This window comes from Klebsiella sp. RIT-PI-d (assembly GCF_001187865.1).
Taxonomy (GTDB): Bacteria; Pseudomonadota; Gammaproteobacteria; order Enterobacterales; family Enterobacteriaceae; genus Superficieibacter.
The window spans coordinates 1-115,343 of the sequence record NZ_LGIT01000003.1 but is presented as its reverse complement, the minus strand read 5'-3'; the positions used below and the strand labels follow the sequence as shown (position 1 = coordinate 115,343).

Genomic DNA, 115,343 nt, shown 5'->3' with positions numbered 1-115,343 from the left:
GATCTCCATTTCCAGCTGTTCGCGCGAGCGGCGCACCAGAATGCCCTGCTGCTCCAGCGGACGGATAAGCTCAAGAATGCCGCCAATATCATTGATGGTCGCGCGACGGATCTGCTCGGCACTCTCCATCACAATCTGTGTGCCAATACCGTCGCGGGAGAACAGCTCTTGTAATAGCGCGCCGTTTTCCTGGTAGCTAATGAGGTGGCTACGCCGCACGCCGCTGCGGCAGGCTTTTAACGCGCCGCGCAGGAAGCGCACGGTGCCGGAATGGTAATCGCCCTGTGCTTCAAGCGCTTCAACCCGCGCCTGCGCTTCATTAGGGAACAGTTCTGAAATAATGTCCCCTGACTCGTTATATACCCCTTGCGAGGAGCAGAAGCCGATCATTTTTTCAGCCTTGAGCTTGATAGCCAGCTGGGTGGCGACTTCTTCCGAGGTCAGGTTAAAGCTCTCACCGGTGACCGATACCGCGACCGGACCCATCAGCACGATAGCCCCGCTGTCTAACTGGCGATGGATCGCCTCTTCATCAATGCGCCGAATGCGGCCGCTGTGGCAATAATCCACACCGTCATCGACACCCAGCGGCTGAGAAATAATAAAGTTGCCGCTGACCACATTAATATGAGCACCCTGAAGCGGGGTGTTATTAAGGCTCATAGAGAGACGCGCAGTAATATCCAGCTGTAGCAAACCCGCAGCCTGTTTTACCAGTTCCAGCGTTTTGGCATCGGTGACCCGGATATGTTTGTGATAAACCGGCTCGTGATGATGTGCCGCCAGGTTGGCATCAATTTGCGGGCGGGCACCGTAAACCAGCACCAGACGAATGCCGAGGCTGTGCAACAGGCCAATGTCGTTAACAATGCTGGAGAAGTTCTCATGCTCAATGGCCTCGCCGCCCAGCATGATGACGAACGTTTTACCCCGATGCGCATTTATATAGGGAACGGAATGGCGAAATCCCTCGACCAGTTCGGTTCTACGTTCCTTCACCACGGCAATACCTCAATGAATTATTATTCGTAATTAGTGTATTTTTATTCTGTTTTTGCTCCGGGTGCAAGTCAAAATTTAACCTGCCAGAGAGAAATTTTTCATGCCGGACGGCAGTGTAAAAGAAATGTTTACCCTTTTAGGCGTGACAGCGTATGCATCATTGGTTAAAGTTTTCGGTCAATTTTGACGTTCTTATAGTCAGTTACGATAAATTTGCCTGGGAATTGCATGTCGGGAAGCAAATCAGCAATCAGCCGCCGTCGCCTGTTACAGGGGGCGGGGGCAATGTGGTTATTAAGCGTAAGCCAGACCAGTTTCGCGGCTGTCAGCCAGGTCATCGCCGTGCGCGTCTGGCCTGCCTCGACCTATACACGCGTGACGGTAGAATCAAACAAGATGCTAAAATACCGCCAGTTTGCGCTCAGTAATCCCGAAAGGCTGGTGGTCGATGTCGAAGGCGTTAATTTGAATTCAGTCCTGAAAGGAATGAGCGCGCAGATCCGCAGCGACGATCCTTTTATCACCTCCGCACGCGTCGGTCAGTTTGATCCGCAGACCGTACGAATGGTATTTGAACTCAAGCAGAATATTAAGCCACAGCTATTTGCGCTGGCACCGGTAGCGGGTTTTAAAGAGCGCCTGGTGATGGATCTCTATCCGGCCAATGCGCAGGATATTCAGGACCCGCTATTAGCGCTGCTGGAGGATTATAATAAGGGCGATCTGGAGAAACAGGTGCCGCCGGCGCAGAGCGGACCGAAACCCGGTAAGGCAGGGCGTGACAGGCCGATTGTGATTATGCTCGATCCAGGGCACGGCGGCGAAGACTCCGGTGCAGTGGGCAAGTATCGAACGCGCGAGAAAGACGTCGTGCTGCAAATCGCCCGCCGTCTGCGCGCGCTTATTGAGAAAGAAGGCAACATGAAAGCCTTTATGACGCGCAATGAGGATGTGTTCATCCCGTTGAAAGTGCGCGTAGCAAAGGCCCAGAAGCAGCGGGCCGATCTTTTCGTTTCTATCCACGCCGATGCGTTTACCAGCCGCCAGCCAAGTGGCTCGTCTGTGTTCGCACTGTCGACCAAAGGGGCAACCAGTACCGCCGCCAAATATCTCGCCCAGACGCAGAATGCCGCCGACTTGATAGGTGGCGTCAGCAAAAGCGGCGACCGTTATCTCGATCATACAATGTTCGACATGGTGCAGTCCCTGACCATTAACGACAGCCTGAAATTTGGAAAAGCGGTGCTTAAAAGGCTGGGTAAAGTGAATAATCTGCATAAAAGTAGTGTAGAGCAGGCCGGTTTTGCAGTACTAAAAGCGCCGGATATACCTTCGATTCTGGTGGAGACCGCGTTTATCAGCAATATCGAAGAAGAGCGTAAGTTGAAAACGGCCGTATTTCAGCAGGAGGTTGCCGAATCTATTCTGGCGGGGATCAAAGCCTATTTTGCCGATGAGGTGACGCTGGCAAGAAGAGGCCAGTAACGCTGGCGCGAAAACGCCGGGTCAGGCAGGAACGTTGCCCGGTGGGAGCCGTTGATACAGGGCATAAACAACAGACGTAAAAAAACCGCAGGCTTCATCAGCGTTGCGGCTTCATTATTTCGCATTTACGGACGCGTAAATATTGGTTGCGGGGGCCGGATTTGAACCGACGACCTTCGGGTTATGAGCCCGACGAGCTACCAGGCTGCTCCACCCCGCGTCCGTCTTTCTGCTTGTACCTTAGCGACTTACTTTTGTAAGCTTCTGAGGATTTACTGCTTTGCAGAAATTTTCTTCTGCACAATGTGTTGGTTGCGGGGGCCAGATTTGAACTGACGACCTTCGGGTTATGAGCCCGACGAGCTACCAGGCTGCTCCACCCCGCGTCCGTCTTTCTGCTTCACATTTAAAATCACATGTAAGTGATTCAAACTGCTGTGCAGAAATCTCTTTCTTCACATTGTATTGGTTGCGGGGGCCAGATTTGAACTGACGACCTTCGGGTTATGAGCCCGACGAGCTACCAGGCTGCTCCACCCCGCGTCCGTGGAAGCGCACTATACTCTGCTGCGGTTTTGATGCAACCCTTTTTTTAACCTGATCATAAATTTGACCATTATCTGTATAAAAATGGGGCGCGGTGGTTCGTTTTTTGCACAGAACCTGCGTCGCGAGGCGGATGTGCATTTCATTAGGTTCAGGGGTTTGTTATCTTCATTCTGTATTCAGGCAACTAATAAGACGAGAAATAATGAAAGGATGTTGGGCAAAGTATCTTCTGACGGGGACGGTGGTGGCGATGCTGGCCGCGTGTTCCTCAAAACCCACCGATCGCGGTCAGCAGTATGAAGACGGCAAATTTACGCAGCCTTTCTCTCTGGTGAATCAGCCTGAAGCTGTAGGCGCGCCGATTAATGCCGGGGATTTTTCCGAGCAGGTCAGCCAGATCCGCAGCGCTTCGCCGCGTCTCTATGGTTCACAAAGCAATGTTTATAGTGCCGTGCAGGACTGGCTACGATCAGGTGGCGATACCCGCACCCTGCGTCAGTTTGGTATCGATGCCTGGCAGATGGAAGGCGCCGATCGCTACGGCAACGTGCAATTCACTGGCTATTACACGCCGGTTGTTCAGGCCCGACATACCCGCCAGGGCGAGTTCCAGTATCCTATCTATCGTATGCCGCCGAAGCGCGGAAAACTGCCGTCGCGAGCAAGCATTTACGCAGGCGGTTTGAGCGACAGCTATATTCTCGCCTACAGCAACTCGCTGATGGATAATTTCATTATGGATGTGCAGGGGAGCGGGTACATCGATTTTGGTGATGGTTCGCCGCTGAACTTCTTTAGTTACGCGGGTAAAAACGGCTGGGCCTATCACAGTATTGGCAAGGTGCTGATCGACCGCGGCGAAGTAAAACGCGAAGATATGTCGATGCAGGCTATCCGTCATTGGGGAGAAACGCACAGTCAGGCTGAGGTTCAGGAGCTACTGGAGCAGAATCCGTCATTTGTCTTTTTTAAACCCCAGTCGTTTGCGCCAGTAAAAGGGGCGAGCGCCGTCCCGCTGATTGGTCGTGCGTCTGTCGCATCTGACCGCAGCATCATTCCGGCAGGAACCACGCTGCTGGCTGAAGTCCCGCTGCTGGACAATAACGGTAAATTTAACGGTCAATATGAGCTGCGCCTGATGGTCGCCCTTGATGTGGGCGGCGCGATTAAAGGCCAACACTTCGATATCTATCAGGGGATCGGAGCAGATGCCGGACACCGCGCAGGCTGGTACAATCATTACGGTCGCGTTTGGGTGCTGAAGAATGCGCCGGGCGCGGGCGGCGGCCTGACATCAGGTAATGTCTTTAGCGGCTAAGTACGTTATCTTCCGCGCAAAATCGTTCTTGCGCTTAAGTGGCTGCTATGCGCTCTTTCTCTTCGGGAGGAGCGCATCACCACTCTGCTATTTTGTTTTTATACTTCGAGGTTCTATGTCAGTAGTAATCAGTGATGCGTGGCGTCAGCGTTTCGGTGGCACCGCACGTCTCTATGGCGAGCAGGCGCTCCAGCGCTTTGCTGAGGCCCATTTTTGCGTGGTGGGGATCGGCGGTGTCGGGTCGTGGGTGGCAGAAGCGTTAGCCCGTACGGGTATTGGCGCAATTACCCTGATTGATATGGATGATGTTTGCGTCACCAATACCAATCGTCAGATCCATGCCCTACGGGAAACGGTTGGCGTGGCGAAAGCAGACGTCATGGCGGCGCGTATTCGCCAAATCAATCCTGAGTGCCAGGTTACGGTGATTGATGATTTTGTCACCGTGGATAACGTGGCAGAGTACATGGGGCGGGGCTACAGCTATGTTATTGATGCCATTGATAGCGTGCGGCCAAAAGCAGCGCTGATCGCCTGGTGCCGGCGCAATAAAATTCCGCTGGTCACGACGGGTGGGGCGGGGGGACAAATCGATCCTACACAAATTCAGGTCAGCGATCTTGCTAAGACGATTCAGGATCCGCTGGCGGCAAAATTACGCGAGCGGTTGAAAAGTGATTTCGGCGTCGTTAAAAACAGCAAGGGCAAACTGGGCATTGACTGCGTGTTCTCCACTGAAGCGCTGGTTTACCCGCAATCCGACGGCTCCGTCTGCGCCATGAAAAGCACGGCTGAAGGGCCAAAACGGATGGACTGTGCCTCCGGCTTCGGTGCGGCAACGATGGTCACCGCCACCTTTGGGTTTATCGCCGTTTCTCACGCGCTGAAGAAGATGATGGCGAAAGCGGCGCGTCAGTGAGTGCACGGCGGCCTGTTTTGTAGTCATGCAGGCCCGGCAAGCATAGCGCCGCCGGGCAGGGCAGATTTACCGGGCTTGTTCTGCGGCAGTGCGTACCGCGTCGCTGAGTGCATTCAGCCCCTGATTGCGTGATGCGCTAAGCTGGCTGCGCAACCCCAGTTCATCGAAAAGCGCCAGCGGATCGCCCGCCAGCAATTCCAGTGGCTGTTTCCCTTCGCAGGCGGTTAACAATACTGCCAGCAGACCGCGCACAATACGACCTTCGCTGTCGCCAAAGAAATGCAGTGTGCCTTGCGGCGAGACGCTATAGCCCAGCCATACACGATTCTCACAGCCCGGAATTTCCTGCGCCCGGGCTTTAAGCTCGTCTGTCAGGGCAGGCAGTTTTTTACCGAGCAGGATCAGCTGGCGGTACTTATCTTCCCACTGAGTCAGCGGGGAAAACGTTGCCTTTAACGTTTCCGGGGTGATCGTGATACCAAAAGGGGCTACGGTCGAATCAGGGTTAGTCATTAATCCACCAGTATTTCAAGCGCGCGATCAACAGCGTTAACCAGCGCAGTAACATCATGTTGAGTATTATAGGGGGCAAATGATACCCGCAGCGTGCCATCGACCCCCAGCGCGGCCAGTAACGGCTGCGCGCAGTGCTGACCTGCACGTAACGCGATACCATAGCCGGCCAGCAGCGTAACCATATCGCTATGATGAACGCCCGCAAAATTAAAGGCCAGCAGGCTGGAATCCTGAACGCGATAAGAGGTGAATCCTGGACGTTTTGCCAGCGCATCTTCAGCAAGCGTTGCCAGACCACGACTCCAGCTTTCAGCCTGGGCGATATCTGTCTGTTCAAGCCATTCCAGCGCGGCGCTCAGGCCTATAACACCTGCTACATTCGGCGTGCCGGCTTCAAGCCGATAAGGCACCGGCTGAGTTTTATAGCCGTCAAAGCTGACGTCGACGATCATTTTACCGCCGCCGAGCCATGGTGACATGCTCTCCAGCAGCTCACTTTTGCCATAAAGCGCGCCAATGCCGTTAGGGCCGTAAAGCTTATGACCGGAGAAAGCGTAAAAATCGATATCCAGCTGCTGCACATCTGCCGGGAAATGCACCGCGCCCTGTGCGCCATCGACCATAACCACCATTCCGGCAGCGTGGGCGAGGATGATAGCCTGCGCCAGATCCGGGCAACCGCCGGTTACATTTGACATTTGTCCCAGCGCCAGAATACGGCTGCGTGACGTGATAATCTCTGCCAGCCGGGCGACATCCGGCAGGCGATCGGCACCGAGAGGCAGGCGGACCACTTTCGCCCCGGTTTGCTCCGCGACCATCAGCCAGGGGACAAGGTTGGCATGGTGCTCGGCTTCGCTGACGATGATTTCATCTCCGGGCCTGAGGCGCGGGCGCGCATAGCACTGGGCGACCATATTAATAGCCTCCGTGGTCCCACGGGTCCAGACAATATCTTTGCCTGATGGTGCATTAAGCAACGCCGCCACCCGGTCACGGGCGGCCTCATAGCGCTCAGTCAGGCGCTGCGCTTCAGCGAACTGACTGCGGTGCACGTTTCCAGCGCTCAGGCTATAAAATTGCTGCGTGGCATCAATAACGGCCTGCGGTTTTAACGCCGTTGCTGCGCTATCAAGATATACGCCAGCATCGGCCAGCGCCGGAAATTGCGCGCGAAACTGCGCAGGATTGAACGTATTCATAGCTCTCCTTATCGTCATTCCGGGATGGTCGCGCAATTCATTTCCTGGCGCAAGCATATTGAAAACCATCGGAATTATCCTGTATTGCTGGCAGGTTTCAGATAGTGAGTTATGCTGATAACTGTTAGGTGAATGTTTTTGCCTGTTACTAAAAGATAGTTCTATAGCATGAATTGCTAAATGGAGAAGAAGATGAAAAAGACTGCCGCAATTATTTCCGCTTGTATGCTGACATTTGCTCTGAGCGCCTGTTCCAGCCCGAATTATGTTATGCATACCAGCGATGGCCGCACGATCGTTTCTGACGGTAAACCTGTCACTGACAACGATACCGGGATGATTTCGTATAAAGATGCTAACGGTAACAAACAGCAGATCAACCGCGCTGATGTAAAAGAAATGGTAGCGCTGGAAAAATAAGTCTTACAGCAACAAAAAAAAGCACCGCAATTTGCGGTGCTACATTAATCACTATGGACAGACAGGGTAAATGTACAGGAAGTGAAAAGGGTAGGCTTTGCTACCGTGGTCTGAATGGCAGACCAAATGCAAACACAACAACACAACATCACAACCGTAAGCCAAAAGTTCATCAGAACACGCATTCCAACAAAACCTTTCGTTCCGGCTCAGGAAGTGCGGCCACTATAGGTATTTGCTGGTAGAAGCTCAACGGACAAATTATAATGGCTCAGATAAAAAAAACTAATAGGTTGCATCCTGTTTCCTGTTTGTTAATTGGCATTAACATTTGAGTCAGAATCACTATGTCAAAGCGATTACCCCCCCTGAATGCATTACGTGTATTTGATGCTGCTGCCCGCCATTTAAGCTTTACCCGCGCGGCAGATGAGCTTTTTGTCACCCAGGCCGCCGTAAGCCATCAAATCAAGTCCCTTGAGGATTTTCTGGGACTTAAACTCTTCCGCCGACGTAATAGATCGCTGTTGTTAACGGAAGAAGGCCAGAGTTATTTTCAGGATATAAAAGAGATATTTTCGCAATTAACTGACGCAACACGTAAACTGCAATCGCGCAGTGCTAAGGGTGCGTTGACGGTCAGTTTACTGCCAAGTTTTGCTATTCACTGGCTGGTTCCCAGACTCTCCAGCTTTAACTCAGCTTATCCGGGAATTGACGTCAGAATTCAGGCGGTCGACCGTGAAGAAGATAAACTGGCTGACGACGTCGACGTCGCTATTTTCTATGGTCGCGGTAACTGGCCTGGCCTGCGCGTTGAAAAATTATATGCGGAATATTTGCTCCCGGTCTGCGCTCCCGTGCTATTAACCGGTGAGAAAGCGTTAAAAACTCCCGCTGATTTGGCGCTGCATAATTTATTGCATGATGCATCCCGCCGCGACTGGCAGGCGTATACTCGCCAGCTGGGGCTTAATCATATTAATGTGCAGCAGGGACCCATCTTCAGCCATAGTGCCATGGTGCTACAGGCGGCAATTCACGGGCAGGGCGTTGCTTTAGCCAATAATGTTATGGCGCAGTCCGAAATTGAAGCCGGGAGGCTGGTCTGTCCATTTAACGACGTTCTGGTCAGTAAAAATGCGTTTTATCTGGTTTGTCATGACAGCCAGGCAGAACTGGGTAAAATAGCCGCCTTCCGCCAGTGGATCCTGGCAAAAGCAGCAAGTGAGCAAGAAAAATTCCGTTTTCGTTACGAACAATAAATAACTGTAGGGTAATAACATGACCAGCCGTTTTATGCTGATTTTTGCTGCGATTAGCGGCTTTATTTATGTGGCGCTCGGTGCGTTTGGCGCCCATGTGTTGAGTAAAACTCTGGGCACGGTTGAAATGGCCTGGATTCATACCGGCCTTGAATATCAGGCATTTCATACGCTGGCGATCTTTGCGCTGGCGGTGGCAATGCAGCGCCGTATTAGCATCTGGTTTTACTGGAGCAGCGTCTTTTTAGCGCTCGGCACCGTATTATTTAGCGGCAGCCTTTACTGCCTGGCGCTGTCGCATCAGCGTCTGTGGACCTTTGTTACGCCGGTCGGCGGGATGTGTTTTCTGGCGGGCTGGGTACTGATGCTGGTCGGTGCAATTCGCCTGAAGCGCAGGGGCATCTCTCATGAATAAGTTGATTTTGTTATGTCGCGCCGGTTTTGAGAAAGAGTGTGCAGCAGAAATTACCGACAAAGCCGGTCGCCGTGAAATTTATGGCTTTGCGCGGGTTAAAGACAATGCGGGCTACGTTATTTTCGAGTGTTATCAGGCGGGAGATGCGGAAAAACTGGTCAAAGAACTGCCGTTTAGTTCGCTGATCTTTGCCCGTCAGATGTTCGTTGCCGGTGAGCTTTTGCAAAACCTGCCTCCGGAAGATCGTATTACGCCGATTGTGGGCATGTTGCAGGGCGTTGTCGAAAAGGGGGGAGAGCTGCGTGTTGAAGTGGCCGACACCAATGAAAGCAAAGAACTGATGAAGTTCTGCCGCAAGTTTACCGTTCCGCTGCGTGCTGCGCTGCGGGAAGCCGGCGTGCTGACCAGCTACGAAACCAAAAAACGTCCGGTGGTCCACGTTTTCTTTATTGCGCCAGGCTGCTGTTATACGGGATATTCCTGGAGTAACAATAACTCTCCATTCTACATGGGCATACCACGTCTTAAGTTCCCAGCGGATGCGCCGAGCCGGTCGACCCTCAAGCTGGAAGAAGCGTTGCACGTCTTTATCCCGGCCGATGAGTGGGATGAGCGTCTGGCGAACGGAATGTACGCGGTTGATCTGGGGGCGTGCCCCGGCGGCTGGACCTATCAGCTGGTGAAACGCAATATGTGGGTCTACTCGGTCGACAACGGTCCGATGGCGCAAAGCCTGATGGATACCGGGCAGGTAACCTGGCTACGCGAAGATGGTTTCCGCTATAAACCGACGCGCAGTAACATTTCGTGGATGGTGTGCGATATGGTCGAGAAGCCTGCCAAAGTGGCTGCGCTAATGGCGCAGTGGCTGGTTAACGGCTGGTGCCGCGAAACGATTTTTAACCTCAAGCTGCCGATGAAAAAGCGCTATGAGGAGGTGTCGCATAATCTGGCGTACATTGAAGGTAAGCTGAAAGAAAACGGTATTAACGCCCAGATTCAGGCCCGCCAGCTTTATCACGATCGCGAAGAAGTGACCGTGCATGTGCGTCGCATTTGGGCTGCCGTGGGCGGACGTCGCGACGAGCGTTAATTGAGCATAAAAAGGTGGGGTTCATCATCCGGGACCTCACTTCGCTCTTCGGCGCGATCATCCCCGCAGTCGAAGCTGCTGCAAATTACCGTCAATCTGCAAATCACACCGCAGTCGTGCAATGTCGCGGCAGATAAAGGCCATATCGCGATTTTCTTCCAGTTTTTTGCGCCATTTCGGTGCTACCTCGTCAAGCTGTGCATAGATTTCTTCCAGCGTCCGAAACTGTGTTAATAGCTGCGTCGCACTTTTCGCCCCAATGCCGGCCACGCCGGGCACTTTTGAACTGCTGATCCCGGCAAGCCCCCAGTAATCAGGTAATTGCTCTGGCGTTACGCCAAATTCCTGGGCAATAAACGGTGCATCCAGCCAGCGCTTCTGGAAATAGTCACGAATGCGGATCCCGGGCGAGAGTAACTGGCAGTAGCCTTTGTCTGTCGAGACGATAGTCGCCTGATGGCCAGCCTGCGCCACTTTAACCGCCAGCGTGGCGGCAAGATCGTCAGCTTCGTTACCGGCGCATTCCCAGCTGCGCACGCCGCTGCGGGCAAATGCCGCACGAAGCTGCGCCATTTCGCTGTGCAAATCGTCCGGCATCGGTGCGCGCCCCGCTTTGTAATCGGGCAGTTTCTGATGACGCCAGCTACTGTTACGGGCTTCATCATCAAATACCGCCACCGCATGTGTCGGCTGACTGTGAACAATAAGCTGATCGAGCGCATGCTGGCAGGCATCCACACAGGGCGATCCCTGAACGGCATGAATGCGGCGAATGAGATTAAGCGCATCAACAATAAGCAAGTGAACGGCCACGGGTATCCTCCTTTGAAACCTGACATAAGCGTAACATTGCAGGACCAGAGAGGCTATAAAGCGAGGAAAAATCAGGAAGATGCCTCGCAAAACGAGGCATCAGATTAGCGGGAAAGCCGAATGATTAATCGCAGGTGACGATTTTCATTGCCAGACCACCGCGCGAGGTTTCGCGGTACTTGGCATTCATGTCTTTACCGGTTTCATACATGGTTTCAATCACTTTATCGAGACAAACGCGCGGTTCGCTGGTGCGGCGCAGTGCCATGCGCGCTGCGTTAACCGCTTTAACGGCGGCGATCGCATTACGCTCAATGCACGGTACCTGTACCTGACCAGCAACCGGATCGCAGGTCAGCCCCAGGTTATGCTCCATGCCGATTTCTGCTGCGATGCAGACCTGAGCAGGGCTACCGCCCAGCAGCTCCGTCAGCCCCGCCGCCGCCATAGAACAGGCCACACCAACTTCACCCTGACAGCCCACTTCGGCACCAGAAATAGACGCATTCATCTTATACAGTGAGCCAATGGCGCTGGTCACCAGCAGGTAACGGGCCAGTGAGTTAGCATTCACTTCACGGATAAATTTATCGTAGTAGGCCAGTACCGCCGGAACAATACCGCACGCGCCGTTGGTCGGAGCGGTAACCACCCGGCCACCGGCGGCATTCTCTTCGTTCACGGCCAGCGCAAACATGTTGATCCAGTCCACTACGGCCATCGGATCGCTGGTTGTTTTATCCTGGCTTACCAGCATTCTGCGCAGTGCGGCAGCACGACGGGGAACCCGCAGTTTGCCCGGCAGAACCCCTTCCGTCACGATACCGTGCTCAATTCCACCGCGCATCACCGCCCAGACATTGGTGAAATGTTGCTCCAGCTCCTGTTTGCTGTGCAGGGCAAGTTCGTTCTGCATCATCAGGCCGGAAAGGGAAAGGCCGCTTTCGTTACAGTGCCGCTGTAGATCGGCTGCGGATTTGTAGGGATAAGGTACCGTGACCGGCGCATCGTCTGAGAGACCGAAGTGCGCTTCATCAACAATAAAACCGCCGCCAATGGAGTAATAAGTCTGGCTGTAAACGACGTTTTCGCCGCTTAGCGCAGTAATACGCATGCCGTTCTCATGCAAAGACAGATTGTCCGCGTGGAAATTCATGCAGCGATCGACCGGAAATTCCACTTCATGCTGACCATTTGCCAGCAGCAGGCGACCGTGCGTGTTTACATCCTGGATAAACGCCGGGATGGCGTCGATATCGACGCTGTCCGGCAGATTTCCAGCCAAACCCATAATAATGGCGATATCAGTATGGTGGCCTTTTCCGGTCAGGGAGAGTGAACCATACACATCCACCACAACGCGAGTCACATCGAACAGCAGGCCCTGAGCTATCAGGTCATCGGTAAATTGTTTGCCCGCTTTCATTGGGCCGACGGTGTGTGAGCTGGAAGGGCCAATACCGATTTTGAAAATATCAAAAACGCTGATCATAATGCATCCCTTGAGGTAATAAGCGCGCCATCCACAGATGGCGCAGGGGAGGTTAGCTGAACAGAGAGTAGAAAATGGCAGACATGGCGATGAGACCCATCAGCACAACAAAAACGTTGCTGACATGGCCGCTGTATTTACGCATTGCCGGGACTTTCTGAATCGCGTACATCGGCATCAGGAACAGGATCATGGCAATAATCGGGCCACCCAGCGTCTCGATCATACCGAGAATGCTTGGGTTCAGGGTTGCAACAATCCATGTTGTCACCAGCATGAACAGCGCAGTAATGCGGTTCAGCTTTTTGTGTTCAATGGTTTTACCTTTGCTGCGCAGCATTTTGATAACCATGCCGTTAAAGCCTTCGCTTGCGCCCAGATAGTGGCCGAGGAAGGATTTAGTGATGGCGATCATCGCAATAATCGGTGCCATCCAGGCAATCAGCGGTGCGTTAAAGTGGTTTGCCAGATAAGACAGGATTGAAATGTTCTGATCTTTCGCTTCTGCCAGATTGGCCGGCGTCAGGCTCAGTACGCAGCTGAAGACGAAGAACATTACCGTCAGGACCATCATAATGTGAGCAAATGCCAGAATACGGGAGCATTTTTTCTCTGCATCCACGCCGTATTCTTCACGTTTTGCGACCGCAAAAGAGGAGATGATTGGCGAGTGGTTAAAGGAGAAAACCATGACCGGAATGGCCAGCCACAGGGTCATCCACAAACCGTGGCCGCTCGGCGAAACGGTATCAAATGACAGCGTCTGGAATGCCGCACCGCTCCACTGTGGGATCAGGTACAGGGCCAGCAGCATCAGGGCAAAGACGAACGGGAAAACCAGGATGCTCATCGCCTTAACGATCATCTGCTCGCCGAAACGTACGATGGTCATCATACCGACAATCAGGATCAGCGATAACAGCGCGCGCGGCGGCGGCGTGATCATCAACTGGTGCGTCAGGAAGCTTTCGACGGTATTGGTAATGGCTACGCTATAGACCAGCAGAATGGGGTAGATAGCGAAAAAATAAAGCAGAGTAATCAGTTTACCGGCGCCGATACCAAAGTGTTCTTCAACCACTTCGGTGATGTCTTCTCCCGGGTTTTTACCGGACAGCACGAAGCGGGTAAGGCCACGGTGGGCAAAGAAGGTCATCGGGAAGGCAAGGATTGCCATAATAATGAGCGGGATCATGCCACCAACGCCGGCGTTGATTGGCAGGAACAAAACGCCTGCGCCAATCGCTGTGCCATAAAGGCCAAGCATCCACATGGTGTCTGTTTTACGCCACGAACTCTGCGGTTTTGCAGAGATAATGGTGCTGGTCTGAGTAGTTTCCATCTATTTCTCCTGAGGAAGCTAAAAGTACAATTTTTTAGGTCAATTCAATGCAAAAGTGAATGTGTGTAGTATGAAATTCGTCAGGTCGGCGATTTTTTATAATTTTTAACCGTAACTATTTGCGCGGCGAAAGATACATTTATGTTATCACTACATCAGTGATCCGGATCCCAATTACAATAATCTACTCTCTATGTAGGGTTAATTAGACCATTAATCTGTCATTTTTTGTCCGTATAGAGTTTATGGGCGCAAAGGCTAGCATCAACAGTGAGTTTTATTAAAGAGGTATGAGAAAGTAACGCGATTTACGCTGTAAATAGTGCGTTTTTTGGAGTTTTTGTAGGCTTTAACATAACTAAATCAAATGATTCACCAGCCGTAGGCTGGCGCGGGAAGAGGTACAGAGACAGGATAATATCGCGAGAGATTAGGGCGACCTGTGGTCGCCCCTGGCATTACTTGCAGATTTCGTAGCAGGGAATGTAGGCCGAGCCGGGAAGTTTCATACGATGCTGGGCTACAAAGCCTTTGAGCAGGTCATCCATACGATGCATCATCTCGCTGTCACCGTGGATTTTATAGGGGCCGTACTTCTCAATGGCGCGAATGCCCACTTCTTTAACGTTGCCTGCGACAATACCGGAGAAGGCGCGGCGCAGATCCGCTGCCAGCACGTTGACCGGCTGATCCGGGTACAGTTTAAGATTCGCCATATTCTCATGTGACGGCACAAACGGCAGTTGAAGATCCGGTGCAATGCGGATTGACCAGTTAAAGCTGTAGGCATCGCCGGTTTCCCGACGGCACTCTTTCACCAGCGGCATGGCTTTTTTCATCTGCCGCGCGACTTCAGGCGCATCGTCGATGATGACTTGATAATGCCGACGTGCTGTTTCCCCCAGGGTACTGACGATAAATTCATCCAGCACGCGAAAGTAATCAGCACTTTCTTTTGGACCGGTGAGGATCAGCGGCAGAACCTGATCTTTGTTAGCCGGATTCATCAGGATACCCAGCAGGTAAAGCAGCTCTTCCGCCGTTCCCACACCGCCGGGGAAGATGATAATACCGTGCGCAATACGGACGAACGCCTCAAGGCGTTTTTCGATATCGGGCATGATAATCAGTTCATTAACCAGTGGGTTAGGTGGTTCAGCGGCAATAATTGACGGCTCGGTCATACCGATAAACCGTCCCTCTTTATAGCGCTGTTGGGCATGGCCTACCGCTGCGCCTTTCATCGGCGCTTCCATGGCACCGGGCCCACAGCCGGTGCAAATATTCAGCTCGCGCAGGCCAAGTTGCGTACCCACGCGACGAGCGTACAGATACTCTTTTTCGTTGATCGAGTGCCCTCCCCAGCAAACCACCATACTCGGCGCTTCTCCTACATGTAGCGCCCGGGCGTTACGCAAAATAGAAAAGACCAGGTTAGTAATGTGGGGTGAACTTTCAAGGTCGAGATCGGGATAGCGAACGGTATTCTGGATCTGACCGTGTACAAAAAGAATATCGCGCAGGACGGCAAACAGGTTGGCCTGAAGCGATCGAATGATTTGCCCGTCAACAAAGGCCTCTTCCGGCGGATTGATTAACTCAAGTTTGACGCCGCGTTCGCGACGCAGAACGTTGATATCGAAATTCTCGAAGCGCGACAGCAATTCCTTACTGTTATCGGTGAGGCTTCCGGAGTTAAGTACGGCAAGTGAACAGTTACGAAACAGTTGATAAAGGTCGCTGCTGGCCGTGCGTTTAAGCATGTCAACTTCCAGCTGCGACAACATATCCATTGAGCCAAGCGGGCTTACATGTGTAATCAAGTGAACTCCTTATGGGGCGAAAATCGCCGCTCCCTGTGATTACAATAGCGCCCGTCACCCGGTTTTCACAACCTGCGATCGGGGCCAGATCGCAGATATGAACAAAATAATCGTCTACTGACGTACCAGTCTGCCGTTAGCCGGGATAAATGCGGTATTGGTGCGCCACGGGTTAATATCCAGGCCACCGCGGCGCGTGTAGCGGGCATACACACTCAGGGTTTCCGGCTGGCAAAAGCGCTGAATATCATTAAAAATACGCTCTACACACTGCTCGTGAAATTCGTTGTGATGGCGGAACGAGACCAGGTAACGCAGCAGTTTCTGTCGATCGATGGCCGGCCCCCGATACTGAATCTGCACCGAGCCCCAGTCCGGCTGATGGGTGATCAGGCAGTTGGATTTCAGCAGATGGCTGACCAGCGACTCCTCGACGACAGGGCCGCTGGCGGCAGCAGATAAGTAATCGGCGTTAAACTGATAGCTATCAATTTCAATATCCTGATGGTCAATACACACGCCGTCAAAGCGGGCAATGGGCTGGCCTTCAAGTTCATCAAGCCGATACAGCGTTACGTGAACATTTCCCTGTGCACAGGTACTTAAATCGCGAACCAGCGTTGCCTGTACGTCCTGCCAGCTGGCGAAGCGGGTCTGATTAAAGCTGTTCAGATAAAGCTTAAAGCTTTTCGATTCCACGAGGTTGACGCTGGCGTAATCAAGTTCCACCTGACCGACGGCAACCTGCGGCAGTCCCTTTGCATTGAGCCATGAGAGTTCATAAAGCGTCCAGATATCCGCACCGTGAAACGGCAGGGCGTCTGCATCCAGGCCCAGCGGATCGCGATTCAGACTTCTCGGCACGCCCTGTAATAGCGTGGCGTCGTAAATATCCTGGTAACGCGTTGTTTTACCAAGAGTCAGGCCGCAAAGCGCCTGATGGTTTTCATAGGAAGACATGTTTCACCGTTATAAAGCAGGTACACTATGCAGCAAGTGTATCCTGGCCGACGTAAAGAGAGAAATCAGTGGACCCACAAACCGCACAGGCGCTAGACGCGTTTACCCAACGTTATTGTGATGCATGGCGAAATGAACATGCGAGCTGGCCGCAAAGCGAGGAGCTTCTCGGCGTACCGTCGCCGTGCATTGTCTCATCCACAGACTATGCGGTACTTTGGCAACCTCAGCCTTTCGACGGTGAAAAAAACATCAATGCGGTTGAGCGGGCGCTGGATATTATGGTACAACCCGCCGTGCATACTTTTTATACCAGCCAGTATGCAGGCGATATGCAGGTGCTTCACGGTAAAGATCGTCTCACGCTATTACAGACGTGGAGCGCAGAAGATTTTCGCCGTGTTCAGGAGAATCTTATCGGGCATCTGGTAACACAGAAACGCCTTAAGCTCTCGCCGACGCTTTTCATCGGCACACTCGATAGCGAACTGGAGGTCATCTCCGTCTGTAATCTGCGTGGTGAGGTGGTACAGGAAACCCTCGGCACGGACAAGCGCCGCGTTCTTTCGCCCTCCCTGGCTGATTTTCTGGGCCTTCTGGAGCCAGGGCTGTAATCCATTTGCCTGGCCATCTTGTAAGAGATCTCTCACACAGCCTGTGAGAGATTGCAGAGAAGATATTCATTCTGAATAACGTTTTAGTCTGATTAATACAATACTAATCATAGAGATAGCATTATTATTGCAATGCCTAAGTAAAACTTTTCTTAAGACATTTGCTTAAGACTAGTTGTAAGACCGTAAGGAATAGACGATTCTATGTCCGTCGACAGGGAGTGACAAAGAAGTGAACATCAGGATGATGACGCTTCGCAGGAATACACCGGGACGGTGTTTCAGGATGAATCAGGGAAATATGCTGGACGCATAGCAAGGACACCTCCAGGAAGGAGAACGTGAGCCGAACAGGATGCTCGGCGGGTCAGGAAGGCCAGGGACTCGCTTATGGACAAGTGTTATCGCATCGGGGTGGTGTGAGCAGGACGCGTCGTTTAAGGATGAACAGGTCAGGAGACCGACAGGAATAGTTGTCATGGATGAGCAGGGAGCATCATAAAAAGTAGCTGGATGGCTGCGAAACGAACCGGGGGCACTGTTTAACAGTGCCCCCTTTTTTTGTTTCGCGATAACTAGTGTTATCCTGCGCGGCAGATTTCAGGTCGATCACTTTTTTCAATTGAGGTTTCCATGACACTCCACGATAGCGTGCGTGAACAGCTGAATAGCATTGAAGCGCTACTACGTCATCACGATCGCTGGCAGATGACGGCGCCTGACGACAGTGTTTTCACCAGTACGCAGCCTTTTTTCATGGACACGCTGGAGCCGCTTGAGTGGCTACAGTGGGTGCTGATCCCGCGTCTTGGTGCGCTGGTGGAAAGCGGTCAGCCTCTGCCACAGCCTTTTGCGGTGGCGCCGTATTTTGAAGTGGCGCTGGATGCCGGCCATCCCCTGCGTGATAAAATCGTCAACCAGCTTCAGCAACTCGACGCTTTTTTTACAGATGAGAATGCCTGATGCTGGAGATCATCTATCAGGACCAGTGGCTGGTTGCGGTGAATAAGCCTTCCGGCTGGCTGGTGCATCGTAGCTGGCTGGATCGCGATGAAAAAGTGGTCGTTATGCAGACCGTCCGCGATCAGATAGGCCAGCATGTTTTCACCGCCCATCGTCTGGATCGACCCACTTCCGGCGTGCTGCTGATGGGCCTTTCCAGCGAGGCTGGACGGCGGTTGTCTCAGCAGTTCGAGCAGCACCATATTCAGAAACGCTACCACGCCATTGTGCGCGGCTGGCTGACGGAAGACGCTGTGCTGGATTATCCGCTGGTTGAAGAGCTGGATAAGATTGCTGATAAGTTTGCCCGCGAAAACCGGGATCCGCAACCGGCGGTTACCCGCTATCGGGGCCTTGCGACTACTGAGCTCCCTATCGCCACGGGCCGCTACCCGACCACGCGCTATTCGCTGGTTGAACTGGAGCCAGAAACCGGACGCAAACATCAGTTACGCCGCCATCTTTCCCATTTGCGGCATCCGATCATTGGTGATAGTAAGCATGGTGATTTGCGCCAGAACCGCAGTGCGGCAGAGCATTTTGGCTGTCAGCGTCTGATGCTTCACGCCAGCCAGCTTACGCTCACGCATCCTTTCACCGGCGAACCGCTGATCCTGCGCGCCGGGCTGGATCCGGTGTGGATGGATGCCCTGACCCATTTTGGCTGGCGTACGCTTCTCCCCGAGAATGAAAGGGTTGAGTTTATGGCCGATCCCGACCAGGATAGACCTGACGCATAATCAGGGAGTTAACAATGGCAACGATCGGAATTTTTGTCGGCACCATGTACGGCAACGCGCTGCTGGTGGCAGAAGAAGCTGAAACCATCCTCAACGAGCAGGGGCACAGCGCACGCGTATTTGAAGATCCGCAGTTGGCTGACTGGCAGCCCTATCAACAAGGATATGCGCTGGTCGTGACATCCACCACCGGACAGGGCGATCTGCCGGACAGCATTATGCCGCTGTATCAGGATATTCACGATAAACTCGGTCATCAGCCTGACCTTCATTACGGCGTTATTGCACTGGGTGATAGTGCCTATACCCATTTCTGCGGCGGTGGACAAAAGTTTGATCTGCTGCTTCAGGAACAGGGCGCGCAGCGTGTTGGCGAAGTGCTGATGATCGATGCCAGTGAAGATCCGGAGCCGGAAACGGTATCCAGTCCCTGGGTGGAACTATGGGGGACGTTGCTTAAATAAGGTGTCGCTCTCCTGTTAGTGGGGGAGCGTTTGTATCCGGCCACTGTTACCCATAGCCTCTTGCAAAATAAGCGCGTTACCATGACGTCAAGAGAGCTGTTTCACACTCCTGAAAGCCCGCTCTGTCTTACCTCTGCTTTGTCCTGCCGATTTTCATTTCCGTGAAGTAACGCCCACTGGTTTGTGCTAAAGCCACAAATCCCTTTTTGAACCCTGATGAATGCTGTGCTCTTGCACGGTGAGAGGCGGATGCCGTCTTCATATACTTTTTTGGCATGACAAAAAAGACGCAGTAAGCCGGGCATAAAAACTGCGAAAACATAAACACGTCATTCTGATTACCCTACGACTGTGCTGTTCAGAATGAACGTAGCGACAGGCTATGATTCAGGAGTGCAACAATGAGTTCATTAAGCAATACGGTGGGCGGCGCTGAAAAGCGCACTAACGCTCGCTACTGGATAGTGGTGATGCTGTTTATCGTCACCTCCTTTAACTACGGTGACCGTGCCACACTCTCAATCGCCGGTTCTGAGATGGCGAAAGAGATCGGGCTTGATCCGATCGGTATGGGATACGTCTTCTCTGCTTTTTCGTGGGCCTACGTGATCGGTCAGATCCCTGGCGGCTGGCTGCTCGACCGCTTCGGCTCTAAACGGGTCTATTTCTGGTCAATTCTGATTTGGTCTTTCTTTACGCTGCTGCAAGGCTTCGTTGATATCTTCAGCGGCTTCGGCGTCATCATGGCGTTGTTTGCGCTGCGCTTTCTGGTCGGCCTGGCTGAGGCACCGTCGTTTCCCGGAAACAGTCGTATTGTCGCGGCATGGTTCCCGGCGCAAGAGAGGGGAACCGCGGTCGCCATTTTTAACTCCGCGCAATATTTCGCTACCGTTATTTTTGCGCCCATTATGGGTTGGTTAACCCATGAAGTGGGCTGGTCGCACGTTTTCTTCTTTATGGGCGGACTGGGTATCATCCTCAGCTTTATCTGGTTAAAAGTGATTCATGAGCCAAACGAACACCCTGGCGTGAATAAAAAAGAGCTGGAGTATATTGCTGAAGGCGGCGGCCTGATCAATATGGACCAAAAGGGCAGTAAGCAAAAAGTGCCGATGAGCGTCAAGATGGCCCAGATCAAACAACTGGTTGGCTCACGCATGATGCTCGGTATTTACCTCGGTCAGTACTGTATTAATGCCTTAACCTACTTCTTTATCACCTGGTTTCCGGTCTATCTGGTGCAGGCACGCGGCATGTCCATCCTGAAAGCGGGCTTTGTCGCGTCGGTTCCGGCTATCTGCGGTTTTATTGGTGGAGTACTGGGCGGTGTTATTTCCGACTGGCTGATGCGCCGCACCGGGTCGCTTAATATCGCCCGCAAAACGCCGATTGTCCTCGGGATGCTGCTGTCGATGGTGATGGTGTTCTGTAACTACGTTGAGGCTGAGTGGATGATTATCGGCTTCATGGCGATGGCGTTCTTCGGTAAAGGCATTGGTGCGCTGGGTTGGGCCGTTATGGCCGATACCGCACCGAAAGAAATCAGCGGTCTCTCCGGCGGGCTGTTCAATATGTTCGGCAATATCTCCGGTATCGTTACGCCTATTGCCATCGGCTATATCGTTGGCACCACCGGCTCCTTTAATGGCGCGCTGATTTATGTCGGTATCCACGCTTTAGTGGCAATACTGAGCTATCTGGTACTGGTCGGTGATATCAAACGTGTTGAACTGAAACCTGTGACAGGAAAGTAATAATGACAACGCAATCAAGTCCAATAGTCACTGATATGAAGGTCATTCCGGTGGCCGGTCATGACAGCATGCTGCTGAATATTGGCGGTGCGCATAATGCTTACTTTACCCGTAATATCGTGGTGCTCACGGACAACGCCGGTCATACCGGCGTTGGGGAGGCACCTGGCGGTGAAGTGATCCTGAAAACGCTGACCGACGCCATTCCGATGGTTGTCGGTCAGGAGGTTGCACGTCTGAATCAGGTCGTGCAACGCGTTCATAAAGGGAATCAGGCTGCTGATTTTGATACCTTCGGTAAAGGCGCATGGACGTTTGAACTGCGGGTCAACGCAGTGGCGGCCCTTGAAGCTGCACTGCTGGATCTGCTGGGTAAAACGCTCAATGTACCGGTCTGTGAGCTGCTTGGACCGGGAAAACAGCGGGATGCGGTTACGGTTCTCGGTTATCTGTTCTACGTTGGCGACCGTACCAAAACCGACCTGCCTTATCTGGAAACCACGCCGGGAAGCCACGACTGGTATCACCTGCGTCACCAGGAGGCATTGACCCACGATGCGGTGGTGCGTCTGGCGGAAGCGTCACAGGATCGCTATGGTTTCAAAGACTTTAAACTCAAAGGCGGTGTTTTGCCGGGCGAGCAGGAAATTGAAACAGTTCGCGCGCTGAAAAAACGCTTTCCGCAGGCGCGGATCACGGTTGATCCCAACGGCGCGTGGCTGCTGGATGAGGCCATCGCATTGTGCAAAGGGCTAAATGATGTGCTGACCTACGCGGAAGATCCGTGCGGTGCAGAGCAGGGCTTCTCAGGGCGCGAAGTGATGGCCGAATTCCGGCGCGCCACTGGCCTGCCGGTTGCCACTAACATGATCGCCACCAACTGGCGTGAAATGGGGCACGCGGTAATGCTTAACGCGGTGGATATTCCGCTGGCCGACCCTCATTTCTGGACGCTCTCAGGCGCGGTGCGCGTGGCACAACTGTGTGATGACTGGGGCTTAACCTGGGGTTGCCACTCCAATAACCACTTTGATATTTCGCTGGCGATGTTTACTCACGTCGGTGCAGCCGCGCCGGGTACCCCTACCGCCATTGATACTCACTGGATTTGGCAGGAGGGCGATTGCCGCCTGACTAAAAATCCGCTGGAAATAAAAGACGGCAAAATTGCCGTACCGGATGCGCCAGGACTTGGCGTAGAGCTTGACTGGGATCGGATACAAAAAGCGCATGAGGCGTATAAAACGCTGCCAGGGGGCGCACGTAATGATGCAGGCCCGATGCAATATCTGATCCCCGGCTGGACATTTGACCGTAAACGTCCTGTTTTCGGCCGTCACTGATTAAAAAAGGATGAAATAATGACAACGCAGACTTCTACGCCTGTTGTGACTACTATGCAGGTGATCCCGGTAGCCGGTCACGACAGTATGTTAATGAACCTGAGCGGCGCGCACGCACCGTTCTTTACTCGTAATATCGTTATTATCAAAGACAACTCAGGTCATACCGGGGTGGGCGAAATTCCCGGCGGCGAAAAAATCCGCCAGACGCTGGAAGAGGCGGCTCAACTGGTGGTCGGTAAAACGCTGGGTGAGTATAAAAATATCTTAACTGCAGTGCGCAATAACTTTGCCGACCGTGATTCAGGCGGCCGCGGATTGCAGACGTTTGACCTGCGTACCACCATCCACGTGGTGACCGGCATTGAAGCCGCGCTGCTCGATTTGCTGGGTCAGCACCTGGGTGTGAACGTGGCATCACTGCTGGGCGATGGCCAACAGCGTAGCGAAGTAGAAATGCTCGGTTATCTGTTCTTTGTCGGCGATCGTAAAGCCACGCCGCTGCCTTATCAGAGTCAGCCAGATGAGTCGTGTGACTGGTATCGTCTGCGTCATGACGAAGCGATGACCCCGGATGCGGTGGTACGTCTGGCCGAAGCGGCATATGAGAAATACGGCTTTAACGATTTTAAACTCAAAGGCGGCGTGCTGGCGGGTGAAGAAGAAGCAGAATCAATCGTTGCGCTGGCAAAACGTTTCCCTGAGGCTCGCGTAACCCTCGATCCGAACGGCGCATGGCCGCTGGATGAAGCGATTAAAATCGGTAAATACCTCAAAGGATCGCTGGCCTATGCAGAAGATCCGTGTGGCGCAGAGCAGGGCTTCTCCGGACGTGAAGTAATGGCCGAATTCCGCCGCGCTACCGGGCTGCCAACCGCCACCAATATGATCGCTACCGACTGGCGTCAGATGGGGCACACGCTCTCCCTGCAATCAGTTGATATTCCGCTGGCCGATCCGCACTTCTGGACCATGCAGGGCTCGGTGCGCGTCGCACAAATGTGTCACGAATTCGGCCTGACCTGGGGTTCACACTCGAATAACCATTTTGATATCTCACTGGCGATGTTCACCCATGTTGCGGCGGCGGCACCGGGCAAAATCACGGCAATTGATACCCACTGGATTTGGCAGGAAGGGAATCAGCGTTTGACCAGACAACCGTTTGAAATCAAAGGTGGGATGGTTCAGGTGCCATCGACGCCAGGGCTGGGCGTTGAACTGGACATGGATCAGGTGATGAAAGCCAACGAACTGTATCAGAAGCATGGTCTGGGCGCGCGCGACGATGCAATGGGAATGCAGTATCTGATCCCGAACTGGACGTTTAACAATAAACGGCCGTGCATGGTACGTTAACCGAACCAGGGTCAATCCCGGCGATTGGCCCTTTTGCTGGCCGCGGCGTAATCCAGACTTTATGTAAAAGGATTTTTTATGAAAATAGTTATCGCACCGGATTCTTACAAAGAAAGCCTGAGCGCTTTGCAGGTTGCCACCGCGATAGAACAGGGTTTTCGTGAAATCTATCCTGATGCACAGTACGTTAAATTACCAATGGCGGATGGGGGTGAAGGCACCGTTGAAGCCATGGTCGCGGCGACTGGCGGCCGAAGAATAGAGGTTGACGTCACCGGTCCGCTTGGTGAGCCGGTGAACAGTTTTTATGGTATTTCCGGTGACGAACAGTGCGCGTTTATTGAGATGGCGGCGGCAAGCGGCCTTGAACGGGTTCCCTGTGCAAAACGTAATCCACTTAAAACCACGACCTGGGGTACTGGTGAACTGATCCGCCACGCGCTGGATAACGGTGCCAGACACTTTATTATCGGTATTGGCGGCAGCGCCACCAATGACGGCGGAGCAGGAATGGTCCAGGCGCTGGGCGCGAAACTCCTCGATAAACATGGTAACCCTATCGTTCCTGGCGGCGGCGGGCTGGAAACGCTGGCGCAGATTGATATCAGCGAACTGGATGCCCGTCTGGCTGAATGTCGTATCGAGGTTGCCTGCGATGTCACCAATACGCTAACGGGTGAAAACGGCGCGTCAGCCATATTTGGCCCACAAAAAGGGGCGAACAAGGAGATGATCGCCCGGCTGGACAGCGCGCTGGAGCACTATGCGCAACTCATTGCCCGCGATTTACATATCGACGTTCTTGATCTGAAAGGGGGCGGCGCAGCCGGGGGAATGGGCGTTGCGCTATATGCGTTTTGCAATGCCCGCCTGCGTCAGGGTATTGAAATTGTCACCGATGCGCTGAAGCTGGATGAGCAGGTAGCCGATGCCGATCTGGTTATAACCGGTGAAGGCCGCATCGACAGCCAGACTATCCACGGTAAAGTGCCGGTTGGCGTCGCCCGCATAGCCAAACGTTATCATAAACCGGTTATCGGTATTGCCGGCAGTCTTACCGCCGATGTCGGCGTGGTACACCAACACGGGCTTGATGCGGTATTCAGCGTGATTTATAACATTTGTACCCTTGAAGACGCGCTAACGAGCGCCAACGACAATGTGCGTATGAGCGCGCGTAATATCGCCGCCGTCTTCAAAGCCGGACAGCGTACCGCATAACGTCACGGGCCGAGCAACGCCGCTGCCCTTTTTCAGCCCTACGCTTTAGCCAGAATTTTTTTAGCTTCCCGGCTGACGTTATCCATTTCATCCAGCAGCTCCAGCAGTTCAGGTTCCAGTTCCGCTGCGGGTATACCGCTACGTAACTGCTGTTCAATTAACTGACATAAATTTTTCAGGCACGGCACTCCGCTATAGCCGCAGCTTCCGTGCAGTTTATGGATAATATCCATTAGCTGCATCTCTTCTCCAGCCAGCTGACGATTCACGTGCTGGCGAACCTCCTGAAGAAACTGAACCAGCATTTCCAGCATTTCACGAGCGAGATCGGTTTTACCCGCGGCCTGACGTAGTGCCAGCTGCCAGTCCAGCGTGGCATTCTGATTCACCGGTATCCGGCCTTCTACGGGTGTGGTCACTGCAACGGTTAACCCGGGCTGATAGCGCAGCAACAATTGATACAATCGATCTTCTTCAATGGGCTTCGCCAGATAGTCGTTCATTCCGGCACTCAACAATTTTTTTCGCTGACCAGCCATAGCGTGTGCCGTCACTGCAATAATCGGCGTTTGCTGCTGGTGAGGCAGCTGCCGAATCAGCTCACAGGCGCGAATACCGTCCATTTCCGGCATCTGAATATCCATCAGGATCACATCGAAGGGCATACCTTTCGCCAGATTTACCGCGTGCTGTCCGCTGTCGCAAAGCTCCACGTGGGTGACCACATCGTCCAGCAGGGCACCGATCAGTTTGAGGTTAGCGGGATTGTCATCCACGGCCATCACCGACATCGGCAATTTAGGATTTTCGCCAACCGGCGCAGGCGCATGTTTAAAACGACCGTATCCCAGCAGGGCGGGTAACAGGCGGATCTGGGTGAGAGGTTTCAGCAGGCAGGCCGCGGCACCGTCCTGTTTTAGCGTTTCGGCATTAACCTGCGCATGGCAGGGCAGAGCCAGAATCAGATAATCAGTCATACTGCGCGCGTGGGCCAGTTTGTCATGATGCATACTCAGCTCACGTACGGAAACCGGCATTCCGGCCAGCAGGATATCGTAATGATCTTCCGGCAGGCTGGCGAGGGTTGGACTGTAGATCACCTCCAGCGGTGTGGTCGAGAGCAGGTCCATTGTGGATTGGGCCGCAGTGACGTTGGCTTCGATATAGGCCAGACGTTTACCGACCAGGCAATGCGTTAACGGCGCTTCGGAAATCACGTTAGGATTGAGATCCAGACTGACGTGGAACCAGAAGGTCGATCCGCGATTGGGCTGACTGTGGAAAGAAATGTCGCCGCCCATCTCATTCACCAGCCGCTGGGTGATCGCCAGCCCCAGCCCGGTCCCGCCGTGGCGACGGGAGATGCTGGCATCGGCCTGGCGAAATGCCTGAAACAGCCGCGACTGATCGGCTTCCGGAATACCGATGCCGGTATCGCGGATCTGGATCTCCAGCTGGACGTTAGTGTTACTGAGCGCACGTTTATCAACAACCACATCAATATTGCCGTGCTCGGTAAATTTAATCGCATTGCCCAGCAGATTAGTAATGACCTGCTGTAAACGAAGCGGATCGCCAATAACGTTATCCGGAACATCGTTTTTAATCGTCAGCGTCAGTTCCAGGCCTTTATCGTGCGCAGAATGAGCCAGCAGGGTAATAACGTCATCCAGCAGATTGCGCAGCGGAAAAGGAATACTTTCCAGCAGCAATTTACCCGCTTCCAGTTTAGAGAAGTCGAGGACATCATTGATAATAGTCAGCAGGTTATTCGCTGAACGCTCGATAGTATTGAGATGATCGCGCTGGGTTGAATTCAGCTCGGTTTTAAGCGTCAGGCGTGTAAAACCAATTACGCCGTTGAGCGGGGTACGCAGCTCGTGCGACATATTGGCAAGAAACTCAGACTTGATGCGTGCTGCTTCCTGAGCGCGTTTCTTGGCAAGACCCAGCTCAACATTCTGGATCTCCATCTGCTCGAGCGTCTCGCGCAGATCGGACGTCGCCTGATCGACATTATGCTGCATCTCTTCGTGATAAGCCGCCAGCGACATCGCCATTGAGTTAATGCCATTTTTCAGCATATCCAGCTCGCCCAGCATAAAGCCCTCAACGCGGCTGTCCAGTTGCCCACGCCGGATGCGGTCTACCGTATTCACCATATTGCGTATCGGACTGGTCACATCACGCATTAATCGCCAGCCAAATACCAGGGCGATACCGATGCAAAACAGCATCATCATGCTGGAGATAAAAATCTCTTTATACTGTTGAAGACGTACCGACTTAAGATCCAGCTCCAGTGCGACATAACCCAGCATATTGTTGGATGTCTTCGCATCTGAAATAGCCGATTCGTCAGGCGAATAACTCTCCGTGAGGATCGGCGTACGCAGGATCATGATGTCGCCGTGGCGCATTACGCTCAGGGTGCGCGGTATAGGCTCGCCTTTACGCAGGCGCAGTCTGTCAGGATCCAGATGATAATTTGAGGTGACAAACAGTTTATTATTTTCATCATAAACGGAAATTGCCCGCACAATGTCGGAATGGCGGCGGTGTAACAGGCTAATCAGTTGACCAATAGATTCATGATTTTGCAGGTTCATGCCGTACTCGCTGGAAACCGCCAGAGGCTCAATGATGCTGGCACCGGCATCTTCCAGCTGACTCTGTAAGTCGTTATAGCGATGTACAACAAAGAAGACACTGAGCAGCAAACCGATCAGGACGGTAGGGGCCAGGATCAAAATCATCATGCGAGCGCGCAGGCTGTAGTTGGTCATGGAGTTCCGTTATGGGACAATTAGCGTCATTATGTTTGATTGAGAAAAATCTCTACGATGGCACAATTCTACTCTGCAAAACGACGTGTGACGACGCGTCAGATCATAACAGTGACGGTAAATGACCTCGATGCCTTTGGTCAGGGCGTAGCACGCCATAACGGTAAGCTGCTATTTATTCCGGGATTATTACCAAATGAGCGCGCGGAAGTCGTCATTACCGAGGATAAAAAACAGTATTCTCTTGCCCAGGTAAAACGTCGTCTCAGCGACAGCAATCAGCGGGTCACGCCGCGCTGCCCCCATTTTGGCGTATGCGGCGGCTGCCAGCAGCAGCATGTAAGCATTGCCCTCCAGCAGAGCAGCAAGCGGGCTGCCCTTGCCAGGCTGATGAAACGCGACGTCGATACCGTTATTGCCGGAGAACCCTGGGGATACCGGCGTCGTGCGCGCCTGAGCCTCAATTACCAACCCAAAACCCAGCACCTGCAAATGGGATTTCGTCAGGCACATGCCAGCGATATCGTCGATATCGGGCAATGCCCCGTTTTGACGCCCCGTCTTGACGCGTTACTGCCGAAAATTCGGCAATGCCTCTCCAGCCTGAAATCAGTACGCCGGCTCGGGCATGTGGAACTGGTACTTGCCGACAACGGGCCGCTGATGGTATTGCGCCATACGGCAGCACTTTCTGACGATGATATCGAAAAACTGGAACGCTTTTCGCATTCTGAGGACCTTGCGCTGTACCTTGCGCCGCAAAGCGAGATACTTGAATCCGTAACAATTAAAGCGCCGTGGTATCAGTCAGACGGACTACGCTTAACGTTCAGTCCCCGCGACTTTATTCAGGTCAACGATCGGGTGAATCAGCAAATGGTGGCGGCCGCGCTTGAGTGGCTGGATCTCCAGCCTGACGATCGCGTGCTGGATCTGTTCTGCGGTATGGGCAACTTTACGTTACCGCTCGCCAGACGCGCGGCAAGTGTGGTCGGTGTGGAAGGCGTAGCGGCCCTGGTGGCGAAAGGACAGCAGAATGCAGCACAAAACAACTTGCATAATGTGACGTTTTTTCATGAAAATCTTGAAGAAGATGTTATGAAACAGCCGTGGGCGCAGCAGGGTTTTGATAAAATACTGCTCGATCCAGCCCGCGCCGGTGCGCCGGGCGTTATGCAGCATATCATAAAGTTAGCGCCGCGCCGCGTAGTGTACGTGTCCTGCAATCCGGCGACGCTGGCGCGTGACAGTGAGGCGATGCTTAAGGCCGGTTACCAGATTCAGCGGCTGGCAATGCTGGACATGTTCCCGCACACTGGGCATCTGGAATCAATGGTGCTGTTTGAGCATCAATAAATAGCGTTGGCTTGTCGAATTCGGCAGGCCCGGTCCCTGAAAGGAGAGGACGATGGTTGCGGTAAGAAGTTCACATATGAATAAAGAGGGTGAGTTTGACCCGAAAAAATGGATCGCCAGTCTGGGAATTTCCAGCCAGCAGTCGTGTGAACGCTTAGCCGAAACCTGGGCCTACTGTCATCAACAAACGCAGGGGCATGCTGACGCACATCTCATTCTCTGGCGCGGCGTGGAGATGGTCGAGATCCTCTCTATGTTGAGTATGGACATTGATACCCTGCGCGCAGCGCTGCTGTTTCCGCTGGTAGATAACAACGTGGTCAGCGAAGAGACGTTGCAGGAAGCCGCCGGTAAATCGGTAGTCGTCCTGATCCACGGTGTGCGCGATATGGCGGCTATTCGCCAGCTGAAGGCCACGCATAACGACTCCGTCTCCTCTGAACAGGTCGACAACGTTCGTCGGATGCTGCTGGCAATGGTCGATGATTTCCGCTGCGTTGTTATCAAGCTGGCGGAGCGGGTCGCGCATCTGCGTGATGTCAAAGACGCGCCGGAAGACGAGCGCGTGTTGGCTGCCAAAGAGTGCACCAATATTTACGCGCCGCTGGCTAACCGTCTGGGGATCGGCCAGTTGAAATGGGAGCTGGAAGACTACTGCTTCCGCTATCTGCACCCGGAAGAGTACAAACGCATCGCGAAGCTGCTGCACGAGCGCCGTCTCGACCGCGAGCAGTACATCGACGAGTTTGTGGGGCACCTGCGCGCTGAGATTAAAACCGAAGGCGTTAAAGCCGAAGTGTACGGACGGCCCAAGCACATCTACAGCATCTTCCGCAAAATGCAGAAAAAGCACCTTACTTTCGACGAGCTGTTTGACGTGCGGGCGGTGCGTATCGTGGCCGAACGTTTACAGGACTGTTATGCGGCGCTGGGTATTGTCCATACGCACTATCGTCATCTGCCCGATGAATTCGACGACTACGTGGCGAACCCGAAACCTAACGGCTATCAGTCTATCCATACCGTGGTATTAGGCCCGGGCGGGAAAACCGTTGAGATCCAGATCCGTACCAAACAAATGCATGAAGACGCGGAGCTGGGCGTTGCCGCGCACTGGAAATACAAAGAAGGCACCGTGGCAGGCGGCGCACGCTCCGGGCATGAAGACCGTATCGCCTGGCTGCGTAAGCTAATTGCCTGGCAGGAGGAGATGGCCGACTCTGGCGAACTGCTTGATGAAGTTCGCAGCCAGGTGTTTGACGATCGCGTCTACGTCTTTACGCCAAAAGGTGATGTGGTTGACCTGCCGGCAGGCTCTACGCCGCTGGATTTTGCCTACCACATCCACAGCGATGTAGGACACCGCTGCATCGGGGCAAAAATTAGCGGTCGCATTGTGCCTTTCACCTATCAGTTGCAAATGGGCGATCAGATTGAAATCATCACCCAGAAACAGCCGAACCCAAGTCGCGACTGGTTAAACCCAAATCTGGGCTACATTACGACCAGCCGTGGGCGGGCTAAGGTTCATAACTGGTTCCGTAAGCAGGATCGGGATAAAAACATTCTCGCCGGACGCCAGATCCTCGATGATGAGCTGACGCATCTGGGTATCAGCCTGAAAGAGGCTGAGAAAACCTTACTGTCGCGCTACAACTTTAACGAGATTGACGAGCTGCTGGCGGCCATTGGCGGCGGCGATATCCGTCTCAATCAGATGGTGAACTTCTTACAGGCGCAGTTTAATAAGCCAAGCGCGGCAGAGCAGGATGCGGCAGCGCTGAAGCAGCTTCAGCAAAAAACCTATACGCCACCGAGCCGCAGCAGCAAAGACAGTGGCCGGGTCGTGGTCGAGGGTGTGGGTAATTTAATGCACCATATTGCTCGCTGCTGCCAGCCGATCCCGGGCGATGAAATTGTTGGCTTTATTACTCAGGGGCGCGGTATTTCCGTTCACCGGGCCGACTGCGATCAGCTGGAAGAACTGCGTAATCATGCGCCGGAACGTATTGTCGATGCCGTGTGGGGGGAGACCTACTCTGCTGGCTATTCACTGGTGGTTCGGGTTACCGCCAACGATCGCAGCGGCCTGCTGCGCGACATCACCACCATTCTGGCAAACGAAAAAGTAAATGTACTGGGCGTTGCCAGCCGCAGCGATACCAGACAGCAGCTGGCCAATATTGATATGACCATCGAAATCTACAATCTGCAGGTGCTCGGGCGGGTGCTCAGTAAACTCAACCAGGTGCCGGATGTGATAGATGCGCGGCGACTGCACGGAAATTAACACTATACGACAGGCCGGACTCTGCTCCGGCCTCATTTTGCCCGATCCCGCTGTATTTATCGGGCCTCTATTTCCAGGATATGACAATGACTCAAATTGACCGCCTGCTCGGCATTATGCAGCGCCTGCGCGACCCGGAAACCGGCTGTCCGTGGGATAAAGAGCAGACCTTTGCCACCATTGCACCGTACACGCTGGAAGAAACTTACGAAGTGCTGGATGCCATTTCGCGTGAGGATTTTGACGATCTGCGCGGTGAACTGGGCGACCTGCTCTTTCAGGTCGTGTTTTATGCGCAAATGGCGCAGGAAGAGGGACGCTTTGATTTTAATGATATTTGTGCAGCCATTAGCGACAAACTTGAACGTCGTCATCCGCATATTTTTGCGCAAGCGACGGCGGGAAGCAGTACCGATGTACTGGCGCGCTGGGAACAGATCAAACGTACTGAGCGGGCGCAGAAAGCACAGCATTCGGCGCTGGACGATATTCCACACAGCTTTCCGGCGCTGATGCGGGCGCAAAAAATTCAGAAGCGCTGTTCAGGCGTGGGCTTTGACTGGACCTCGCTGGGTCCGGTTGTGGATAAAGTCCACGAAGAGATTGACGAAGTGATGGAAGAAGCGCACCAGGCCGTGGTCGATCAGGCCAGGGTAGAAGAAGAAATGGGCGATTTGCTGTTTGCAACGGTCAATCTTTCCCGCCATCTCGGTGTGAAAGCCGAGGTTGCCCTGCAAAAAGCTAACCTGAAATTTGAACGCCGTTTTCGCGAAGTTGAGCGCATTATTACCGCGCGTGGCCTCGAAATGACCGGCGTCGATCTCCAGACCATGGAAGAAGTCTGGCAGGAAGTAAAACGCCAGGAACATGATCTCTAACGATTTTCGCAGTCAAGCGCGATGTGTGTGATTTTTTAAATAACAAGCGCTTGATTTGCGTCAAAAACATTTCTTTGAAAATGTCTATTTTCTCACTCCTTACATCGTTGGGCATGGCTGAAGAGGGGGAAGAATGAAAGTTTGTGGCGCTCGTCATGTTCGGGTATACTACTTTCCCGTCCTGGTTATTCCATCGTCTTTTAAACCTAACTTCTCAGGTTCAGCATGACAACGAACTATATTTTTGTGACCGGCGGGGTTGTTTCCTCTCTGGGTAAAGGCATTGCCGCCGCCTCCCTCGCAGCCATTCTTGAAGCCCGTGGCCTTAACGTGACCATGATGAAGCTGGATCCGTATATCAACGTCGATCCGGGCACCATGAGTCCAATCCAGCATGGCGAAGTGTTCGTTACTGAAGACGGCGCTGAAACCGACCTGGATTTGGGTCACTACGAGCGTTTCATTCGTACCAAGATGAGCCGCCGCAACAACTTTACTACCGGCCGTATTTACTCCGACGTTCTGCGTAAAGAACGCCGTGGCGACTATCTGGGCGCAACCGTTCAGGTTATCCCGCATATCACTAATGCTATCAAAGAACGCGTGCTGGAAGGCGGCGAAGGGCATGATGTGGTGCTGGTCGAAATCGGTGGCACCGTCGGGGATATCGAATCCCTGCCATTCCTCGAAGCCATTCGCCAACTGGCGGTTGATATTGGTCGTGAACACGCGCTGTTTATGCACCTGACGCTGGTGCCATATATGGCCGCTGCCGGTGAAGTCAAAACTAAACCGACTCAGCACTCCGTGAAAGAACTGCTCTCTATCGGTATCCAGCCGGATATCCTGATCTGCCGTTCCGATCGTGCCGTTCCGGCCAACGAACGCGCGAAAATTGCTTTGTTCTGTAACGTTGCTGAAAAAGCGGTTATTTCTCTGAAAGATGTTGATTCAATTTATAAAATCCCGGGCCTGTTGAAATCACAGGGTCTGGACGATTATATTTGTAAACGATTCAGCCTGAACTGTCCGGAAGCAAACTTGTCAGAATGGGAACAGGTGCTCTATGAAGAGTCCAATCCGGCAGGTGAAGTAACGATTGGCATGGTCGGTAAGTACATTGAACTGCCGGATGCCTATAAATCTGTTATTGAAGCCCTGAAGCACGGTGGCCTGAAAAACCGCGTGACCGTTAACATCAAGCTGATTGACTCGCAGGATGTTGAAACGCGTGGAGTAGAAATCCTGAAAGGGCTTGATGCCATTCTTATCCCCGGTGGCTTTGGTTACCGTGGCGTAGAAGGGATGATCGCGACCGCCGGGTATGCGCGTGAGAACAACATCCCTTACCTGGGCATTTGCTTAGGCATGCAGGTGGCGCTGATTGAATTTGCCCGTAACGTGGTAGGCATGGATAACGCCAACTCAACGGAATTTGTGCCAGACTGTAAGTACCCGGTTGTGGCGCTGATCACCGAGTGGCGTGATGAAAACGGTAACGTTGAAGTGCGTTCTGAAAAGAGCGACCTGGGCGGTACAATGCGCGTTGGCGCACAGGCTTGCCAGCTCTCTGATGACAGCCTGGTTCGCAAGCTGTACGGCGCGTCGACCATTACCGAACGCCATCGCCATCGTTACGAAGTTAACAATATGCTGTTGAAACCGATTGAAGCTGCGGGTCTGCGCATCGCAGGCCGTTCCGGCGACGAGCAGTTAGTTGAAATCATTGAGGTGCCAAATCACCCATGGTTTGTCGCAGGTCAGTTCCACCCGGAATTTACTTCTACGCCGCGTGATGGGCATCCGCTGTTTGCAGGCTTCGTGAAAGCCGCCAGCGAGTACCAGAAGCGTCAGGTGAAGTAATAAAGTTAGAACGGCAACGCCCCACGTGGGGCGTTGTTTGTCTGGAGTTTTAGTTTAACTTGTACTGAGGAAAATCTAATGTCCAAAATCGTTAAAGTCATCGGTCGTGAAATCATCGACTCCCGTGGTAACCCGACTGTTGAAGCCGAAGTACACCTGGAAGGTGGTTTCGTAGGTATGGCAGCTGCTCCGTCAGGTGCTTCTACTGGTTCCCGCGAAGCGCTGGAACTGCGCGATGGCGACAAATCCCGTTTCATGGGTAAAGGCGTAACCAAAGCTGTTGGCGCGGTTAACGGCCCGATCGCTCAGGCTATCCTTGGCAAAGATGCTAAAGATCAGGCCGGCATCGACAAAATCATGATCGACCTGGACGGTACTGAAAACAAATCCAACTTCGGTGCTAACGCTATTCTGGCCGTATCTCTGGCTAACGCCAAAGCGGCAGCTGCTTCTAAAGGTCAGCCGCTGTACGAGCACATCGCTGAGCTGAACGGCACCCCGGGCAAATACTCTATGCCGGTTCCGATGATGAACATCATCAACGGTGGCGAGCACGCTGACAACAACGTCGACATCCAGGAATTTATGATTCAGCCGGTTGGCGCTAAATCCCTGAAAGAAGCCGTACGTATGGGTTCTGAAGTGTTCCACAACCTGGCTAAAGTTCTGAAAGCTAAAGGTATGAACACTGCAGTGGGTGACGAAGGCGGCTATGCGCCTAACCTGGGCTCTAACGCAGAAGCACTGGCAGTTATCGCTGAAGCTGTTAAAGCCGCTGGTTACGAGCTGGGCACCGACATCACTCTGGCGATGGACTGTGCAGCATCTGAGTTCTACAAAGACGGCAAATACGTCCTGGCTGGCGAAGGCAACAAAGCGTTCACCTCTGAAGAATTCACTCACTTCCTGGAAGACCTGACCAAACAGTACCCGATCGTATCTATCGAAGACGGTCTGGACGAATCTGACTGGGACGGTTTTGCATATCAGACCAAAGTTCTGGGCGACAAAATCCAGCTGGTTGGTGACGATCTGTTCGTAACCAACACCAAGATCCTGAAAGAAGGCATCGACAAAGGCATCGTTAACTCCATCCTGATCAAATTCAACCAGATCGGTTCTCTGACCGAAACGCTGGCTGCGATCAAAATGGCGAAAGACGCTGGCTATACCGCTGTTATCTCTCACCGTTCTGGCGAAACTGAAGACGCTACCATCGCCGACCTGGCTGTTGGTACCGCTGCAGGCCAGATCAAAACCGGTTCTATGAGCCGTTCTGATCGTGTTGCTAAATACAACCAGCTGATTCGTATCGAAGAAGCGCTGGGCGCGAAAGCACCTTACAACGGTCGTAAAGAGATCAAAGGCCAGGCATAATCCTGACTTTATTTAAATTTAAAATGCCAGCCTGCGGGCTGGCATTTTTTTTGCCTACAATAATCATGATTTAACATCATCATGCGCATCAGGTTTGCGCTGAGGGGAAAGGCACCCATCTTTACATTTCCCGCCACCGCCTCATCATTATCCGGGTTTCTGCGATCCTGCCGGGAATGAACAAGCCATAAGTAAGGATCCTGTGGTAAAAGCTTAAATTATTTTTCTGACAGGATAAATATTACGCTCCTGAAGAATACGCCAATCCTCAACTCCAGGAAATGACATATAATTAATAAATAATATGATGTGAATGTTTTTGTCATTAAATCATATATATATATATCTTCTATTTAGTCAAATCATGAGAATCTCATTTATATGTGATAAATCAAGGTGGTCTACTCAAGAAGTAAATTATTAAATCTTTTTTAATAAGCAGGATTGAATCCCCGGGAGGGCGGTGTTATTAATTTTTACGTAAATTAAAAACAACGCTGTTTACAAAATTCAGAAGGCTATAGGTGATATATTGCTTAGGCATTCTTAATGGCCAGTGGTAATCAAAATTAATTTTATGGATAAATAGGTGATGTATGTTTATATCAAAAAAAATGCGTTACTTTATGGTTCTTATGGAGAAGAGAAATTTCTCTCGGGCTGCTGAAGCGCTATGCATCACGCGATCGCCATTGAGTAAGATGATTAGCGAGATCGAACTTTTGCTGGCGGATAAGCTATTTATTCGTAAGCATAACGATTTAGAGCCAACATTTCTGGCGTGGGAAATGTATTATAAATGTAAACCGCTATACGATAAGCTTTTGACGCTTGAGAGCGACTACAGCAGGCATCGTGATGAATGCCTGCCAGAACTTTATTTTGATGTCACTGTTCCTGAAAATTTGTTTAAAACCTTAAAAATGATTTTAAGTTCGGAAGGGCTAAATATTTCCTGCAAGCGTGATTTGCTGTCATATGATGAAATTATTACATTAAAAGATATGCGCAGGAAATGGGTCATATCATTTCGGGATTTGGGTTCTTGTGCCGGGGTACATAAAGAGCAATGGGAGGGGGGAGAACTCGTACTTTTGCGCTCAGATGAGCAGTGTAAAGATCCTCGGCGCTTACCACCTATTTATATCTGGAAAGAAAATTACACTCAATTTCTTAAAGAGAGGTTTTTATATGCCATCGATGATGTCACAACCAATCTGGATTTCATCGAACATAACTATGACATACCGACGCTTTTTTATTTAGTGAGGACAGGGAAAGGAATGGCCCTTTCTTCGCGAAAACTTGCGACTATGTATAAATTGGATGGCGTTAGCATCCTGCCGTTGAAAAAACATCATCCCAAATGTTATCTCTATTCTAATCCGTCAAGTGAGTCGGATACGAGGTTAATGAGGTTTAAAAATTTACTTAATAAATTCGTATGATTTCATGTTGAATATATTATTATCTTGTAAGTTTAGCTATAACCGTGGTTGCCGTTGTCTGTAGTATTTTTTTTATTCTTTAAAACATATGGCCAGAATCATGAGTATCCCTCAACAGGCTATCAGGGTTGTTCTATCTTCTTTTCGGTAAAAAAATGTATCCCTGTTGGGACAAAATGACATTATCAAGAGTCGTCATATCCATCATCATTACAGGGCCGGGACCGTTATGGCATTACAGAGCGCGAATCGCACATGATCGTTGGGCCATGATCTGCGATAATTAGAGTTTAGAAGCTAACACGAGATGACTATGCAGTACCCGATAAATGAGATGTTCCAGACCCTTCAGGGTGAAGGTTACTTTACCGGCGTTCCCGCCATTTTTATTCGTTTGCAGGGATGCCCGGTTGGCTGTGCCTGGTGCGATACCAAACACACCTGGGATAAGCTTGCCGATCGGGAAATCTCGCTTTACAGCATCCTGGCGAAAACCAAAGAGAGCGACAAGTGGGGCGCTGCCAGTAGCGAAGACTTGCTGGCGGTTATTGAACGTCAGGGCTATACCGCGCGCCACGTGGTGATCACCGGCGGTGAGCCGTGCATTCACGATCTTCTGCCGCTGACCATGCTGCTGGAGAAAAATGGTTTCAGCTGTCAGATTGAAACCAGCGGTACGCATGAAATCCGCTGCACGCCAAATACCTGGGTAACCGTATCGCCGAAAGTGAATATGCGTGGCGGATACGACGTTCTGGAGCAGGCGCTTCAGCGCGCGGAAGAAATTAAACATCCGGTAGGGCGCGTACGCGATATCGAAGCGCTGGATGAACTGCTTGCGGTGCTGAATGATGATAAACCGCGCGTCATCGCGCTTCAGCCTATTAGTCAGAAAGAAGATGCTACCCGTTTGTGCATTGAGACCTGTATTGCCCGCAACTGGCGATTATCGATGCAAACGCATAAATATCTTAATATTGCCTGATAGATCAATAATCAATCCCGTTCTTTATTGTTAACTATCCCGGCCGCGTAATAGTCGCCGGGATATCGCGCCGTTCAGGCACCTCGTCTGACAATCTCCTTCCTGGTTCTGATGTTTACGATTAAGCACCTGCCGATCGCTTTTTATTTTAAATGAAGCAGAAAAAGGTAGAGTACGTCCCATTTCAGGAAGAGAATTGTTTTGCTGCGGTAAGTCCGGAATTAATATTTTCGATGATTTTATTTTTATGTTTAAAATCATGGCGTTATCGAGTTTTTAACGGCTTCGTGGTGTGGTGATTATGTTGTCAGTGTGTTGGTGAATTGCGCTTGTGATAAAAAGGTCTATTGAAACAAATACATAGGCTTAGAGTGTTCCCCACGCGAGCGGGGATAAACCTGCTTCTAAGCCAACATCCTGGCTGTCTGTGCCGTGTTCCCCACGCGAGCGGGGATAAACCGATCGCCCTTACCTTGCGTTAACGCTCCGTCCAGTGTTCCCCACGCGAGCGGGGATAAACCTGTAGGATAGGTGGGAGGCTTTGAAGCGTGGACGTGTTCCCCACGCGAGCGGGGATAAACCGGCCGCTGAAATGACGTCGGTTCATGAAGGTTACGTGTTCCCCACGCGAGCGGGGATAAACCGCCATTTGGCTTGCACGACCATACTATTGGTGAGTGTTCCCCACGCGAGCGGGGATAAACCGTGTTTTCAATCAACTCAGCTGAATCAGTGGAAGTGTTCCCCACGCGAGCGGGGATAAACCGCACCGAGGCGACGCCGTGGAAGCTGGCACGCCGTGTTCCCCACGCGAGCGGGGATAAACCGCTCAACGAGCTGCGCAAGGCGTCCGGTCGCGAGTGTTCCCCACGCGAGCGGGGATAAACCGCAAAACCTGCCGCACCCGCTAACGATTCCATAGTGTTCCCCACGCGAGCGGGGATAAACCGGCGTTCAAATCCAGTACGGCCTGAAAGATGCTGTGTTCCCCACGCGAGCGGGGATAAACCGGCGCGTCAAAAGAAGCCTCGCTACCGGTGGTGGTGTTCCCCACGCGAGCGGGGATAAACCGGGTGTCTGGCTTAACTGCACCGTAACGCAAGCGTGTTCCCCACGCGAGCGGGGATAAACCGGCGAACTGACTATTTTTCGCAACTGTCGGGAGGTGTTCCCCACGCGAGCGGGGATAAACCGCGCGGTGAGCCGTCGGAAGGAATGCTGTGCTCGTGTTCCCCACGCGAGCGGGGATAAACCGAGGGTGAAGAAAGTGTCACTAATTTGGTGACAGTGTTCCCCACGCGAGCGGGGATAAACCGAATGAGAAAGAAATCGCAGCAATGAGCGTACGCGTGTTCCCCACGCGAGCGGGGATAAACCGCTCATGACGGGTTAAAAACTCCTGAACCTGATGTGTTCCCCACGCGAGCGGGGATAAACCGAAATTAAGATAGTAGTGGATGGGGCAACCGTGGTGTTCCCCACGCGAGCGGGGATAAACCGGAAATGGGCGCTGCCGAAGACATCAGCACCTGGTGTTCCCCACGCGAGCGGGGATAAACCGTCCGGCGTCATTTCCGGGATGCAAGAGGATGAGTGTTCCCCACGCGAGCGGGGATAAACCGGCGTGATATAGCCGAATTCGACAGGGCAGCAGGTGTTCCCCACGCGAGCGGGGATAAACCGTTGAAAAACAAACCCCTCACCTAACGTGGGATGTGTTCCCCACGCGAGCGGGGATAAACCGTCCCTGAGGAGCAATACGCTGCAATGTGGGAGGTGTTCCCCACGCGAGCGGGGATAAACCGGACCAGAACGGCGGCGAGACATGGGAAATCCAGTGTTCCCCACGCGAGCGGGGATAAACCGGTTGCGGCGATCTGGTTTTCGTTAAGCTCCTGGTGTTCCCCACGCGAGCGGGGATAAACCGCGGTTTATTTGATGCGTACCCTGCCAGCTGGGGTGTTCCCCGCGCGAGCGGGGATAAACCGATAGAGCAAAGGGCGAAGCTGAATTACGTGGCGTGTTCCCCGCGCGAGCGGGGATAAACCGATACCGGGAAAATCAGGGAAAGACTTTCTTCAGACAGGCGACATTACTGTCGCCGGTTACATTCAATTGCGGCAAGACACTCCGCGCCTCTTTCCCTGCGTAAGTCGCCGGATTCCGCTACTCTCCGCGATAAACGCAGCCTGCCGTACAGGTTTCTTTGATCATTACCGCACTCAGCAGCGGAACAACAGGTTTCACCTGATCCCAGATCCATTTGGACAGCACTTCGCTGGTCGGATTTTCCAGACCGGGGATGTCGTTCAGATAGTAGTGATCCAGACGATCATAGGTGGGCTTAAATGCCGCTTTAAGTTCGGCGAAATCGATAATCCATCCGGTATGGGGATCGACTTCACCGGTGATTTCAAGACGCACCATAAAGGAGTGTCCGTGCAGGCGACCACATTTATGGCCCTGCGGAACGTGAGGCAGATGGTGAGCGGCTTCAAAGATGAAGTCTTTAAACAACGTGGTGGACATGGTGAACTCTCAGGCTTACGAAAAACCGCCGCATAGTACCGGAAAGTACAATTTTTATCATCTGTTTAAACTGTGCAGGCTGTGCGCTATAGCGCGTGTGACAGATGTTCAATTATTTTACTCTTCAAATCAAAGGGTTGTTTAACCTGTTTTACCGTTAATAACTATCGGGAAATCAGGTTAGTTTATTTGGTTATTTATTATTTCCATCCCTTCTTTAATTGTTATTATCCAGGTCGTTAACCTTACATTCTCTTCTGTTTTTACTGAAAACAGCTTTGCTACTGGAACATGACGACGCATGACGATACAGGTCCCACCTTCCGCATTGCTTCCGCTAAACCCGGAGCAGCTGGCGCGCCTTCAGGCGGCCACCACTGATTTAACGCCAACCCAGCTTGCCTGGGTTTCCGGCTATTTTTGGGGGGTGCTCAATCAGCAGCCCGGCGCTGCTGTGGCAACGCCTGCTCCGGTAGCAGAAACTACCACCATTACCTTGCTCTCGGCCTCGCAAACCGGGAATGCCCGGCGCGTGGCTGAAGCGCTGCGCGATGACTTACTGGCAGCAAAACTCAATGTCAATCTGGTTAACGCGGGCGACTATAAATTCAAACAAATTGCCGCTGAAAAACTGTTGGTTGTCATTGCGTCCACGCAGGGTGAGGGAGAGCCGCCGGAAGAAGCTGTCGCGCTTCACAAGTTCCTCGCTTCTAAAAAAGCACCTAAGCTGGACAGTACCGCCTTTGCGGTGTTCGGCCTTGGCGACACGTCTTATGAATTTTTCTGCCAGTGTGCGAAAGATTTTGATGCGAAGCTGGCGGAGCTGGGCGGCGAGCGCCTGCTGGATCGCGTAGATTCTGACGTCGAGTATCAACATGCTGCTGCCGAATGGCGCGCGCGCGTCGTTGAAGTGCTTAAATCCCGCGTGCCGAAAGAGACGCCAGCTCAGGCAGCCGTCACCGCATCGGGTGTAGTTAATGAGGTTCATACCAGCCCCTATACCAAAGAAGCGCCGCTGGTGGCGTCACTGCTGGTAAATCAAAAAATTACCGGTCGTAACTCAGAAAAAGATGTTCGCCATATTGAGATCGATCTTGGCGATTCCGGCCTGCGCTATCAGCCGGGCGATGCGCTGGGCGTGTGGTATCAGAACGATCCCGCGCTGGTTAATGAACTGATCGACCTGTTATGGCTCAAGGCCGACCAGCCGGTCACCGTCGAGAGCAAAACGCTGACCCTGGCGGAGGCGTTACAGTGGCATTTTGAATTGACGGTCAATACTGCCAATATTGTTGAAAATTATGCCACTCTCGCCCGCAGCGAAACGCTGCTACCGCTGGCAGGTGATAAAACTCAGCTTCAGCATTACGCCGCCACGACGCCGATTGTTGATATGGTGCGTTTTTCTCCGGCTCAGCTTGATGCCGAAACATTGCTTGATTTACTGCGTCCGCTAACGCCGCGCCTGTATTCCATCGCTTCCGCACAAGCCGAAGCGGAAAGCGAAGTGCATGTTACTGTTGGTGTCGTACGCTATGATATAGAAGGGCGTGCGCGTGCTGGCGGTGCCTCCAGCTTCCTGGCCGATCGTCTTGAAGAAGAAGACGAAGTCCGCATCTTTATTGAGCACAACGACAACTTCCGCCTGCCTGCCAGCCCTGACACGCCGGTCATTATGATTGGTCCCGGCACCGGTATTGCGCCTTTCCGCGCCTTTATGCAGCAGCGCGCGGCCGAGGGTGCATCGGGTAAAAACTGGCTGTTCTTTGGCAACCCGCATTTTACTGAAGATTTTCTCTACCAGGTGGAATGGCAGCGCTACGTTAAAGAGGGCGTACTCAGCCGTATCGACCTGGCCTGGTCTCGTGACCAACAACAAAAAGTTTACGTACAAGACAAACTGCGCGAACAGGGCGCAGAACTGTGGCGCTGGATCAATGACGGCGCTCATATTTATGTCTGCGGTGACGCCAATCGTATGGCGAAAGACGTTGAGCAGGCATTGCTGGATGTGATTGCAGAATTCGGCGGCATGGACCTCGAATCGGCAGATGAATTTTTAAGTGAGCTGCGCGTTGAGCGCCGTTATCAGCGAGATGTCTACTAATGAGCGAAAAATATCCCGGACCCCTGGTGGTCGAAGGTAAACTGACGGATGCCGAGCGCATGAAGGTAGAGAGCAACTATCTGCGCGGCACCATTGCTGAAGACTTAAACGACGGTCTTACCGGCGGTTTTAACGGTGACAACTTTCTGCTGATCCGTTTCCACGGTATGTATCAGCAGGACGATCGCGACATTCGTGCCGAGCGCGCGGAACAAAAGCTGGAGCCGCGTCATGCCATGCTGCTGCGCTGTCGCCTGCCGGGGGGCGTTATTACGCCCACGCAGTGGCAGGCAATTGATAAGTTTGCTCATGATAACACGATCTACGGCAGCATTCGTCTGACCAACCGTCAGACCTTTCAGTTTCACGGTATCCTGAAGAAGAACGTGAAGCCGGTGCACCAGATGCTGCATTCAGTCGGGCTGGATGCGCTGGCGACCGCCAACGACATGAACCGTAACGTGCTCTGTACGTCCAATCCGTACGAGTCTGAGCTGCATGCTGAAGCTTATGAGTGGGCGAAGACGATCTCTGAACATCTGCTGCCGCGCACCCGCGCCTATGCAGAGATCTGGCTCGATCAGAAAAAAGTGGCGACCACCGACGAAGAGCCGATCCTCGGGCAGACCTATCTGCCGCGTAAGTTTAAAACCACCGTGGTGATCCCGCCGCAAAATGATATCGATCTGCATGCCAATGATATGAACTTCGTGGCCGTGGCAGAAAACGGTAAGCTGGTGGGCTTTAACCTGCTGGTTGGCGGTGGCCTCTCTATTGAACATGGCAATAAAAAAACTTACGCCCGCACGGCAAGTGAATTTGGATATTTGCCGCTGGAGCATACCCTGGCGGTAGCGGAAGCGGTGGTAACTACCCAGCGCGACTGGGGCAATCGTACCGACCGTAAAAACGCAAAAACCAAATACACGCTGGAGCGCGTGGGCGTTGAGACGTTTAAAGCGGAAGTGGAGCGCCGTGCAGGGATCACATTCGAGCCAATCCGTCCGTATGAGTTCACCGGACGTGGCGATCGTATTGGCTGGGTAAAAGGCATTGACGATAAATGGCACCTGACGCTGTTTATTGAAAACGGTCGCATCCTTGATTATCCCGGACGCCCGCTAAAAACGGGCCTGCTGGAGATCGCAAAGATCCATCAGGGCGAGTTCCGTATTACTGCTAACCAGAATCTGATCGTTGCCGGCGTGCCTGACAGCGAGAAAGCAAAGATTGAGGCACTGGCGCGCGATCACGGGCTAATGAACGCCGTGAAGCCGCAGCGTGAAAACTCAATGGCTTGCGTATCGTTCCCGACCTGTCCGCTGGCGATGGCGGAAGCCGAGCGCTTCCTGCCGTCGTTTACCGACAAAGTAGAAGCGATTCTGGAAAAAAATGGAATTCCTGAAGAGCATATCGTTATGCGCGTAACCGGTTGTCCGAACGGCTGCGGACGCGCCATGCTGGCGGAACTGGGTCTGGTGGGCAAAGCGCCGGGCCGTTACAACGTGCATCTTGGTGGTAACCGTATGGGAACACGCATTCCGCGCATGTACCGGGAAAACATTACTGAACCTGAGATCCTCGCCACTATTGACGAACTGGTCGGGCGATGGGCGAAAGAGCGTGAAGCGGATGAAGGATTCGGTGACTTTACGGTACGTACGGGCATTGTACGTCCGGTGCTCGATCCGGCACGAGATTTCTGGGAATAATCACCAGGCTGCTGCATGAACCTGATGCAGCCGCCTGTGACATTGCAAAATTGTTCAGGCCGGGTAAGCATCGCGCCACCCGGCAAAAAGGCAAAAGTGAGGAACCTATGTCCGTACTCGATCTAAACGCCCTCAACGCCTTACCCAAAGAGGCGCGTAAGCAGGAACTGGCTGAAGTTAATGCTCGCCTTGAAACGCTCACCGCAGAGGATCGTGTGGCATGGGCGCTGGAACATCTGCCGGGCAATTACGTGCTTTCTTCAAGTTTTGGTATCCAGGCGGCGGTCAGTCTGCATCTGGTTAACCAAATCAGTCCGGACATCCCGGTGATCCTGACCGACACTGGCTATCTGTTTCCGGAAACTTACCGTTTTATTGATGAGCTAACGGACAAGCTTAAGCTCAACCTCAATGTTTATCGCGCAACTGAAAGCCCCGCCTGGCAAGAAGCGCGCTACGGCAAACTTTGGGAGCAGGGCGTTGAAGGGATTGAGAAATACAATGAGATCAACAAAGTCGAGCCGATGAATCGGGCACTTACCGATTTAAATGCCAGAACCTGGTTCGCCGGTTTGCGCCGTGAGCAATCCGGCAGTCGCGCTGACCTGCCGGTGCTGGGGATACAGCGTGGCGTATTTAAAGTGCTGCCGATTATCGACTGGGATAACCGCACGGTTTATCAATACCTGCAAAAGCATGGTCTGAAGTACCATCCGCTATGGGATGAGGGATATTTATCGGTTGGCGATACTCACACCACCCGTAAGTGGGAGCCAGGCATGGCGGAGGAAGAGACGCGATTCTTTGGGCTGAAGCGCGAGTGCGGATTGCACGAAGGATAATAACGATCCCGGCGATGCCGGGATTTTTTTGCTGATAATCAGACACTTATTTCTCTTCATTTTAATGTAGTATTAATCGGCTAATTTTATGATTACCAGGTAAATATATTTATTATCAATATAATACTTTTTATTTATTTGTACTCTTTATGGTTTATTTTTTTATAATATTATTTATATTGATATAAATCACAGGTCCTGACACTCAAAGCGGTAATACTGTCATCATACGTCGCTATAGAGAATGTATGTTGTGACAATATTTAATTACTGGGGAAAGACCCGGAGGTTCGAGAAGGCGGGGGGAGATGAATACCACTTACTGTGCTGGCACTCTCTGGATGTAGCGGCCGTTGGTTACTGGATGGTGCGCCATAATATTCATGGCATCGCTGATAATCTTAAAAATATGGGGTTGAGTGATAATATGCAGGCGTCGCAGTTCTTTGCCTGGCTATTATGCTGGCACGATATTGGAAAATTCGCTCATTCTTTTCAACAGCTTTATATTCATCCCGACCTCAACTCACAGAACGAAAAAGTAAAGAATTATGAAGCCATCCCTCATGCTACGTTGGGACATTGGTTATGGAATGATTACTTAAGTGAGTATCCCGAACTCTTCCCCGCATCTTCTCTGTCCTGTTATAAATTAAGACGCGTGATTGCGCTCTGGATGCCGCTGACAACCGGGCATCACGGGCGCCCACCCTCTTCAGTTATGGAACTGAAGAATTTTCGTCAACAGGATAAACAAGCCGCTTATGATTTTCTTGCGGCGATTACCCCTCTTTTTCCGCTGATTAATATTCCTGCCTTCTGGGACGAAGACGATGGTATTGAGTTATTTCATCATCTGTCATGGTTTATTTCAGCCGCCATTGTACTGGCCGATTGGGTAGGTTCTTCAACCCGATATTTTCCGCGTATCGCTCAATCAATGGATGTTGAAATATATTGGCAGCAACATGCATTGATAAAAGCGAAAAAGGCTGTTTCTGTTTTCCCCGTTTCTTCTGGTATTGCTCCTTTTTCCGGGATAACTCAGCTATTTCCCTTTATTCAGCATCCAACACCTCTACAGCAAAAAACGCTCGAACTGGATATCAATAAAGAAGGTCCGCAATTATTTATTCTCGAAGATGTCACCGGGGCGGGGAAAACGGAGGCCGCATTAATTCTGACCCATCGCCTGATGGCGGCAGGGAAAGCTCAGGGGTTGTATTTTGGTTTGCCGACGATGGCAACGGCCAATGCTATGTTCGATCGCATGGCGCAAAGCTGGCGGGCATTGTATCAGTCAGAGTCTCGGCCCAGCCTGATCCTGGCGCATGGTGCACGTGGATTAATGGATCGGTTTAATCAGTCAATCTGGTCGGGAGATTTAATTGGTTCCGAAGAACCCGACGATCCTCAGCCTTTTAGCCAAGGTTGCGCCGCCTGGTTTGCCGACAGTAATAAAAAAGCGCTGCTGGCCGAAGTGGGCGTTGGTACGCTCGATCAGGCGATGATGGCGGTGATGCCGTTTAAGCACTCTAATCTACGAATGTTGGGGTTGAGTAATAAGATCCTGCTGGCGGATGAGATCCACGCCTACGATGCTTACATGTCGCGGATCCTGGAGAGCCTGATTGAGAGGCAGGCCAGCGATGGCAATTGTACGATTCTGCTTTCTGCCACGCTATCACAGCTGCAGAGAGACAGGCTGGTTGCAGCCTTTGCGAAGGGAGCTGGCAGCCGGGCCGAAGCGCCGCTCTTAGACTATGGCGATTATCCCTGGGTAACACAGGTCACGGGTTCGCAAGTCACTTCTCAATATGTTGAAACCCGCAAAGAAGTTGAGCGCAGCGTAAAAGTTGGCTGGATGCACAGCGAGCAGGAGTGTGTTGAACGTATTGAGCACGCCATCAAGCAGGGACGATGTATTGCGTGGATACGTAACTCCATTGATGACGCGATTGGTATTTATCGTCAACTGCTAGCCAGAGGGAATATTCCCGCCGAAAGCGTTTTGATGTTCCACAGCCGCTTTGCTTTTCACGATCGCCAACGGATTGAAAATCAGGCACTGGCACAATTTGGCAAAAAAGGGAGTGCACAGCGGGCCGGAAAAGTACTGATTGCTACCCAGGTTATTGAGCAAAGTTTAGACATTGACCTGGATGAAATGATCTCCGATTTAGCCCCGGTGGATCTGTTGATTCAGCGTACTGGACGGTTACAGCGGCATATCCGCGATCGCAGTGGTTTGATAAAAGCTTCCGGGCAGGACGAGCGGGATGCACCGGAACTGCTGGTTTTTTCCCCTGAATGGGATGACTCGCCGCGAGAAGATTGGTTCTCAGGTGCCATGCGTAATAGCGCCTATGTCTATCCCGATCATGGTCGCCTGTGGCTGACCCAGCGCGTGTTGCGTGAACAGGGCGAAATTCGGATGCCACAGTCCGCAAGGCTGCTGATTGAATCGGTCTACGGTGAAGACGCTGAAATACCTGAGGGATTTGCGAAGGCGGAACAGTTGCAGGAAGGAAAGTACTACTGCGATCGGGCCTTTGCCAGCCAGAACCTGATTAACTTCGCGCCGGGTTACAGCCCTGAAAGCAGCGATTATCTCCCGGAAAAACTTTCAACACGCCTGGCTGAAGAGTCGGTTGCACTGTGGCTGGCGAAAATCGTTGATGGAGTCGTCGAACCTTATGCGCCAGGAGATCATGCCTGGGAAATGAGCGCGCTACGGATACGCCAGGGATGGTGGGAAAAGCACAAAGATGAGTTTGAACGATTACAAGGTGAAATGCTGCGGCAGTGGTGCATTGAACAACATCAGAATCAGGAGTTTGCGGTGGTGATTGTGGTGTCGGAGGTTGATAACTGCGGTTATTCAGCCAGTGAAGGATTAATCGGAAGAATGGAGGTATAGCGATACCCATATGGATAGCTTCTCACTTTTAACAACCCCCTGGCTTCCCGTGCGTTTTAAAGACGGCCACGTGGGCAAGCTGGCTCCCGTTAATCTGGCGGATGAGAATGTGGTAGATATCGCCGCGACGAGGGCAGATTTACAGGGCGCGGCCTGGCAGTTTTTGCTGGGACTATTGCAATGCAGTATTGCGCCGAAAAACCGTGCTCGCTGGGAGGACATCTGGCTTGAAGGGCTGAATGCGGATGCACTTCAGCAAAAGCTTAAACCGCTGGAACATGCTTTTCAGTTTGGTGCCGATACGCCTTCGTTTATGCAGGATTTCGAGCAGTTAACCGGAGAAAAGGCTTCTATCGCTTCTTTGCTGCCAGAAATCCCCGGCGCGCAAACTACTAAATTTAATAAAGATCATTTTGTTAAACGTGGCATGACGGAGCGCTTTTGTCCGCACTGTGCGGCGCTGGCGCTCTTTTCATTACAGCTAAATGCGCCAGCGGGTGGTAAGGGGTATCGCACTGGTCTTCGCGGCGGCGGGCCGATGACCACGCTACTTGAATTGCAGGAGTACCAGGGACACAGGCAAACGCCGCTGTGGCGCAAGCTGTGGCTGAATGTTATGCCGCAGGATAGCGCAGGAATGCCGATACCAGAGCGGTGTGATGAAACCGTTTTTCCCTGGCTGACCAATACTCGTACTAGTGAACCTTTGACTGGTGTAAATACGACACCAGAACATGTGAATGCACTTCAGGCCTATTGGGGAATGCCGCGACGTATTCGTCTTGATTTTAGCGCTACTGAGTCTGGCCATTGCGACCTCTGTGAAACCCAAAGCGATCAACTGCTGAGTTTGATGACCACGAAAAACTACGGCATAAACTATGAGGGCTGGACACATCCGTTAACGCCGTATCGCAGAGCGTTGAAAGGCGATAATGTAAAATTTTCCGTTAAGCCACAGCCCGGTGGGCTTATCTGGCGCGACTGGTTAGGGTTGAGTCGGGAAGTCGAGTCGGAGAATAACATCGAATATCCTGCGTTAGTCGTCAAAGCCAGCAGTGAAAATAAGCTTAAGAATACCAAAGTAGGTTTATGGGGCTTTGGCTATAATTTCGAGAATATGAAAGCCCGCTGCTGGTATGAACACCATTTTCCGCTGCTATTAACCGAAAATATTATCCCCGAGCTACGTCTCGCGGCGCAAACCGCATCGCGCAACCTTAGCCTGTTGCGCAGCGCATTAAAAGAGGCATGGTTTGATGATGCCAAAGGCGCGCGCGGCGACTTCAGCTTTATTGATATCGACTTCTGGCACCTGACTCAGGGGCGCTTTCTTGAGCTTATTCACGATCTTGAAAACGGACAGAGCCCAGATGAAAGGCTTAGCCGGTGGCGAACCACCCTGTGGCTATTTACGCGCAAATACTTTGACGACCACGTTTTTACCAACCCGTATGAGAGTACCAATCTCAAACGCATCATGCTGGCGCGTAAAAAATATTTTACCAAATCGGCGGAGAAGCAACGTGCAAAAGCCGCCAAAGCGAAAAAGCAGGAGGCTGCTAAATGAGTATTGTTCAGGATGACCACAAGACCACGCTGCGTCGATGGCATGAAACGTTGCAGGAAAAACGCGGCCTGCGTGCCAGCCTGCGGCGCAGCAAAACGGTGAATGACGCCTGCATGTCGGAAGGATATCGTTCCCTGCTGATGCAGACTCACACCTTATGGAAAATCGAAGGGCAAGAGTGGCGTTTTACCGCACTGGCGCTAACGGCAGCGCTGGCCGCGCACGTTAAATCCATTGATGAACGGCAGAAATTTGCCGCGCAATTAGGCCAGACGACCGGGAATAATCCGGTGATGTCGGAACTGCGCTTTTCCCGGCTGTCAGCGGTGAAAACGCCGGATCAATTGCTGCGCCAGCTGCTGCGTGCCGTTCGGCTGCTAAATGGCTCGGTGAATCTTCCTTCACTGGCGGATGACATTTTCCAGTGGTGTCGGGAAAACGACGAGCTGCTTACCCATATTCGCCGCCATCAGCGGCCGACTGAATTTATTCGTATCCGCTGGGCGCTGGAATATTACCAGGCCGATGATGCTAACCACAACGATCAATAAGGGACTATAAGATGACCACATTTATCCAACTGCATTTACTGACCGCTTACCCGGCTGCCAACCTGAACCGTGATGATACCGGCTCCCCGAAAACGGTAGTGCTTGGCGGCGCGACGCGTCTGCGTATTTCCTCGCAAAGCCTGAAGCGTGCATGGCGCACGTCTGAACTTTTTGAACAAGCGCTTGCCGGAAATATTGGTATCCGTAGCGGGCGTATTGCGCGTGAAGCGGCGAAGGTTCTGGTGGAAAGCGGTATTGAGGAGAAAAAGGCGATTGAGTGGGCAGCAAAGATTGCGGATTATTTAGGTAAAGTAAAAGCAGATAAAAAAACCAAAGATCCCCTGACCAACACAGAAACCGAACAATTAGTACATATCAGCCCAGCGGAGTTTGATGCAGTAATGGCCCTGGCGCATCGACTGGCGGAAGAAAAACGTGCGCCAAAAGAAGACGAGCTGGTTTTATTACGCCGCGATCGCATGGCCGTCGATATTGCGATGTTTGGCCGTATGCTGGCAAATAAACCTGAGTTCAACGTTGAAGCTGCCTGCCAGGTTGCGCACGCGTTCGGCGTCAGCGAGACGATTGTAGAAGATGATTTCTTTACCGCGGTAGATGACCTACGCCATGCGTCAACAGAAGATGCCGGTGCCGGACACCTTGGCGAAGCCGGATTCGGCTCGGCCCTGTTTTACACCTATATCTGTATTGATAAAGATCTGCTGGTGAAAAATCTCAACGGTAATGAAGAACTGGCAAATAAAACGCTGCGTGCCTTTACCGAAGCGGCGCTGAAAGTCTCGCCAACCGGTAAACAAAACAGCTTCGCCAGCCGCTCCTATGCGTCCTGGACGCTGGCGGAAAAGGGCACCGATCAACCCCGCTCACTGGCTGCGGCGTATTACAATCCGATCAACGGTACCAATCAGCTGGAGGTTGCTGTAAAGCGCATCACTGAACTGCGTGAAAATATGAATAAAGTCTACGGGCAGCAAACAGAATCTACCGGCTTCGACGTTATGAATCAGAAAGGAAGCATCAAAGACGTGCTTGATTTTATCTGTGCGTAAGGGGTGGCTATGAGCCAATATCTGATTTTTCAGCTGCACGGGCCGATGGCCTCCTGGGGCGTGGATGCGCCCGGAGAGGTACGTCATAGCCATGAGTTACCGTCACGTTCGGCGCTGCTGGGTTTACTGGCCGCAGCGCTGGGCATCCGTCGTGATGAAGAAGCGCGCCTGAAGGCGTTCAATCAGCACTACACATTTCTGCTGTGCGCCAGTCAGGAACCGCGCTGGGCGCGAGACTATCACACTGTTCAGATGCCGAAAGAGGTGCGTAAAGCCCGCTATTTCAGCCGTCGTGAAGAGTTGAGCGATCCTGCACTACTGAGTGCGCTGATCTCAAGAAGAGACTATTACACCGATGCCTGGTGGATGGTAGCGCTGACAGTCACGCCTGATGCGCCTTATTCATTATCGCAATTGCAGGATGCATTACTACATCCTGTTTTTCCTTTGTATCTGGGGCGTAAGAGTCATCCTTTGGCACTACCTCTTGCGCCATTATTGCTGGAAGGAACTGCACCGGATGCATTAAACGATGCGTATCATCAGTATCAGAATAAATTCACTGCGTTAAATATCCCACTAGCAACATTACAGCCTGATTGCTGGTGGGAAGGTGAACACGACGGACTGGAAGCCAACAAAATATTACGTCGTCGCGACAGACCAATAAGCCGCCAGCAGTGGACCTTTGGCGAGCGTACCGTTAATCAGGGGCCGCTGTTTATCAAGGAGGAGCCGTGTATCTCTCAAAAATAACTCTGGAGACCGGGCGGCTTGCGCCTTCTCAACTGTTACATCTGGTCGAGCGTGGTGAATACGTCATGCACCAGTGGCTCTGGGCGCTCTTTCCCGGAGGTCAGGAGCGGCAGTTTCTTTATCGGCGTGAAGAGATGCAGGGAGCATTTCGCTTCTTTGTACTCTCTCAACAACCTCCGGCACAGAGCGACATTTTCGATGTTCAACATCGATCGTTCGTACCGGCATTACGTGTGGGACAGACGTTGTGTTTCAGCCTGCGCGCCAACCCAACGATTTGCAAAAACGGTAAGCGTCACGATCTGTTAATGGAGACGAAGCGTCAGGTCAGAGGACGTGTTGATGGTCCGGATATCTGGCAGCATCAACAGCAGGCCGCACAAGACTGGCTGATGCGTCAGGGCGATCAGAATGGATTTTCACTACGAGAAGTGAATGTGGATGCCTATCGACAACAGCAGGTAATTCGGGCGAAATCCCGCCAGATGATCCAGTTTAGCAGCGTGGACTACTCTGGCATGCTGGTGGTTAACGATGTTGCGTTATTCCTGCAACGACTCGTGCAGGGATACGGTAAAAGCCGGGCATTTGGCTGTGGGTTAATGTTGATTAAACCCGGAGATAACGCGTGACGTTTGTTCCGCTAAGCCCGATCCCGCTGAAAGATCGTACTTCAATGATCTTTCTCCAGTATGGTCAGATTGATGTACTGGACGGTGCATTTGTATTGATTGATAAGACCGGTATCCGTACTCATATTCCGGTTGGATCGGTGGCCTGTATTATGCTGGAGCCAGGAACGCGGGTTTCTCATGCTGCGGTACGTCTGGCCTCGACGGTCGGAACATTATTGGTATGGGTGGGTGAGGCGGGGGTTCGTGTTTACTCTTCCGGACAGCCAGGCGGCGCGCGGGCGGACAAGCTTTTGTATCAGGCGAAGCTGGCGCTTGATAATGATTTACGCCTGAAAGTGGTACGCAAAATGTATGAATTGCGTTTTCGCGAGCCACCGCCAGCCCGTCGTTCCGTCGAACAGTTGCGTGGTATTGAAGGTTCCCGCGTGCGCCAGACTTACGCTGTTTTAGCAAAAAGGTATGGCGTGAAGTGGCATGGCCGTAACTATGATCCTAAAGATTGGAAAAAGGGCGACATAGTGAACCAGTGCATTAGTGCCGCGACGTCGTGCCTGTACGGGATTTCTGAAGCGGCGGTACTGGCGGCAGGCTACGCACCAGCGATTGGTTTTATTCATAGCGGCAAACCCCTTTCATTCGTTTACGACATTGCAGATATCATTAAATTTGAATCAGTGGTGCCAAAGGCATTTGAAATTGCTGCTCGCGCGCCCTCCGAACCCGATCGAGAAGTGCGGCTAGCCTGTCGTGATATTTTTCGCAGTACAAAGCTGACCGGAAAACTGATCCCGCTGATTGAAGATGTGCTCGCTGCCGGAGAGATTGAACCACCGCAACCTGCGCCAGATATGCTGCCTCCGGCTATACCAGAGCCGCAGTTACTGGGTGATGGCGGGCATCGGGGACAGGGGTAATGAGTATGGTGGTAGTGGTTACGGAAAATGTACCGCCGCGCCTCAGGGGACGGCTTGCTATATGGCTACTGGAGATCCGAGCCGGTGTGTACGTCGGTAATATTTCAAAGCGTGTACGGGAAATGGTCTGGCAGCAGATTACGCAATTGGGAGGTGCCGGGAACGTGGTGATGGCCTGGGCAACGAACTCGGAGTCCGGCTTTGAGTTTCAAACCTGGGGAGAAAACCGACGTATTCCGGTAGATCTGGATGGCCTCCGGCTGGTTTCATTTCTTCCTGTTTAAAATCAGCAGGTTATTCGCTCTTTAATAACACGGGATTGTTACTGATTGGTTGGTAGATTGTTGTTTGGTAAAAAATTTATTTGAAAACAAAGGCATATGTTTAGAGTGTTCCCCGCGCGAGCGGGGATAAACCGGGGGCAAGACCCGTGTCGGAGATCCAATTAGAGTGTTCCCCGCGCGAGCGGGGATAAACCGGTGCGCTCTGCGTTCAGGGACTCTCTAGTCATGTGTTCCCCGCGCGAGCGGGGATAAACCGGGGCAGTCCATTATCTTTGGATGGGTCGACGAGCAATCGCCTAAGTGTTCCCCGCGCGAGCGGGGATAAACCGTCAGCGCGACAGGTGGATTATTGAGTGCGCACGTGTTCCCCGCGCGAGCGGGGATAAACCGTTATGACAAAAGAGGAGCTTTTCAGTGTTGTGGTGTTCCCCGCGCGAGCGGGGATAAACCGGAAACACAGGTTATGCGACGAAATGCCGTGAACGTGTTCCCCGCGCGAGCGGGGATAAACCGGGACTGCCATCAATCGTGGTCAAAGTGCCTCAGTGTTCCCCGCGCGAGCGGGGATAAACCGCGCATCTTCTTTAGCCTCGAAAACAACCCGCCCGTGTTCCCCGCGCGAGCGGGGATAAACCGAAAACGAACGTTAAAGTCGCCAGCAGTATAAGGTGTTCCCCGCGCGAGCGGGGATAAACCGCAGATAAGGACTGCGTACAAGTTTCACGCGGTGTGTTCCCCGCGCGAGCGGGGATAAACCGATAACGGGTACGACTGGATATCGAATCTTAATGTGTTCCCCGCGCGAGCGGGGATAAACCGAACGAGTGGCAGGGCATTGATTACACCGATGCGTGTTCCCCGCGCGAGCGGGGATAAACCGTTCAGGTTTCTGCGGAACGAACTCCGCACGATGTGTTCCCCGCGCGAGCGGGGATAAACCGCCTTACCGTGAAAACATAATACAACATTCCTAGTGTTCCCCGCGCGAGCGGGGATAAACCGCTGGCGCTCGTGGGGGTATCACTTACTCTCAAGTGTTCCCCGCGCGAGCGGGGATAAACCGCGGATATTGAGTACGCATTCCTGAATAACGGCGTGTTCCCCGCGCGAGCGGGGATAAACCGCAGCAACTCGGTAGTGTGGGTTTGATGATTGAGTGTTCCCCGCGCGAGCGGGGATAAACCGAATATCGGGATCATTGATGACCCGGCGAAAGAGTGTTCCCCGCGCGAGCGGGGATAAACCGCTCTGGCAAACAGACGGCAGTGCGCCGGAGCAGTGTTCCCCGCGCGAGCGGGGATAAACCGTGTGAGCGCTGGTACGAAATCCGCGCGGCGGCGTGTTCCCCGCGCGAGCGGGGATAAACCGGATTACGCTCGACGGCCCAACGCGAATCACTCGTGTTCCCCGCGCGAGCGGGGATAAACCGTTACCCCGCCGCACTGGGAGCGAGTGACGAAAGTGTTCCCCGCGCGAGCGGGGATAAACCGTTGACGGGACTGACCAGACGTCACTCGGCCAAGTGTTCCCCGCGCGAGCGGGGATAAACCGTTCATCCTATTAATATTCAGTCGGCGTCGTTAGTGTTCCCCGCGCGAGCGGGGATAAACCGCTGGTCACTGGCAATCAGGCAGCAGCCGTACTGTGTTCCCCGCGCGAGCGGGGATAAACCGGGACCCCCGATTTAGCAGTTGACAAGTTGTATGTGTTCCCCGCGCGAGCGGGGATAAACCGGGAGCCGTAAATAGCAGCCTCAACACAACGACGTGTTCCCCGCGCGAGCGGGGATAAACCGCCCTTTGGTCTGCACGATCACACTATTGGTGAGTGTTCCCCGCGCGAGCGGGGATAAACCGCACGACAGCAGGCAGCGAGGGGCGACCGAATGGTGTTCCCCGCGCGAGCGGGGATAAATCGAAATGACAGAGCGCGAAAAGCTTGAGGCGTGGGTATTCCTCGCGCCAGCAGGACTAAACCCGCGCTATACGCAGCCTGCCCCTGCAATCTCCGCTAAACACCCATCACACTTTCCCGGTCTTCGCCAGCTCCTTTAGCAGCGGCAGCATGACGCTGACCACCTCGCGACTGCGGTGCGTAATGCGGCCAGGCAATGTTTTATCCAGGTACTGCTGGTTATCAAGACGCGCATTGTGCCAGCTATTTCCCTGCGGAAAGTCACGCGTTTTTTTACGCTGTTGATAGCCGTCTTTATTGCCCAGTGACCAGTTAGTCGCTTCCACCGAAAGAACAGGAATACCCGCTTTATCAAACGCTTCGGCATCATTACAGCAGCCCGTGCCTTTAGGATAAGCGGGATTTAAACCGGGATTCATGGCGGCGGCGATCCCGAGGCTTCGGGCAATGGCCAGCGCGCGGTCGCGGGTCAGTTTTCTCACTGCGGCAGGCGTGGTTTTACCGCTGTTAAAATACAGTTTTTCGCCAATAATCAGGTTATCGAGGTTAATAACCAGCAGGATGTTTTTCTTCTCGGCAGCGCTCATTCGGGAAAGCAGACTTTCCGCGCCAAGCTTACCTTCTTCCTCGCCGCTGGTCGCAATAAAGCGGATGCCATACTGCGTCGGTATATTTTTCAGGGCGTCGGCAAGTTCCAGCATAACGCCTACACCGGCGGCGTTATCGTCAACGCCCTGAAGCGTCAGGCCACCCAGATTGGCGGCGACGTCGGCATCGCTATTGGGAGCGTAAGTATCAAGATGCGCAACAATGAAAATTTGCTGTTTTACCCGACCTTCGTGTGCCGCGATAACCGTACTGCCGGTCACCTTATGCCAGTTTTGCTGTTTATCAGCGGACATATAGATATAGCGGCTGTTAAACGTGCGTATATCGCTTTGATAACCCATCAAGGCAAACTGCTGGCGCACATAGTCGGCTGCCAGCATCTCTGCAGGCGTTCCGGTCATGCGGCCGGGGAAATAAGTCGCGATATAGCGGGTCTGAGTGGTGGCAATCTCTCCAGGATGCGTCGATTTTGCCAGTGCGGGGAAAATAAAACCTGCGCTGAACGCCAGGGCTGCGACCCAACGGCGCGATGCGGACAACATAACAGATCCTTAAAAAACAAAAAAACTCGACCCGTATAGTATGAAACCGCGATCGGGCTTACACAATTTGAAATCCCTGTGAATCCCTGAAAACAGGCGGGTTAAGCACTTTTTGATATTAGCTTTCCCATGATGTTATTCCTTTGAGGAACTACTCATTCCATTTCGTAATTTCATTTGCGCTAAACGCGGCCCTATAGTCCCTCCACTATATGATGTTTGCGAGTCGCTGTGCTGTGGAATACCTGCCTCTTTTTGCTGAGTTGAAAGACCGACCCGTGCTGGTTATTGGCGGCGGTGAAATTGCCAGCCGGAAAATTGCTTTTCTGCGCCGGGCCGGGGCGAAGGTTCAGGTTGTCGCTACCCGTCTTGATGCAGAACTGGCTGAAATGGCTGAGCAGCAGCAGATCGAGTGGCTGGCGACAGAATTTATCGATGCGCAAATCGACACCGTTTTTTTAGTTATTGCCGCCACTGACGACAGTGACCTTAATCAACGGGTGTTCGCCGCAGCTAACGCCCGCCATCGTCTGGTCAATGTGGTAGATAACCAGCCGCTGTGTTCCTTTATTTTCCCGTCGATTGTTGAGCGGGCACCGCTACTGGTAGCGATCTCTTCCGGTGGAAACGCGCCCGTACTGGCGCGTTTGCTGCGCGAAAAAATTGAGGCGCTGTTACCAAAAGATCTGGGGCGAATGGCTGATGTGGCAGGACGCTGGCGCGAGCGTATTAAACAGCATCTTCACACCACGGCTGAACGTCGTCGATTCTGGGAGCGGGCATTTCGCGGGCGTTTTGCCAGCCTGATGGCCGCCGGAAATCAGCAGGCAGCGGAAGAGGCACTGGCGCAGGCGCTACAGCATCCGCAGCAGACGCAGGGCGAAATTATCCTCGTCGGGGCGGGACCAGGCGATGCCGGGTTGTTGACGATACGCGGTTTACAGGTGCTCCAGCAGGCTGACGTGGTGTTTTACGATCATCTGGTTACCGACGAAATTCGTGAACTGATCCGCCGCGATGCCGAACTTATCTGCGTGGGGAAACGTGCGGATAAACATACGGTCCCGCAGCATGAAACCAATCAAATGCTGATTGATGCAGCGCGGGCGGGCAAAACGGTTGTGCGCTTAAAAGGCGGCGATCCGTTTATTTTTGGTCGCGGTGGAGAGGAGCTTCAGGCCGCCGCCGCCGCTGGTATTCCGTTTCAGGTGGTCCCCGGTGTGACCGCGGCCTCCGGGGCAACAGCGTATGCCGGCATTCCACTCACCCATCGTGAACATGCCCAGAGCGTCACTTTTGTGACCGGCCACTATAAGCCGGACAGCACGCCGTTTGACTGGCGGCAGCTGGCGCAGAGTCGCCAGACGCTGGCGATCTATATGGGCACGATGAAAGCCGCCGAAATTAGCGCCCGGCTTATTCAACACGGCCGCGATGAAAATACGCCCGTCGCCGTGATTTCACGCGGTACGCGTGCCGATCAACAGGTCAGCACTGGCACGTTACAACAACTCGACAATCTGGCAAAAGATGCGCCGATGCCGGCGCTGCTGGTCATCGGTGAAGTGGTGAATCTGCATCGCGAACTGGCCTGGTTTCAACATACAACAGGTGCGGAAGCGTTCAGGGCTTCCGTGATTAATCTGGCTTAAGGAACGGTTATGGATCAAAAACGACTGACTCACCTGCGACAACTGGAGGCGGAAAGCATCCATATCATCCGTGAAGTTGCCGCTGAGTTTTCTAATCCGGTGATGCTTTACTCGATAGGTAAAGATTCCAGCGTGATGCTGCATCTGGCACGAAAAGCGTTTTATCCGGGGACGCTGCCGTTCCCGCTGCTGCACGTGGATACCGGCTGGAAATTTCGTGAAATGTACGAATTCCGCGACCGTACCGCCAAAGCCTACGGCTGCGAATTACTGGTGCATAAAAATCCGGAAGGCGTGGCGATGGGCATTAATCCCTTTGTTCACGGCAGCGCAAAACATACTGACATCATGAAAACCGAAGGCCTGAAGCAGGCGCTCAATAAATACGGTTTTGATGCGGCATTTGGCGGCGCGCGTCGCGATGAAGAAAAATCCCGTGCTAAAGAGCGTATCTATTCGTTTCGCGATCGGTTTCACCGCTGGGACCCTAAAAACCAGCGTCCGGAACTGTGGCACAACTATAACGGTCAGGTGAATAAAGGCGAAAGCATCCGTGTGTTCCCGCTGTCCAACTGGACCGAGCAGGATATCTGGCAATATATCTGGCTGGAAAATATCGATATCGTTCCACTCTATCTGGCCGCTGAACGTCCGGTACTGGAACGTGATGGCATGCTGATGATGATTGATGACGAGCGCATTGATTTACAGCCGGGTGAAGTCATTGAGCAGCGGATGGTGCGTTTTCGTACTCTCGGCTGCTGGCCGCTTACCGGCGCAGTGGAGTCTAAGGCGCAGACGCTGCCGGAAATTATCGAAGAGATGCTGGTCTCTACCACCAGCGAACGTCAGGGGCGCGTCATTGACCGCGACCAGGCTGGCTCCATGGAGCTTAAGAAACGTCAGGGGTATTTCTAAGGAGCCGCTATGAACACTGCACTTGCCCAACAAATCGCTAATGAGGGCGGCGTCGAAGCCTGGATGGTTGCTCAACAACACAAAAGCCTGCTGCGGTTTTTAACCTGCGGCAGCGTCGACGACGGTAAAAGCACGCTAATTGGCCGTCTGCTGCACGATACCCGTCAGATTTACGAAGATCAGCTGTCATCCCTGCACAATGACAGTAAGCGTCACGGCACGCAGGGCGAGAAGCTGGATCTTGCGCTGCTGGTTGATGGGCTACAGGCCGAGCGCGAGCAGGGCATTACTATTGACGTGGCGTATCGCTATTTCTCGACCGAAAAGCGCAAATTTATCATTGCCGACACGCCGGGACACGAGCAGTACACGCGCAATATGGCGACCGGTGCATCGACCTGTGACCTGGCTATTTTGCTGATTGATGCGCGCAAAGGTGTGCTGGATCAGACCCGTCGTCACAGCTTTATCTCCACACTACTGGGCATTAAGCATCTGGTCGTGGCGATCAATAAAATGGATCTCGTCAATTTTAGCGAAGAGACCTATAACGCCATTCGCGAAGATTATCTGACCTTCGCCGCCCAGTTGCCGGGTGAGCTGGACATCCGCTTTGTGCCGCTGTCTGCGCTGGAAGGCGATAACGTCGCTAATGACAGCGATAAAATGCCGTGGTACAGCGGCCCGACGCTGCTGGAGGTGCTGGAAACGGTTGAGATCCAGCGGGTAGTTGATACCCAGCCAATGCGCTTTCCGGTGCAGTACGTGAACCGTCCTAATCTCGATTTTCGTGGCTACTCCGGCACGCTGGCGTCCGGTGTCGTTAACGTCGGTCAGCGAATTAAAGTATTACCGTCGGGCGTAGAATCAACCGTGGCGCGCATTGTGACCTTTGACGGCGATTTGCAGCAGGCTGTGGCAGGCGAAGCTATTACTCTGGTGCTGAACGATGAAATCGACATTAGCCGCGGCGATCTGCTGCTGGATGCGCAGGCCTCACTGCCAGCAGTACAACGTGCGGCCGTGAATGTGGTATGGATGACCGAGCAGCCGCTGACCGTCGGGCAAAGTCTGGATATCAAAATTGCCGGCAAAAAAACCCGCGCCCGCGTAGACGCTATTGACCATCAGTTTGATATCAATAATCTGACCCGCCATCCGGCAGAAAATTTGCCGCTGAACGGCATCGGCCAGGTTGAGCTGACTTTTGACGAACCGCTGGTACTGGATAAATACCTCGATAATCCGGTAACCGGAGGCATGATATTTATCGATCGTCTGACTAACGTCACGGTTGGCGCCGGACTGGTACATGAGGTCCATGAACAGGCAGCAAGCGCACACTCAGAATTCAGCGCATTTGAACTGGAACTGAACGCGCTGGTACGCAAGCACTTCCCGCACTGGGGCGCGCGCGATTTGCTGGGAGGCAAATAATGGCGCAGCATGACGAAAATGTTGTCTGGCATCCTCACCCGGTGACGGCGCAGCAGCGCGAGCAGCTTCACGGTCATCGTGGCGTTGTTCTGTGGTTTACCGGGCTTTCGGGCTCGGGTAAATCCACCGTGGCAGGCGCGCTTGAAGAGGCGCTGCACCGTCTGGGGGTGAGTACGTATTTGCTTGATGGCGACAATGTTCGTCATGGACTGTGTCGCGATCTGGGATTTAGCGATGACGATCGTAAAGAGAATATTCGCCGCGTCGGAGAGGTGTCCCGGCTGATGGTGGATGCGGGCCTCGTGGTGCTTACCGCATTTATCTCTCCGCACCGCGCCGAGCGTCAAATGGTGCGCGAACAGGTCGGGGAGGGGCGTTTTTTCGAAGTCTTCGTCGATACGCCACTTTCGATTTGTGAAACCCGCGATCCAAAAGGACTGTATAAAAAAGCCCGCGCCGGTGAAATACGCCATTTCACCGGGATTGATTCCGTCTATGAAGCGCCGGATGCGCCTGAAATGCATCTGAATGGTGAACAATTAGTAACAAATTTGGTAAATCGATTATTAGATCTGTTGAGGCAGAACGATATTATCAGATCCTGATATGCCGCCGGACGACATCACCGTCCGGCAGGCCAGGTAACGGGATTGACTATGCGCGAAAGCCAAAATTTAAGCATCATCACTAATGAGCCGCTAACGACAGATGAAGAGACCACCTGGTCTTTTCTTGGGGCCGTGGTGGGGTTTATCTCATGGTTACTGGCAGCCGCCATACCCTTTCTGATTTATGGCCCCAATACGCTATTTTTCTTTCTCTATACCTGGCCCTTCTTTCTGGCGCTAATGCCCGTCGCCGTTGTCGTCGGCATTGCGCTCTATTCTCTGCTGAATGGCAAATTCATTTACACCTCGCTGGCAACCGCGCTGACGGTCGTTGCCATGTTCGGCATTCTGTTTATGTGGCTGATGGGGTAGCGTCTTTTGGATGCTGGATTAAGCTATATCCGTCTCCCTCACGTTGTCTGTAGGCTGACTTAGCCGTACCGCAAGCCGGGTGAGTCACGTGAGACCTCGCGACAATTCGCCTCGCTGCGACGCGGCATACCTACCTGCGGGTAAAATATGGTACATTTGACGCGGTTACGCGGCATTGCCTGCCGTCGGGGTAGAGTCCCCTGGCGAGTTATGGGATGATGATGCCGTTTTTCAGGGGGCAGGATGGGTAAACTAACGCTGATATTGCTGGCTTTACTGGTCTGGCTACAGTACTCGCTGTGGTTTGGCAAAAATGGCTTACATGATTACAGCCGCGTCAGCGATGATGTCCAGGTTCAGCAAACAACCAACGCAAAACTAAAAGCGCGTAACGATCAGCTTTTCGCCGAAATTGACGACCTTAACGGTGGCCAGGAAGCGATTGAAGAGCGTGCGCGTAATGAACTGAGTATGACCCGACCGGGCGAAACATTTTATCGTCTGGTGCCGGATGCGTCTAAACGTAATCTGAGTCCAGGGCAAAATAACCGATAACAGGCCAGGAACGTAAGATGGCAGCAACTTTACCAGGCGTTTGTGCCGTGGTTCCGGCAGCAGGGTTTGGCCGCCGTATGCAGGCGGAGTGCCCGAAACAATACCTCTCAATTGGTAACAAAACGATTCTTGAACATGCGGTGATTGCGCTACTGGCGCATCGTCGCGTGAAGCAGGTGATCATCGCTATCACCCCAGGCGATGAGCGCTTTCAGCAATTACCGCTGGCAGATCATCCGTATATTACCGTCGTCGACGGTGGCGATGAACGTGCGGATTCCGTACTGGCGGGTCTGAAAGCGGTAAAAGAGGCGAGCTGGGTGCTGGTGCATGATGCCGCACGCCCGTGTCTCTGTCAGGATGATTTAGATCGTCTGCTGATGCTCAGTGAAACCAGCCGCGTAGGGGGAATTCTGGCGGCGCCGGTTCGTGACACCATGAAACGAGGCGAACCGGGTAATCCGGCCATTGCCCACACCGTCGATCGTAACGATCTCTGGCATGCGCTGACGCCGCAATTCTTCCCGCGAGAGCTGCTGACCCGCTGCCTGACGCGCGCGCTCGATGAAGGCGCAGTCATTACGGATGAAGCCTCGGCGCTGGAGTACTGCGGTTTCCATCCTGAACTGATCCCAGGTCGTGCGGACAATATCAAAGTTACCCGTCCGGAAGATCTGGCGCTTGCCGAATTTTATCTCACCCGATTACACCCTCAGGAGAAAATATAATGCGAATTGGTCATGGATTTGATGTACACGCGTTTGGCGGTGAAGGCCCAATTGTGATTTGCGGCGTACGTATTCCTCATGAAAAAGGGCTGTTAGCTCACTCCGACGGCGATGTCGCACTTCATGCGCTAACCGATGCCCTGCTTGGTGCCGCAGCACTGGGAGATATTGGTAAACTGTTCCCCGACACCGACCCGGCTTTCAAAGGTGCCGACAGCCGTGGACTGCTGCGTGAAGCATGGCGTCGCGTGCAGGAGAAAGGGTATACCCTCAGCAACGTCGACGTCACCATTATCGCTCAGGCGCCTAAAATGCTGCCGCACATTCCACAAATGCGCATTTTTATTGCCGAAGATCTTGGTTGTCATATGGATGACGTCAACGTCAAGGCGACTACTACAGAAAAACTGGGCTTTACCGGGCGCGGCGAGGGCATTGCCTGTGAGGCCGTGGCGCTACTGAACAAGGCGGCCAAATGATCGACATTGAAAATCTGACTTACCTGCACGGGAAGCCGCAGGGACAGGGGCTGTTAAAAGCCAGCCCGGAGGATTTTTTGGTGGTAGAAGATCTTGGTTTTGAGCCGGACGGTGAAGGCGAGCATGTGCTGGTCAGGATCCTGAAAAACGGTTGTAACACGCGCTTTGTTGCCGACGCGCTGGCAAAATTCCTGAAAGTGCCGGCGCGTGAAGTAAGCTTTGCCGGTCAAAAAGATAAGCATGCAGTCACCGAACAGTGGCTGTGCGCCCGCGTCCCGGGTAAAGAGATGCCGGATTTGAGCGCCTTCCAGCTGGAAGGTTGTCAGGTTCTTGAGTATGCCCGTCACAAACGCAAGCTGCGACTTGGAGCGCTGAAAGGTAACGCGTTTACGCTGATCCTGCGCGAGGTTACGCAGCGCGATGATGTTGAACAGCGCTTACGGGCGATCCAGACTGCCGGGGTGCCGAACTACTTCGGCACTCAGCGTTTTGGCATTGGCGGCAGTAACCTTCACGGGGCGCTACGCTGGGCGCAAAATGGCGGGCCGGTCCGCGATCGGAATAAACGTAGTTTTTGGTTGTCGGCAGGCCGTAGCGCGTTGTTTAATCACATTGTCAGTGAACGGTTGAGAAAACCGGAATTTAATCAAGTTGTTGACGGCGATGCGCTACAATTAGCGGGGCGCGGCAGCTGGTTTGTTGCCACGCAAGAAGAACAGGCTGAACTTCAGGCCCGGGTTGATCGTCATGAGCTGATGATCACTGCATCTCTGCCCGGTAGCGGCGAGTGGGGCACCCAGCGTGCGGCGCTGGCCTTTGAGCAGGCCGCCATTGCCGAAGAGACGCTGCTACAGCAGTTGCTAATGCGTGAAAAGGTAGAGGCATCGCGCCGCGCTATGCTGCTTGATGTTCAGCAACTGAGCTGGAACTGGTGGGATGATGTCACCGTCGAACTGCGCTTCTGGCTACCGGCAGGCAGCTTTGCGACCAGCGTCGTCAGGGAACTTATTAACACTTCAGGTGATTATGCGAATATTGCTGAGTAACGATGATGGCGTTCATGCACCAGGCATTCAGACGCTGGCGAAAGCGTTACGTGAATTTGCCGACGTTCAGGTCGTGGCGCCCGATCGTAATCGCAGCGGTGCATCAAACTCGCTGACGCTGGAATCCTCGCTGCGTACTTTTTCCCATGAGAACGGCGATATAGCCGTTCAGATGGGCACGCCGACAGACTGCGTTTATCTCGGCGTCAATGCGCTGATGCGTCCGCGTCCGGATGTCGTCGTTTCCGGTATCAATGCCGGGCCAAATCTCGGCGATGACGTGATCTACTCAGGAACCGTTGCCGCGGCAATGGAAGGCCGTCATCTGGGTTTCCCGGCGCTGGCGGTTTCCCTTAACGGCTATACGCACTATGCGACCGCGGCGGCAGTCACCTGCACGCTGCTACGTGCGCTGAGCCGTGAACCGCTGCGCACCAGCCGTATTTTGAATGTTAACGTACCGGATTTACCGCTAGATCAAATCAAAGGCTTCCGCGTAACGCGCTGCGGTAGCCGCCATCCAGCCGAGCAGGTTATACCGCAGGAAGATCCGCGCGGTAATACGCTCTACTGGATCGGACCGCCCGGCGAAAAATTTGACGCCGGCCCCGATACCGACTTTGCGGCGGTAGATGAGGGCTACGTTTCCGTGACGCCACTGCATGTCGATCTCACCGCCCACAGCGCGCGTGAAGTGGTTTCCGACTGGTTAACGCGTGTAGGAGCAGACACGCCATGATAAGCAAACGCGTTCAGAGCCTTCTTGATCAACTACGTACTCAGGGTATAAAAGATGAGCATGTGCTTGAGGCCATCGCTCTGGTCCCGCGTGAAAAGTTTATTGATGAGGCGTTCGAACTCCAGGCATGGGAAAACGTCGCGTTACCTATCGGCCAGGGGCAAACCATTTCCCAGCCTTATATGGTTGCCAGAATGACCGAGTTGCTGGAGCTGACGCCAGAGTGTCGGGTGCTGGAAGTGGGCACCGGTTCAGGTTATCAGACCGCTATCCTGGCACATCTCGTCCACCATGTGTGTTCGGTCGAGCGTATTAAAAGTCTGCAATGGCACGCGCGTCGTCGCCTGAAACAACTCGATCTGCATAATGTGTCCACGCGTCATGGCGATGGCTGGCAAGGATGGCACGCGCGCGCGCCCTTCGACGCCATCATTGTGACGGCAGCACCGCCTGAAATTCCTGTCGAATTAATGTCACAACTTGATGACGGCGGTGTTCTTGTATTACCTGTTGGTGATGAGCATCAGTATTTAAAACGGGTGTGCCGACGGGGGAATGAATTTATTATCGATACCGTTGAGGCAGTGCGCTTTGTGCCGCTGGTCAAAGGGGAGCTGGCCTGAGACCCGGATTTATCCTGGTTATTTCACACAATTTCAGCGTATGGTGAACCTGTTTTCAGTGTCCATACCGCTGCCTTGCACGGTTTTAAGTCACTGGTAGTTAACCTATTCCTGGGGGATAAATGAGCACGGGAAGCCCAACATTCACCGTAAGCCGCGTGGCGGCATTATCACTGATTTCACTTTGCCTGGCCGGCTGCGGTAACTCGGACAACACCCCGGCACCCGTAAGCTCTGTTGGCGGAAGTTCCGCAGGCTCCTCAGGTCAGGACTCGGGAATGCTTATCACGCCGTCTCAAATGGGCAACACCCCGGCGCCGGCACCTCAGATCCAGCCTGTTCAGCCGGTGCAACCTCAGCCAGTTCAATCTCAGCCGGTACAGATCCAGCCAAATGTGCAGCAACCTGATAATGTGCAGGTTGAAAATGGCCATATTGTTTATAACCGTAAATACGGCAATATCCCGAAAGGGAGCTACACCGGTGGCAGCACCTACACCGTCAAGCGAGGCGATACGCTGTTCTACATTGCGTGGGTAACCGGTAATGATTTCCGTGACTTAGCACAGCGCAATAACGTCGCTGCCCCGTATGCTCTGAATGTTGGCCAGGTACTTCAGGTGGGGAGTTCCGCGGGTACACCTATCACCGGAGGTAACGCAATTACCCAAGCTGACGCAAATGCACAAGGAATTGTCTTAAAACCTGCACAGAATTCCACCGTGGCTGTTGCTTCGCAACCTACAATTACGTATTCTGAGGACTCAGGTGAACAAAGTGCTAACAAAATGTTGCCTAACAACCGCCCAACGAGCACACCCGTTACGGCACCTGTTACGGCGCCATCTACCGTCAGCACTACTGTACCGACTGCCAGCAGCACGACAACCAGCTCGCCGATTTCTACCTGGCGCTGGCCAGCTGATGGCAACATTATCGAAAACTTCTCTGCCAACGATAGCGGCAATAAAGGAATCGATATTGCAGGTAGCAAAGGACAGGCAATTATCGCGACTGCGGATGGTCGCGTTGTCTATGCCGGGAATGCACTGCGCGGTTACGGTAATTTAATCATCATTAAACATAACGATGATTACCTGAGTGCCTACGCCCATAACGATACAATGCTGGTCCAGGAGCAACAAGAGATCAAGGCGGGGCAGAAAATAGCTACCATGGGTAGCACTGGAACCAGCTCGACACGTTTACATTTTGAAATTCGTTACAAGGGGAAATCCGTAAACCCGCTGCGTTACTTGCCGCAGCGATAATCAGGCGGGATGCACAACTGTTTGTGTATGTCGTTCAGGGATCACGGGTAGGAGCCACCTTATGAGTCAGAATACGCTGAAAGTTCATGATTTAAATGAAGATGCGCAATTTGATGAGAATGGAGTTGAGGTTTTTGACGAGAAAGCCTTAGTTGTTGAGGAACCTGGTGATAATGAACTGGCTGAGGAAGAGCTATTATCGCAAGGTGCTACACAACGTGTACTTGATGCTACACAACTTTATCTCGGAGAAATTGGTTATTCTCCATTATTAACAGCAGAAGAAGAAGTTTACTTCGCCCGTCGCGCACTGCGCGGAGATGTATCCTCACGCCGTCGCATGATCGAAAGTAACTTGCGTCTGGTGGTAAAAATTGCCCGCCGTTATGGCAATCGTGGTCTGGCACTGCTGGACCTGATCGAAGAGGGCAATCTGGGGCTTATCCGTGCGGTAGAGAAGTTTGATCCGGAACGCGGTTTCCGCTTCTCAACTTACGCAACGTGGTGGATCCGTCAGACAATCGAACGGGCGATTATGAATCAAACCCGTACTATTCGTCTGCCAATTCACATTGTGAAAGAGCTGAACGTTTATCTGCGTACTGCACGTGAACTGTCCCATAAACTGGACCACGAGCCGAGCGCAGAAGAAATTGCAGAACAGCTGGACAAACCGGTTGATGACGTAAGCCGTATGTTACGTCTTAACGAGCGTATTACCTCGGTAGACACCCCGCTGGGTGGCGATTCCGAAAAAGCGCTGCTGGACATCCTGGCCGATGAAAAAGACAACGGCCCGGAAGACACCACGCAAGACGATGACATGAAACAGAGCATCGTTAAATGGCTGTTCGAACTGAACGCCAAACAGCGTGAAGTGCTGGCACGTCGTTTCGGTTTACTGGGTTATGAAGCTGCGACGCTGGAAGACGTGGGTCGCGAAATCGGCCTGACGCGCGAACGCGTTCGTCAGATCCAGGTTGAAGGTCTGCGCCGTCTGCGCGAGATCCTTCAGGCGCAAGGTCTTAATATCGAAGCGCTGTTCCGCGAGTAAGCTATGTTCTTTGAAAAAGGCCCGTTTCGATGAAACGGGCCTTTTTGTTTTTGCGCGCAGAGTGGAATTCACTGAATACGGAAAAATGAAAGTTTGCCCGAACGTGATGAACCGGTATCAATGTAAATTTGATTAGCGAAAGTCTGCACGTGATCGACAATCATATGGCCGAAAATAAAGGCATCGGCTCCTGCAATGGGCCTGCTATTCCCTTCCAGCGAATGAATCACGCGGTCAACTGACCATAATACGATATTAAGATCCACGGCTTTATCATAATCGTATTGATTCCCGGGATAATCAGCATGAGCAATAACGAATTTGCTGGTCGCAGACGCCACCTCAATAATATGGGGGAGCTGGTGAAAGCGTAATAGTGACTGAATGGCCTCCTGCTGCCCGGTGGGCTCCAGATTAAAAAACCAGGCACCACCGCTGGCGAGCCACATATTACCATCCTGAGTAGCAAACGCCTCCAGCGCCATTGCCTCATGATTGCCCATCACTGAAATAAACCACGGTTCATTTAACAGGCGCAAAACGTCCATATTTTCCGGACCGCGATCGATATTATCGCCTACCGAAATTAGTAAATCCTTTTTCCGGCAAAATCCAATGTCATTGAGGCGCGATTGCAGCAGCGAATAACAGCCGTGAATATCACCGACTACCCAGATGTGCTGCCAGTCAGATGCGTTAATTTTGTGGTAACGAACAGAGGTCATATTTGTTTCCGGCAGGGAGTCAAACAGCAAGCCATTATACCATTTTACTGATTATCAGACGTGATTTTATATAACAGAGATGACGGGTACAGGCGGGCTAAAATGATACGTTTATATCATTTTAGCCCAGACACAACCTTTTAAAATGCGGATAAAAAACTGCCCAATGATTGTGGCTACCGGGCAGACGTGCTTAAACCAGGTTTTTCAGACGATAGATCCACTCCAGCGCCTGACGCGGGGTGAGCGTATCAGGATCGAGATTTTCCAGCGCCTCGACTGCCGGGCTGGTTTCTTCTGTCGCCACCAGCAGCGACATCTGCGTGCCGTCGACCTGCGTCGCGGCGGCGTTGGGCGACAGGCTTTCCAGCTCGCGCAGTTTTTGCCGCGCGCGCTTGATCACATCTTTCGGCACGCCGGCCAGTGCGGCGACCGCCAGACCATAGCTTTTACTGGCCGCACCGTCCTGCACGCTGTGCATAAAGGCGATGGTATCGCCATGTTCCAGCGCATCCAGATGAACGTTGGCGACGCCTTCCATTTTTTCCGCAAGCTGGGTTAACTCGAAATAATGGGTGGCGAACAGCGTCAAAGACTTGATCCGGTTAGCCAGGTTCTCAGCGCAGGCCCAGGCCAGCGACAGGCCATCATAGGTGGACGTCCCGCGTCCAATTTCATCCATCAACACCAGGCTATTTTCCGTGGCATTATGCAAAATATTGGCGGTTTCGGTCATCTCTACCATAAAGGTCGATCGCCCGCTGGCCAGATCGTCCGCCGCGCCGACGCGGGTGAAAATGCGATCGATCGGGCCAATCTCCACCTTTTGTGCCGGGACAAAACTGCCGATGTAAGCCAACAGCGTAATCAACGCCGTCTGGCGCATATAGGTACTTTTACCGCCCATATTGGGGCCGGTAATAATTAACATGCGGCGCTGCGGCGAGAGATTCAGCGGATTCGCGATAAACGGCTCATGCAGTACCTGCTCAACCACCGGATGACGACCCTCTTCAATCCGGATGCCAGGTTTTTCGCTAAACGTCGGGCAGCAATAATTGAGTGTATCAGCACGTTCAGCCAGATTCACCAGCACATCCAGCTCGGCCAGTGCGCCCGCGCTTTGTTGCAAATCGGCCAGATGCGGAAGCAGCAGGTCAAATAACTCTTCATAAAGCTGCTTTTCAAGCGCCAGCGCTTTGCCTTTGGAGGTCAGAACTTTATCTTCATACTCTTTCAGCTCGGGAATAATGTAGCGCTCTGCATTTTTCAGCGTCTGACGGCGAACATAGTTAATCGGTGCCAGATGGCTCTGCCCGCGGCTGATTTGAATGTAGTACCCGTGAACGCCGTTGAAACCCACTTTCAGCGTATCGAGGCCGGTACGTTCGCGTTCGCGGATCTCCAGACGATCAAGGTAGTCAGTGGCGCCGTCCGCCAGCCCGCGCCACTCGTCCAGTTCAGCATTGTAGCCTGGGGCAATGACGCCGCCATCGCGCACCAGCACCGGGGGTGCCTCGATAACTGCGCGTTCCAGCAGATCGCGCAGGTCGCTAAATTCGCCCATTTTTTCACGCAGGATCTGCACCGGATGGCTGTCGATACCTGCAAGCTGCTGGCGCAGGTCAGGCAGTTGTTGAAAGGCGTAACGCATCCGGGCTAAATCTCGTGGACGGGCAGTACGCAGCGCCAGACGCGCCAGAATACGCTCCAGATCGCCCACCTGACGCAGTACCGGCTGTAATGCGTCGCTATATTCCTGCAACGCGCCGATGGTTTGCTGGCGGGCGGTGAGAACAGCGTTATCGCGAACCGGCATATGCAGCCAGCGTTTTAACATCCGGCTGCCCATCGGCGTGACCGTGCGGTCCAGCACCGAAGCCAGGGTGTTATCCACGCCGCCCGCCAGATTCTGGGTGATCTCAAGATTACGGCGCGTAGCCGCATCCATAATAATACTGTCCTGCTGTCGCTCAATGGTGATAGAACGAATATGGGGCAGGGCGGTACGCTGCGTATCTTTCACATATTGCAGCAGACAGCCTGCGGCACACAGTCCCCGCACGGCGTTTTCAACGCCGAAGCCGATCAGATCGCGGGTGCCAAATTGCAGGTTAAGCTGCTGGCGGGCAGTATCAATTTCAAACTCCCACAGCGGACGACGGCGCAGTCCGCGACGCCCTTCGATAAGCGACGGCTCAGCAAAATCTTCTGCGTAGAGCAATTCTGCAGGATTGGTGCGCTGGATCTCGGCGGCCATGGTTTCACGATCGGCCGGTTCACTGAGACGAAAGCGGCCGGAGCTGATATCCATTGTCGCGTAACCAAAGCCTTTGCTGTCCTGCCAGATAGCGGCCAGCAAATTGTCCTGACGCTCCTGCAACAGCGCTTCATCACTGATAGTGCCCGGGGTGACAATGCGCACAACCTTACGCTCGACCGGGCCTTTGCTGGTTGCTGGATCGCCAATCTGTTCGCAAATGGCGACCGACTCCCCCAGGTTGACCAGTTTCGCCAGATAGTTTTCCACCGCATGGTGTGGTACTCCGGCCATCGGGATCGGCTCACCCGCAGAAGCACCCCGTTTGGTGAGCGAAATATCCATTAATTGCGAAGCGCGTTTTGCGTCGTCGTAAAACAGCTCGTAGAAGTCACCCATCCGATAAAACAGCAGGATGTCCGGATGCTGGGCTTTCAGTTTCAGGTACTGCTGCATCATGGGGGTGTGAGAATCTAAATTTTCTATTGTGCTCATCGGTTTTAGATATCCATTTTCTTAATTTTTAATGAGTTAGTGATTTTTGTGGTTATCATTAAGTTTCACGTTGTCTCATCGAATATCATGAAATTCTGTATTTATGTTCATGACTGCATAAGGTGCATGATAACGGAGTCTTTATGCCAGGAAAACAAGAGTGAAAGCCACTTTCGTTTAACGCGGTAGAAATGATGAAGTGTGGAGACAAAGATAAGGCCGACGCAGGTGAAACACGTGGCTTACGTGTCACCAGCGGTGCAACTGCACCTGTCCTCTGACTGGCAAGCTTGCTCAGCTTAACATGGGTAACTTCCCACAGACTTCTCTTGCTGCTGCACGTCTTAAATTTCACAAATCATACGGGAAACTGCGGCCCTGTCTTGCTGAGAGTAAAAACAATGTTTGTTAATGAAATCAACCTACCCAGGGGCGATTTCTTATATTTTGACCCATGGAAAATACATAAAGTAGGTCGCTCTTTCAAAGAACAAGGTTTTTATATGCTTTCAGCAAAAATCACTTCATTCGTTTCTGGCTTCCATAAAACACCTTCTTCCACTTCAGCCGCCAACACAGGAAACGTTACCTTTGCAAAATCAGTGACTTCAGTAAGAAATACAACTGTCTATCGTGCAGACACACGCTCCCCTGAAACGATTAGGAAATTTGGTTTTTCTGGCACCAATAGTAATGAGCCTGGTGAAGTTCGTGTATTTGGTAAAAATACCGTATTTGCGTCAACCTCAAAAGAGAAGGTTAAAGACTTTATTCATATGATAGAGCACCAGGGCCAGAGCAAAAAATATCACCTTTATCAAATACAAACTAAAAAACAGGAAGTTTTCTCATTTAGAGAGAATATGGATAAAAACCCAACATCGCTGATTAATGGCATTGCTGATCTGGCTGTGCAGGAATTAGGGATTCCACAGGATGAAGCCGTGGAGTTAGCTAAAAGTGCAATACAAACCGACTATCTTGCTGTAGATGAGGTACAAGTTGAAGGTCCCATTTCTCCTGCTAACATCAAACACATCGACACTATTAGCATTGATGAATGAACAGCCGCCTGCAAGACTGGAGTAAAATCATGTAATCTCCTGTTTGTATATGTTTAATCTAACAATATAGACAGGCACATTATGGACGAGAAGAAATTCAAAGCGCTCACTGATTCTCAGCAACAGCAGCGTTCAGCCATCAGCATTACTTCCGCTGGGACCAGTAGCAATATCACCATCATCACCACGGGCAATTCTCCTGCCGGAGGCGACGTTCCCCTGCGGTGATTGAGGGAATACAGATACGAACAAGCACCTGTATAATATGCTTTAAAAAACATTGATTTATTGCAGATAATGACCACTGCCATCTTAAGCACTGTGAATAATAGAGGCGCAGAGTGAAGTTATGAAGACAATTCTATTTCGCGAGGCAGGCCGGGAATGCACACCGTTATCCTTCAGGATAGTTCTTAAATTACTTTCTGCCGTTACGGTTGGATTATACTGTTAATAACAGGGACGCATTATCGGGTAATGTAAATCGTGCAGGGAGTAATAAAATAGTCATTGTTAGAGGAGAGGTTTATTAGTGTCGACTTCTGATGAAGATAAAAAAGGTTATATCGCCATCGGCGAAACCGTGGTTAGCCATATCTTCGATAAGGAAGAGATTTCACGAGAATCTCTGATACTAAAGCTTGATCAGCAAGCCGAGCAGGAAACGAACGAAGATCATTTGGCTGAAATCGCGCAGGGGCGCAGTATCCTCGAAAGGCTTGAGGATCCCAGAGCGCACTGCGGTGATAACGCTGTGGACCCGGGCGATCCCCGGCAAACCGCGGGTCACTCACTGTCTGAAGGCAATTCGTAGCCATCGGACAGTAACGACGAGTGTTAAGGGGCTTAAAAGGCTAATGCTCGTCTGATTTTTCAGGCACCAGGCGGTGCCTTATTGAAATGAAATAATAATGGAGCGGAAAGATTATGAATCTATCAACATCAGGATTTACTGATTAAAAAGGCTAATAATTATTTCGCCTCACTGGTCTTTAGTAACGGTGATATATACACTGTCCCCAGTGTTGTACTTAACTTTTTTCTGCGGGGTCAGCGATGGAAAAAACACATGAAGGTGCCGTGTCGAAAGGCCATGCCATCCCGCCAGGACTGGGGTCGGCGCATGAAGAACTGCTGGGACGTATCGTCATTGAAATGCTACGTGCCGGACTGCCCGTGAGTCGCAAAACACTATTTTTGAAGATTGCGTTTTTGATGAATGAGACCGTCGTACCTTCAGAAACATTGCTGTATGAAGGCATTTTCCGCTTATTGCTTAATGTAGACCACGCGCGCTGACCAGGAGAGTTTCGGCCCCTTCAGTGAACAGGCTGCAAATGAATTTTCCGGAGGTCTTATGCCAGTAAACATATCCAAAAGCACAGTACAGGCTACAACGCCTGTTTCCGGTGCCCACGCTTTCGTTAACGCCATTTCATTAATGATGCGCTAACCGCGTCCGCTGTACCGTTTTTATCTGATATCGGCCTCAAGGGCCACAACGAGACCACGTTTACGTAACGCTCAGGCAATGCGCCTGCATAGCGTTACATAGCGCAGGATCCTCACGTCCTTTTTACTGATTATTTTCCGTAATACCTACGGAGGGATACCCCTTTGCGCTGTGCAAGGTGGTTATCTTGCTATGCAATCTACAGGAGATAAATTGGACGAAAATGAACGTGCTTTATATGATTCTGCCAGGGAAATCCTGGGCATTGCTGCCGTGACCCTCCTCAAACAAGGCTCACGTGCAACGCCAGGACTCATCTACACACTGGTATTATCATGGGAAGAAGGGGCTGAAACGCGTGAAAAACCGGCGTATCAGCTGGCGCTGAAGATTTTGTCAAAAAAACTGAATTGATTACGTACGGCTAATGAATACATAATCTGTCTTTATCGTTTGCCATCACCTGAGGTGACAAGAAAATTATCGATAAATAAACGGCAGAATGACCTCATGTCACTGACGTAAAGGAGAAACCATGAGCAAAAGTCAAAAAGAGATACTTTCGGACTTGCTTATCGGTGAAGCGGTAATGAGCCTGATTGAAGAAGATGAAGAGGTGACTTTTGCAGCCCTCTTGCAGGCTTTAACCGATGGCCGTGATAAGCCAGAAAATGTTAATAAAGTAGCAGCCTACGATCTGGCTATCGCTGATGTTAAAGCTTATACCGCGCCAGGTTGTCAAAAAGAGCGTTACGCCGCCCGATTTGCGGTAACGGATATGCCTGGCGGTTGGGTGCTGGATGCCTCGCTTTCGGGTGTAAACGATCGAAAACATTAAGTGTACAGAAAACCTCCGCGCAAGCGGAGGTTATAACGCTTTTTAATATCTCCGTTAAATAAAGTATTCCCTCAATTCGTCCCGCCGTCCGCTCCCGCTTTCCTGCCACATTTGAACTATGATTGATGCGTTATCGTTCATCGCACATCTGCGTATCACATGAGGCTATTGAATGGAATTCAGATCTTTTCCTGACAGTTGGGGAGCTGAGTACGTCGCTCCGGATACGGTTCGATTTCGCCTCTGGGCGACTGCCCACGATACGCTGGCCTTACGTCTTGCTGGCCAGGATCGCGCTATGACCCCGGTAGGCGATGGCTGGTTTGAATATCAGGCCAGCGGCATCGCGCCCGGTACTGAATATGCCTTCGTACTCAGCGACGGGACGGTTATCCCGGACCCGGCTTCCCGGGCGCAAACAGCGGGCGTTAATGGTCCTTCGCAGGTGGTTGATCCAACGCAATATCGCTGGCAGCACGAAGCGTGGGCGGGCCGACTCTGGGAGGAGACAGTGGTGTACGAATTACATATCGGCACCTTTACGCCAGAGGGCACCTTCCGTTCGGCAATCACAAAACTGGCTGGTCTGGCAGCGCTTGGCATTACCATGATTGAGGTGATGCCCGTCTCGCAGTTTGCTGGCGATCGCGGCTGGGGCTATGACGGTGTGCTGCTCTACGCACCGCACTCTGCGTACGGTACGCCGGATGATTTTCGGGCCTTTATTGATGCCGCGCACGGCCACGGCCTTTCAGTGGTGCTGGATATCGTGCTTAATCACTTCGGGCCGGAAGGTAATTATTTGCCGCTGCTGTCCCCCGATTTCTTTGATAAAGAACGTGTAACGCCGTGGGGCGCGGGCATCGCCTATGATGTGGATGCCGTGCGCCGTTATATTGCCGACGCCCCCCTGTACTGGTTAACGCAATTTAACCTCGACGGGCTGCGTTTTGATGCCATCGATCAGATTGAAGATCGCAATGAACCGCATATTCTGCTGGAGATCGCCGAACGTATCCGCGCCGACATTCCCCAGCGCGCGGTGCATCTGACGACCGAAGATTGCCGCAATGTGATCTTCCTTCATCCGCGCGAAAAAGACGGCTCCGCACCGCTTTTCACTGGCGAATGGAACGACGATTTTCACAATGCCGCTCATGTTCTCGCCACCGGCGAAACGCACGCCTATTACCAGGATTTCGCTGAAGCCCCTGAAAAACACCTTGCGCGTATTCTTACCGAAGGTTTTGCCTGGCAGGGCGAGATCTCACCCCACTCGGGTGAACCGCGCGGGGTGAAAAGTGCTGGTCAGCCGCCGGTCGCGTTTGTTGATTTTATTCAGAATCACGATCAGGTAGGCAATCGCGCGCAGGGAGAGCGGCTTATTGAACTGGCCGGAGCTGAGAAAACGCAGATCCTGCTGGCCACGCTGCTGCTGTCCCCGCATATTCCGCTGCTGTTCATGGGCGAGGAATATGGCGAAACCCATCCCTTCCTGTTTTTTACTGATTTTCACGGCGATCTGGCCCGGGCCGTACGCGAAGGCCGGGCCAGAGAATTTGAGGGACACGCCGGGCATGAAGAGGGGGCCGTGCCCGATCCAAATGCAGAAAGCACGTTTATGAGTTCGAAACTCGACTGGCAGAAGACGACCAGTGCTGAAGGCGCGCGCTGGCTGGCGCTCACCAAAACGCTACTGGCGTTGCGCCATCAATACATTGTCCCGCTGCTGGCTTCGGCTGGCGGACATGCCGGCCGCGTTATTGCCACCGCAGAGGGTTTTCTGGCCGTAAGCTGGACCTTTCCGCGCGGAACGCTGTCCATCGCCTTCAATTTCGGCAAGGCCATCCAGCCGCTTCCTGATTTACCTGGAAAAACCCTTTTTGCCCTGCCCGATGGGGCAGAGGCACTGGCCCAGAACACCCTTATTGTTCGTCTCGCGCAGGGAGAAACCGTGTGAGTATTCCAGTTTCGACATACCGTATTCAGTTTCGTAATGGCATGACCTTCGATCGTGCTGCCGCGCTGGTCCCGTATTTGCAGCGCTTTGGGATAAGCCACCTGTATGCCTCACCGATTTTTACCGCAACGTCAGACTCCACGCACGGCTATGACGTTACTGACGCCTGTGAAATCGATCCTGCGATTGGCGGGCGTGACGGGTTTGATCGGCTGGTCAGCGCGCTTAAACAGGCCGGACTGGGGCTTATTCTGGATATCGTGCCTAACCATATGGCGGCATCGCTGGAGAATCCCTGGTGGCGCGACGTTGTGGAGCATGGCGAAAACAGCCGCTATGCGCGCCATTTTGATATTGACTGGTCGCGGCGTCTGACGCTGCCTTTCCTCGGCGACGATTTTGAAGAGGCGCTGGCGAAGGGCGAGATCGCGGTTAAACGCGATCCGCTCAGCAATAAACCGGCCTTAGCCTATTTTGACACGTATTATCCCCTGACGCCGCAAAGCTGGCAGGGAAGGGAAGAGGCGACGTTGTCACTCAGTGAGCCGCACGATATCGTCAGATTGCATGAGCAGCAGCCTTATCAGCTCACCTGCTGGCGGGACGCTGCCAGCAATCTCTCCTACCGCCGCTTTTTTGAAATCACCGGGCTGGCGGGCGTGCGCGTTGAAGATGACACTGTTTTTGACGATACCCATCGGCTGATCCTCGAGCTGGTGCATTCCGGGGCCGTAGACGGACTGCGGGTCGATCATGTCGATGGTCTTGCCGATCCAAAAGCCTATCTGGAGCGCCTGCGCGCTCAGGCCGGGCCGGAGTGCTATATCACCGTTGAGAAGATCCTCGGTAAGGGCGAACACCTGCCCGACGAATGGCCCATTTCCGGTACCACCGGCTATGAATTTATTGCGGCGCTCTCTGACGTGCTGGTGGATGACAGTAATATGGCGACCCTGCGTCAGGTTTATGACCGCATTGTCGGTGAGCCTGTCGATCTGAAAGCAGAGTTGCGGGATGCCAAACTGTTAATGGCGGATCGAAATTTCGAAGGCGAGTTTACCACTTTGTTAAAACTGGCGACGACACTCGCCGTAGCCGACAACGTGGTCATGGATGAAGAGGCCCTGCGCTGCGCGCTGCGCGAACTGCTGGTCGCCTTCCCGGTTTATCGTACCTACGGCACCAGTCAGGGGTTAACCGCCGCGGATGATGCTTTACTGCAACGGGTCATTGCCCGGATCAGAATGGATGCCCACGCCCCGCCGCCGGAGGCGCTGAATTTCCTGCGCAAGATCCTCAGTGGCGATCTTTCAGCGGCGGTGTCCGGTGATGCTGACAGCTTTCGGACCCGCTTTCAGCAGCTAACCGGTCCGCTGATGGCCAAATCAGTAGAAGATACGCTGTTTTTCCGCCAGAACATGGATCTGGCCCTGAATGAAGTCGGCGCAGAGCCGCTGGCGCGCACCTTCTCCATTCATCGCTTTCACAGCGAAATGCAGACGCGCCTTGAGCGCCAGCCGGATGCCATTTCATCAACGTCGACCCATGATACTAAGCGCGGGGAGGACGCCCGCGCCCGACTCTATACGCTGACGGAAGCCCCCGGGCTGTGGGCCGAGTGCGTGGATCGCTGGCGGCAGATCAATCAGCACAAGGTAACGCTGCTGGATGATGGCCCGGCACCCCGTGCATCGGGTTCATGGATGCTGTATCAGGCGCTGGCCGGTGTCTGGCCGCCCACACTTCAGCCCGACGATGAGGCAGGGCTGAAAGCGCTGGAGGCGCGGTTTGTGGTATTTGTCGAAAAAGCGCTGCGCGAAGCCAAGTTGCGTACCGACTGGGGCGACAGCAACGAAGTGTATGAAAATGCGGTACTGGAATATGCACGTCATCTTCTTTCACCTGATAATCAGGCGTTTTTGCAGGATTTTACCCGGTCGCTACAGCCGTTTATTCGCGCCGGGCTTATTAACAGCCTTACTCAGGCGGTGGTGAAACTCACCGCCCCGGGCGTACCGGATATCTACCAGGGAAGCGAAACGCTGAACTTCAGCCTGGTCGACCCGGATAACCGACGGGAGCCTGATTTCGACGAGCTTGCACGCCTTCTGACGGAAGATGAACAGTTTTCCTCGCCAACCGACGCAGGCTGGCGTAGCGGTCAGTTGAAGCTGCACGTCACTGCCCGACTGCTGCATCTTCGTCAGCAAAAACCGCAGCTGTTCCGCGAAGGGGCCTACCTGCCGCTGGACGCTACCGGTAAGCGTGAAGAGAACGTCCTGGCGTTTGCGCGGGCAGACGATCGGGATGCGCTGATCGTTATTGCACCCCGGCTGGCGTTTGATGAGCACGATGACAGCCTGGTGCATATCGCTCGCTGGACGGACACGTATATTCTGCTGCCAGAGTCATTAGCAGGTCATCGCTACCGCGACGTGTTTAGCGGGGAGATGGTCACAGAAAACGATCGTATCAATCTGGCGACTTTTGAAGGCGGTGCCTGCGTGGTGCTGGTAAAAGAGTCGGCGTAATACTATCTGCGGACGGTTAAACCGTCCGCAGATACCGCCAAAGGGGGAGTTGGTCTGTGCGCTGGATAGCGGTAAAATTAATCCCCCTTTTCCAGAGTAACCGCCATGTCTGATAAACGTATCGCGCGTGAAAAACTGACTATTCGCCGGATGATTGCGCTCTACCAGCGTCATTGCCCTGAGGCGCTGGCGGATGACGCCCATTATCTGGCGCTGAACGCCTATGCCGATAAACGGCTGGATAAGTGTGTGTTTGGTGAACAGAAACCGGCCTGCAAACAGTGTCCGGTTCATTGTTATCAGCCGGCAAAACGTGAAGAGATGAAGCATATTATGCGCTGGGCGGGACCGCGCATGTTGTGGCGCCATCCGATCCTCACCGTACGCCACCTCATTGACGATCGCCGCCCGGTGCCAGCGCTACCGGAAAAATACCGGCCAAAAAATAAGGCCTGATAAGCGCAGGCCATCAGGCATTATCCGGCGAGGGGCTGCACTGGTAACATCTGGCCGATCACTCCAGCGTGTCTTTATCGATACCCAGTCGTTTCATACGCGACAGTAACGTTGTCCGCTTCAGACCCAGGCGCTGAGCTGCGCCTTTTGGCCCGGCCACCACGCCGTTGGTTTCTTTTAGTACCCGCAGAATAAGCTGATACTCATCTTCACCTTCCTGCGCGATTTCTGTTGCCGGTTCTGCCTCTGCGGAGGAACTGAAATTCAGCTCTGGCAGGGAAAGTTGCAGGACGCTTCCCCGCGTCAGCAGCACCGCACGTTCGATAACGTTTTCCAGTTCACGAACGTTGCCCGGCCACTCCATCTGGGCCAGCAGACGCAGAGTTTCCGCCGGTATACTGTCAATATTACGGCCCATTCGGCGCGCCGTTTTAAACGTCAGCGCTTTCACCAGTAGGGGAATATCTTCCGGACGCTCGCGTAGCGGCGGCAGGTTAATCGGAAACACATTCAGGCGATAGTAAAGATCGTTGCGAAACTCACGATCGAGCACCATTTTTAGCAGATCGCGATTGGTGGCGGCGATCAGCCGGACATCCGTACGGATCAGTTTGTTACTGCCGAGACGCTCAAACTCCTGCTCCTGCAATACCCGTAGCAGCTTCGGCTGAAGCTCCAGCGGCATATCGCCAACCTCATCGAGAAACAGCGAGCTTTTATCCGCCAGTTCGAAACGACCAATACGCTGGGCGCTGGCCCCGGTAAACGCACCGCGCTCGTGGCCAAACAGGTCGCTCTCAAGCAACCCGGCGGGCATCGCGGCACAATTCATCTTCACCATCCGGCGATTGTTGCGTCCACTGAGGTTATGGATCGCGCGGGCAATCAGCTCCTTGCCGGTGCCGGTTTCACCGAGGATCAGCACCGTGCTGTCGCTCTGTGCCACCATTTCGACCTGACGCAGCACGTTATGCATTGCTTCACTGCGGCCAATGATCTCACCAAAATCGCTGTCGACATTATTAAGCTGCTCGGTCAGCGCCAGGTTTTCATCCACCAGACGTTCTTTCAGGCGGTGGATCTCCTGATAGGCCAGCGCGTTGTCCACCGCAATGGCCACGCGCTCGGCGATTTGCCGCAGCAGCTTAAGATTAGTGGTCGTAAAGGCTTTTTCGTCACACTGCGCCAGCTTGAGTACGCCGAGCATGGTATCGCCGGACATCAGCGGCAACAGGCACAGCGTCTGAATTTGGTTGTTCCACATTTCGAACAGCATACGTTCGTAAGGCGCAAGCTGATCGCGCTGGTGGAGATTGAGCAGCAGCATCTCCTTGCTCTTAAAGACCCGCTCAGAAAGCGTACCGGTTTCAACCACCTCACTCTGATCGTGCACCGGCTCATTAGCATCAAGATAGTGGGTGGAGTGAATATTCAGTTTGCCCTTGCGGTTACTGCGCAGCACGATGCTGATAGCATCAATGCGAAAATAGTAGTGGATCTCCTTCGCGACTTCGCTGACCAGTTCGTCCATGTCGAGTCGGGAGAGCACGGCATTGGTAATGGCGACCAGAATGCGGTAGTTATCGCGTTCACGACACAGTAAATCATAATCAACGTTATTACTGACCCGATTCTGGATTTGTTCGGCGACGATGCCGACTATTTGCGCCAGCGCGTGCAGACGCGCATATTCTTTTTCCGTCCACGGGCGGTCATCATTACGAATAAACTCGCAGCCGCCAAAAATGTGGCCTTCCGCCGCCAGCGGCAGCAGGCAATAGTGCCCAAAAGGATCGTAGAGTTTGCTGGCAAGCTGCGACCAGGTTTCGCTGAACTCCGCGTAGCTGCAATGCAGTGCTTCCGGACGGGAGAGAAAACGCCGCAGCGGGCCATGGGCCAGCACGGTTTCATCCTCATACTCCTGCGCACCACCTGACGTCCGTGTCGTATAGTATCTGGCTCGATGATTGCCGTCGCGCCACAGCACTAAAGCCGCGCTATCGGCGAGCGCAGACTGCCGGGCAAGCTGGGTGAGCGTTTCGCTCAGCGCGGCGAGATCGGGCTGTTGTAAAAGAGTCCGGGTAATATCAAACAGACCCTGCTGTCCAAGATCGCCCATCGGGGTATACGACATTGCTCTTGTCCACAAAGCGCCGCTAATGCGGCGCGAAAGAAATGATTAAAAAGCGTAATAATGTTTTGAGTCCGGATCAACAAATCCGCGGTAAGGGTTCGGCATGAGGCAAATCCAGAGTGCGTTTAATACCATACAGACCGGTCAGGCGCACCCCTTTACGTTCAACCACTTCCCCAATAATAGCAGCCTCGCGACCCAGCGGATGTGACTGAAGTTGCGCCAGCGCCTGCTCTGCCGTGTCGCGACTGACTGCAATCACCAGTTTACCTTCGTTAGCAAAATTAAGCGGATCAAGGCCCAACAGTTCGCATACGCCGCGCACCGCATCTTTTACCGGCAGGTGCTGCTCGTGAAGCTCGACGCCGCAGCCGCTGGAAAGCGCGAATTCATGCGCGACGGCGTTCACTCCGCCGCGTGTCGCATCGCGTAGCGCTTTGATGCCCGGCACAGGGCGCAGCATCTGGATAAGCGGCGTTAATACCGCACAGTCGCTGCTCAGCGCGCCGTCCAGTCCCAGCTGCTCACGCAGATTGAGGATCGTCGCGCCGTGGTCACCGAGCGTGCCGCTGACCAGCAGAACGTCACCAGGCATCAGAGATTGCGCCCCCCAGTGAAGATCGGCCGGGATGGCGCCGATGCCTGCGGTATTGATAAACAATTTGTCTGCCGCACCGCGCGGCACCACTTTTGTGTCGCCGGTGACAATGGCGATATCGGCCGCTCTGGCCGTTTGCGCCATGCTATTGACTACCGCCTCGAGCGTTGCCATCTCCAGCCCTTCTTCAAGGATGAAGCCGCAGGAGAGAAAGCGGGGAATTGCGCCGCTTACCGCCACGTCATTGGCCGTTCCGCACACCGCGAGCTTGCCGATATCACCGCCGGGAAAAAAAAGCGGATCGATAACATAGCTGTCGGTGGAAAAGGCCAGTCGGTCGCCCTGAGCGGTGAACTGCGCCAGACTCAGGCGCGCCTGGTCTTCCTGTTCCAGCAGCCACGGATTAGCAAAAGCCTGCATAAACAGGTCGCCGATCAACTGTTGCATCGCCTGACCGCCGCTGCCGTGGGCAATCTGAATCGTTTTCATTTTTCGCACTCCTGGCTTCGATATTGATACCAGGCGGCACAGGCTCCTTCGGAGGAAACCATTAGCGCGCCAAAGGCACTTTGCGGATTACAGGTATTCCCAAATAACCGGCATTGATGCGGTTTGCAGCGCCCCGTCAGGACATCGCCGCAGCGCGCACGCGGATCGTCGCTGGTTTGCTGTGGGGCTGGCTGAAAATGCGCCTCGGCGTCAAAGCGCTGATAAGGTGCGGTAAGCTGAACGCCAGAATCGGCAATCAGTCCCAGCCCGCGCCACTCGCTTTCGCCCTTGACGGTAAAGACGTCGGCAATGGCGTCCTGGGCGCGAGGATTACCGGCGTCCGGCACCACGCGACGATACTGGTTTTCAACCTGACTACAGGCCGTGATTTTTTGCTCAACCAGCATAGTGACGCCCTGCAGAAGATCAAGCGGTTCAAAGCCGGCGACCACCAGCGGGCGCTGATAAGTATCGGCGATAAAACCGTATGCCTCCACGCCAATTACCATGCTGACGTGACCGGGAGCGAGGAATGCGTCAATCCCGTTATCCGGCTGCTCAAGCAGGCTGCGCAGGGTGGGGATCAGGGTTATGTGCTGGCAGAAAAAGAAGAAATTGTTGAGGTTACGCGCCAGAGCCTGCTGAAGGACGATCGCCGTCGCGGGCATGGTGGTTTCAAACCCCAGGCCGAAAAAGACCACTTTGCGGTCCGGGTTTTCCTGCGCCAGCCGCAGGGCATCCATCGGCGAGTAGATAATTCGAATATCCGCACCGCGTGCTTTGGCCTGCATCAGCGAGCCATTTTTACCCGGCACCCGCATCGCATCACCAAAGGTACAAAAAATCACCTCCGGGTGGCTGGCGATTTCAATACAGCTATCAATGCGGCCCATCGGCAGCACGCATACCGGGCAGCCGGGACCATGAATAAATTCGATATTTTCCGGCAGCAGCTGGTCGAGGCCAAATTTGAAAATCGCGTGGGTGTGGCCGCCGCAGACTTCCATAATGCGTAAGGGACGGGCAGCGGTATAATCCAGATGCACCGCCCGACTCCGCAGATGATCTATAAGCTGCATAACCTGTTCTGGCGCGCGGTATTCATCAACGAAACGCATTACTTCTCCTCGCCAAACAGCAGCGCGCCGACGTCCGGCTCGACTTCAAACATATTTTGCAGCGCCTCGAGCGTGTCGCGCGCCTCTGCTTCATCAATCACGCTCATCGCAAAACCGACGTGTACCAGTACCCACTGGCCAAGACGGGATGCGCCGTTTTCATCGCAGTGGCCGACCAGCGTCAGATCGACCTCGCGTTGCACGCCGCAGACGTCCACTCTCGCCAGGTTGCCGTCAATGGTGCGAATTTGCCCCGGAACGCCTATGCACATCGCTGCGCCTCCAGCCAGGTGAGCCAGGTCTCCATGCCTTCGCCGCTGGTGGCGGAAATAAGCATGATTTCAATTTCAGGGTTCACTTCTCGCGCCGCGGCGATGCACTGCTCCACGTCAAAATTCAGGTACGGCAGTAAGTCCACTTTATTAAGCAGCATCAGCGAAGCGGCGGCAAACATATGCGGATATTTCAGCGGTTTATCTTCTCCTTCAGTGACTGACAGCACCGCCACCTTACAGCGTTCACCGAGATCGAAGCTTGCCGGGCAGACCAGATTGCCGACATTTTCAATAAACAGAATGCCGTTTTTTTCCAGCGGCAGGCGCGGGGCGGCATCGGCAATCATCTGAGCGTCAAGATGACACCCTTTACCGGTATTCACCTGAATCGCCGGTGTGCCGGTTGCGCGAATACGGGCGGCGTCGTTGACCGTTTGCTGATCGCCTTCGATGACCGCACAGGAGACCTTATCTTTCAGGCGCAGCAGCGTTTCGGTCAGCAGGGTGGTTTTACCGGAGCCGGGGCTGGAAACCAGATTCAGCACCAGTTGCTCCTGAGCGGCAAAGCGCGCGCGATTGCGGGCAGCGAGCTGATTGTTTTTATCCAGCACGTTGATTTCGACTTCCAGCATTCGCCGCTGGCTGATGCCGGGAGCGTGGGTTCCGGCTTCACCGTGACCATAATGCAGATCGCCACCCGTTGACTCTTGCGGATGAAAACCGGCTGTTTTCAGGCCGGTAATAGCGAGTGCCGGGCGAGACGCAGGCGCGAAGGGCGCGCTGCGAAACGCGGAGTGCGGGTTATGTTCGTCACCCTCAATATAAAGGTTGCCTTCAGCACAACCGCATGTCGTACACATAATTTACTCCTGATCAATTTCAAGGCGCTGGATCTGTAATCCATCGTCGGCCACGATCTGCAACGTGCCGCTCTCGCACTGCGGGCAGCGGCGGACGTGCTGTGAAACCAGATGAACAAATTGCTGGCAGCGATCGCACCAGCATTCCGCCTGTTGTTCTTCAACGTGCAGTTTACAGCCTTCTGCCAGCGTGCCGCGGCAGACCAGATCAAAACAAAAGGTAAGGGCCGCAGGCTCTACGCAGGAAAACGCGCCCACTTTGAGCCATACGCCGGTCACGCGTTTTGCGCCGTGCGATGCGGCCTGTTGTTCGATGATCTCCAGCGCCCGCTGGCAGAGCGTAATTTCGTGCATAGCCCCTCCGGTACAAGATGCCCAACTAATGCAATAACGGTGCCAGTTACCCCTGAACAGCAAAGTAGCGCTGTCGGTGACGATGTCGAGGTGACGAAATGACATGTCAATAAATTGCAGTCTCTATTATAAAATTCATAAAAATCAGATAATTAAAAACTGGCATAGAAAGTGCTTATCAGGGATGTCTCTTTTAACCGGGTAACCTGACATGACTATTTGGGAAATTAGCGAGAAAGCTGATTACATCGCTGATCGACACCGCCGCCAGCAGGATCAGTGGCGCAACTACTGCAATTCTTTGGTCCAGGGGCTGACGCTATCTAAAGCCCGTCTGCATCATGCGATGAGCTGCGCGCCGGAAAAAGATCTCTGTTTTGTCCTTTTTGAGCACTTCACGATTTACGTCACGCTGGCCGCAGGCTTCAACAGCCATACCATCGAATATTACGTTGAGACGCGCGAGGGTGAAGATAAGCAGCTGATTGCGCAGGCGCAATTAACCAGCGACGGCAAGGTCGACGGCCGTATTGATAGCCGCAATCGCGAGCAGGTGCTTGAGCACTATCTGGAAAAGATCTCTGCCGTATATGACAGCCTGTATACCGCGGTAGAAAACGATCTTCCTGTTGATTTAAGCCAACTGGTGAACAAACAGGGACAGGCCACGCTGGCCTGAAGTTACCCGTGTCGATAAGTGTCGAAATTGACACCGGCCGACACGATTTCGTCAAAAATGACAATCACCTGAGGAATGCCTGGTGAATCGTTTTGTAATTGCTGACTCCACCCTCTGTATCGGCTGCCGCACCTGTGAGGCTGCCTGTGCCGAGACGCATCGTCAGCACGGCCTGCAAGTCATGCCGCGTCTGCGTGTTATGCGTAATGAAAAAGAATCTGCTCCGCAGATGTGCCACCACTGTGAAGATGCGCCGTGCGCCGGAGTTTGTCCGGTTAACGCGATTACCCGCGTCGACGGTGCGGTACAGCTGAATGAGAGCCTGTGCGTAAGCTGCAAGCTGTGCGGCATTGCCTGTCCGTTTGGCGCGATTGAATTTTCCGGCAGCCGACCGCTGTATATTCCGGCAAACGCTAACACGTCGAAAGCGCCACCGGCACCGCCGGCACCGGCTCGCGTGAGCACGCTGCTGGACTGGGTCCCGGGTGTCCGCGCCATTGCGGTGAAATGCGATATGTGTGATTTCGATGAGCAGGGACCGGCGTGTGTGCGCACCTGTCCAACAAAAGCGCTGATGATCGTGAATAACCGCGACATTACGCTGGCTAACAAGCGTAAGCGTGCGCTGACTATTAATACCGACTTCGGCGATTTGTCGCTGTTTCAGGCTCAAAATGGAGAGGCGAAATGACGGCGGCTTCTTTAGTAAGCCAGGCGGTGGTCTGGTATGTCGCCAGCGCGGTGCTGGCAGGCGTGTTTTGCGCCGGGAAAAGAGTGAGTGGAGCCATTGCCGGGATCGGCGGTGCGATAGCAAGCGCCATGGTCGCCATTGGTGGTTTCCAGGTATTGATGAGCTGGATGGCTGCCGGCAGCCAGGGCGTGTCCGTCAACATGGCGGCGATACCTTATACGCATCTGAGCGTTGAGCTGACCGGTATTAATGCCGTATGGCTGGTGGCAATTGGCTTATCGGCACTGTTTATTAGCCTCTTCAACATTAGCTGGCACGGTCATGCACAGGTGAAATCCAACGGTCTGCTGGTCAATGTGCTGATGGCCGCGGCCGTCTGTGCGGTGACCGCAAGTAACCTTGGTACACTGGTGGTGATGGCTGAAGTCATGGCACTGTGCGCCGCATTTCTTACCGGTTGCGCGCAATCCGGCAAACTGTGGTTTGTACTGGGACGCCTGGGCACCCTTCTGCTGGCCATTGCCTGCTGGCTGACGTGGCAGCGCTACGGTTCGCTCAATATTGGTCTGGTGCACTTGCGCGTACTACAACAGCCGCTGGGCAATGATATCTGGCTACTTGCTGTCATCGGCTTTGGGCTGCTGGCAGGCGTCATCCCGCTGCACAGCTGGGTTCCGCAGGCCCACGCCAGTGCCAGCGCGCCTGCTGCGGCGCTATTTTCTACAGTGGTGATGAAAGTAGGGCTGTTTGGGTTACTGACCTTTACCACCCTGGAAGTGAATGTTCCGCTATGGTGGGGCGTCGTACTGCTGGTGCTGGGTATGATTACGGCCTTTGTTGGCGGCCTGTATGCGCTGATGGAGCACAATATCCAGCGTCTGCTGGCCTATCACACCCTGGAAAACATCGGCATTATCCTGCTGGGGTTGGGCGTTGGCGTGGCGGGTATATCGCTGCGTTCACCGCTATTGATGGTGCTGGGCTTTACCGGCGGACTCTATCACCTCGTTAACCACAGTCTGTTTAAAACGACGTTATTCCTGGGCGCAGGCGCGGTCTGGTTCCGTACTGGCCATCGCGACATCGAGAAGCTGGGCGGCATCGGTAAAAAAATGCCGCTGATTTCGCTGGCGATGCTGGTGGGTCTGATGGCGATGGCCGCGCTGCCGCCGCTGAACGGTTTTGCGGGCGAGTGGGTTATCTATCAATCGTTCTTCGCGTTAGGCAATCACAGCGTCTTTGTTGCGCGTCTTCTCGGACCGCTGCTGGCCGTCGGGCTGGCGATCACCGGTGCGCTGGCCGTGATGTGTATGGCAAAAGTCTACGGCGTTACCTTCCTTGGCGCACCGCGCACGAAGGAAGCGGAGAATGCAACGTCCGCGCCGTGGCTGATGAATATCAGCGTCGGTCTGGCTGCACTGAGCTGTATCGTCGGCGGTATCGCTGCGCCGTGGCTGCTGCCGTTAGTCGGTAGTCTCTTCCATTTCAGCGCCGACGCCACGGCCTCCGTGGTATCGCAGCCGATGATCGCTCTGCTGCTGATCGCCTGTCCGCTACTGCCGTTCATCATCATGATGGTGTTCAAACGCGACCGTCTGTCTGCCCGTTCACGCGGTCCGGCCTGGGTTTGCGGCTACGATCACGAACGGTCCATGGTCATTACCGCGCACGGTTTTGCGATGCCGGTAAAAGAGGCATTTGCGCCGGTGCTTAAGCTGCGCAAATGGCTGAACCCGGTGCGCTTCATTCCCGGCTGGCAGGGCGACTGCATCGCGGTTCTGTGCCGCCGTATTGCGCTGGTTGAGCTGGCGGTACTGGTAGTGATTGTGGTTACGCGAGGAGCCTGAAAATGACCTATGTTCTTGCTTTAATTCAGGCGCTGGCGCTGTTTGCCTTCGCGCCGCTGCTTTCCGGCATCACCCGCGTGGCGCGTGCCCGAATGCATAACCGTCGCGGACCCGGCGTTCTCCAGGAGTACCGCGACATTATCAAACTGATGGGGCGTCAGAGCGTTTCGCCTGCCGCTGCCGGCTGGGTATTTCGCGCGACCCCGTTTGTGATGGCCGGCGTGATGCTGGCGATTGCCGCCACGCTGCCGGTGGTGACGGTCGCCTCTCCACTGCCGGAGCTGGGCGATCTGATCACCCTTATCTATCTGTTCGCCGTCGCGCGCTTTTTCTTCGCCATTTCAGGTCTGGATACCGGCAGCCCGTTCACAGCCATCGGCGCAAGCCGTGAAGCGATGCTGGGCGTGCTGGTGGAGCCGATGCTGCTGCTCGGCCTGTGGGTTGCTGCGCAGGTGGCTGGCTCCACGCACATTAGCAGCATTACCGACACGCTGTATCACTGGCCTGTTGCGCGCAGTATTCCGCTGATCCTCGCACTGTGTGCCTGTGCTTTCGCCACGTTCATCGAAATGGGCAAACTGCCGTTTGACCTTGCGGAAGCGGAGCAGGAGTTACAGGAAGGTCCGCTGTCTGAATACAGCGGCAGCGGTTTTGGCGTGATCAAGTGGGCTATCAGCCTGAAACAGCTGGTGGTTCTGCAAATGTTCGTCGGTGTATTTATCCCGTGGGGACAAATGACCAGCTTCAGCATCGGCGGTCTGCTGCTGGCGCTGATCGTGGCCGTCGTAAAAGTCGTTATCGGCGTGCTGATTATCGCGCTGTTCGAAAACAGCATGGCGCGGCTGCGTCTTGATATCACCGGACGCATTACCTGGGCCGGATTCGGTATTGCCTTTTTAGCTTTCGTCTCCCTGCTGGCGGCGTTTTAAGAGAATTTATTTATGTCTGAAGAAAAAATCGGTCAACACTATCTCGCCGCACTGCATCAGGCTTTTCCGGGCGCTGTGCTGGATGAAGCGTGGCAGACGAAAGATCAAATCACAATCACCGTGAAGGTGAACTCCCTACCGGAAGTGGTGGAGTTTCTTTATTACCAACAGGGCGGCTGGCTGTCGGTCCTGTTCGGTAACGATGAACGTCCGCTGTGCGGCAATTATGCGGTTTACTACGTGATGTCGATGGAGCAGGGGACGAAGTGCTGGATAACCGTGCGCGTCGACGTCGATGCGAATACGCTGGAGTTTCCGTCCGTCACGCCGCGCGTCCCTGCGGCGGTATGGGGCGAGCGCGAAGTGCGCGACATGTATGGCCTGATCCCGGTCGGCCTGCCGGACGAGCGCCGGCTGGTGCTGCCCGACGACTGGCCGGACGATCTCTATCCGCTGCGTAAAGACAGCATGGATTATCGTCAGCGTCCCGCGCCGACTACCGACGCCGAGACCTACCAGTTCATTAACGAACTGGGCGATAAGAAAAATAACGTGGTGCCGATTGGCCCGCTGCACGTGACGTCTGATGAACCAGGCCACTTCCGCCTGTTTGTTGACGGCGAAAATATTATTGATGCTGACTATCGCCTGTTTTATGTCCATCGCGGTATGGAAAAACTGGCAGAAACCCGGATGGGTTATAACGAAGTCACCTTCCTTTCTGACCGCGTGTGTGGTATCTGCGGCTTTGCCCACAGCACGGCTTATACCACCTCTGTTGAAAACGCGATGGGAATTGTGGTGCCGGAACGCGCCCAGATGATCCGCGCCATTCTGCTGGAAGTGGAGCGTCTGCACTCGCATCTGCTGAACCTCGGCCTGGCCTGTCACTTTACCGGTTTTGACTCCGGCTTTATGCAGTTCTTCCGCGTGCGCGAAGCCTCCATGAAAATGGCGGAGATCCTGACCGGGGCGCGTAAAACCTACGGCATGAACCTGATTGGCGGCATCCGTCGCGATCTGCTGAAAGACGACATGATCCAGACCCGCCTGCTGGCGCAGCAGATGCGTCGTGACGTGAAAGAGCTGGTAGATGTTCTGCTCAGTACGCCGAATATGGAGCAGCGTACCGTCGGTGTGGGTCGCCTCGACCCGGAAATCGCCCGTGATTTCAGCAACGTTGGCCCAATGGTTCGCGCCAGCGGCCACGCCCGCGATACCCGCGCCGACCATCCGTTTGTCGGTTATGGCCTGCTGCCGATGGAAGTCCACAGCGAGCAGGGCTGTGACGTCATTTCACGCCTCAAAGTGCGTATTAACGAAGTGTTTACCGCCCTGAATATGATCGACTACGGCCTCGACAATCTGCCGGGTGGCGCGCTGATGGTCGATGGTTTTACGTATATTCCGAACCGCTTCGCCCTCGGTTTTTCCGAAGCGCCTCGTGGGGACGATATTCACTGGAGCATGACCGGCGACAACCAGAAGCTGTACCGCTGGCGCTGCCGTGCGGCGACCTATGCGAACTGGCCGACGCTGCGTTATATGCTGCGCGGCAATACCGTTTCCGACGCACCGTTGATTATCGGTAGCCTCGATCCTTGCTACTCCTGTACCGACCGCATGACCGTCGTCGATGTGCGGAAGAAGAAAAGCAAAGTGGTGCCGTACAAAGAACTTGAGCGTTACAGCATTGAGCGCAAAAACTCGCCGCTGAAATAAGGAATCGCCATGTTTACCTTTATCAAAAAAGTTATTAAAACCGGCACGGCGACGTCCTCATACCCGCTGGAGCCGATTGCCGTCGATCCTAATTTTCGCGGCAAACCGGAGCACAATCCGCAGCAGTGTATCGGATGTGCGGCGTGTGTGAACGCCTGTCCGTCCAATGCGCTAACCGTTGAAACCGATCTTGCTACCGGCGAGCAGGCGTGGCAGTTCAATCTCGGGCGCTGCATTTTCTGTGCTCGCTGCGAAGAAGTGTGTCCGACAGCGGCAATTAAGCTTTCGCAGGAGTACGAGCTGGCGGTGTGGCGAAAAGAAGACTTTCTTCAGCAGTCGCGTTTTGCGCTATGCAACTGCCGGGTGTGCCAGCGGCCTTTTGCGGTGCAAAAAGAGATCGACTACGCCATTGCCCTGCTCAAACATAACGGCGACAGCCGTGCGGAACACCACCGCGAAATATTTGAGACTTGCCCGGACTGTAAGCGTCAGAAATGCCTGGTGCCGTCCGACCGCATTGAATTGACGCGTCATATGAAAGAGGCCAGTTAATGAGCAATTTATTAGGTCCGCGCGATGCCAACGGCATTCCGGTGCCGATGACGGTGGACGAATCCATCGCCAGCATGAAAACCTCGCTGCTGAAAAACATCAAACGTTCAGCCTACGTTTATCGCGTGGACTGCGGCGGCTGCAACGGCTGTGAAATCGAAATTTTCGCCTCTATTTCGCCGCTGTTCGATGCTGAGCGCTTCGGAATCAAAGTGGTTCCGTCGCCGCGTCATGCGGATATTCTGCTCTTCACGGGGGCCGTGACTCGCGCTATGCGCTCCCCGGCGCTGCGCGCCTGGCAGTCTGCGCCGGACCCGAAAATCTGTATCTCTTACGGGGCCTGCGGCAATAGCGGCGGTATTTTCCACGACCTGTACTGCGTCTGGGGCGGCACCGACAAAATCGTTCCGGTTGATGTTTACATTCCGGGCTGTCCGCCAACCCCTGCGGCCACGCTGTACGGTTTTGCGATGGCGCTTGGCCTGCTGGAGCAGAAAATCCACGCCCGCGAGCCGGGTGAGCTGGACGTACAGGCGGCTGAAATTCTGCATCCCGATATGGTGCAGCCGCTGCGCGTGAAAGTCGATCGCGAAGCGCGTCGCCTGGCCGGTTACCGCTACGGTCGCCAGATTGCCGACGACTATTTGCGCCTGATAGGCCAGGGCGAGCAGCAGGTTGCGCGCTGGCTGGAGGCTGAAAAAGATCCGCGTCTGACGGAGATCGTGACCCATCTGAATCAGGTTGTTGAAGAGGCGCGTATCCGATGAGTGAAAAGGTGGTGTTCAGTCAGCTGAGCCGTAAATTTATTGATGAGAACGATGCGACGCCCGCCGAGGCGCAGCAGGTGGTCTATTACAGCCTGGCGATTGGTCACCATCTTGGGGTGATCGACTGTCTGGAGGCGGCGCTGACCTGCCCGTGGCAAGATTATCTGGCATGGATAGGCACGCTGGAGACGGGCACCGAGGCCCGACGTAAAATGGAAGGCGTGCCAAAATACGGCGAAATCGTTATTGATTTTAACCATGTCCAGATGCTGGCGCACGCGTTTGATAACGCGCGCGCCGCGCAGACGCCACAGCAGCAAGAGTGGAGTAAACTGATGCTCAGTATGCTCCATGATATTCACCAGGAAAGCGCCATCTATCTGATGGTAAGGAGACTCCGTGACTGACGTTTTATTGTGTGTAGGCAACAGTATGATGGGTGACGACGGCGCGGGGCCGCTGCTGGCAGAAATGTGCGCCGCAAATCCGCAGGGGAACTGGGTAGTTATTGACGGCGGCAGCGCGCCCGAAAACGATATTGTCGCCATCCGCGAACTGCGCCCAACGCGTCTGCTGATTGTCGATGCCACCGATATGGGGCTAAATCCCGGTGAAATCCGCATTGTCGACCCGGATGACATCGCTGAAATGTTTATGATGACCACCCATAATATGCCGCTTAACTACCTGGTCGATCAGCTTAAAGATGACGTTGGAGAAGTGATTTTCCTCGGCATTCAGCCGGATATCGTGGGCTTTTATTATCCCATGACCCAGCCCATCAAAGAGGCGGTAGAGACCGTCTATGCGCACCTCGCCGACTGGCAGGGTGAGGGTGGCTTCGCCCGACTGTGAAACCGCGGTAGATCCTCCGCCCGGTGGCGCTGCGCTTACCGGGCCTGAGAGGGAGCGTTATATTTTGCTAATCAACACGTCAGGCGATTACGTCAGGTCGGCCCCGTTGCTGGCAATCACTTTTTTATACCACCAGAACGATTTCTTCCTTTTACGATCCAGGGTGCCGTTGCCCGCATCATCGCGGTCGACCCACACAAAACCGTAGCGCTTGCTCATTTCACCGGTGGACGCGGCGACCAGATCGATGCAGCCCCAGGTGGTGTAGCCGATGACCGGGATACCGTCGTCAATAGCATCGCCCATTGCGCGAATGTGTTCGCGCAGGTAACTGATGCGATAATCATCCTCTATTTCTCCTGCGACGTTAAATTCATCATGCGCGCCAAGACCATTTTCGACTAAAAACAACGGCTTCTGGTAGCGGTCATACATCATATTCATGGTAATGCGCAGGCCGAGTGGATCAATGCCCCAGCCCCATTCGCTGACCTGAATATGCGGATTTCGCAGGGATTTAACGATGTTCGCGGCGTTAGTATTTTGGGCGTTCATATCAGCAGACGCACAGCGTGAGGCATAGTAGCTGAATGACACAAAATCTACGGTGTTCTTCAGGATCTCATCGTCACCTACTTCTTTGACAATGGCGATGCCTTTTTCGCGAAACACCCGGGCGGCATAAGCGGGATACGCGCCGCGCGCCTGGACATCGATGAAAAACAGATTTTCGCGGTCTTTCTCCAGCGCCATCCATACATCTTCCGGCTTGCAGGAGTAAGGATAGAAATTGCCGCCCGCCAGCATACAGCCGACCTGATTCTGCGGATTAATGTCATGAGCGACTTTCGTCGCCAGCGCGCTGGCCACCAGTTCATGATGGGCTGCCTGATATTTTACCTGCTCCTGATTATCGTCTGCTTCAAACACCAGCCCGGCACCAGAAAAGGGGCTGTGCAGCATGATGTTAATCTCATTAAAGGTCAGCCAGTATTTCACCAGCCCGTTAAATTCTTCAAAGCAGGTACGCGCATAGCGGGTAAAAAAGTCGACCATTTTGCGGCTGCGCCACGAACCGTATTCCGTAACCAGATGCATTGGCACGTCAAAATGGCATAGCGTCACCAGCGGCTCAATGTTGTACTTTTTACACTCTTCAAAAACGGCGCGGTAAAAGGCAATACCCTGTTGATTAGGCTGCGGCTCATCGCCGTTGGGATAGAGGCGGCTCCAGGCAATCGAGGTGCGAAAGACGGTAAATCCCATCTCCGCCATCAGGGCGATGTCTTCTTTATAACGATGGTAAAAATCAATCGCCTGGTGGCTCGGATAATATTCATCCTCGCGCAGGGCAAAGCGCTTCTCCTGCCCAAGCTTAACGGGCAGGCGGTTATTACCGTGCGGGATCATATCGACGGTGGTCAATCCCTTGCCGCCCTCCAGATACGCGCCTTCAGACTGATTGGCGGCCATTGCACCGCCCCATAAAAAATCCTGCGGGAAGGAAGATGTGCTCATGCATTACCTCGCTGAATATCCATGTTTTGAATATGGTTTTTACTGGCGGCTGTTTTTTCCGGCTGAGGCGCTTCAACCGGAATATCCTCAAAGCCCAGCACCAGGGTAAGAATAAACGAGAGTACCACGGCCAGCGCCATAACGCCGAAGACCCAGAAAAGCGTCATTGGGTTCGCCGGATCGAAAAACTGGACGCTGGTAAACAGTCCCGGAGCGGCCATTGAATGGCTGGCCAGCCCGGCGATCCCCGCTACCGCCCCGCAGATAAATCCGCTGATCAGGCTGGCTATCAATGGACGTTTCAGGCGGATGGCGACCCCGTACAGCGCCGGTTCTGAAATCCCGGCCATAATGGCCGAGGCCGCCGCCGCCAGCGCCGTCTGACGCAGTTCCGGGTTTTTGGTTTTCCATGCGACCGCCAGCGAAGACCCGCCGAGCGACAGGTTAGCGCCAATTTCTGATGGCATCACCATGCCTTCTTTGCCGGTTTCAGCAATCGTCTGAATGATGGTCGGGGTAAATACGCGGTGCATGCCGGTCATCACCAGTAGCGGCCACAGTGCGCCCATAATCGCTACCGATAGCCAGCCCAGGTAATCGTGAACGGTGTACACCAGCGCCGAAATGGCGCTACCGATCCAGATGCCCACCGGGCCGATGAGCAGAATAGCCAGCGGGGCGGCAATCAGGACGATCAACATCGGTTTGAGGAAGTTTTTAGTCACCGCAGGCGTGATGCGATCGACCCAGCGTTCGATATACGACAGGCACCAGGTCATTACCAGCGCCGGGATCACCGTATAGGTGTATTTCACCGCCGTTACCGGGATCAGCGCAAATTCAACCTGTTCACCCTGCGCCGCTTTTGCCATTAATTCGATAAAGCCCGGATGTACCAGCACCCCGGCAATAGCAATCGCCAGCGACATATTCGTTTTGAACTTGACTGCTGCCGAGGCGGCCACCATCAGCGGCAGGAAGAAAAAGGCCCCGTCACCGATGACCGTCAGAATGGTCAGGGTTGACGAGCCTTTGGTCAGTAAACCGGTCATTTCCAGGATCATCGCCAGCAGTTTTACCATCGATCCGCCGATGATCGCCGGGATCAGCGGTGACATCGTGCCGATCAGCGCGTCGAGTATTCCCGCGCCGATGCGGCGCAGGGTCAGCGGCGGTTTACCCGTGGGTGCCGGGGGCTGCATATCCTGCGGCAGCAGGCTGATAACGTCGCCATAGGCCTGAGAAACGGTATTGCCGATAATCACCTGGCACTGATTGTCGTTACGCACCACGCCAAGGACGCCGCTGAGGCTTTTGAGCGTCGCGCTGTCGATTTGAGTCGGATCTTTCACCACAAAACGCAGACGCGTCATGCAGTGAGTGACCGCTGCGATGTTATCCGCGCCGCCCAGTGCATCAAGCACCGAACGGGCCAGTGCTGCATAGTTTTTTGCCATCGGATCTGTGTCCTGTTTTTTGGTTAGATGACATCATCGCCGCGCTGCGTTGATGAAATAGTGTATAGGAAACCGGTTCCACAAAAGGATGATGAGTTTGGATTTTCCAGGCAAGTTTTAAATTTTTTATGTTGCGAAATTGTGATGCAGATCGCCAGGACTCAGGTGGCGTTTGCAGACTGGCGCTGTAAATTGGCAGAGGGTGAAGTACACTGCTGAGATCATAAAAAGAGGGATGAATGGTATGGCAACGATGCTGGAAGTGGCGAAGCGGGCAGGGGTGTCGAAGGCCACGGTTTCACGCGTGTTGACAGGCAATGGCTATGTCAGCCAGCAAACCAAAGATCGTGTCTATCAGGCTATTGAAGAGAGTGGCTACCGACCTAATTTGCTGGCTCGCAGCCTGGCAAACCGGTCGACGCAGACCATTGGGCTGGTAGTGACCAATACGCTTTATCACGGGGTTTATTTTAGTGAGTTGCTGTTTCACGCCGCCCGGATGACTGAAGATAAAGGCCGCAGGTTAATTCTCGCTGATGGTAAACATAGCGCTCAGGACGAGCGCGAAGCCATTGAGTATTTGCTGGATCTACGTTGCGATGCGGTCATTATTTATCCGCGCTTTTTAAGCGTGGATGAAATGGATGAAATTATTCATAGTCACAGTCAGCCGATTATGGTGATTAACCGGCGTTTGCGCCATAACAGCAGCCACTGTGTCTGGTCCGATCAAAAGGCCTCCAGCTTTCACGCTATATCGCAGCTTATCGCTATGGGGCATCGCGATATCGCGTTTATTACCGGCTCGCTGGACTCACCAACCGGGATCGAACGTCTTGCGGGGTATAAAGAGGCGCTGAGTCAGAACGGTATTGCCGTACGTGATGCGCTGATTGCGGAGGGGAAATGGACGCCGTCGACCGGCGCCTCAGGCGTCGATACGCTACTTTTACGTCAGGTGTCGTTTTCAGCGCTGGTGGCCAGCAATGACGATATGGCGACCGGGGCCATCAAGCAGCTTCACCAGCAGGGTATCCGCGTACCGGAACAGGTATCGGTGCTGGGGTTTGATGACACGGCCCTCGCGCCGTATCTGATCCCTTCCCTTTCCAGCGTCAGGCTACCGGTTACGGAGATGATTAAGGAAACCATCAGCCGCCTGATATTTATGCTCGACGGCGGCGAATTTAATTATCAGCAAGTTTTCAATGGTGAACTGATGCTGCGTGATTCGATTATTGCCGGTCCCTGCGCCTGAACCTCGTCAAATTGTCATCGACACAAGTGTCGATGACAGCGTCAAAAACGATCCTCGCTAATAAATATCATTTAAAATCATGTAATTAATAGTTGGCGCGAATTATGCATCCTCCAGCGCGTTATTAGCCATTACTGGAGTGTTTGATGAACCGTTTCATCATTGCGGATGCGAGCAAATGCATTGGCTGTCGTACCTGCGAAGTTGCCTGCGTGGTATCCCACCAGCAGGATCAGGACTGCGCAGCCCTGACGCCGCATAATTTTCAGCCGCGTATTCACGTTATCAAAGGGGTCAATATTTCTACGGCAACGCTGTGCCGTCAGTGCGAAGACGCGCCATGTGCCAACGTTTGCCCGAACGGGGCAATCAGCCGCGATAAAGGCTTTGTCCACGTGATGCAGGAACGCTGCATTGGCTGTAAAACCTGTGTTGTCGCCTGTCCTTACGGCGCGATGGAAGTGGTTTTGCGCCCGGTTGTACGCAACAGCGGCAGCGGACTGAACGTACGTGCGGAAAAAGCCGAAGCCAATAAGTGCGATTTATGTCATCAGCGTGAAGCCGGCCCGGCGTGCATGGAAGTCTGTCCGACGCATGCGCTGGTCTGCGTTGACCGCGACAAACTCGAACAGTTAAGCGCAGAAAAACGTCGTCGTACTGCGCTGGATGCTGCAACGTCCCTGATATTTTAAATCCCATTCGTTTCACTTTTAACAGGTCTGTTACTGATGAAAAAAATTACGAGCGTATGTCCTTATTGCGGTGCTGGCTGCAAATTAAAGCTGGTTGTTGAGAAAGATCGTATTATCCGCGCGGAAGCGGCGGACGGTAAAACTAACCAAAATGAACTCTGTCTGAAGGGCTATTACGGTTGGGATTTTCTGAATGACACCAAACTCCTGACGCCGCGCCTGACGCAGCCGATGATCCGCTATCAAAAGGGCGGCAAATTTACGCCGGTAAGCTGGGATGAAGCCATTCGCTATACCGCCAAACGGTTGAGCGAAATAAAAGAAAAACACGGTCCACGCGCGATTATGACCACCGGGTCATCGCGCGGAACCGGTAACGAAACCAACTATGTGATGCAGAAATTCGCCCGCGGCGTTCTGCATACCAATAATGTCGACTGCTGTGCCCGCGTGTGTCATGGCCCGTCGGTTGCCGGTTTGCAGGAAACGCTGGGCAACGGGGCCATGAGCAATTCCATCGGCGATATCGAAAACTCGCGCTGCCTGCTGGTGTTTGGCTACAACTGTGCCGATTCACACCCGATTGTGGCCCGCCGGGTGATTAAAGCGAAGCAAAACGGGGCGAAAATCATCGTCTGCGATCCGCGTCGCATTGAAACTGCGCGCATTGCCGATCAGCATCTGCAAATCAGTAACGGCTGCAATATGGCGCTGGTGAATGCCTTCGCTTATGTGCTGCTGGAAGAAGATCTCTACGATAAAGAATATGTCTCGCGCTACACCACCGGGCTGGATGCGTATCGTGAAATGGTCAAAGACTACGCGCCGGAAGCCGTTGAGCATCTGACGGGCGTCTCTGCGCAGCAAATCCGTCAGGCTATGCGTGCTTATGCTGCCGCGCCTTCTGCGACCATTATGTGGGGCATGGGCGTGACCCAGTTTGGTCAGGCGGTTGACGTGGTGAAAGGCCTGTCGAGCCTCGCCCTGATGACCGGCAACCTTGGCCGCGAAAACGTCGGGGTAGGTCCGGTGCGCGGTCAGAACAATGTGCAGGGCGCGTGCGACATGGGCGTGCTGCCGAATCAGTTCCCCGGTTATCAGGATGTGGTCGATCCGGCGGTGCGGGAGAAATTTGCCAGCGCCTGGGGCATTGACGTTAATCTGATGGACGATAAAGTTGGCGTGCGGATCACGGAAGTACCGCATCTGGCGCTGGAAGGTAAGGTCAAAGCGTACTACATCATGGGCGAAGATCCGCTCCAGACCGAGGCCGATTTAGGGCTGGTGCGTAAAGGTTTCGAGGCCCTCGATTTTGTGGTGGTGCAGGATATCTTTATGACCAAAACCGCCGAGCAGGCCGACGTCTTGCTGCCTGCCACCTCATGGGGCGAGCATGGCGGCGTGTTTACCTGCGCCGACCGCGGCTTTCAGCGGTTCGAAAAAGCCATTGAACCGAAGTACAACGTCAAGCGCGACTGGGAAATCATCAGTCTTCTGGCCAGCGAAATGGGTTATCCGATGCATTATGACGATAACCAGCAAATCTGGGACGAAATGCGCGAGCTGTGCCCGCTGTTTTACGGCGTCACCTATGAAAAAATGGGTGATATGGGCCATGTTCAGTGGCCGTGCCCAACGCTGGATCATCCCGGTACACCGTATCTCTATGAGGGCAATAAATTCTCCACGCCGGACGGCAAAGGGCATCTGTTTGCTGCCCCGTGGCGCGCCCCGGCTGAGCTTCCCGATGAAGCTTATCCGCTGGTGCTGTGTACCGTGCGTGAGGTGGGACACTACTCCTGCCGTTCGATGACCGGAAACTGCGCGGCGCTGCAAACGCTGGCCGATGAGCCAGGTTTTATGCAAATCAACCCGCACGATGCAGAGCAACTGGGCGTCAGGGACGGGCAGCTGGTATGGGTCGAATCGCGTCGGGGTAAAGTCATTACCCGGGCTAATGTCAGCGAACGTATCAATTCCGGCAGCGTATACATGACCTATCAATGGTGGATCGGGGCCTGTAACGAACTGACCCAGGATAACCTCGACCCGGTTTCTAAAACGCCGGAAACCAAATATTGCGCGGTAAAAGTGGTCACCATTGCCGATCAGCGGCAGGCGGAAGAGTATGTGCAAACTACCTACAGTAATATGAAGGGGCGTTTGTGTGCAGCGATAGCGGAGTAATCATAGCGTTATGAGTTATAACGGCGTGCAAATTCGGGTACGCGGCAAAGTCCAGGGGGTGGGTTTCCGCCCCTTCGTCTGGCAGATTGCCCAACAACAGCATCTCAGAGGCGATGTGTGCAATGACGGTGCCGGCGTGCTGGTCCGTCTGCTGGGCGAGAGCGCCGGATTTATTGCCACGCTTACCCGGGATTGCCCGCCGCTGGCGCGTATTGATGAAACGGATATCCAGCCGATGAGCTGGGATGTCATCCCTGCTGATTTTACTATCCGCCACAGCGCCGCGGGCAGCATGAGCACCCAAATCGTGCCTGATGCCGCGACCTGTCCGGCCTGCCTGGCAGAGATGAACGACCCGCAGGAGCGCCGTTACCGCTATCCGTTTATTAACTGCACCCACTGTGGACCCCGCTTCACTATCATTCACGCCATGCCGTACGATCGTCCATTTACGGCAATGGCCGCATTTCCTCTTTGTTCACACTGCGATGCAGAATACCGTAATCCGTCCGATCGACGATTCCATGCCCAGCCGGTAGCCTGCGCGGTCTGTGGCCCTGCGCTGACGTGGATCAGCGGTGAAGAGACGGCAAAAGAAGAATCTGCCCTGTCGGCAGCGGTTGTGCAGCTGGCGTGCGGCGGAATTATCGCTATTAAAGGTCTTGGCGGTTTTCATCTCGCCTGCGATGCGCGCCGTCAGGATGCGGTAGCGCGTCTGCGCGAGCGCAAGCAGCGCCCGACGAAGCCACTGGCTGTAATGCTTGCATCACTTAATGGACTGCCTCTGCCAGCACGGGCGCTGCTTAGCACTCCTGCTGCACCGGTGGTGCTGGTGGATAAATCATGCGTGCCCGATTTATGCGTCGGAATTGCGCCAGGCCTGAGTGAAGTCGGCGTCATGCTGCCCGCAACGCCGTTGCACCATCTGCTGATGCAGATGTTTGCAGGGCCGCTGGTCATGACTTCCGGCAATCTGAGCGGCAGGCCACCGGCAATAACCAATGCGCAGGCTCGGGACGATCTACAGGCGATTGCCGACGGTTTTTTGCTGCACAACCGCGATATTGTGCAGCGAATGGATGATTCGGTTATCCGCCAGAGCGGCGAAATGCTGCGTCGCTCGCGGGGCTATGTCCCGGATGCGCTGGCCCTGCCGCCAGGTTTTGATGCTGTTCCTCCGATGCTGTGCCTGGGGGCCGATCTGAAAAATACGTTCTGTCTGGTGCGCGGTAATCAGGCGGTACTGAGCCAGCATTTTGGCGATCTGAGTGACGACGGTATTCAGGCGCAATGGCAGACATCCCTGCAAATGATGCTGGCGATATACGATTTTACGCCACAGCAGGTGGTCATTGATGCCCATCCGGCCTATCACAGCGCGCAGTGGGCAGGTTCAATGGGGTTACCTGTGCAAACCGTGCTGCATCATCACGCTCACGCCGCCGCTTGTCTGGCTGAACACGGCTGGCCGCTGAACGGTGGCGATGTCATCGCGCTGACGCTCGACGGAATTGGTATGGGGGAGGGCAGGGCGCTTTGGGGCGGTGAATGTTTACGGGTCAACTACCGGGAATGTGAACACCTCGGTGGACTGCCTGCGGTCGCGCTGCCCGGCGGCGACCTGGCCGCGCGGCAGCCGTGGCGGAACTTGCTGGCACAGTGCCTGGCGTTTGTGCCGCACTGGGAGCAGTATCCGGAAACGGCAACCGTGCAGGCGCAAAACTGGCCGCTGCTGGCGAAAGCGATTGCACGCGGAATTAATGCGCCGCTGGCCTCCTCGTGCGGACGGTTATTTGATGCAGTAGCTGCGGCCGCAGGCATTACGCTCGCCTCAAATGCGCTGAGCTATGAGGGTGAAGCCGCCTGCCTGCTGGAAGCTCTGGCGGCAACCAGCGATGAGATCCCGCATCCGGTGACCATGCCGGTAGTCGAGAATCAGCTCGATCTGGCAACCTTCTGGAAGCAGTGGTTACAGTGGCAAGCCCCGCCTGCACAGCGCGCCTGGGCCTTTCATGATGCGCTGGCGGCAGGATGTGCCGCACTGATGCGTGAGCAGGCACAACCGCGGGGGATCGCTACTCTGGTCTTTAGCGGTGGTGTACTGCATAACCAGGTGCTGTGTCAGCGGCTTCGTTATTATCTTGCTGACTTTACACTCCTTTTTCCGCAACAATTCCCGGCCGGGGATGGCGGTATCGCGCTGGGGCAGGCCGTAATAGCCGCTGCGCGGAAGATGTAAATCGTCGGGGGGATCAGATGTACTTGTATTCGGTGTTTTCGTCTCCCCCTCATCCCCCACTCTGTATCTACACCGTCAACGCTTTTAACAGCGTAAACGCCTCTTTCATCCGATCCTCGCTCACCACAAACGCCCGCAGTGTTTCACTGGCATCTATTCCTTTTGCCACCATTCCCCGATCGTCAACAATGATATGCCAGTGTAGATCTTCACGGTGTGTTTCACCCGCCAGATGCAGTGGTAGATCGGGCGTTTTCACCTTCACCAGCATCGCCGGAAGTTTAAGCTCACCGCCATTCGTCAGCAGCGTTTTCGCAAGACACATGGCGCTTAACATAATCGGCTGCAGGAACGGCAGGACCATGCCGTTGATCTCCGCGCAGTCTCCCAGCGCAAAGATATGCGGGTCGCTGGTTTGCAGCGCCGTATTGACGACGATCCCCCGGTTAATCATAACCCCGGCGCGTCGGGCGAGGGTGGTTTGTGGACGCAGGCCCGTTGCCGCGACGACGGCGTCCACCTCAATAACCCGCTGGCGGTCAAGCGTGACGCGTATCCCCCCCGTTGTTTGCTCCAGCGAAACGAGTTGTGATTTGAGCAGCAGATGCACCCCGTTTTCCGTCAGCCGATGTTGCAGGCGGCTGCTTACCTCCGGCGGCATCAGGGACGCCAGAATACTGGCGGCATTATCAATAAGCGTGACGGCTTTACCCGCGCGGCAAAAATCCATTGCCAGCTCGCTGCCAATCAGACCGCTGCCGACAATCAGTACCCGTTGGGCATCGTGCAGCACAGGCTGTGCGGCGCGATATTCCTGCTGGCTATTAAGCGTTAGCATATGCTCATAACCCGCAACCGGCGGCACAAAAGCGCTGGCACCGGTCGCCAGCACCAGCTTGTCATACGACCACTGACCCGACTGACTTAATACCGTGCGGCTGTCAGCGTTAATATCCGTGATCCGGGTATGCGGAAACAGGCGCAGATTATACTGCTCCGCAAACTCGCCCGCGGTTTGCAACGTGAGGTCATCGGCATATAGCCCCCGGCTGATCACGTGGCTGAGATCCGGCTTGTTGTACTCATCCATACTGTCAGCCGCAATCAGCGTCAACGACACGCTGGCATCCTGCTTACGGATGTTTTTCACCAGCTGGCGGGCGGCAAAGCCAGATCCAATGATGACGATCCCGTGATTCATACCGCCTCCATCGCCAGCACGTCGAACACCTCTTTGCCAAGGGAGCACTCCGGACAGAGGAAGTCTTGCGGAACATCGCTCCACGCTGTCCCGGGAGCAACATTTTGCATCGGCTCTCCGGTCCGCGGATCGTAAATCCACTGACACACGCTGCACTGCATACACGGCCCTAAATCGGCTGGCGCAGCGACGGCGGGTTGGACAGGCGCGGCCGCAGGTTTGGTTTTCGTTTCTGGCAGCGGTGTCAGCGCCCACTGACGAGCAATGTCGCGCCCGTGCTGGCGGCAAATTTCCAGCGCGTCGATATCCGGACGCCATTTGGCTTTCAGGCTAACCGACATTTCAAGTCCGGCATCCTGCAAACGCGTCGAGAGGCGATCGACCGCGCCGCCGCTCCAGCCGTGAGAGCCAAACGCGCTGGCGCGCTTGTTACGAAAACGCAGACCGGTGATCTCCTCGACCAGACCGGCGATTTTCGGCATCATGACGTTATTCATGGTGGAGGTCCCCACCAGCACACCTTTCGAGCGGAAGACATTGGTCAGAATGTCATTTTTATCGCTGCGGGCGACGTTAAAAATCTTCACCGCCACGCGCGGGTCAACTTCATTAATCCCCTGGGCGATGGCGTCTGCCATCATGCGGGTGTTATTCGACATGGTATCGTAGAAAATCGTGATCCGATCTTCCTGATAATCTGCCGCCCATTGCAGATACAGTTCGACGATTTGCGTTGGGTTATCGCGCCAGACCACCCCATGCGAGGTGGCAATCATGTCGACCGGCAGGTTAAAGCCTAAAATCTCCGTAATTTTTGGCGTCACCAGACGGCTGAACGGCGTCAGGATATTGGCATAGTAGCGCTGGCACTGTTCAAACAGTTCGCCCTGATCCACCTCATCGTTAAACAGACGTTCGTCACAATAATGCTGGCCAAAAGCGTCATTACTGAACAGCACAGCGTCGCCGGTCATATAGGTCATCATGCTGTCCGGCCAGTGCAGCATTGGTGTTTCAACAAAGATAAGCTGTTTACCGTTGCCAATATCCAGCGCCTCACCGGTCTTTACTACATTGAAATTCCATTCCGGATGATGATGGTGGCCGTTAATAGAATCGATGGCATTGGCAGTACAGTAAATTGGCGTGTCCGGAATATAAGACATGAGTTCAGTTAGCGCCCCGGCGTGATCTTCTTCGGCATGGTTAATCACGATATAGTCGATTTTTGCCAGATCGATCTCTGCTCGCAGGTTCTGCACAAATTCCCGGCTGAATTTATGATCGACGGTATCAATTAGCACGTTTTTGCCTTCCTGGATCAGGTAGCTGTTATAACTGCTGCCGCGTAGCGTTTTGTATTCTGTACCGTGAAAATCACGCACTTCCCAGTCGCGTTGCCCAACCCACTGAATATTATTTTTTACCTGAATAGCCATAACAACCTCTAACGTAAGCAAAATATGTAGAAACGATGTATAGCTATTATCAATAAGCGTGCCAGTTTTTAATTTATTGTTTTAAAAGGATAAATTATTTATGCCTTGTGTTGATGGTGTCAAAATGACTATTATCAGGACAGTCAATATGACACTGACAATAGTCAAAAAGACAATGAGGCAACATGGGCTTTTCTGTTGAGGTACTGGCGAAAATTGCCATTGAGCTACAGCGAGATATCGGACATCAGGATCGCTTTGCCAGAGTGATCGCGACACTACGCCAGGCATTAGGATGCGATGCCTCTGCCCTGCTGCGCTACGAGGCGCATCAGTTTATTCCGCTGGCAATCGACGGTCTGGCGCCGGATGTGCCTGGACGACGCTTTGCGCTGGCCGAACATCCGCGTTTGGAAGCGATTGCCCGGGCGGGTGACGTGGTGCGATTCCCGGCTGACAGCACGCTTCCGGACCCGTACGACGGGCTGATCCCCGGCCAGGAAAGCCTGAAAGTTCACGCCTGCGTTGGCCTGCCGCTGTTTGCCGGACAAAACCTGATTGGGGCGCTAACGCTCGACGGCATGTCTGCCGACCGTTTTGATGCCTTTAGCGACGAAGAGTTACGTCTGATCGCCGCGCTGGTCGCCGGCGCGCTGAATAATGCGCTGCTGATCGCCCAGCTTGAAAGCCAGAACATATTACCGGGCGAAACGCGCGGCTACGGGCAGACGGCGGGGCAGGAGATGATCGGCCTGTCTGAAAATATGGTGCAGCTAAAAAAAGAAATTTCCATTGTCGCCGCGTCCGATCTTAACGTATTGATCGGCGGAGAAACCGGTACCGGTAAGGAGCTGGTGGCAAAAGCTATCCATGAAGGATCGGCGCGGGCGGCCAGTCAACTGGTCTATCTTAACTGCGCGGCGCTGCCTGAAAGTGTGGCAGAAAGCGAGTTGTTTGGTCACGTAAAAGGCGCATTTACCGGGGCTATCAGTCATCGCAGCGGCAAATTTGAAATGGCCGATAATGGCACGCTGTTTCTTGATGAGATTGGTGAACTGTCGCTGGCGCTTCAGGCCAAGCTATTGCGCGTTCTTCAGTACGGCGATATCCAGCGCGTGGGCGACGATCGCAGTCTGCGGGTAGACGTCCGCGTGCTGGCCGCCACCAATCGCGACCTGCGTGAGGAAGTGCTTGCCGGGCGTTTTCGTGCCGATCTGTTTCACCGTCTTAGCGTTTTCCCCCTCTCTGTTCCGCCACTGCGGGACAGAGGTGACGATGTGATTTTGCTGGCGGGTTATTTTTGTGAACAGTGTCGCGTGCGGCTCGGGCTGTCGCGCGTGGTTCTAAGCCCTGGCGCAAGGGCACATTTGTTGAGCTACGCCTGGCCGGGTAACGTGCGCGAACTAGAACACGCTATACACCGGGCGGTGGTGCTGGCCCGGGCGACGCGCAGTGGAGATGAAGTTGTGCTTGATGCGCCGCACTTTGCCCTGCACGATGACACGTCGGTACCCGTTACCGCGCCTGTTCAACCTTTGCCCACAAATACCTCTCTGCGCGAGGCAACCGAGCATTTTCAGCGGCAACTGATTACCCGTACGCTGGCACAAAGTGACGGCAAATGGGCCGCCAGCGCCAGGCTGCTCGGCACCGATGTGGCTAATTTACACCGTCTGGCGAAGCGTCTGGGGTTGAAGACATAGCGGATGCCAGCGGATGGAAGACTTTTTATATGCTTCCTTGAGGGCTGGCAGATGTTTTACCATACTTGCCTCTGCTCAAATTCATTGAATGGAACTCCCATGCTTAAGCGTCGTTACCTGGCTTTACTTGCATTAGCTACTCTGCTTGCAGCCTGCAGCAGTAAACCGAAAACATCCGCCATGCCTTCTGAAACGGCGGCCCCGTCCGGCGGTTTCCTGCTGGAGCCTCAGCACAACGTGATGATGCTCAGCGGCGATTTTGCCAATAACCCGGCGGCAGAGCAGTTCATTGATAAAATGGTGAGCAAGCATGGCTTTAACAAGCAGCAGCTCCAGGAGATCCTGTCCCAGGCCGAGCGCAAAGATAACGTTCTGCGTTTGATGGACCGGCAGGCCCCAACCACCTCCACACTACCGAGTGGACCAAACGGCGCGTGGCTACGCTATCGTCAGCAGTTTATTACTCCGGATAACGTGCAAAATGGCGTGGCGTTCTGGAACCAGTATCAGGATGCGCTGAATCGCGCCTGGCAGGTTTATGGCGTGCCGCCGGAAATTATTGTTGGCATCATCGGCGTCGAAACGCGCTGGGGTCGGGTGATGGGTAAAACCCGTATTCTGGATGCGCTGGCGACGCTGTCGTTTAACTATCCACGCCGCGCCGAGTACTTTTCCGGCGAACTGGAAACCTTCCTCCTGATGGCCCGCGACGAGCAGGATGACCCGCTGGAGTTGCGCGGTTCATTTGCGGGTGCAATGGGCTACGGTCAATTTATGCCGTCCTCATATAAACAATATGCGGTCGATTTTAATGGTGATGGACACGTTAATCTGTGGGATCCGGAAGACGCTATTGGCAGCGTGGCAAACTATTTTAAAGAACACGGCTGGGTGAAAGGTGGTCTGGTTGCTGTTGAGGCTAATGGTCAGGCCGTAGGCCTGGAAAGCGGCTTTAATAAGAAGTACAGCTTAGGACAGCTGGCAGCAGCCGGACTGACTCCTGTGCAGCCGCTGGGCGATTACCAGCAGGCCAGTCTTCTGCGTCTGGATATCGGCACCCGCTACCAGTACTGGTATGGTTTACCTAACTTCTACACCATCACCCGTTATAACCACAGCACCAACTACGCGATGGCCGTCTGGCAGCTGGGTGAAGCCGTGGCGCTGGCGCGCGTACAGTAAGCCCACCCGGCGAGGCTGACCATCGTTACCCGTTGTGGCGTGTAATGGTCAGCCCCGGCGGGCTTTTTTTTTCTGAATCTGACTCGTAAAATCACGGCGCCGCCCCCATCTATTCGTGGAAAGTGCTATCTTGATGTCCATTCTTTTCACTATTGCGAGGCGCAGATGACCGATCGCGAATTAATGCAATTAAGTGAGCAGCTAGGGCAGGCGCTCAACGCGCGCGGGGCGACGGTAACTACGGCTGAATCCTGCACTGGCGGCTGGGTGGCAAAGGTGATTACCGACGTTGCCGGCAGTTCTGCCTGGTTCGAGCGCAGCTTTATCACCTACAGTAATGAAGCCAAAGCACAAATGATCGGCGTAAAGTCTGCCACACTTGAACAGCATGGTGCTGTTAGCGAACCGGTGGTGGTCGAAATGGCAATAGGTGCCCTGCGTGCGGCGCGTGCCGATTACGCCATTTCCGTCAGTGGCATCGCCGGACCGGATGGCGGCAGTGACGCAAAACCGGTCGGTACAGTATGGTTTGGCTTTGCCAGCGCGCGCGGAGAAGGTATTACCCGACGCGAATGTTTTGCCGGCGATCGCGAGGCGGTGCGGCGTCAGGCCACGGCGTACGCGCTAAAAACCCTGTGGCAAAATTTTCTACAAAACACTTGATACTGTATAGTTATACAGTATAATTAGCGCAACAAAACAGTAATCTCCGGCGTGGTGTAAACCAGCTTCACCCGGCATGACAGGAGTAATAATGGCTATCGACGAAAACAAACAGAAAGCGTTGGCGGCAGCACTGGGCCAGATTGAAAAGCAATTCGGCAAAGGCTCAATCATGCGCCTGGGTGAAGACCGTTCCATGGATGTAGAAACTATTTCTACGGGTTCGCTTTCACTGGATATCGCGCTGGGTGCGGGTGGCCTGCCAATGGGGCGTGTCGTAGAAATCTACGGCCCGGAGTCCTCAGGTAAAACTACGCTGACCCTGCAGGTTGTTGCGGCTGCACAGCGTGAAGGCAAGACCTGTGCGTTTATCGATGCAGAACACGCGCTGGACCCTGTATACGCACGCAAACTTGGCGTAGACATTGACAATCTGCTCTGCTCTCAGCCAGATACGGGCGAGCAGGCGCTGGAGATTTGTGACGCGCTGGCACGTTCTGGTGCAGTAGACGTTATCGTTGTCGACTCCGTTGCGGCACTGACGCCGAAAGCAGAAATCGAAGGCGAAATCGGTGACTCTCACATGGGCCTCGCGGCGCGTATGATGAGCCAGGCGATGCGTAAGCTGGCCGGTAACCTGAAGCAGTCTAATACGCTGCTGATCTTCATCAACCAGATCCGTATGAAAATTGGTGTGATGTTTGGTAACCCGGAAACCACCACCGGTGGTAACGCGCTGAAATTCTATGCTTCTGTACGTCTGGATATCCGCCGTATCGGTGCGGTGAAAGATGGTGAAAACGTAGTGGGTAGCGAAACGCGCGTTAAAGTCGTGAAAAACAAAATCGCTGCGCCATTTAAACAGGCTGAATTCCAGATCCTTTATGGAGAAGGCATCAACTATCACGGCGAACTGGTCGATCTTGGCGTGAAAGAGAAGCTGATCGAGAAAGCGGGTGCATGGTATAGCTATAACGGTGACAAAATTGGTCAGGGTAAAGCAAACGCCATTACCTGGCTGAAAGAGAACCCGGCTGCTGCGAAAGAAATTGAGAAGAAAGTACGTGAGCTTCTGCTCAGCAACCCGAATGACAAGCCGGACTTCGTTATTGATCCTAACGACGAAAATGCGGCTGATGCGAAAGAAGATTTTTAATCTTTCGGTAAAGCAGGGGCTGTGCGCAACATGGCATTCTCCTGCAAATCAGTTAACATCAACGGATGTTAATCACTTAAGGGCTGCTTAATGCGGCCCTTTTGCTATTTCAATGCCAGCAGGGTCTGAGATGACAGAGAATAGTTCCCGCCGCTCTGCGTATTCGCGCCTTCTTGACCGCGCGGTACGCATTCTTGCTATGCGCGACCACAGCGAACTTGAGCTACGTCGTAAGCTGGCTGCACCTGTCGTCAGCAAAAAAGGGATTGAGCCTTCAGAGGCTACGCCTGAAGATGTCGATCGCGTTGTCGCGTGGTGTTGCGAAAACCACTATCTCGATGATGGTCGCTTTGTGCAGCAGTTTATTGCCAGCCGCAGTCGCAAAGGATATGGTCCGGCCCGGATCCGCCAGGAGCTTAATCAGAAGGGCATTCCTCGCGAAATGGGAGAGCGGGCAATGCGCGAATGTGAAATTGACTGGGCCGGTCTGGCAAAAGATCAGGCTATACGTAAATATGGTGAGCCATTGCCCACTGAATTTGCGCAAAAAGTAAAAATTCAGCGCTTTTTGCTTTATCGTGGCTATCTGATGGAAGATATTCAGGATATCTGGCGAAATTTTTCCGATTGACCGCATCCGGGATTTTACTTCCCCGTCAAGAAAACTTATCTTATTCCCACTTTTTTCAGTAGCTGGCGTGAATGCCTATCACCGCGTTTGCGGGCTACCATACTCATTAGCTTGATTTCAGGATAATTATGAGCAAGAGCACCGCTGAGATCCGTCAGGCGTTTCTCGATTTTTTCCATGGTAAGGGACATCAGGTCGTTGCGAGCAGCTCCCTGGTTCCTCATAACGACCCGACGCTGCTATTCACCAACGCCGGGATGAACCAGTTCAAGGATGTTTTCCTTGGACTCGACAAACGTAACTACTCTCGTGCCACGACATCTCAGCGTTGCGTGCGTGCGGGTGGTAAGCATAACGATCTGGAAAACGTCGGTTACACTGCGCGCCACCATACTTTCTTCGAAATGCTGGGTAACTTCAGCTTCGGTGATTACTTCAAACACGATGCTATTCAATATGCATGGGAACTGCTGACCGGTGAAAACTGGTTTGCTCTGCCAAAAGAGCGTCTGTGGGTGACCGTTTACGAAACCGATGACGAAGCATATGCCATCTGGGAAAAAGAGGTCGGTATCCCGGCCGAGCGCATTATTCGTATCGGAGATAATAAAGGCGCACCGTACGCTTCTGATAACTTCTGGCAGATGGGCGATACCGGTCCTTGCGGTCCGTGTACTGAAATCTTCTACGATCACGGCGACCATATCTGGGGCGGACCTCCGGGAAGTCCGGAAGAGGACGGCGATCGCTATATTGAGATCTGGAATATCGTCTTTATGCAGTTCAATCGCCAGGCTGACGGCACGATGGAGCCGCTGCCGAAACCGTCTGTTGATACCGGTATGGGCCTGGAACGTATTACTGCGGTAATGCAGCACGTCAATTCTAACTATGAAATTGACCTTTTCCGTCGCCTGATCGAAGCGGTTGCGCGCGTGACGGGTGCGACCGATCTGAGCAACAAATCGCTGCGCGTAATTGCCGATCATATTCGTTCCTGTGCTTTCCTGATTGCAGACGGCGTTGTTCCATCGAATGAAAACCGCGGTTACGTTCTGCGTCGTATCATTCGTCGCGCCGTTCGTCACGGTAATATGCTCGGCGCGAAAGAAACCTTCTTCTATAAGCTGGTTGGGCCGCTGATTGAAGTAATGGGTGCCGCCGGTGAAGAGCTGAAAACTCAGCAGGCTCAGGTTGAGCAGATCCTGAAAACGGAAGAAGAGCAGTTTGCCCGTACGCTTGAACGCGGACTGGCGCTGCTTGATGAAGAACTGACAACGCTTACGGGCGACACCCTGGACGGCGAAACCGCTTTCCGCTTGTATGACACCTACGGTTTTCCGGTTGACCTGACGGCAGACGTTTGCCGCGAGCGTAATATCAAGGTCGATGAAGAAGGCTTTGAAGCGGCAATGGAAGCGCAGCGCCGTCGCGCGCGTGAATCCAGCGGCTTTGGTGCAGACTATAACGCTATGATCCGCGTTGACGGCACTTCCGAGTTTAAAGGCTACGAGCAGCTGGAACTGAACGGCAAGGTTACAGCACTGTTTGTTGATGGCAAGGCGACAGAGGCTATTAGCGCCGGTCAACAGGCTGTCGTAATTCTCGACGAGACGCCGTTCTACGGTGAGTCAGGCGGCCAGGTCGGTGATAAAGGCGAGCTGAAAGGAACCGGCTTTAGCTTCGCTGTTGACGATACTCAGAAGTATGGTCAGGCGATTGGCCACGTCGGTACGCTGACCAACGGCTCACTAAAAGTGGGCGATGCTGTCCAGGCAGACGTTGATGAAGCGCGTCGCGCACGTATCCGTCGTAATCACTCAGCAACGCACTTGATGCATGCCGCCCTGCGCCAGATTCTGGGGACGCACGTGGCGCAGAAAGGTTCACTGGTAAACGATAAACTGCTGCGCTTCGACTTCTCCCATTCTGAAGCCATGAAAGCGTCAGAAATTCGTGCCGTCGAAGATCTGGTGAACGAGCAGATCCGCCGCAACCTGCCTATCGAAACGAATATCATGGATCTCGATGCCGCGCGCGAAAAAGGTGCTATGGCGCTGTTTGGTGAGAAATACGACGAGCGCGTACGCGTGCTGAGCATGGGTGATTTTTCAACCGAGCTGTGTGGCGGTACACATGCCAGCCGTACCGGCGATATTGGCTTGTTCCGCATCGTGTCTGAATCCGGCACGGCGGCAGGCGTACGTCGTATTGAAGCCATCACCGGCGACGGTGCGATTGCGGCGCTGCATGCGGACCGCGACCAGTTAAGCGACATTGCTCAGGTGCTGAAAGGGGATAGTCATAACCTGAGTGACAAAGTGCGCGCCGTGCTGGAACGTACTCGTCAGCTGGAAAAAGAGTTGCAGCAGCTTAAAGAGCAGGCTGCCGCTCAGGAGAGCGCGAGTCTCTCCAGTAAAGCAGAAGATATTAACGGCGTTAAACTGCTGGTCAGTGAACTGGTCGGCGTTGAGCCTAAAATGCTGCGTACAATGGTTGACGATCTTAAAAATCAGTTAGGCTCGACCATCGTAGTGCTGGCAACCGTTGCCGAAGGTAAGGTTTCTCTGATTGCTGGCGTTTCAAAAGATGTCACCGATCGCGTGAAAGCCGGGGAACTGGTTGGGATGGTTGCTCAGCAGGTTGGCGGTAAAGGCGGCGGGCGTCCAGATATGGCGCAAGCTGGCGGTACCGACGCGGCGGCTTTGCCTGCCGCACTGGCCAGCGTTAAAAGCTGGGTAAGTACAAAACTGTAATAACTTTAAACAGTTGCGAACGTTATTCTTTAGCGGAATGCGTTCTGCAACTGTACTATTGCTGTCCAGACTGAACGGATTGCAGTACGATGAGAATACAATGAATTCCAGATCCCCGGCCTGCCCGGTCTCTGGAGCGAGTGCTAACATCGAACCTGCCGCCTTTATCGGGATGGTTTTATAACGATAAAGTCAGGGTGAAGTTGTGTATATCGGCTAAACTTACATTTAACAGATTGTGATGCCGTGACTGCTTACACATTACGTGTTTGTCATCGCTTACTATTTGGCGTTATATGACGGATAATGCCGGGATACAGAGAGACCCGACTCTTATAATCTTTCAAGGAGCAAAGAATGCTGATTCTGACTCGTCGAGTTGGTGAAACCCTCATGATTGGGGATGAGGTCACCGTGACAGTTTTAGGGGTGAAGGGCAACCAGGTACGCATTGGCGTAAACGCCCCAAAAGAAGTTTCTGTTCACCGTGAAGAGATCTATCAGCGTATTCAGGCTGAAAAATCCCAGCAGTCCAGTTACTAACGTTTCGCGTCTCGCCCGAAGGCGAGGCGCGGCTCTTCACCGCCTCCCTTTTTTGTTGTTATATCCCCCCGGCTTTATACTTTTCCTCCGCTTTTCGCAAAATTTCCCTGGGCCTGCACATATCTTAGAGGGGCAATTTCCAGTCGAAAATTCATCCTTTTTGCCGTTTTTTACAACTAATTGTGTGTGAAATGTGCAAACGATAAAACCCTGGGAAAAATTGTTTGACTTATAAGTCCCAGAAAGTAATATGTGCGCCACGCAGCGACGATGAGCAGAAACAAGTTCTTCGAAGCACTCGTAAGAGGCGTATGGTGAGGTGGCCGAGAGGCTGAAGGCGCTCCCCTGCTAAGGGAGTATGCGGTCAAAAGCTGCATCCGGGGTTCGAATCCCCGCCTCACCGCCATTTGCATCCGTAGCTCAGCTGGATAGAGTACTCGGCTACGAACCGAGCGGTCGGAGGTTCGAATCCTCCCGGATGCACCATATCTCCTGTGCTGGTAGCGAGAACGATGTCACAGACACCGCGAATCTT

98 protein-coding genes, 5 tRNA genes and 2 CRISPR repeat arrays (1 of these 105 running past the window's edge) are annotated in these 115,343 nt (G+C 53.5%); of the genes, 77 read left to right on the top strand and 26 right to left on the bottom strand.

Annotated elements, in window-relative coordinates; translation table 11 throughout:
• Nucleotides 1-1,002, bottom strand: the 5' portion of a protein-coding gene (argA, locus tag AC791_RS00995; RefSeq protein WP_049838625.1) for an amino-acid N-acetyltransferase. It extends 330 nt beyond the left edge of the window; the window shows 1,002 of its 1,332 coding nt (coding positions 1-1,002); its start codon is at nt 1,000-1,002; its stop codon lies beyond the left edge, outside the window.
• A 228-nt stretch (nt 1,003-1,230) separates the two neighbouring features.
• On the opposite strand from argA, the gene amiC reads away from it, so the two are divergent.
• On the top strand, nt 1,231-2,487 hold the full coding sequence (gene amiC / locus AC791_RS00990) for an N-acetylmuramoyl-L-alanine amidase AmiC (protein WP_049838624.1): 1,257 nt from the start codon (nt 1,231-1,233) through the stop codon (nt 2,485-2,487).
• A 143-nt stretch (nt 2,488-2,630) separates the two neighbouring features.
• Here the strand turns inward: amiC and AC791_RS00985 are convergent.
• The 3 genes from AC791_RS00985 to AC791_RS00975 all read right to left on the bottom strand — a co-directional run bounded on the left by AC791_RS00985 (nt 2,631) and on the right by AC791_RS00975 (nt 3,030).
• A tRNA-Met gene (locus tag AC791_RS00985) sits at nt 2,631-2,707 on the bottom strand.
• 89 nt (nt 2,708-2,796) lie between these two features.
• Nucleotides 2,797-2,873, bottom strand: a tRNA-Met gene (locus AC791_RS00980).
• Nucleotides 2,874-2,953: 80 nt separating this feature from the next.
• A tRNA-Met gene (locus tag AC791_RS00975) sits at nt 2,954-3,030 on the bottom strand.
• A gap of 208 nt (nt 3,031-3,238) precedes the next feature.
• On the opposite strand from AC791_RS00975, the gene mltA reads away from it, so the two are divergent.
• Nucleotides 3,239-4,354, top strand: coding sequence for a murein transglycosylase A (gene mltA, locus AC791_RS00970; RefSeq protein WP_049838623.1), 1,116 nt, complete (start codon nt 3,239-3,241; stop codon nt 4,352-4,354).
• Nucleotides 4,355-4,469: 115 nt separating this feature from the next.
• Complete coding sequence (gene tcdA / locus AC791_RS00965) at nt 4,470-5,273, top strand: tRNA cyclic N6-threonylcarbamoyladenosine(37) synthase TcdA (RefSeq protein ID WP_049838622.1); 804 nt, start codon at nt 4,470-4,472, stop codon at nt 5,271-5,273.
• Between the two features lie 66 nt (nt 5,274-5,339).
• On the opposite strand, the gene csdE is transcribed toward tcdA, so the two are convergent.
• Nucleotides 5,340-5,786 (bottom strand): cysteine desulfurase sulfur acceptor subunit CsdE, encoded by a 447-nt coding sequence (csdE, locus tag AC791_RS00960; RefSeq protein ID WP_049838621.1) that lies wholly within the window; start codon nt 5,784-5,786, stop codon nt 5,340-5,342.
• On the bottom strand, nt 5,786-6,991 hold the full coding sequence (gene csdA, locus AC791_RS00955; protein WP_049838620.1) for a cysteine desulfurase CsdA: 1,206 nt from the start codon (nt 6,989-6,991) through the stop codon (nt 5,786-5,788). The genes csdE and csdA overlap by 1 nt, the downstream gene beginning before the upstream one ends.
• A 192-nt stretch (nt 6,992-7,183) precedes the next feature.
• Between csdA and AC791_RS00950 the strand changes: the two genes are divergently transcribed.
• The 4 genes from AC791_RS00950 (at nt 7,184) to rlmM (ending at nt 10,184) form a co-directional block, all read left to right on the top strand.
• Nucleotides 7,184-7,411 carry a YgdI/YgdR family lipoprotein gene (locus AC791_RS00950; RefSeq protein ID WP_049838619.1) on the top strand — a complete coding sequence of 76 codons (228 nt, stop codon included), beginning with the start codon at nt 7,184-7,186 and terminating at the stop codon, nt 7,409-7,411.
• 347 nt (nt 7,412-7,758) lie between these two features.
• A complete protein-coding gene (gene gcvA / locus AC791_RS00945; RefSeq protein WP_049838618.1) occupies nt 7,759-8,676 on the top strand; it encodes a glycine cleavage system transcriptional regulator GcvA in 918 nt (305 codons plus the stop codon).
• A 19-nt stretch (nt 8,677-8,695) separates the two neighbouring features.
• On the top strand, nt 8,696-9,091 hold the full coding sequence (locus AC791_RS00940; RefSeq protein WP_049838617.1) for a DUF423 domain-containing protein: 396 nt from the start codon (nt 8,696-8,698) through the stop codon (nt 9,089-9,091).
• Nucleotides 9,084-10,184, top strand: a complete 1,101-nt coding sequence (gene rlmM, locus AC791_RS00935) for a 23S rRNA (cytidine(2498)-2'-O)-methyltransferase RlmM (protein ID WP_049838616.1) — start codon at nt 9,084-9,086, stop codon at nt 10,182-10,184. Before AC791_RS00940 ends, rlmM begins: the two co-directional genes overlap by 8 nt.
• Nucleotides 10,185-10,241: 57 nt before the next feature.
• Here rlmM and xni read toward each other — a convergent pair whose 3' ends face one another.
• The 5 genes from xni to queF form a co-directional block, all read right to left on the bottom strand.
• A complete protein-coding gene (xni, locus tag AC791_RS00930) occupies nt 10,242-10,997 on the bottom strand; it encodes a flap endonuclease Xni (protein ID WP_049838615.1) in 756 nt (251 codons plus the stop codon).
• Nucleotides 10,998-11,121: 124 nt separating this feature from the next.
• Nucleotides 11,122-12,489 (bottom strand): L-serine ammonia-lyase, encoded by a 1,368-nt coding sequence (locus AC791_RS00925; RefSeq protein WP_049838614.1) that lies wholly within the window; start codon nt 12,487-12,489, stop codon nt 11,122-11,124.
• Nucleotides 12,490-12,541: 52 nt separating this feature from the next.
• Nucleotides 12,542-13,831 carry an HAAAP family serine/threonine permease gene (locus AC791_RS00920; RefSeq protein ID WP_049838613.1) on the bottom strand — a complete coding sequence of 430 codons (1,290 nt, stop codon included), beginning with the start codon at nt 13,829-13,831 and terminating at the stop codon, nt 12,542-12,544.
• 458 nt (nt 13,832-14,289) lie between these two features.
• Nucleotides 14,290-15,654 (bottom strand): nucleotide 5'-monophosphate nucleosidase PpnN, encoded by a 1,365-nt coding sequence (gene ppnN / locus AC791_RS00915; RefSeq protein WP_049838612.1) that lies wholly within the window; start codon nt 15,652-15,654, stop codon nt 14,290-14,292.
• A gap of 114 nt (nt 15,655-15,768) precedes the next feature.
• Entirely contained in the window at nt 15,769-16,614 is an 846-nt protein-coding gene (gene queF / locus AC791_RS00910) for an NADPH-dependent 7-cyano-7-deazaguanine reductase QueF (protein WP_049838611.1), read from the bottom strand.
• Nucleotides 16,615-16,682: 68 nt separating this feature from the next.
• On the opposite strand from queF, the gene syd reads away from it, so the two are divergent.
• The 8 genes from syd to AC791_RS00870 all read left to right on the top strand — a co-directional run bounded on the left by syd (nt 16,683) and on the right by AC791_RS00870 (nt 25,111).
• Nucleotides 16,683-17,228, top strand: a complete 546-nt coding sequence (gene syd / locus AC791_RS00905; protein ID WP_049838610.1) for a SecY-interacting protein — start codon at nt 16,683-16,685, stop codon at nt 17,226-17,228.
• 633 nt (nt 17,229-17,861) lie between these two features.
• Nucleotides 17,862-18,191 (top strand): YqcC family protein, encoded by a 330-nt coding sequence (locus tag AC791_RS00900; RefSeq protein ID WP_049838609.1) that lies wholly within the window; start codon nt 17,862-17,864, stop codon nt 18,189-18,191.
• Nucleotides 18,191-18,970: a tRNA pseudouridine(65) synthase TruC gene (gene truC, locus AC791_RS00895; RefSeq protein WP_049838608.1), complete on the top strand. Its 780-nt coding sequence runs from the start codon at nt 18,191-18,193 to the stop codon at nt 18,968-18,970. Before AC791_RS00900 ends, truC begins: the two co-directional genes overlap by 1 nt.
• Nucleotides 18,971-18,984: 14 nt before the next feature.
• Entirely contained in the window at nt 18,985-19,434 is a 450-nt protein-coding gene (locus tag AC791_RS00890) for a flavodoxin (RefSeq protein ID WP_049838607.1), read from the top strand.
• A gap of 401 nt (nt 19,435-19,835) precedes the next feature.
• Nucleotides 19,836-21,188, top strand: a complete 1,353-nt coding sequence (locus AC791_RS00885; RefSeq protein WP_049838606.1) for an MFS transporter — start codon at nt 19,836-19,838, stop codon at nt 21,186-21,188.
• A 2-nt stretch (nt 21,189-21,190) separates the two neighbouring features.
• Nucleotides 21,191-22,531, top strand: coding sequence for an enolase C-terminal domain-like protein (locus AC791_RS00880; protein ID WP_049838605.1), 1,341 nt, complete (start codon nt 21,191-21,193; stop codon nt 22,529-22,531).
• An 18-nt stretch (nt 22,532-22,549) separates the two neighbouring features.
• Nucleotides 22,550-23,890, top strand: a complete 1,341-nt coding sequence (gudD, locus tag AC791_RS00875; RefSeq protein WP_049838604.1) for a glucarate dehydratase — start codon at nt 22,550-22,552, stop codon at nt 23,888-23,890.
• 78 nt (nt 23,891-23,968) lie between these two features.
• Nucleotides 23,969-25,111 (top strand): glycerate kinase, encoded by a 1,143-nt coding sequence (locus AC791_RS00870; RefSeq protein WP_049838603.1) that lies wholly within the window; start codon nt 23,969-23,971, stop codon nt 25,109-25,111.
• A gap of 38 nt (nt 25,112-25,149) precedes the next feature.
• Here AC791_RS00870 and barA read toward each other — a convergent pair whose 3' ends face one another.
• Complete coding sequence (gene barA, locus AC791_RS00865) at nt 25,150-27,897, bottom strand: two-component sensor histidine kinase BarA (protein WP_049838602.1); 2,748 nt, start codon at nt 27,895-27,897, stop codon at nt 25,150-25,152.
• Between the two features lie 57 nt (nt 27,898-27,954).
• On the opposite strand from barA, the gene rlmD reads away from it, so the two are divergent.
• The 7 genes from rlmD (at nt 27,955) to queE (ending at nt 38,094) form a co-directional block, all read left to right on the top strand.
• Complete coding sequence (rlmD, locus tag AC791_RS00860; protein WP_049838601.1) at nt 27,955-29,253, top strand: 23S rRNA (uracil(1939)-C(5))-methyltransferase RlmD; 1,299 nt, start codon at nt 27,955-27,957, stop codon at nt 29,251-29,253.
• A gap of 52 nt (nt 29,254-29,305) precedes the next feature.
• On the top strand, nt 29,306-31,543 hold the full coding sequence (relA, locus tag AC791_RS00855; protein ID WP_049838600.1) for a GTP diphosphokinase: 2,238 nt from the start codon (nt 29,306-29,308) through the stop codon (nt 31,541-31,543).
• Between the two features lie 86 nt (nt 31,544-31,629).
• Nucleotides 31,630-32,421: a nucleoside triphosphate pyrophosphohydrolase gene (mazG, locus tag AC791_RS00850; RefSeq protein WP_049838599.1), complete on the top strand. Its 792-nt coding sequence runs from the start codon at nt 31,630-31,632 to the stop codon at nt 32,419-32,421.
• Between the two features lie 225 nt (nt 32,422-32,646).
• The gene (gene pyrG / locus AC791_RS00845; protein WP_049838598.1) at nt 32,647-34,284 is read left to right on the top strand and encodes a glutamine hydrolyzing CTP synthase; all 1,638 of its coding nucleotides are present in this window, start codon (nt 32,647-32,649) and stop codon (nt 34,282-34,284) included.
• Between the two features lie 78 nt (nt 34,285-34,362).
• Nucleotides 34,363-35,661 carry a phosphopyruvate hydratase gene (gene eno, locus AC791_RS00840; RefSeq protein ID WP_049838597.1) on the top strand — a complete coding sequence of 433 codons (1,299 nt, stop codon included), beginning with the start codon at nt 34,363-34,365 and terminating at the stop codon, nt 35,659-35,661.
• Between the two features lie 596 nt (nt 35,662-36,257).
• Nucleotides 36,258-37,109 carry a LysR family transcriptional regulator gene (locus AC791_RS00835; RefSeq protein WP_049838596.1) on the top strand — a complete coding sequence of 284 codons (852 nt, stop codon included), beginning with the start codon at nt 36,258-36,260 and terminating at the stop codon, nt 37,107-37,109.
• A 313-nt stretch (nt 37,110-37,422) separates the two neighbouring features.
• Nucleotides 37,423-38,094 (top strand): 7-carboxy-7-deazaguanine synthase QueE, encoded by a 672-nt coding sequence (gene queE / locus AC791_RS00830; protein ID WP_049838595.1) that lies wholly within the window; start codon nt 37,423-37,425, stop codon nt 38,092-38,094.
• 371 nt (nt 38,095-38,465) lie between these two features.
• Nucleotides 38,466-40,143: direct repeats of the CRISPR family, unit length 29 nt; unit sequence GTGTTCCCCACGCGAGCGGGGATAAACCG.
• 117 nt (nt 40,144-40,260) lie between these two features.
• On the opposite strand, the gene queD is transcribed toward queE, so the two are convergent.
• A complete protein-coding gene (gene queD, locus AC791_RS00825; RefSeq protein WP_049838594.1) occupies nt 40,261-40,623 on the bottom strand; it encodes a 6-carboxytetrahydropterin synthase QueD in 363 nt (120 codons plus the stop codon).
• Between the two features lie 301 nt (nt 40,624-40,924).
• Between queD and cysJ the strand changes: the two genes are divergently transcribed.
• The 11 genes from cysJ (at nt 40,925) to cas2e (ending at nt 53,984) form a co-directional block, all read left to right on the top strand.
• Entirely contained in the window at nt 40,925-42,730 is a 1,806-nt protein-coding gene (cysJ, locus tag AC791_RS00820; protein ID WP_049838593.1) for an NADPH-dependent assimilatory sulfite reductase flavoprotein subunit, read from the top strand.
• Nucleotides 42,730-44,442 carry an assimilatory sulfite reductase (NADPH) hemoprotein subunit gene (gene cysI / locus AC791_RS00815; protein ID WP_049838592.1) on the top strand — a complete coding sequence of 571 codons (1,713 nt, stop codon included), beginning with the start codon at nt 42,730-42,732 and terminating at the stop codon, nt 44,440-44,442. The genes cysJ and cysI overlap by 1 nt, the downstream gene beginning before the upstream one ends.
• Before the next feature lie 107 nt (nt 44,443-44,549).
• Entirely contained in the window at nt 44,550-45,284 is a 735-nt protein-coding gene (cysH, locus tag AC791_RS00810) for a phosphoadenosine phosphosulfate reductase (RefSeq protein WP_049838591.1), read from the top strand.
• Between the two features lie 253 nt (nt 45,285-45,537).
• Nucleotides 45,538-48,204, top strand: a complete 2,667-nt coding sequence (locus AC791_RS00805) for a CRISPR-associated helicase/endonuclease Cas3 (RefSeq protein WP_049839042.1) — start codon at nt 45,538-45,540, stop codon at nt 48,202-48,204.
• A 10-nt stretch (nt 48,205-48,214) separates the two neighbouring features.
• A complete protein-coding gene (gene casA / locus AC791_RS00800) occupies nt 48,215-49,774 on the top strand; it encodes a type I-E CRISPR-associated protein Cse1/CasA (RefSeq protein WP_049838590.1) in 1,560 nt (519 codons plus the stop codon).
• The gene (gene casB, locus AC791_RS00795; protein ID WP_049838589.1) at nt 49,771-50,325 is read left to right on the top strand and encodes a type I-E CRISPR-associated protein Cse2/CasB; all 555 of its coding nucleotides are present in this window, start codon (nt 49,771-49,773) and stop codon (nt 50,323-50,325) included. Before casA ends, casB begins: the two co-directional genes overlap by 4 nt.
• An 11-nt stretch (nt 50,326-50,336) precedes the next feature.
• A complete protein-coding gene (gene cas7e, locus AC791_RS00790) occupies nt 50,337-51,395 on the top strand; it encodes a type I-E CRISPR-associated protein Cas7/Cse4/CasC (RefSeq protein WP_049838588.1) in 1,059 nt (352 codons plus the stop codon).
• A gap of 9 nt (nt 51,396-51,404) precedes the next feature.
• Nucleotides 51,405-52,151, top strand: a complete 747-nt coding sequence (cas5e, locus tag AC791_RS00785) for a type I-E CRISPR-associated protein Cas5/CasD (protein ID WP_049838587.1) — start codon at nt 51,405-51,407, stop codon at nt 52,149-52,151.
• On the top strand, nt 52,133-52,783 hold the full coding sequence (gene cas6e / locus AC791_RS00780) for a type I-E CRISPR-associated protein Cas6/Cse3/CasE (protein ID WP_049838586.1): 651 nt from the start codon (nt 52,133-52,135) through the stop codon (nt 52,781-52,783). The genes cas5e and cas6e overlap by 19 nt, the downstream gene beginning before the upstream one ends.
• Nucleotides 52,780-53,700, top strand: coding sequence for a type I-E CRISPR-associated endonuclease Cas1e (gene cas1e / locus AC791_RS00775; protein WP_049838585.1), 921 nt, complete (start codon nt 52,780-52,782; stop codon nt 53,698-53,700). The genes cas6e and cas1e overlap by 4 nt, the downstream gene beginning before the upstream one ends.
• Entirely contained in the window at nt 53,700-53,984 is a 285-nt protein-coding gene (cas2e, locus tag AC791_RS00770; protein WP_049838584.1) for a type I-E CRISPR-associated endoribonuclease Cas2e, read from the top strand. Before cas1e ends, cas2e begins: the two co-directional genes overlap by 1 nt.
• A gap of 105 nt (nt 53,985-54,089) precedes the next feature.
• Nucleotides 54,090-55,901: a CRISPR direct-repeat array (repeat unit 29 nt; unit sequence GTGTTCCCCGCGCGAGCGGGGATAAACCG).
• Nucleotides 55,902-56,005: 104 nt separating this feature from the next.
• Here the strand turns inward: cas2e and AC791_RS00765 are convergent.
• Nucleotides 56,006-57,049, bottom strand: a complete 1,044-nt coding sequence (locus tag AC791_RS00765) for an aminopeptidase (RefSeq protein ID WP_049838583.1) — start codon at nt 57,047-57,049, stop codon at nt 56,006-56,008.
• A gap of 245 nt (nt 57,050-57,294) precedes the next feature.
• Here AC791_RS00765 and cysG point away from each other — a divergent pair, with 245 nt between their 5' ends.
• The 13 genes from cysG (at nt 57,295) to rpoS (ending at nt 68,531) form a co-directional block, all read left to right on the top strand.
• A complete protein-coding gene (cysG, locus tag AC791_RS00760; RefSeq protein WP_199485492.1) occupies nt 57,295-58,701 on the top strand; it encodes a siroheme synthase CysG in 1,407 nt (468 codons plus the stop codon).
• Nucleotides 58,702-58,710: 9 nt separating this feature from the next.
• Nucleotides 58,711-59,619 carry a sulfate adenylyltransferase subunit CysD gene (gene cysD / locus AC791_RS00755; protein WP_049838582.1) on the top strand — a complete coding sequence of 303 codons (909 nt, stop codon included), beginning with the start codon at nt 58,711-58,713 and terminating at the stop codon, nt 59,617-59,619.
• A gap of 9 nt (nt 59,620-59,628) precedes the next feature.
• Nucleotides 59,629-61,056 carry a sulfate adenylyltransferase subunit CysN gene (gene cysN, locus AC791_RS00750; RefSeq protein WP_049838581.1) on the top strand — a complete coding sequence of 476 codons (1,428 nt, stop codon included), beginning with the start codon at nt 59,629-59,631 and terminating at the stop codon, nt 61,054-61,056.
• Nucleotides 61,056-61,661 (top strand): adenylyl-sulfate kinase, encoded by a 606-nt coding sequence (gene cysC / locus AC791_RS00745; protein ID WP_049838580.1) that lies wholly within the window; start codon nt 61,056-61,058, stop codon nt 61,659-61,661. The genes cysN and cysC overlap by 1 nt, the downstream gene beginning before the upstream one ends.
• A 51-nt stretch (nt 61,662-61,712) precedes the next feature.
• Nucleotides 61,713-62,036, top strand: coding sequence for a DUF3561 family protein (locus tag AC791_RS00740; RefSeq protein WP_049838579.1), 324 nt, complete (start codon nt 61,713-61,715; stop codon nt 62,034-62,036).
• 243 nt (nt 62,037-62,279) lie between these two features.
• Complete coding sequence (gene ftsB / locus AC791_RS00735; RefSeq protein WP_049838578.1) at nt 62,280-62,591, top strand: cell division protein FtsB; 312 nt, start codon at nt 62,280-62,282, stop codon at nt 62,589-62,591.
• A gap of 17 nt (nt 62,592-62,608) precedes the next feature.
• Nucleotides 62,609-63,319 carry a 2-C-methyl-D-erythritol 4-phosphate cytidylyltransferase gene (gene ispD / locus AC791_RS00730; protein WP_049838577.1) on the top strand — a complete coding sequence of 237 codons (711 nt, stop codon included), beginning with the start codon at nt 62,609-62,611 and terminating at the stop codon, nt 63,317-63,319.
• On the top strand, nt 63,319-63,798 hold the full coding sequence (ispF, locus tag AC791_RS00725) for a 2-C-methyl-D-erythritol 2,4-cyclodiphosphate synthase (protein WP_049838576.1): 480 nt from the start codon (nt 63,319-63,321) through the stop codon (nt 63,796-63,798). The genes ispD and ispF overlap by 1 nt, the downstream gene beginning before the upstream one ends.
• The gene (truD, locus tag AC791_RS00720; RefSeq protein ID WP_049838575.1) at nt 63,795-64,844 is read left to right on the top strand and encodes a tRNA pseudouridine(13) synthase TruD; all 1,050 of its coding nucleotides are present in this window, start codon (nt 63,795-63,797) and stop codon (nt 64,842-64,844) included. Before ispF ends, truD begins: the two co-directional genes overlap by 4 nt.
• Nucleotides 64,825-65,583 carry a 5'/3'-nucleotidase SurE gene (surE, locus tag AC791_RS00715; RefSeq protein WP_049838574.1) on the top strand — a complete coding sequence of 253 codons (759 nt, stop codon included), beginning with the start codon at nt 64,825-64,827 and terminating at the stop codon, nt 65,581-65,583. Before truD ends, surE begins: the two co-directional genes overlap by 20 nt.
• Nucleotides 65,580-66,206 carry a protein-L-isoaspartate(D-aspartate) O-methyltransferase gene (locus tag AC791_RS00710; protein ID WP_049838573.1) on the top strand — a complete coding sequence of 209 codons (627 nt, stop codon included), beginning with the start codon at nt 65,580-65,582 and terminating at the stop codon, nt 66,204-66,206. Before surE ends, AC791_RS00710 begins: the two co-directional genes overlap by 4 nt.
• Nucleotides 66,207-66,328: 122 nt before the next feature.
• Nucleotides 66,329-67,477 carry a murein hydrolase activator NlpD gene (gene nlpD / locus AC791_RS00705; protein WP_049838572.1) on the top strand — a complete coding sequence of 383 codons (1,149 nt, stop codon included), beginning with the start codon at nt 66,329-66,331 and terminating at the stop codon, nt 67,475-67,477.
• A gap of 61 nt (nt 67,478-67,538) precedes the next feature.
• Nucleotides 67,539-68,531, top strand: a complete 993-nt coding sequence (rpoS, locus tag AC791_RS00700; protein WP_049838571.1) for an RNA polymerase sigma factor RpoS — start codon at nt 67,539-67,541, stop codon at nt 68,529-68,531.
• 68 nt (nt 68,532-68,599) lie between these two features.
• Here rpoS and pphB read toward each other — a convergent pair whose 3' ends face one another.
• Together pphB and mutS are read right to left on the bottom strand one after the other, a co-directional pair.
• Entirely contained in the window at nt 68,600-69,256 is a 657-nt protein-coding gene (pphB, locus tag AC791_RS00695) for a protein-serine/threonine phosphatase (RefSeq protein ID WP_049838570.1), read from the bottom strand.
• A gap of 193 nt (nt 69,257-69,449) precedes the next feature.
• Entirely contained in the window at nt 69,450-72,011 is a 2,562-nt protein-coding gene (gene mutS, locus AC791_RS00690; RefSeq protein WP_049838569.1) for a DNA mismatch repair protein MutS, read from the bottom strand.
• A gap of 401 nt (nt 72,012-72,412) precedes the next feature.
• On the opposite strand from mutS, the gene AC791_RS00685 reads away from it, so the two are divergent.
• The 9 genes from AC791_RS00685 to AC791_RS00650 all read left to right on the top strand — a co-directional run bounded on the left by AC791_RS00685 (nt 72,413) and on the right by AC791_RS00650 (nt 80,313).
• Nucleotides 72,413-73,075, top strand: coding sequence for a hypothetical protein (locus AC791_RS00685; protein ID WP_049838568.1), 663 nt, complete (start codon nt 72,413-72,415; stop codon nt 73,073-73,075).
• Nucleotides 73,076-73,156: 81 nt separating this feature from the next.
• The gene (locus tag AC791_RS20510; protein WP_158443026.1) at nt 73,157-73,303 is read left to right on the top strand and encodes a hypothetical protein; all 147 of its coding nucleotides are present in this window, start codon (nt 73,157-73,159) and stop codon (nt 73,301-73,303) included.
• 304 nt (nt 73,304-73,607) lie between these two features.
• Nucleotides 73,608-73,889: a hypothetical protein gene (locus AC791_RS00680; RefSeq protein WP_049838567.1), complete on the top strand. Its 282-nt coding sequence runs from the start codon at nt 73,608-73,610 to the stop codon at nt 73,887-73,889.
• Between the two features lie 242 nt (nt 73,890-74,131).
• Nucleotides 74,132-74,374, top strand: a complete 243-nt coding sequence (locus tag AC791_RS00675; RefSeq protein WP_049838566.1) for a hypothetical protein — start codon at nt 74,132-74,134, stop codon at nt 74,372-74,374.
• A 367-nt stretch (nt 74,375-74,741) separates the two neighbouring features.
• Entirely contained in the window at nt 74,742-74,942 is a 201-nt protein-coding gene (locus AC791_RS00670) for a hypothetical protein (protein WP_049838565.1), read from the top strand.
• Between the two features lie 121 nt (nt 74,943-75,063).
• Nucleotides 75,064-75,366 (top strand): hypothetical protein, encoded by a 303-nt coding sequence (locus AC791_RS00665; protein ID WP_049838564.1) that lies wholly within the window; start codon nt 75,064-75,066, stop codon nt 75,364-75,366.
• A gap of 172 nt (nt 75,367-75,538) precedes the next feature.
• Nucleotides 75,539-77,326 carry a malto-oligosyltrehalose trehalohydrolase gene (gene treZ / locus AC791_RS00660; protein ID WP_049838563.1) on the top strand — a complete coding sequence of 596 codons (1,788 nt, stop codon included), beginning with the start codon at nt 75,539-75,541 and terminating at the stop codon, nt 77,324-77,326.
• Complete coding sequence (gene treY, locus AC791_RS00655) at nt 77,323-79,857, top strand: malto-oligosyltrehalose synthase (RefSeq protein WP_049838562.1); 2,535 nt, start codon at nt 77,323-77,325, stop codon at nt 79,855-79,857. The genes treZ and treY overlap by 4 nt, the downstream gene beginning before the upstream one ends.
• Nucleotides 79,858-79,962: 105 nt before the next feature.
• Complete coding sequence (locus AC791_RS00650; RefSeq protein ID WP_049838561.1) at nt 79,963-80,313, top strand: nitrous oxide-stimulated promoter family protein; 351 nt, start codon at nt 79,963-79,965, stop codon at nt 80,311-80,313.
• A 58-nt stretch (nt 80,314-80,371) separates the two neighbouring features.
• Here the strand turns inward: AC791_RS00650 and flhA are convergent, their stop codons facing one another.
• The 6 genes from flhA to hypA all read right to left on the bottom strand — a co-directional run bounded on the left by flhA (nt 80,372) and on the right by hypA (nt 86,141).
• Nucleotides 80,372-82,447 (bottom strand): formate hydrogenlyase transcriptional activator FlhA, encoded by a 2,076-nt coding sequence (gene flhA, locus AC791_RS00645; protein WP_049838560.1) that lies wholly within the window; start codon nt 82,445-82,447, stop codon nt 80,372-80,374.
• A gap of 76 nt (nt 82,448-82,523) precedes the next feature.
• Complete coding sequence (hypE, locus tag AC791_RS00640) at nt 82,524-83,534, bottom strand: hydrogenase expression/formation protein HypE (protein ID WP_049838559.1); 1,011 nt, start codon at nt 83,532-83,534, stop codon at nt 82,524-82,526.
• Complete coding sequence (hypD, locus tag AC791_RS00635) at nt 83,531-84,652, bottom strand: hydrogenase formation protein HypD (RefSeq protein ID WP_049838558.1); 1,122 nt, start codon at nt 84,650-84,652, stop codon at nt 83,531-83,533. The genes hypE and hypD overlap by 4 nt, the downstream gene beginning before the upstream one ends.
• Nucleotides 84,652-84,924 carry a HypC/HybG/HupF family hydrogenase formation chaperone gene (locus AC791_RS00630; RefSeq protein WP_049838557.1) on the bottom strand — a complete coding sequence of 91 codons (273 nt, stop codon included), beginning with the start codon at nt 84,922-84,924 and terminating at the stop codon, nt 84,652-84,654. The genes hypD and AC791_RS00630 overlap by 1 nt, the downstream gene beginning before the upstream one ends.
• Nucleotides 84,915-85,787: a hydrogenase nickel incorporation protein HypB gene (gene hypB, locus AC791_RS00625; protein ID WP_049838556.1), complete on the bottom strand. Its 873-nt coding sequence runs from the start codon at nt 85,785-85,787 to the stop codon at nt 84,915-84,917. The genes AC791_RS00630 and hypB overlap by 10 nt, the downstream gene beginning before the upstream one ends.
• Before the next feature lie 3 nt (nt 85,788-85,790).
• Nucleotides 85,791-86,141, bottom strand: a complete 351-nt coding sequence (gene hypA, locus AC791_RS00620; RefSeq protein ID WP_049838555.1) for a hydrogenase maturation nickel metallochaperone HypA — start codon at nt 86,139-86,141, stop codon at nt 85,791-85,793.
• 211 nt (nt 86,142-86,352) lie between these two features.
• Between hypA and hycA the strand changes: the two genes are divergently transcribed.
• The 9 genes from hycA to hycI all read left to right on the top strand — a co-directional run bounded on the left by hycA (nt 86,353) and on the right by hycI (nt 94,183).
• On the top strand, nt 86,353-86,820 hold the full coding sequence (hycA, locus tag AC791_RS00615; RefSeq protein ID WP_049838554.1) for a formate hydrogenlyase regulator HycA: 468 nt from the start codon (nt 86,353-86,355) through the stop codon (nt 86,818-86,820).
• An 82-nt stretch (nt 86,821-86,902) separates the two neighbouring features.
• A complete protein-coding gene (locus AC791_RS00610) occupies nt 86,903-87,511 on the top strand; it encodes a 4Fe-4S dicluster domain-containing protein (RefSeq protein WP_049838553.1) in 609 nt (202 codons plus the stop codon).
• Nucleotides 87,508-89,358, top strand: coding sequence for a formate hydrogenlyase subunit 3 (hycC, locus tag AC791_RS00605; RefSeq protein ID WP_049838552.1), 1,851 nt, complete (start codon nt 87,508-87,510; stop codon nt 89,356-89,358). Before AC791_RS00610 ends, hycC begins: the two co-directional genes overlap by 4 nt.
• 2 nt (nt 89,359-89,360) lie before the next feature.
• On the top strand, nt 89,361-90,287 hold the full coding sequence (locus AC791_RS00600) for a respiratory chain complex I subunit 1 family protein (RefSeq protein WP_049838551.1): 927 nt from the start codon (nt 89,361-89,363) through the stop codon (nt 90,285-90,287).
• Between the two features lie 12 nt (nt 90,288-90,299).
• The gene (gene hycE, locus AC791_RS00595; protein WP_049838550.1) at nt 90,300-92,009 is read left to right on the top strand and encodes a formate hydrogenlyase subunit HycE; all 1,710 of its coding nucleotides are present in this window, start codon (nt 90,300-90,302) and stop codon (nt 92,007-92,009) included.
• Between the two features lie 9 nt (nt 92,010-92,018).
• Nucleotides 92,019-92,561: a formate hydrogenlyase complex iron-sulfur subunit gene (locus AC791_RS00590; RefSeq protein ID WP_049838549.1), complete on the top strand. Its 543-nt coding sequence runs from the start codon at nt 92,019-92,021 to the stop codon at nt 92,559-92,561.
• On the top strand, nt 92,561-93,328 hold the full coding sequence (locus AC791_RS00585) for an NADH-quinone oxidoreductase subunit B family protein (protein WP_049838548.1): 768 nt from the start codon (nt 92,561-92,563) through the stop codon (nt 93,326-93,328). The genes AC791_RS00590 and AC791_RS00585 overlap by 1 nt, the downstream gene beginning before the upstream one ends.
• The gene (locus AC791_RS00580; protein ID WP_049838547.1) at nt 93,325-93,735 is read left to right on the top strand and encodes a formate hydrogenlyase maturation HycH family protein; all 411 of its coding nucleotides are present in this window, start codon (nt 93,325-93,327) and stop codon (nt 93,733-93,735) included. The genes AC791_RS00585 and AC791_RS00580 overlap by 4 nt, the downstream gene beginning before the upstream one ends.
• Entirely contained in the window at nt 93,728-94,183 is a 456-nt protein-coding gene (gene hycI / locus AC791_RS00575) for a hydrogenase maturation peptidase HycI (protein WP_049838546.1), read from the top strand. Before AC791_RS00580 ends, hycI begins: the two co-directional genes overlap by 8 nt.
• Before the next feature lie 87 nt (nt 94,184-94,270).
• Here hycI and AC791_RS00570 read toward each other — a convergent pair whose 3' ends face one another.
• Both AC791_RS00570 and ascF read right to left on the bottom strand, forming a co-directional pair.
• Nucleotides 94,271-95,701, bottom strand: coding sequence for a 6-phospho-beta-glucosidase (locus AC791_RS00570; RefSeq protein WP_049838545.1), 1,431 nt, complete (start codon nt 95,699-95,701; stop codon nt 94,271-94,273).
• Nucleotides 95,698-97,158, bottom strand: a complete 1,461-nt coding sequence (gene ascF / locus AC791_RS00565) for a PTS cellobiose/arbutin/salicin transporter subunit IIBC (RefSeq protein WP_049838544.1) — start codon at nt 97,156-97,158, stop codon at nt 95,698-95,700. Before ascF ends, AC791_RS00570 begins: the two co-directional genes overlap by 4 nt.
• Nucleotides 97,159-97,402: 244 nt before the next feature.
• On the opposite strand from ascF, the gene AC791_RS00560 reads away from it, so the two are divergent.
• From AC791_RS00560 to hypF, 4 genes are all read left to right on the top strand, one after another.
• Nucleotides 97,403-98,416 carry a LacI family DNA-binding transcriptional regulator gene (locus AC791_RS00560; RefSeq protein ID WP_049838543.1) on the top strand — a complete coding sequence of 338 codons (1,014 nt, stop codon included), beginning with the start codon at nt 97,403-97,405 and terminating at the stop codon, nt 98,414-98,416.
• Nucleotides 98,417-98,562: 146 nt separating this feature from the next.
• Nucleotides 98,563-99,108: an electron transport protein HydN gene (gene hydN / locus AC791_RS20265; RefSeq protein ID WP_049838542.1), complete on the top strand. Its 546-nt coding sequence runs from the start codon at nt 98,563-98,565 to the stop codon at nt 99,106-99,108.
• A gap of 36 nt (nt 99,109-99,144) precedes the next feature.
• Nucleotides 99,145-101,295 (top strand): formate dehydrogenase subunit alpha, encoded by a 2,151-nt coding sequence (gene fdhF / locus AC791_RS00550; RefSeq protein WP_049838541.1) that lies wholly within the window; start codon nt 99,145-99,147, stop codon nt 101,293-101,295.
• Nucleotides 101,296-101,305: 10 nt separating this feature from the next.
• Nucleotides 101,306-103,534: a carbamoyltransferase HypF gene (gene hypF / locus AC791_RS00545; RefSeq protein WP_049838540.1), complete on the top strand. Its 2,229-nt coding sequence runs from the start codon at nt 101,306-101,308 to the stop codon at nt 103,532-103,534.
• A gap of 67 nt (nt 103,535-103,601) precedes the next feature.
• Here hypF and norW read toward each other — a convergent pair whose 3' ends face one another.
• Nucleotides 103,602-104,735 carry an NADH:flavorubredoxin reductase NorW gene (norW, locus tag AC791_RS00540; protein ID WP_049838539.1) on the bottom strand — a complete coding sequence of 378 codons (1,134 nt, stop codon included), beginning with the start codon at nt 104,733-104,735 and terminating at the stop codon, nt 103,602-103,604.
• Nucleotides 104,732-106,174: an anaerobic nitric oxide reductase flavorubredoxin gene (gene norV, locus AC791_RS00535; RefSeq protein WP_049838538.1), complete on the bottom strand. Its 1,443-nt coding sequence runs from the start codon at nt 106,172-106,174 to the stop codon at nt 104,732-104,734. Before norV ends, norW begins: the two co-directional genes overlap by 4 nt.
• Before the next feature lie 185 nt (nt 106,175-106,359).
• Between norV and norR the strand changes: the two genes are divergently transcribed.
• From norR to AC791_RS00490, 9 genes are all read left to right on the top strand, one after another.
• The gene (gene norR / locus AC791_RS00530) at nt 106,360-107,877 is read left to right on the top strand and encodes a nitric oxide reductase transcriptional regulator NorR (RefSeq protein ID WP_049838537.1); all 1,518 of its coding nucleotides are present in this window, start codon (nt 106,360-106,362) and stop codon (nt 107,875-107,877) included.
• 99 nt (nt 107,878-107,976) lie between these two features.
• Nucleotides 107,977-109,059, top strand: a complete 1,083-nt coding sequence (gene mltB / locus AC791_RS00525; RefSeq protein ID WP_049838536.1) for a lytic murein transglycosylase B — start codon at nt 107,977-107,979, stop codon at nt 109,057-109,059.
• A 165-nt stretch (nt 109,060-109,224) separates the two neighbouring features.
• Nucleotides 109,225-109,722 carry a nicotinamide-nucleotide amidase gene (gene pncC, locus AC791_RS00520; protein ID WP_049838535.1) on the top strand — a complete coding sequence of 166 codons (498 nt, stop codon included), beginning with the start codon at nt 109,225-109,227 and terminating at the stop codon, nt 109,720-109,722.
• A gap of 91 nt (nt 109,723-109,813) precedes the next feature.
• Nucleotides 109,814-110,878 carry a recombinase RecA gene (gene recA, locus AC791_RS00515; protein WP_049838534.1) on the top strand — a complete coding sequence of 355 codons (1,065 nt, stop codon included), beginning with the start codon at nt 109,814-109,816 and terminating at the stop codon, nt 110,876-110,878.
• A gap of 130 nt (nt 110,879-111,008) precedes the next feature.
• Entirely contained in the window at nt 111,009-111,509 is a 501-nt protein-coding gene (gene recX / locus AC791_RS00510) for a recombination regulator RecX (protein ID WP_049838533.1), read from the top strand.
• A gap of 128 nt (nt 111,510-111,637) precedes the next feature.
• A complete protein-coding gene (gene alaS, locus AC791_RS00505; protein WP_049838532.1) occupies nt 111,638-114,265 on the top strand; it encodes an alanine--tRNA ligase in 2,628 nt (875 codons plus the stop codon).
• Nucleotides 114,266-114,622: 357 nt separating this feature from the next.
• Nucleotides 114,623-114,808, top strand: a complete 186-nt coding sequence (gene csrA, locus AC791_RS00500; protein ID WP_000906486.1) for a carbon storage regulator CsrA — start codon at nt 114,623-114,625, stop codon at nt 114,806-114,808.
• A gap of 313 nt (nt 114,809-115,121) precedes the next feature.
• A tRNA-Ser gene (locus AC791_RS00495) sits at nt 115,122-115,214 on the top strand.
• Nucleotides 115,215-115,217: 3 nt separating this feature from the next.
• Nucleotides 115,218-115,294: transfer RNA gene (locus AC791_RS00490), tRNA-Arg, on the top strand.
• The last annotated feature ends 49 nt before the right edge of the window (nt 115,295-115,343 follow it).

Excerpts from the sequence above, each read along its gene's own strand:
- ascF (WP_049838544.1), bottom strand. The coding sequence starts at position 97,158 with ATGGCAAAAAACTATGCAGCACTGGCCCGTTCGGTGCTTGATGCACTG.
- AC791_RS00950 (WP_049838619.1), top strand. The coding sequence starts at position 7,184 with ATGAAAAAGACTGCCGCAATTATTTCCGCTTGTATGCTGACATTTGCT.
- AC791_RS00890 (WP_049838607.1), top strand. The coding sequence starts at position 18,985 with ATGGCAACGATCGGAATTTTTGTCGGCACCATGTACGGCAACGCGCTG.
- recA (WP_049838534.1), top strand. The coding sequence starts at position 109,814 with ATGGCTATCGACGAAAACAAACAGAAAGCGTTGGCGGCAGCACTGGGC.
- AC791_RS00920 (WP_049838613.1), bottom strand. The coding sequence starts at position 13,831 with ATGGAAACTACTCAGACCAGCACCATTATCTCTGCAAAACCGCAGAGT.
- hycC (WP_049838552.1), top strand. The coding sequence starts at position 87,508 with ATGACGGCGGCTTCTTTAGTAAGCCAGGCGGTGGTCTGGTATGTCGCC.
- relA (WP_049838600.1), top strand. The coding sequence starts at position 29,306 with ATGGTTGCGGTAAGAAGTTCACATATGAATAAAGAGGGTGAGTTTGAC.
- hycE (WP_049838550.1), top strand. The coding sequence starts at position 90,300 with ATGTCTGAAGAAAAAATCGGTCAACACTATCTCGCCGCACTGCATCAG.
- AC791_RS00925 (WP_049838614.1), bottom strand. The coding sequence starts at position 12,489 with ATGATCAGCGTTTTTGATATTTTCAAAATCGGTATTGGCCCTTCCAGC.
- hycA (WP_049838554.1), top strand. The coding sequence starts at position 86,353 with ATGACTATTTGGGAAATTAGCGAGAAAGCTGATTACATCGCTGATCGA.
- AC791_RS00665 (WP_049838564.1), top strand. The coding sequence starts at position 75,064 with ATGAGCAAAAGTCAAAAAGAGATACTTTCGGACTTGCTTATCGGTGAA.
- AC791_RS00885 (WP_049838606.1), top strand. The coding sequence starts at position 19,836 with ATGAGTTCATTAAGCAATACGGTGGGCGGCGCTGAAAAGCGCACTAAC.
- norR (WP_049838537.1), top strand. The coding sequence starts at position 106,360 with ATGGGCTTTTCTGTTGAGGTACTGGCGAAAATTGCCATTGAGCTACAG.
- AC791_RS00570 (WP_049838545.1), bottom strand. The coding sequence starts at position 95,701 with ATGAGCACATCTTCCTTCCCGCAGGATTTTTTATGGGGCGGTGCAATG.
- mltB (WP_049838536.1), top strand. The coding sequence starts at position 107,977 with ATGCTTAAGCGTCGTTACCTGGCTTTACTTGCATTAGCTACTCTGCTT.
- AC791_RS00740 (WP_049838579.1), top strand. The coding sequence starts at position 61,713 with ATGCGCGAAAGCCAAAATTTAAGCATCATCACTAATGAGCCGCTAACG.
- norW (WP_049838539.1), bottom strand. The coding sequence starts at position 104,735 with ATGAATCACGGGATCGTCATCATTGGATCTGGCTTTGCCGCCCGCCAG.
- hypE (WP_049838559.1), bottom strand. The coding sequence starts at position 83,534 with ATGAAAACGATTCAGATTGCCCACGGCAGCGGCGGTCAGGCGATGCAA.
- rlmM (WP_049838616.1), top strand. The coding sequence starts at position 9,084 with ATGAATAAGTTGATTTTGTTATGTCGCGCCGGTTTTGAGAAAGAGTGT.
- AC791_RS00870 (WP_049838603.1), top strand. The coding sequence starts at position 23,969 with ATGAAAATAGTTATCGCACCGGATTCTTACAAAGAAAGCCTGAGCGCT.
- mltA (WP_049838623.1), top strand. The coding sequence starts at position 3,239 with ATGAAAGGATGTTGGGCAAAGTATCTTCTGACGGGGACGGTGGTGGCG.
- cysN (WP_049838581.1), top strand. The coding sequence starts at position 59,629 with ATGAACACTGCACTTGCCCAACAAATCGCTAATGAGGGCGGCGTCGAA.
- AC791_RS00675 (WP_049838566.1), top strand. The coding sequence starts at position 74,132 with ATGGAAAAAACACATGAAGGTGCCGTGTCGAAAGGCCATGCCATCCCG.
- csdA (WP_049838620.1), bottom strand. The coding sequence starts at position 6,991 with ATGAATACGTTCAATCCTGCGCAGTTTCGCGCGCAATTTCCGGCGCTG.
- surE (WP_049838574.1), top strand. The coding sequence starts at position 64,825 with ATGCGAATATTGCTGAGTAACGATGATGGCGTTCATGCACCAGGCATT.
- cysC (WP_049838580.1), top strand. The coding sequence starts at position 61,056 with ATGGCGCAGCATGACGAAAATGTTGTCTGGCATCCTCACCCGGTGACG.
- AC791_RS00580 (WP_049838547.1), top strand. The coding sequence starts at position 93,325 with ATGAGTGAAAAGGTGGTGTTCAGTCAGCTGAGCCGTAAATTTATTGAT.
- cas7e (WP_049838588.1), top strand. The coding sequence starts at position 50,337 with ATGACCACATTTATCCAACTGCATTTACTGACCGCTTACCCGGCTGCC.
- alaS (WP_049838532.1), top strand. The coding sequence starts at position 111,638 with ATGAGCAAGAGCACCGCTGAGATCCGTCAGGCGTTTCTCGATTTTTTC.
- treZ (WP_049838563.1), top strand. The coding sequence starts at position 75,539 with ATGGAATTCAGATCTTTTCCTGACAGTTGGGGAGCTGAGTACGTCGCT.
- ispF (WP_049838576.1), top strand. The coding sequence starts at position 63,319 with ATGCGAATTGGTCATGGATTTGATGTACACGCGTTTGGCGGTGAAGGC.
- pncC (WP_049838535.1), top strand. The coding sequence starts at position 109,225 with ATGACCGATCGCGAATTAATGCAATTAAGTGAGCAGCTAGGGCAGGCG.
- queD (WP_049838594.1), bottom strand. The coding sequence starts at position 40,623 with ATGTCCACCACGTTGTTTAAAGACTTCATCTTTGAAGCCGCTCACCAT.
- AC791_RS00710 (WP_049838573.1), top strand. The coding sequence starts at position 65,580 with ATGATAAGCAAACGCGTTCAGAGCCTTCTTGATCAACTACGTACTCAG.
- hydN (WP_049838542.1), top strand. The coding sequence starts at position 98,563 with ATGAACCGTTTCATCATTGCGGATGCGAGCAAATGCATTGGCTGTCGT.
- barA (WP_049838602.1), bottom strand. The coding sequence starts at position 27,897 with ATGACCAACTACAGCCTGCGCGCTCGCATGATGATTTTGATCCTGGCC.
- truD (WP_049838575.1), top strand. The coding sequence starts at position 63,795 with ATGATCGACATTGAAAATCTGACTTACCTGCACGGGAAGCCGCAGGGA.
- AC791_RS00880 (WP_049838605.1), top strand. The coding sequence starts at position 21,191 with ATGACAACGCAATCAAGTCCAATAGTCACTGATATGAAGGTCATTCCG.
- cysI (WP_049838592.1), top strand. The coding sequence starts at position 42,730 with ATGAGCGAAAAATATCCCGGACCCCTGGTGGTCGAAGGTAAACTGACG.
- eno (WP_049838597.1), top strand. The coding sequence starts at position 34,363 with ATGTCCAAAATCGTTAAAGTCATCGGTCGTGAAATCATCGACTCCCGT.
- flhA (WP_049838560.1), bottom strand. The coding sequence starts at position 82,447 with ATGTCGTATACCCCGATGGGCGATCTTGGACAGCAGGGTCTGTTTGAT.
- AC791_RS00835 (WP_049838596.1), top strand. The coding sequence starts at position 36,258 with ATGTTTATATCAAAAAAAATGCGTTACTTTATGGTTCTTATGGAGAAG.
- nlpD (WP_049838572.1), top strand. The coding sequence starts at position 66,329 with ATGAGCACGGGAAGCCCAACATTCACCGTAAGCCGCGTGGCGGCATTA.
- truC (WP_049838608.1), top strand. The coding sequence starts at position 18,191 with ATGCTGGAGATCATCTATCAGGACCAGTGGCTGGTTGCGGTGAATAAG.
- AC791_RS00600 (WP_049838551.1), top strand. The coding sequence starts at position 89,361 with ATGACCTATGTTCTTGCTTTAATTCAGGCGCTGGCGCTGTTTGCCTTC.
- casB (WP_049838589.1), top strand. The coding sequence starts at position 49,771 with ATGAGTATTGTTCAGGATGACCACAAGACCACGCTGCGTCGATGGCAT.
- pyrG (WP_049838598.1), top strand. The coding sequence starts at position 32,647 with ATGACAACGAACTATATTTTTGTGACCGGCGGGGTTGTTTCCTCTCTG.
- queF (WP_049838611.1), bottom strand. The coding sequence starts at position 16,614 with ATGTCTTCCTATGAAAACCATCAGGCGCTTTGCGGCCTGACTCTTGGT.
- cysH (WP_049838591.1), top strand. The coding sequence starts at position 44,550 with ATGTCCGTACTCGATCTAAACGCCCTCAACGCCTTACCCAAAGAGGCG.
- queE (WP_049838595.1), top strand. The coding sequence starts at position 37,423 with ATGCAGTACCCGATAAATGAGATGTTCCAGACCCTTCAGGGTGAAGGT.
- mazG (WP_049838599.1), top strand. The coding sequence starts at position 31,630 with ATGACTCAAATTGACCGCCTGCTCGGCATTATGCAGCGCCTGCGCGAC.
- amiC (WP_049838624.1), top strand. The coding sequence starts at position 1,231 with ATGTCGGGAAGCAAATCAGCAATCAGCCGCCGTCGCCTGTTACAGGGG.
- pphB (WP_049838570.1), bottom strand. The coding sequence starts at position 69,256 with ATGACCTCTGTTCGTTACCACAAAATTAACGCATCTGACTGGCAGCAC.
- ispD (WP_049838577.1), top strand. The coding sequence starts at position 62,609 with ATGGCAGCAACTTTACCAGGCGTTTGTGCCGTGGTTCCGGCAGCAGGG.
- gcvA (WP_049838618.1), top strand. The coding sequence starts at position 7,759 with ATGTCAAAGCGATTACCCCCCCTGAATGCATTACGTGTATTTGATGCT.
- casA (WP_049838590.1), top strand. The coding sequence starts at position 48,215 with ATGGATAGCTTCTCACTTTTAACAACCCCCTGGCTTCCCGTGCGTTTT.
- rpoS (WP_049838571.1), top strand. The coding sequence starts at position 67,539 with ATGAGTCAGAATACGCTGAAAGTTCATGATTTAAATGAAGATGCGCAA.
- hypB (WP_049838556.1), bottom strand. The coding sequence starts at position 85,787 with ATGTGTACGACATGCGGTTGTGCTGAAGGCAACCTTTATATTGAGGGT.
- tcdA (WP_049838622.1), top strand. The coding sequence starts at position 4,470 with ATGTCAGTAGTAATCAGTGATGCGTGGCGTCAGCGTTTCGGTGGCACC.
- AC791_RS00630 (WP_049838557.1), bottom strand. The coding sequence starts at position 84,924 with ATGTGCATAGGCGTTCCGGGGCAAATTCGCACCATTGACGGCAACCTG.
- AC791_RS00900 (WP_049838609.1), top strand. The coding sequence starts at position 17,862 with ATGACACTCCACGATAGCGTGCGTGAACAGCTGAATAGCATTGAAGCG.
- mutS (WP_049838569.1), bottom strand. The coding sequence starts at position 72,011 with ATGAGCACAATAGAAAATTTAGATTCTCACACCCCCATGATGCAGCAG.
- AC791_RS00940 (WP_049838617.1), top strand. The coding sequence starts at position 8,696 with ATGACCAGCCGTTTTATGCTGATTTTTGCTGCGATTAGCGGCTTTATT.
- recX (WP_049838533.1), top strand. The coding sequence starts at position 111,009 with ATGACAGAGAATAGTTCCCGCCGCTCTGCGTATTCGCGCCTTCTTGAC.
- hypF (WP_049838540.1), top strand. The coding sequence starts at position 101,306 with ATGAGTTATAACGGCGTGCAAATTCGGGTACGCGGCAAAGTCCAGGGG.
- gudD (WP_049838604.1), top strand. The coding sequence starts at position 22,550 with ATGACAACGCAGACTTCTACGCCTGTTGTGACTACTATGCAGGTGATC.
- cysD (WP_049838582.1), top strand. The coding sequence starts at position 58,711 with ATGGATCAAAAACGACTGACTCACCTGCGACAACTGGAGGCGGAAAGC.
- AC791_RS00590 (WP_049838549.1), top strand. The coding sequence starts at position 92,019 with ATGTTTACCTTTATCAAAAAAGTTATTAAAACCGGCACGGCGACGTCC.
- AC791_RS00765 (WP_049838583.1), bottom strand. The coding sequence starts at position 57,049 with ATGTTGTCCGCATCGCGCCGTTGGGTCGCAGCCCTGGCGTTCAGCGCA.
- AC791_RS20510 (WP_158443026.1), top strand. The coding sequence starts at position 73,157 with ATGGACGAGAAGAAATTCAAAGCGCTCACTGATTCTCAGCAACAGCAG.
- hypA (WP_049838555.1), bottom strand. The coding sequence starts at position 86,141 with ATGCACGAAATTACGCTCTGCCAGCGGGCGCTGGAGATCATCGAACAA.
- hypD (WP_049838558.1), bottom strand. The coding sequence starts at position 84,652 with ATGCGTTTCGTTGATGAATACCGCGCGCCAGAACAGGTTATGCAGCTT.
- AC791_RS00560 (WP_049838543.1), top strand. The coding sequence starts at position 97,403 with ATGGCAACGATGCTGGAAGTGGCGAAGCGGGCAGGGGTGTCGAAGGCC.
- AC791_RS00685 (WP_049838568.1), top strand. The coding sequence starts at position 72,413 with ATGTTTGTTAATGAAATCAACCTACCCAGGGGCGATTTCTTATATTTT.
- AC791_RS00585 (WP_049838548.1), top strand. The coding sequence starts at position 92,561 with ATGAGCAATTTATTAGGTCCGCGCGATGCCAACGGCATTCCGGTGCCG.
- cas5e (WP_049838587.1), top strand. The coding sequence starts at position 51,405 with ATGAGCCAATATCTGATTTTTCAGCTGCACGGGCCGATGGCCTCCTGG.
- AC791_RS00650 (WP_049838561.1), top strand. The coding sequence starts at position 79,963 with ATGTCTGATAAACGTATCGCGCGTGAAAAACTGACTATTCGCCGGATG.
- cysJ (WP_049838593.1), top strand. The coding sequence starts at position 40,925 with ATGACGATACAGGTCCCACCTTCCGCATTGCTTCCGCTAAACCCGGAG.
- ftsB (WP_049838578.1), top strand. The coding sequence starts at position 62,280 with ATGGGTAAACTAACGCTGATATTGCTGGCTTTACTGGTCTGGCTACAG.
- rlmD (WP_049838601.1), top strand. The coding sequence starts at position 27,955 with ATGGCACAATTCTACTCTGCAAAACGACGTGTGACGACGCGTCAGATC.
- norV (WP_049838538.1), bottom strand. The coding sequence starts at position 106,174 with ATGGCTATTCAGGTAAAAAATAATATTCAGTGGGTTGGGCAACGCGAC.
- cas2e (WP_049838584.1), top strand. The coding sequence starts at position 53,700 with ATGAGTATGGTGGTAGTGGTTACGGAAAATGTACCGCCGCGCCTCAGG.
- csdE (WP_049838621.1), bottom strand. The coding sequence starts at position 5,786 with ATGACTAACCCTGATTCGACCGTAGCCCCTTTTGGTATCACGATCACC.
- csrA (WP_000906486.1), top strand. The coding sequence starts at position 114,623 with ATGCTGATTCTGACTCGTCGAGTTGGTGAAACCCTCATGATTGGGGAT.
- fdhF (WP_049838541.1), top strand. The coding sequence starts at position 99,145 with ATGAAAAAAATTACGAGCGTATGTCCTTATTGCGGTGCTGGCTGCAAA.